The following is a 113,626-nucleotide window of genomic DNA, read 5'->3' on the forward strand; positions in this document are numbered from 1 at the left end:
GGGGGCGGTGGGGCGCTATCCATAAATGCTCAGCATCTCGTTCAGATCGTCGAGGCTGTTCGCCTCGGACACGGGTTTGTCGTGCCGCCACCGTGACATGCGCGGAAAGCGGAGCGCCACCCCCGATTTGTGCCGTGTGGACGCCTGGATGCCTTCGAAGGCGATTTCGAAGACGTGATGCGGTGTGACCTGCCTGACGGGACCGAAGCGTTGCTGGGTGTTCTTTTTAACCCAGGCGGTGATCTTGCGGAATTCTTCGTCGGTGAGGCCCGAATAGGCCTTGGTGAAGGGGACAAGTTCGTTGCCTTTCCAGACGGCAAAGGTGAAGTCGGTGAAGAGGTTTGCGCGCCGCCCGTGGCCGGACTGGGCGTAGATCATCACGGCGTCGATGGTGAGCGGGTCGAGTTTCCATTTCCACCAGTCGCCTTTTTTGCGGCCCGTGAGGTAGGGGCTGCCCTTGCGCTTCAGCATCAGCCCTTCGGCCTGCGCGTCGCGGGCGGTGGTGCGGGTGTCAGCCAGTGCTTCCCATGTGTCGAAGGGGACCGTTGGGGAGAGTTTGACAGGGGCGTCAATTGGTAGGTTTTGACAGAGGTTTTCGAGGGTTGCACGGCGCTCCTGAAGCGGTTTTTGGCGCATGTCGGCGCCCTCCCATTCGAGGAGGTCGTAGGCGTATAGGATCACGGGCGCCTCAGTCAGCAGCTTCTTTGGCACCGTCTTGCGCCCGATCCGCTTTTGCAGGGCGTTGAAGTTTTGGGGGGCATTGTCGCCCCATGCCAGCAACTCGCCGTCGAGCACGGTGCCGTCGGGGATGAAGTCGCGGGCGCGGGCCAGTTCGGGGAAGCGGTCGGTCATCAACTCTTCGCCGCGGGACCAGACGAAATGTTCGCCGCCGCGCAGGATCAACTGCCCTCGGATGCCGTCCCATTTCCAGTCGGCCTGCCAGTCGCCTGGGTCGCCGAGGTCTTCGGGTGCGTCCTCCAAAGCGTAGGCGAGGTAGAACGGATAGGGGCGCGAGGCGTTGGCGGCGGGGTCGTCTTCTTCGATCAGTTGTGCCCATGTGGTTGTGGCCGGGTCCCAGTCGCCCATCAGACGGTGGGCCATCTCGGCCTCGTCCTTGCCTGTGGCGCGGGCCAGCGCGCGGGTCATCAGTTTTTGACTGACGCCGATGCGGAAGCCGCCCGTGAGGAGCTTGTTGAAGAGGAAGCGTTGGGTAGGGTCGAGGGACGCCCATGCGTCGAGGACAAAAGCCTTGCGTTCAGGCTCCTCCACTTGAGCAAGGTCGCGCAAGGCGTTGATCCAATGCGTTAAACCGTGATCGGTCTCGGTTTCTGGCGGTGGCAGGACCAGCGCGATTGTTTCAGCCAGATCGCCGACGATGGGATAGGCTTCTTCGAACAGCCAGAGCGGGATGCCAGCGACCTCCGCCCCCCATTCCCGCAGGCGCGTGGTGTTGACCGCCCGCTTGGGACGACGGCCCGAGAAGATGGCGATGGTCCAGATGCGGTCTTCTTCCGGGGCCTGTTGGAAATAGTCGGTGAGGGCTGCGACCTTGACCGTTGTCTTGGTGGATTGGTCGATGGCGTTGAACAGCGCGGCGAAGCGTTTCATGCGGCTTCGTCCTCGGCATCTTCGCCGCCAAATTCGGTTTGGAGGACTTGTGCATTCCAGCCTTGGTCGTTCAGGTAGCGGGTGAAGATTTCAGTGTAACCGTGTGTTACGTATATGTTTTCGGCTTCCGTCTCCTTGATTGCAGACAGCAGGCCCGACCAGTCCGCGTGGTCGGAGATGACAAAGCCGCGGTCGCCTGCGCGCCGTCGCCGGATGCCGCGCAGGGCCATCCAGCCGGAGGCGAAGGCGTTTTCCTGCGCGCCGAATTTGCGCGCCCATGCGGAACCGAGCGCCGAGGGTGGTGCCAGCACAAGGCTACCGGGATGGGCTTTATGATCGAAATCAGCTCCGGCCTGGGTCGTATCGGGCAGCGCGATGCCCTGCGCGCGCATCACGGCATTGGTGTTCTCGATCGCGGTGTGGGTCAGGATCGGGCCGATCTCGGGGTTCAGCATCGACATGAGCCGTTGCGCTTTGCCGAGCGCGTAGCAGCCGAGAAACGCGGTCTTGCCTGCGGCCTTGCACCCCGCCCACCAGTCGTTGATCTGGCCCGCGATCACATCCTGCGACTGCCAGCGAAACACCGGCAGGCCAAAGGTGCTTTCGGTGATGAAATGGTGGCACTTCACCGGCTCAAACGGCGTGGACAGCCCGTCATCGACCACCTTGTAGTCGCCGGATGCAACCCAGACCTCACCCGCGACATCCACCCGGATCTGGGCGGAGCCGGGCACGTGGCCTGCGGGATGGAAAGAGACCTTGGCCCCGCCGATGGTCAGCGTCTCACCGTAACGCACCGTGTCGATGGACACATCGCCCAACCGGTGGCGCATGACGGGCGCGGCGATATCTGTGGCTAGATATGATTCCATCCCCCAGCGCGCGTGGTCGGCGTGGCCATGGGTGATCAGGGCCCGGTCCACGGGCTTCCACGGGTCGATGTAGAAGTCGCCAGCGGGGCAGTAGATGCCAGCGGGGGTGAAGGTCAGCGCGCTCATGCGAGCGAACCTAGCATGCCCGCAGGGTCAGACCAGCCTCAGGCGGCGTCGGCGAACCTGTGGGCGAGCGTGTCGAAGATACCGGCACGGGTGCGGGTGTCTTCCATCAGCACCTCGTGTTCACCGTTCTGGAGCAGATGCAGGTTGCCGTCATCCCAGCTGTCCATGCGCTGATGGATGCGGCCCACATGGACGATGCGCTCATTCGTGCCGAGGAACGTGTCGCAGGGCAGGTTGGGGGCCGGCAGCCTGGACAGGGCCAGCGTTTCCTGCAGCGCCTCGCGCAGCCAGACAAAGCTGGGGCCGCCAAGGGCGAGTTCGGGATGCGCGGTGAGCTGGTCGCGCATCATATCGAACATCTCGATATCGGTGGTCAGCACATTGTCGTCGAAATCCGACGTCAGCACGTAGCTGTCGATGATGGTGCCGGGGGGCAGGCGGTGGCCTTGCCCGATCACCGGCATCATGTGGCCCAAAGCCCAGGCCACGGGCCGCAGGTGGGGCGAGATGCGGATGCCCCACATCGGGCCGGTAAAGCCCGCCGCGTTCACGGGCAGCCCCCGATAGAGCGCCCGCAAGCCGATACAGCCGCCCATGGAATGGCCCAGCAGGAAATAGGGCTCCGGCATGCCGAGTGTGCGTGCGGCCTCAAGCACGGCAGTCACGTCGCGCTGATAGTCCGAAAACTCGTTCACATGACCCAGCCGCCGTTCTTCGTGCAGCCGGTCGGCCAGGCCCTGACCCCGCCAATCCACCGCGATGGTGGCAAAGCCGCGCTCTGCCAACGCCCCGGCAGAGGGGGCGTATTTTTCAACGTATTCGGTGCGTCCGGGGAACATAAGCACTGTTCCCTTGGCGCCATCGGGCCGCCAGCAGCCTATGCGGATGCGCACACCGTCCTCGGCCCTGAGCCAGTAGGCGGAACCTTGCAGCGGTGCGGGGTGCACATCCGTGAAAAGGGGGGCGGCCTCGAATGTCATCAGGCGAGGACGGACGCCAGTTTCATGGCCATGCCCATGTCGCCATCGACCTTGAGCTTGCCGGTCATGAAGGCGGATGTGGGGTTCGTGTCGCCTTCGAGGATCGAACGGAACGTGTCGGCATCGGCGGACAGGGTCACATCGGCCGCCTCGTCTGCCGCGCGTGCGCCGCTGGCGTCCATCATGATCGCGCCTTCGCCTTCGATGTCGAACTTGGCGGTGCCGTCAAAATCGGCGCCTGCCAGTTTTTCGTTCAGCACGGCCACGGCTTCGGTCACTGTGTCACTCATCTTTGATGCCCTTTTCGGTCTGGGGCCGGTGCAGTCTCTGGATTTCGCGGGCCGGCCTGTTACATTCCCTGTTATGGGCACACGCACACGCAAACTCTACCCTGTCGTCACGGCACTTTTACTTACAGTAGGGAATTCCTTACCTGCCGTTGCGCAATCGTCGGTTGACGAGATGTTGGAGGCGTTGCAGAGCGCCGAAAAGGCAGAGGCGATCCGGCTGACCCGCGATATCGAGCGGGTTTGGTCGCAATCCGGTTCCACCGCGCTTGATATGCTGCTGCGCCGGGGCCGCGATGCGCTGGAAGAGCAGCAACCGGACATCGCCATTGAGCACCTGACCGCGCTGATCGACCATGCGCCGGACTTTGCCGAAGGCTGGCATGCCCGTGCCACCGCCTTTTACATGAAGGACCTTTATGGCCCGGCGCTGAGCGATCTGGAAAAGGCGCTGACGCTGAACCCTGACAACTACAACGCCATGTTCGGGTTGGGCGTCATGTTCCAGGAATTCGGCGACACCGTGCGGGCCGAACAGGCCTTTCGGCAGGTTCTCGACTTGCATCCGCACCATGAAAACGCCACCAAGGCGCTTGAGCGGCTCAAGGCCGAGGGCATCGGCCGCACGCTCTGACGAGTTACCGGGGGACAGCCCATGTCGGGCGACGCGCGGGTGGTGGCCGTTCTCGGCCCCACCAACACAGGCAAAACCACCTATGCCATCGAACGGATGCTGGGCCATCGCACGGGCGTGATGGGCCTGCCGCTGCGTTTGCTGGCGCGGGAGGTTTATGACCGCATTGTCGCGTTGCGCGGCCCATCGGTCGTAGCACTGGTTACGGGCGAAGAACGGATCGTGCCGCCCCGCACGCAGTACTGGGTCTGCACGGTTGAGGCGATGCCCGAGGGCATGGGCTGTGACTTCCTGGCCGTCGATGAGATTCAGTTGTGTGCCGATCCTGAGCGTGGGCATGTGTTTACCGACCGGTTGCTCCGCGCTCGTGGCCTGCATGAAACGCTGTTTCTTGGGTCCGACACCATGCGCGGGCCTATTGCCGCGCTTGTGCCGCAGGCGCAGTTCATGCGGCGCGAGCGGATGTCGCAGCTTGTCTATTCGGGGCAGAAAAAGATCAGCCGCATGCGCCCGCGCTCGGCCATCGTCGGGTTCTCGGTTGATAATGTTTATGCCATCGCGGAGCTGATCCGCCGCCAAAAGGGTGGCGCAGCGGTCGTCATGGGCGCGCTTTCGCCCCGCACGCGCAATGCGCAAGTGGACATGTACCAGAACGGCGAGGTCGACTTCCTCGTCGCCACCGATGCTATCGGCATGGGTCTGAACCTCGACATCGACCACGTCGCCTTCTCCTCCCTCACCAAATTCGACGGACGGCGGATGCGCCCCCTCGCGCCCAACGAACTGGCCCAGATCGCGGGACGCGCGGGCAGGGGACAAAAGGACGGCACCTTTGGAGTGACGGGCGACGCGCGCCCGCTGGATGATGGCGTGGCGCAGGCGATCATGGACCACCGGTTCACGCCCCTGCAAAAGCTGCAATGGCGCAACCACGCCCTGCAATTCGGCACCATCGACGCGCTGATCCGCAGCTTAGAGGCGCCCTCAGATCACGAGGTGCTGGTCAAGGCGCGCGAAGCTGATGACCTGCAAGCGCTCAAGTCCCTCTCGGACTCCGCCGAAATCACCGCCCGTTGCACCGACGCCCAATCGGTCCGCCTGCTCTGGGACGTCTGCCGCGTCCCTGACTTCCGCGGCATCTCGCATCAGGAACACTCCGCGCTCCTCGATGTTATCTTCCGCTACCTGCACGAACGCGGCGCGATCCCGAACGACTGGATGGCGCGCCAGATCAAGCGCATCGACCGCTCTGACGGCGATATCGACGCCATTTCCAAGCGATTGGCGTTTATTCGCACATGGACCTATGTCGCGCAGCGCAAAGGGTGGGTAGATGATGAAAGTCATTGGCGGGACGAAACCCGCCATGTAGAAGACCGCTTGTCAGACGCGCTCCACGCGAAACTGACGCAAAGATTTGTAGACCGGCGCACGAGCGTGCTCTTGCGCCGGCTAGGCCAGAAGGAGGCCATGGTGGCCGAAGTAAACGACGCAGGTGAAGTGACTGTCGAGGGCGAGTTCGTCGGCAAGTTGGACGGGTTCCGGTTTTCCCAGGACAAGGGGGCAGGCGCGGCCGAAGCCAAGACGATCAAGACCGCAGCGCTGCAGGCGCTGGCCCCTCATTTCCACCTGCGGGCCGACCGGTTCTACAACGCGCCGGACACCGAACTGGATTTCACCGAACAGGGCGGGCTCATGTGGGGCAGCTCTGCGGTGGGCAAGCTGGTGGCTGGGCCGGACGCGCTGAAGCCGCAGGTCGAGGTGTTTGTCGACGATGTTGCAGGCCCCGAGGTTGCGCAAAAGGTGCAGCGCCGCCTGCAACACTTCATCGACCGCAAGGTTGCGGCCCTGTTCGAGCCGTTGATCGCCATGCAGAAGGATGAGGCGCTGACCGGCCTCGCCAAAGGCTTCGCCTTCCAGATGGTCGAAGCCATGGGCGTTTTGCCCCGTGCAACTGTCGCCGATGACGTCAAAGCACTGGATCAGGACGCACGCGGGCTGCTCCGCAAGCATGGCATCCGCTTTGGCCAATTCACCATTTTCATGCCGCTGCTGTTGAAACCTGCACCCACGCGCCTGCGTCTGGTGCTGTGGTCGCTGGCGCAGGGGCTCTCGGAATTCCCCGAATCTCCGCCCCCCGGCCTCGTTACTGTGCCTGCCATGACAGGGGGACCCCGCGACACCGACACCATGTCGGGCTACCGCAACGCGGGCGAGCGGGCGATCCGCATCGACATGCTGGAACGGCTCGCCGACATGCTGCGGGCAGAGGATTCGCGCGGCGGGTTCGAGGCCAAGGCCGACATGCTGTCGATCACCGGCATGACGCTGGAACAGTTCGCCACATTGATGGAAGGGCTGGGCTATAAGGCCGATAAGGGCGAGCGGGAAAAGGTCAAGCCTGTTGACGCAGTTGTCTCGGCCGACGCGACCCCGGACGCCACAGATCAGCCCGTGATGGATGCGGCCGACGCGGAAACGGCAGAAGCCGCGACCGAAACACCCGCACCGGCGGATGTGTCCGAAGGCACGGAAAACATCGCAGATGCGGGTCAGGCCCCTGTGATCGAGGAACCTGCGGAGACATCCGAGGTCCCGGCAGATATCCCGGCCAACTCCGAAACCGAAATTGACCCCGGCACTGCGCCAGATGAAGCCGCCGCTGGCCCAGAAATCGAAGTGTTCTACACCTTCACCTGGGGTCGCAATCAGGGTGGCAACCGCCGCCAGAACCAGGGCGGCAACCGGCGTCAGAATCAAGGCGGCAAGGGTGGTCCCAAAGGCAAACCCAAGGGCAAGGGCCCGCGCCGCGACGGCGGCAACAAGCCACAGAACTTCTCGGCTCGGCCGCCGAAGAAGGAAAAGGCGATCGACCCCGATAACCCCTTTGCAGCCGCCCTCATGGGGTTGAAGGACGACAAGTAAGTGCCGGACGAGGCGGGCAAACTGCGGCTCGACAAGTGGCTGTGGTTTGCGCGCTTCTTCAAGACGCGGTCGCTTGCGGCCACCCGCGTCGCTGCCGGTGATGTGCGGGTCAATGGCGAGCGTGTCACCAAACGCGCCACCACGATCAGCCCCGGTGACGTGCTGACCTTTTCACAAGGTCGTGTGGTCCGGGTGATTGAGGTCAAAGCCATCGGAAATCGTCGGGGACCAGCGCCCGAAGCGCAGGCGCTTTACACCGATATGTCCCCGCCACCGCCGCCAAAAGAAACGCCCGTTCCGGAAAATCCGCGCTTTGAAGGAAAAGGACGTCCGACCAAGAAAGACAGACGGCAAGCTGATCTTTCCCGGTCACGCCATCTTGAATGATAGCGCCCACTCCTTTAGCTAAGCTATGCCCGACCAGATGAGACACCCCTTATGACCTATATCGTCAACGACTCCTGCATCGCCTGTAAATACACCGACTGCGTCGAAGTGTGTCCGGTCGACTGCTTCTACGAGGGGGAGAACATGTTGGTGATCCACCCGGACGAGTGCATCGACTGTGGTGTGTGCGAGCCCGAATGCCCCGCCGACGCCATCCGCCCCGATACGGAGCCGGATATGGAGAAGTGGGTGGAGTTCAATCGGAAATACTCCGAGATGTGGCCGGTGATCATCACCAAGAAGGACCCGTTGCCCTCCGCCGAGGAGATGGACGGCAAAGAGGGCAAGATGGAGCTGTTCTCGGAAAAGCCGGGCGAGGGCGGCTGAGCCTTCGAATCGGTTTTACCAAGGGTCGGCGTTGAAATATCGAGACGTATTGGCTTGGAAAATCAGGGGTTTCTGAAAGTTTCCTTTGGGTAAACTTTCGAATCCCTCATTTTTATGCTATGGTTTTGTGACAACAGACAGATGGATGCTGGCCTGACCTGTCGCACTGCTGACCGGTCTGCTTGAAAATTTGACACAAACCGCACCAAGACGTGGCAATTGCTGCCCCGCCTGATGCGGTTTTGACTGTCAAAAAGCTGGCGTTCTGCGTCGTTATGAGGATCAGGAATGACAAAATCTAAGAAACTCGACTTCCGCCCCAATGAATACGTGGTCTACCCCGCCCATGGCGTGGGCCAGATCACCTCGGTGGAAAAGCAGGAAGTGGCCGGCATCGAGCTGGAACTGTTCGTCATCACCTTTGAAAAGGACAAGATGACCCTGCGTGTCCCCACCAACAAGGCGACCGAGATCGGGATGCGGGCGCTGTCGAGCCCCGATGTGATCAGCCAGGCCATGAAGACCCTCAAGGGCAAGGCCAAGGTCAAGCGCGCGATGTGGTCCCGCCGGGCGCAGGAATACGAGCAAAAGATCAACTCGGGCGATCTGATCGCCATCGCAGAAGTTGTCCGCGACCTGCACCGTACCGATGACCAGCGCGAGCAAAGCTATTCCGAGCGTCAGCTTTACGAAGCGGCACTCGAGCGTCTGACGCGCGAAGTGGCTGCCGTGTCCGGTGGTGACGAGATCGCCGCCGCCAAAGAGGTGGACGAGGTGCTCAGCAGCCGGATTGCTGCTTAAAATCTGGTTAACGAAAATCGCAAGTCGTTGAAATCAAACGTGTCCCCGCGGGGACACGTTTCTTTTTTATGCGATGGTAACCAGCGTCAGCAACACAGCCATCTCGCTCAGCACGCAAGTCGCCCCCAGAATATCACCCGTCTGCCCGCCAATCTTGGCCCGCGCGATCAGCCCCACCGCCAGTGCCACAGCACCCGCGATGAGCGCAGCGAAGAGCCCCGGCATCCCGACCAAAAGCATGGCTCCGACCACCCCAATCAAAACTGCCACGATCACCGTCCCGAGCGACGCGGCCCCCACCGCATGTGACAACCCGCTGCTGCGCGCATGGGGCAGGGCCAGCATCAAGGGCGGCATCGCCGCGCGGCTCAACATCAGCGCGGCAACGATCCCCGCCCAGTTCACCTCCGCCAGCCCAATCCAGCGCAGGCCCATCACCACGATCAGCGCCAGCACGCCGTAGGCGCCAATGCGGCTGTCCTTCATAATCTCCAACCGTCGTTGACGGTTGTGCCCACCCCAAAGCCCGTCTGCCGTGTCGGCCAGCCCGTCTTCGTGCATGGCCCCGGTGAGCATGATGAGCGCGCCCAGCAGGATGCCCCCGACGGCCATCGTCGGAAGACCGAGCCCAGCCAGCGCGACGCCCAGCACAGACAGGATCAGGCCTAGCACCAGCCCGACCAGCGGGTAGGCCCAGACCGCGCGCGCGCCGTGGGCAAAGGCGTGATCGGGCAGCGGCGGCATTGGCAGGCGGGTCAGCAGCACAAGTGCTGCGGGAATGTCCCAGAGGTGCCCAAAGCGGCCCATGTCGGAATCATTCTGTTGCATGTCCGGTCCTGACTTGCGGGTGCGCCCCGTTTGGGTAAAGACCGGTGCACCAACAGGCAAGGACGACATTCCATGAGCTTCGACAGTTTGGATGCGCTGCGCGCGCTTTTGGCCGACATGCCCGGTCCTAACGAGGACGCGGCAGCGGGGGCGGCAGATCGCAACGGGCAGCTGACCAAACCGCCCGGCGCGCTCGGGCGGCTCGAGGATCTGGCGCAGTGGTATGCGGGCTGGCGGGGCAATCCCCGGCCGTCGATTGAAGCGCCGCAGGTTATTGTCTTTGCGGGCAACCACGGGGTTGCGGCGCGGGGCGTGTCAGCCTTTCCGCCCGAGGTCACGGTGCAGATGGTGGCGAATTTCGAACATGGTGGCGCGGCCATCAACCAGCTTGCCAAGACCTTTGGCGCGCGGATGGATGTGGTGCCACTGGATCTGGAAACGCCCACTGCGGATTTCACCGAAGGCCCTGCGATGACAGAGGCAGAGGGTGTTGCCGCACTTCGCGCGGGATGGGACGCGGTGGATGAAGGTGCGGACCTTTTGGTCGTGGGCGAGATGGGGATCGGCAACACGACCTCGGCTGCCGCCATTGCGACGCGGCTTTTTGGCGGCGATCCGGGCGACTGGACGGGCCGTGGCACCGGGGTTGAAGGCGATGCGCTGGCGCTGAAGGTGCAGGTCGTGGCTGACGCGCTCGCGACCCATGGGGCGGCGACGGACGGGCTGGGCGTACTGATGCGTATGGGTGGGCGTGAGCTCGCTGGGATGGCGGGTGCCATCGCGCGGGCGCGCAGCTTGCGTATCCCGGTGATTATGGACGGTTTCATCTGCACGGCGGCTGCCGCCTGTCTGGAAAAGACGCAAGCGGGGGCGCTGGATCACGTGGTGGCCGGGCACCAGAGTGCCGAGGGGGCCCATGGCCGGATGCTGGAAGCTCTTGGAAAAGAGCCTTTGCTGTCCCTTGGATTGCGCTTGGGCGAAGGCTCCGGGGCCGCACTCGCCATTGGGGTGCTCAAGGGCGCGATTGCATGCCATTCAGGCATGGCGACCTTTGCCGAGGCGGGTGTGTCCGACGGGTAGCGTCGGTGGGTGCTCTCTTGGCGTTGCCAATTCGCCCACCCGCCGACCCCGTGACGCGAGACTACGCCCGCTTGGGTTCCTCTTGCCGCGCCGACAGGGCCGCTTCGAGCGATTGTTCGAGGCTTTTCGCCCGTTCGACATAGGCGTCGTTCTTGGAAGCCGGGATGTTCGGGTCCCAGACCTCGGCCAATTGCCGGACGGCATCGCGGTCGTGGGCGTAGAAGACCCGTTCAGCTTCCGCCGCTTCGTAATCCGTGAGACCTAATTTTTCGAGCGCGTAGCGTCCGGCGCGAAGTGAACTGTCAAACATCTCGCGCACGATGTCGTCTGCTCCCGCCTGATAGAGCCGGTACACATGCACCCGATCATAGGCGCGGGCGATGATGTGGATGTCGGGCCGGGTCTTGCGGGCGTAGGCGACAAGCCGGGTGGCCGCGTCCTTGTCATCGAGCGCCACGACAAGGATGCGCGCGGTGTGCAGGCCCGCTGCATGCAGGATGTCGGGGCGGCTGGGATCGCCCAGAAACCCCTTGAACCCGAAGCGGCGCATCAGCGCGATGGTTTCCATGTCGTGATCGAGCACGACGGTGTTGAAGCCGGAGCCTTGCAGCAGCCGGTTCACGATCTGGCCGAAGCGTCCGATGCCTGCGATGATAACGGGCCCTTCCTCGTCAATGTCATCTGCTTCAATGTCGCCGCCGGCATCGCTCATGCGGCGTGATTGCAGCTCGTTTATGATAAAGAGCAGTGGTGTGATCAGCATGGTCAATGCGATGACCAGAAGCAGGGTCTCGGCGACGGATTGCGGGATGACACCCTGGGCGACGGAGAAGGCGACGAGGACGAAGCCGAACTCGCCCGCCTGGGCGAGGCCGAGGGTGAAGAGCCAGCGATCGCGGCCCCGGATCTTGAACGCGACGGCGAGGCAATAGAGCAGCGCGCCCTTGATCGCGATCACCAGGATCGCCATCGAGATGAGGGCGGGCCAGTCTTCGAACAGCAGGGTGAAGTTGATGCCTGCGCCAACGGTGATGAAGAAGAGCCCCAGAAGCAGGCCCTTGAAGGGTTCAAGGTCCGACTCAAGCTCGTGCCGGAATTCGGAGCTGGCGAGTACAACCCCTGCGAGGAATGCGCCGAGGGCGGGGGACAGGCCCACCAGCATCATCAGGAAGCTGATCGATACCACGATCAGGAGGGCGAGAGCGGTGTACATCTCGCGCAGGTGGGCGGCGTGGATGAAGCGGAAGATGGGGCGGGTGAGGAAGACACCGGCGAGGATCACGGCGCCCACCGCCGCGATGGTAACGAGGGTCACGCCCCAGCCGGGCAGCCCTTCGACCAGGCTCATCGTGGCACCGTGGCCGTGGTCACCGCCGTGCCCGTCGCCATTGGCGCGGTAGATGGAGCCGTCGGCGTTCATCTGGACAGGAACCGTGGCGGCCAGCAGGGGCAGGAAGGCGAGGAAGGGGATGACGGCGATGTCCTGCGTCAGCAGCACCGAGAAGACGGAACGCCCGCCACTGGTTTGCATCAGCCCCTTTTCCGACAGGGTTTGCAGGACGATGGCGGTGGATGACAGCGATAGGGTCAGCCCGATGGCGAGCGCAATGCCCCACGGCTGGTGGTAGGCCATGGCCACGCCCATGATGGCCAGTGTTGACAGCACGATCTGCAGGCCGCCCAGCCCCAGCAGCTTGTGCCGCATGTCCCAGAGTGCGCGCGGTTCAAGTTCGAGGCCGATGAGGAACAGCATCATCACCACGCCGAATTCGGCGAAGTGTTGCAGGTCTTCGGTCTCTGCCCCGACAAGGCCCAGTACGGGGCCGATGGCGATCCCGGCGGCGAGGTAGCCCAGCACTGAGCCGAGGCCGAGCCGCGCCGCGATGGGCACCGCGATCACTGCGGCGGCAAGGTAGATTGAGGCCTGGTAGAGAAAACTTTCCATGGTGGACCCTGTCCTTGGCGGTCTTGTCCTCCACCATGCCGTGCTGCATTGGAAATACAACCCGACCCCTTGGTATGGGGCCGATTTTGCGGGTGCGGCGCGCCGGGCGCGCGATGCGTTGGCAGTTTTACGTGGGCAGCGGGCCGTCGCGTTTGAGCTGGTCCATCACGATCTGGCTGTGCACGCGGGCGACGGCGGGGTGCGGCAGCAGCACCTCATGGATCAGGACGTTGAGCGCGGCGAGGTCGGCGCAATAGACCCGCAGGAGATAGTCGGCATCGCCTGTCATGGTCCAGGCGCTTGTCACCTCCGGGCGCGTATCGATCAGGCGCGCGAAGCTGCTGGCGTGTTCGGGGCCATGAACGGCGAGGTGCACCTGGACGAAGCCCTGGACGCCGAGCCCCAGCTTTTTGGCGTCGAGCCGGGCGATGTAGCCCTGAATGTAGCCTTCGGCTTCGAGCCTTTGGCGGCGGCGCCCAACCTGGCTGGCCGAGAGGTGCAGCATGTCGCTGAGTTCTTGTGCCGTCAGGTGCGCGTTCTTTTGCAGGGCGGCGAGCAGGCGGGTGTCGATATGGTCGAGCATGTGCGGGGCTTTCGCGGAAATTCGAGGCATTGTGCGGGAAACGTGCGTAAATGAAAAGATGTGCGCTTGAATACGCGCAGATGCCGCGGGCAAGAGCCGCCATATTCAGGGGTAACTCAGATTTGGAGGTCGTCCAATGGGTCCGTTCCCGCACAATGCCCCGAAATCCGTCATCAACGCCGAGAACCCGGCGGGCACGGACGGGTTTGAATTTGTTGAATTTGCCCATCCCGAGCCGGAGGAGCTGCGCGCGCTCTTTGCCCGGATGGGGTACGCTAAGGTGGCGCGGCATCGGTCCAAAGATATCGAGCTGTGGCAGCAGGGGGATATCACCTATGTGCTGAATGCCGAGGCGGACAGTTTTGGGGCGCGGTTTGTGGAGGAACACGGGCCCTGTGCGCCGTCGATGGGCTGGCGCGTGGTTGATGCGCAGCATGCGTTCGAGCGGGCGGTACAGTTGGGGGCCGAGCCCTATGAAGGTGCTGGCAAGGTGCTGGATGTGCCTGCGATCTACGGGATCGGAGGCAGCCTGATCTATTTCGTGGATCGGTATTATGAGACGTCGCCTTACAACGACGAATATGAGTGGCTGGCGCAGTCGAAGCCGCGTGGCGTGGGGTTCTTCTATCTCGATCACCTGACGCACAATGTGCACAAGGGGAACATGGACACGTGGTTCCGGTTTTACGGAGACCTGTTCAACTTCAAGGAAATCCGGTTCTTTGATATCGAGGGCAAGTTTACCGGGCTGTTTTCGCGTGCGTTGACCTCGCCTTGCGGCCGTATCCGTATTCCGATCAATGAGGATCGCGGGGAGACGGGGCAGATCGTGGCTTACCTCAAGAAGTACAACGGTGAGGGGATTCAGCACATCGCGGTGGGGTCGGACGACATTTACGACAGCACGGATGCGATTGCCGAGAACGGTTTGAAGTTCATGCCGGGGCCGCCCGATGCGTATTATGATCTGTCCAAGGAGCGGGTCGCGGGGCACGAAGAGCCCATCGACCGGATGAAGCGCCACGGTATCCTGATCGACGGCGAGGGGGTCGTGGATGGGGGTGAGACCAAGATCCTGCTCCAGATATTTTCCAAGACAGTGATCGGGCCCATTTTCTTTGAGTTCATACAGCGTAAGGGCGATGACGGCTTTGGCGAGGGGAACTTCAAGGCGCTGTTCGAGAGCATCGAACAGGAGCAGATCAACAATGGGGAACTGGCGGCTGAGTGACCGGTTTTCGGCGCGAAAACCGTTTGGAATTTGGCGCAAACTCCGGTGCGGGGCGGTTTTCAGCGTCGGAAAACCACCGGAAACGGCAGCGGTTTCCGACTAGTTCGGCATCTTGAGGATGAGGTTGCGGTTACCTTTCTGGTAGCGCAACTCGCTGTCGCCAATGGCCGACACACGACCGCCATCAAAGCGGTCGCCCACTGCGACTTTCTGATACCGCCCGTTCCGCAACCGGACCAGAGCCCGGCGGTTGGACGGTGTGCCATAGACTCCGATCAGGTTCACGCGGCTGAGGTTGATGGCGTTGCGCACGGTGGCCTCACGCGCGACAGACGCCGAGGAGGGAATGGACGGTGCAACCGTGCGCGGGGCTACAGCGGCCACTTGTTGCGGTGCGGTGGCTGCTGGGCGCGAGGCGCGGGCGACGGTGCGCTCGAAATTGCGGGGGCGCGTTTGTGGTCGGAAAGACTGCGCTGTCGCCAGTGGACTGATGGGGGCAGCGGCTTCTGCGACGGCGGCGGCCACAGCGGCGGCGTCTGTTTCGGGATCAGGGGCGGCTTCCACCTCTTGCGGGGCGGCCGGACGCAAGCGGGGGCGCAGTTGCGCCAGTTCGGATCGTGACAGGCCGCCCAAGGTCGCGCGTTCGTTCTGTTCCACCAGGTTGCCGGGCCGTGCGCGCGGGCGCTGTTCTGCCAGTTGCTGCAGGTCCGGTGCGGGAGTGGCATCCGGCTCTTCTGGCGTGCCTGCCGCCGGATCGCGTGGATCTGCGGGTGGCACGAGGGGCGGGCGGCCCAGGAAAACGGTGAACCCGTCCGGGGTCAGCGCGCCCTCTTCGGTCGGGATCACCTTGCCATTGCTGTCAAATGCAAAGTCTGTTCCGGCGGCCGGGGGGGAGGCGACGTCTGGCAGGGCCACGTCGGTCAGAAACCCCTCGGTCTCCGGCAATGCGATGGCGTCGAGTGCGGGGCTGACCGGATCGATGCCGGTGACATAGAGATCTTCGAGCTGGATCAGGCCGCTGGGCTCTTGCGGTACCTGCGGTGCCTTGGGCCAGATGCCGGTGACCGCATAGCGCGCCTCAAGCGCTGCCTGGTCCAGTTCGGGTTGTGCTGCCGGATCCGGTTGCGGGTTGCGCAGTGCGTCGAGAACGGCGGCATCTTCCGAGGTCAGGCCATCGGACAACCCCTCGTTCAGCGATGCGATGATCAGGTCATCCCCACCTTGGGCAGAGGGTTCCAGGTCCACCGTTGCGCCCACATCCTCGGCCAGTGACTGCGCAGTGTCGGCGGGCAGCGTGGAAGCCAGCGTACGCTCGCGTTTGGGAAAGAGCTTGGCCAAGCCGTCATCGAGGAAGACCGAGGCCCAGGCTGCGACACCTGCAAGGAACACCAGCAGGATGACTGTCAGGATGAGGCCAAGAAAGCGCGGCTTCCCACCCACTTCGACATCGCTGCGGGCCCCGAAGACAGTCATCTGCTGCGCTTCGGCAGTCGACGCGCTGGCTGTTGCTGTTCGTGCCGCGCGGTTGGGTGTGACGGTGTCTGTCGCAGCGGGTGTGTGGCGGGGTTTGCGGCGCGACAGGAAACCGGTCTTGCGCTTTGGTTCCTGTGGTGTTTCCGGCTCGCCCTGCACTTCTGCCGTGCCTTCGATCGGAGGGGCGGCGCGCAAACTCCGGGCCGCAATCTGTTGCGGGCTGAGAGACGGCGGTGGCGGCGTGTCCGAGGCTGGTTCCGTGATGGTCAGCCGGGGCGTTGCGGGCGTTTTTGGTGGGGTGCGTGTGACACCGCCAAGCGCAGTTGCGGGGCTAGCAAGGTCAGTGGGGCGGCGGCGCGTCGCAAAGCCGGTGAGCGATGGGCGTTCGTCGCTCTCGCTGTCATCTTTGGGTGGGGCTGACGGGTTTTCGTCGTCTATGTGGTTATCCGACTGAGAAGGCTTTGAAACCGCCTTTGGTCCGGTTTGGTCGGCAATAACCTTGGGCTCGTCCGCCAGAGGCTTCGGCAGGTCCGGCACCTTTTTGTTTGGCGAGTCCGGCGTCTTTTCCGATGTGTTCTGTGGTGGAACTGTGTCGCTATCACCCTTCAAAGGCAGGTCATGCGATGTCTCAACCCGGTCGTCTTCGCCGTCAGATACGTTCGCGTCGTTTTGTTCTGTCGCGTCGTTTTCTGCTGTTGGTGCTTCTGCGGCAATGCTCGTACTTGGCTCGGCTTGCGTTAGTGTGGCCTGGGGTTCTTCATCGCCATTGAGATGCGGCAGCACAACAACGCGGATGCCGTCCGGTTCTACGCGGGCCTCTTCACCCAGGATCGACCGGGCATGGGCGGTTTCGCCGAAAAACGGCTCACCCAGAAAACCCGCATCTTGCGGTGCTGCAACGAAGCTGACCGGGTGGAACTCGTGCTCAACCGCGAACGCCTCTGCCTCGGCCAGCGTTTCGCGTGCGACAGCTGCAATATGGGATACTTCGCCCTCTGCCGAGATGTCGTAGGCCAGCGCTTCGACCGGGTAGGGCGTTGCGCCTTCGAGCGCGTTTTGTGCCGCCTCACGACGCGCCGCATCGTCCACGTGCCCGGTCTTTATGCTCAGATATTTAATCTGCTCGTCCGGGATGATCAGTTTCGTGCGCAGGCGCTCGGCCTTTACGTTCAGCGCCTTCTCGCGAAGTGCAAGTAGACCATCGGACAGACTGGGGGTGTTGACCGCGACTGACCCAATGTCTCGCCACCCCCCGGCTGCGCGATGCAGCAGGCGGATCCCGTCGAATGACAAGGAAAGCGCGAATTCAGGCTTCATGTCTGGCCCATACCAATTGGTCGCGCGGATTGAAACACCCCGCGCCAGTGGGGCAAAGATAAAGCAGGTCTTTGCGCATGCAAAGAAAAAGCCGCGTGAGCTGCTTGTTCACGCCGGGCCGAGTATACAGCTTTAACCATAGCATTGACGTGGAGGAATTTATGAAACTGCCTTTTGCAACAGTCGCATTGTGGATGATGCTCGCCCCCTTTGCCGCAGCGCAGCAGGGCGAGATGCCGGTGTTGTCGGTGACCGGTGAGGGGCAGGTGGCTGTGGCCCCGGATATGGCCGTGATTTCGCTGGGTGTTGTGCATGTCGATGAGACTGCGGGTGCTGCCATGGCGCAGGTGAGTGAGGACGCGACGGCCCTGATCAACGCATTGTTAGAGCGTGGCGTGGCCGTGCGGGACATCCAGACCGCGCAGCTGAGTGTCGGGCCAGTTTGGAGTGCTTACGATTCAAATGAGCGTACCATCACCGGGTTCGAGGCCCGAAATACCGTACGGGTCCGTGTCCGCGATCTGGATGGGCTGGGCGAGATACTGGATGAGGTGCTGGCCGTGGGCGCCAACACGTTCAACGGGCTTAGCTTCGAGCTGCAGGATTCCAGCACGGTGGAGGCAGAGGCCCGTGCGGCCGCGGTGCGTGATGCGATGCAAAAGGCGGCCGAATTGAGTGGGGCCGCCGACCTGACGCTGGGTCCTGTTCTGAGCCTGAGTGAAGGTGTGGAGGGGCCGCGGCCGGAGATGTTTGCGGCCGCCGCCCGGTCTGCCGATGTGCCGATTGCAGCGGGCGAGTTGCTGGTCACGGCGCGGGTGTCGATGCAGTTCGCGCTGGAGCCGTGATCCCAAGGCCGCGCTGATGCGCGACATCATGTTTTAGGGGCTCTGCCCCCGTCGCCGTTGGCGACGTCCCCGGGATTTTTTGAAACAGGGAATTCGGACGGGTCGATGCTGCGCTTAGGGTGGTGTGCGTGGTTCGCATGGCCGATGTTTGGCGCGTGTCGTGTCGTTTAAGCGCGCCGACGCTGTGTGGGTTTTGAAGCAGGACCGGGTAGGACAAAGGGCGCAGGTGGATGGCCTGCGCCCTTTCTGTGATCAGCTGGCCGCCTTTGACAGCGCCTGGTCGAGATCGGCAATCAGGTCGTCTGCATCCTCGATCCCGATGGAGACGCGGACCACTTCGGGTGCGGCACCTGCGGCGCGCTGCTGTTCTGCCGTGAGCTGGCGGTGCGTGGTGGAGGCCGAGTGGATGATCAGCGACCGTGCGTCGCCCAGGTTGGCCACGTGGCTGAAGATTTCCAGCGCGTTCACCAGTTTCACGCAGGCGTCGTAGCCACCCTTGACCGCGAAGGTGAAGAGGCCGCCGGCACCGCGGGGGCAGATCTTGGCCACGCGGTCGTAATAGGGCGAGGATTTGAGGCCTGCGTAGGTCACGTAGTCGACGCGGTCGTCCTGTTCGAGCCATTCGGCGATCTTGAGCGCGTTTTCCACGTGCCGGTCCATACGCAGCGACAGGGTCTCGGTCCCCATCAGCGTGTAGTGGGCGGCTTGCGGGTTCATGGTCATGCCGAGATCCCGCAGGCCGATGGCGATGCCGTGGAAGGTGAAGGCGAGCGGGCCGAAGGTCTCGTGAAACTTGAGACCGTGATAGGCCGGTTCGGGCGCGCTGAGCGAAGGGAACTTGTCGTTGGCCGACCAGTCGAAGGTACCCGAATCCACAACCACGCCGCCGGTGACTGTGCCGTTGCCCGTCAGGTACTTGGTGGTGGAGTGCACGACCAGCGTGGCGCCATGTTCGATGGGGCGGCACAGGTATGGCGTGGCGCTGGTGTTGTCCACGATCAGCGGGATTTCAGCGGCATCGGCGATGGCCGAGATGGCGTCGAGATCGGTGATGTAGCCGCCGGGGTTCGCGATCGCCTCGCAGAAGACGGCGCGCGTCTTGTCGTTGATGGCGGCCTTGACCGCGTCGAGATCGTCAAAGTCGACAAAAGTCGCTTCCCACCCGAAACGTTTGATGGTCTGGCTGAACTGGGTGACCGTGCCACCGTAAAGGCGGGTGGAGACCACCACGTTGAGGCCCGGTGCCATCAGCGGGAACAGCGCCATGATTTGCGCCGCGTGACCGGATGAGCAGCAGACGGCACCAACGCCGCCTTCGAGCGTGGCGACGCGCTCTTGCAGCACGGCAACGGTCGGGTTCGTCAGGCGGGAGTAGATGTAGCCGACCTCTTGCAGGTTGAAGAGGGCGGCGGCGTGTTCGGCATCGCGAAAGACAAAGGCGGTCGATTGGTAGATCGGCGTCTGCCGCGCGCCTGTTGCCGGGTCTGGCCGGGCACCGGCGTGGATCTGAAGGGTGTCAAAGCCGTATTTGGGGCCGTCGGTCATGTCTCTCTCCCGCTTCTCGCGCATGGCGCCAGGTCAATGTCATTGCCGCTGTTGTTAGGCAATGGGACCAAAGTGGGCAAGGGCTGGCGACGGCCCGAACGGGTCAGGCCGTTTTCATCCGGGTGTCAAACAATGTGTCCAATGCTCTCATGCAGTTTTCGATCACCTGCGAATTCCGCCGTATTTTCAACAAGCCCCGTCAACCCGGCCATCTTCAATTCTTCGAAGCAGGAAGAACTAAAAACCGGATAGAGGAAATTGAGATGGAGGCACCAAAATGGAAGTCTTTGCAGATAGAGGCGCAGAGCGTCTTTATTGACCAGCTCCCCAGCCACCCGTGGCCTCGAGAAAGGCCCGGAAAAGGGTAAGCGGTGAGGCTTCAAAGGCTTTCGGGCGCGATCTTCGCGCGGAATGAGTATATTGCGTTGAATCCAATGAAAATACCGTCCAGGCACAGGTGAACCATCCGATTTCGTCAGACTGACATTAAGGAAAATGCTGCCATCAGGGTCTATATCATCAAGCAGTAAGCGGGCGCGTTCAGACACAATACCAAAGGGCGGCCACGCGAATAAATCCGGTATGTGCTCAACCACGTAATCCGCAACCAACTTCAGATCGCTTGCGTACTGGGCAAGGTTCTCTTCGGTCTCCAAGAAACGCGCATGCATCCACTGCGGGCCAACCTCTGGTGGCATGGCCTGAATGTCAAAAAGCGGTGACTCTTCGGGCGATGCGAGTATTCCACGAGGTGGATAGTAGGGCGGCTTTGCAAGGTGCTCAAAGCTGAGATGCCCATCCAGCGTAACGCCCATTTTGCAGTAGAATGTTGCAGGGCGGCAAACGGTTTTGGATGGCTGTTCGATGATCAGAGGCGGCGATTTAGCCATTTTTTTACCCGTCACTGTAGGCCATTGCGGTTCGGTGTTGCGGATCAGCTTGTGCAGGGTCGCTGCAAGAAATGATGGTGTCAATCAAACCAATTCGTGGAAGTCTTGTCTTCAATCAAGATAGAGGTACCTGCCTGACGTCTGCTGTGAGCGAGGTGCTGCAACGTTCGTTCATAGCCCACCCCAAACCGCTTTATGGTCGTAAGGTCCTGGTGCGGCATCACCTACGTTTGGGCCACACGCAGTTTTCCGGCAAAAAATTCGAAAATTTCTCTATCTCTTGCTTCGATTTCAAGGGCGGATGTGGGGCACATCGGGCGCATGGTTCTCTCCTGCGTCGAACGTGCCGCCCGACAATGGCGTCGGTGACGGGATGCCTTTCAGAAGTCCGCTGCGAAGTCGCCTGATAGGGCGTATATCGTTGTCTCTTGATCAGGACTTTGGCAGTGACTGCACCGTTCTGCGCCGGTGCGTCAGGCCTTGGGACGCACAAAGGGTGCTGATCTTCGCAGCCCCGCCAAAAGCTGGGCGGCACACCTAGCCCTCTTCGTTCGCGCGCTTAAGTGAGTCAAAGAATTCGCGAAACAGGATCACCTTACCGTTCGTCACCTGTACGATCACAACATACTCGTTCGAATAATCCTTGCCCGTTCGAGTGTTTGTCAGATCGCCATGAAACTCGATGATGACCCATTCGGGGTCGGCGCCGGGATGGACCGCCTTGATGGGAAAACCGCGCGGCTTCTTGTAGCCCTTGGTTCGCGAAAAGTAGGTGCGCAGGTTTTCGATCCCGACGACCGGGGCCTGCGCATGGGGTGAAAACGGAAACTCCAGTCTTCCGTCATCATGCCAAAGCGTCATCAACGTCTCCATATCACCGCGGCCAAGGGTTTCCAGAAAGTGAGTTGCGGCCTCGATCGTTGCATCATGTGCTTTGGTCACAAAGTCGGGGCGGGCGGTTGTTTCGGTCATCGGGGAAGACCCTCCAGAAGATCGTCAAGGCGAATGGGAAGGTGCCGGACACGAATGCCGGTTGCATTGTAGACTGCGTTCGCAATTGCGGCAGATGCGCCGACATTGCTGATTTCGCCAAGCCCACGCGCACCAAACGGATTGAAGTCGTAGTCCGGGATATCCAGCATCTCGACGTCAAGCTCATGCACGTCGGCATTCACGGGGACATAGTACTCACCAAGGCTTGGGTTGACGAAACGACCGGTCTTGTCGTCGATGAATGTCTCCTCCATGAGCGCCATGCCGATGCCGAATGTCATGCCGCCCAACATTTGACTGCGGGCGGTTTTGGCGTTGATCACGCGCCCAACGTCAAAGACGCCGGTCATCTTGGGCACGCGAATGATGCCATAGTCCCGGTCGATCCGAACCTCGGCAAAGATCGCACCGAAGGAATAGAAACTCTTGTCGGTTTCAACACCGCCTGCAAATCCGTAGATGTCGTTGGTGCCGCCCTCCGCAGCGATCGCTGGCGACCCTGTGGGTATCAGCTCCGTCATCGGAACCGAAAGTGCGCCCGTGCGCAGCGCACCGCCATCAACCACAAGCGGCTCATTGCCCAGCGTCTTGCCGATCTTCACCAGGCGCGCCCGCAGCGTTTCAGAAAGCACCCGGCACGCATCATCGACCGCCGCAGCGACGCTGGCCGTGGTCATGGAGCCGCCCGCAAGAGGACCGGGGGGCAGGTCACTGTCCCCGATCAGAACGCGAACAGTGTCGGGCGATGTGCGGAACCGGTCCGCGACCATCTGCGCCAGAACCGTGTACAGCCCAGTGCCGATATCTTGCACCGCAACGGCCACGTGCAAGGTCCCATCGCGATCCAGCGTAAGACGGGTCTGTGTCGGCGTGCGGTAGCCCGGGTAGCAGGCCGTCGCCATGCCAAGACCGACAAGGTCCTTGCCCTCACGCCATGTGCCGGGTGCCCTGCGGCGCGCCCAACCGATCCTTTCGGCACCGCGGTCATAGCAGTCCAGCAAGTGCTTTGACGACCATTTGCGGCCATTGCGCTGATCGATGTCCGTGTGATTGCGGCGGCGCAACTCGACCGGATCCATGCCAAGCTTTTCTGCCAACTCGTCCATGGCACTTTCCAAAGCAAACGTACCGGGGGCTTCACCAGGGCTCCGCAAGGGCGTGCCGGAGGGGCGGTTCAAGACGCGGACGTTGTGCGCAACCTCCAGATTGTCACACCTGTACAGCATCGCGGTTGTCAGTCCGCAGGGTTCCACATGATCCCCAACCGGCGAACGGTAGCTGTCCGTCAGATGCCGCGTCGCGGTCAAAACGCCGTCCGTGTCGGCGGCCAGTGTGACCTCCTGTTCCGTATAGGGGCGGTGCCCGCAGGAGGTGTACATATCTTTGCGGCTTAGAACCAACAGCACGGGCGCGTCCAATACACGCGCCGCGGCGGCCGCGATCAAGCTGTGCGGCCAGGTAAAGCCCTTGCAGCCGAAACCGCCGCCTATGAACGGGTTCAGAACCCGCACGTTTTCCGGATCCAAGGACATCCCGAACGCCACATAGTTCTTGTCATTCACGCTGCCTTGGGTCGCGTCATAGACCGTCACGTGATCCCCATCCCACACGGCCAGCGTTGCAGACGGCTCAATCGGATTGTGGTGCTCAATCGGGGTGGTATAGGTGGCTTGTACCGTATGCGTTGCCTTGGCCAAGGCGGCATCGACATCGCCGCGTGATACCTGAAGTTCTTCGCCGGTGTTGTAGAGGATGGGCTGCCGCACCTCTGCATCCGGGCTGTCGAATGCGATCCTTGCGGTCGAAGCCTCGTACTTGACCACAACGGCCTTTGCGGCAGCTTCCGCAGTCTCAAGTGCTCGCGCCACGACCAGGCCAATGTGTTGGCCCACGAAGTCAACCCGATCACTTTCGAACGGCGTGTATTCTTCGCCTGCTGCAAAGCTCCCATCCGCAGGGTTCTTGATGCTCCGGATCAATGCGCCATCAAGATGGCTGAGAAAGCGGACAAACCCATCCATGCCTTGCACGGCAGACAGATCAAATCCCGTGATGCGGCCAGAGGGGATACCGCTCTTGACCAGCACAGCGTGCATTGGTCGATCCTCGCTCGGGCGCTGGTCTGCCGAATATTGCGCGGTGCCCGTCGTTTTCAATCGTCCGTCGACCCGGGAAACCGGCTTTCCAATGACCTTGCTTTCCAGATTCATATCGCCCGCTCCTTCAGTGTCTCCATAACCCGGACAATGGCGCGCTTGGCCAGTTCGATCTTGAAGCCGTTGCCTGCCCTTGGGATTGCCCCTTCAAAGAAGATGTCCGCCGCCTTGGCGAAGGTTTCTGCCGTTGCTGGCGCGCCCCGCATCGCGTCTTCGGCGTCAGCGCTGCGCCATGGCACCGTGCCCACGCTGCCCACCGCGAGCCTAACGTCGTCCACCGTGTCGCCCTCCAGCTTCAGGGCCGCTGCAATGGACACCAGCGCAAAGGCGTAACTCGTTCGGTCGCGCAGCTTGAGGTAGGTGGAATTGGCGGCGAAGGGCAGTCCGGGCACTTCGATACCAAGGATCAGCTCATCATGGGCCAGTTCAAATTCAACATGCGGCGTGTCGCCGGGCCGCTTGTGAAAGTCGGCAAAGTCGATTGCGCGGTGGCCGTTGACCCCCGTCACATGCACCACCGCATCAAGCGCACGCAACGCCACACAAACGTCGGACGGATGCGCCGCAATGCAGTGATCGCTGGTCCCAAGCACCGCACACATGCGGTTCACGCCGTCCATCGCATCGCATCCGCTACCCGGCGCGCGCTTGTTGCAGCGGGCGGCGTGGTTTGCGTAGTAAAAGCAGCGGTTCTTTTGCAGAAGATTGCCGCCCATCGTCGCCATGTTGCGCAGCTGCGTTGTGGCACCGGCAAGAATTGCCTCGGACATCATGGGGAAGCGAACTTGGACGTCGGAGTGCCACGCCACGGCGGAATTGCTGGCTAGCGCACCGATCATCAGGCCGCCATTGCCACGTGCCTGAACATCGTCGAGACCGCCCAGGCCGTTTATGTCGATCAGATGCGTCGGGGTCTCAACGCCTTCTTTCATCAGATCGACGAGGTTGGTACCGCCCGCAATCAACCGGGCATTTGGATGGGCGGTCAGGGCGGCAATGGCCGCATCGGCCGTTTCGGCACGGATCAGCGCAAACTCACGCATTGCGATCAACCTCCAGCCCTTTGCGAACCTCTTGGACGGCGGCAACAATGTTTGGGTAGGCCCCGCACCGGCAGATATTGCCGCTCATCGCCTCTTTGATTGCTGCCGCATCCGGCCCCCACGGTTCTTCCAGCACAGCCAGGGCCGACATGATCTGACCCGAGGTGCAGTAGCCACATTGAAAACCGTCATGGGCGATGAATGCGTCCTGCATCGGGTGCAGATCATCTGGTGTGCCGATGCCTTCGATTGTCCGTACCTGCACCCCGTCGCACAGGGCGGCAAGCGTCAGGCACGACAGGACACGCTGGCCGTTCACATGCACCGTGCAGGCCCCGCACTGGCCGTGATTGCAGCCTTTCTTGGTTCCGGTCAGATCCAGCGTTTCACGCAGCAGATCCAGCAATGTTGTGCGTGGATCAATGTCTAAGCCATGCACTGTATCGTTGATGGCAAGATTGATGCGTAACTGGTTTGCAGATGCAGCCATTCCGTGTCCCTTCGCGATCCAAAAGCTCTTGGCTGCGAGGGCACTGTTCAGTCTCGAACAGGCGCACTTTCAGGGTGCCGCGCAACCTTTACGAAAGGGCAGATAAGAACTGTCCGTAATTCGAACTGTTCAAAAATTGACCGATCAGGTGCGATGTCTCTTGCGGTAGTCGGACGGAGTAACCGCGACAGCTTTGCGGAAGGCAGCGCTGAACTGGCTGTGGGTCGCATATCCAAGCGAGACAAAGATCTGCGAAACAGAGTGCCGGTCGTCACGCAGCATGGATTTCGCGCGATCCATCCTGATGTCGCGGACAAGTTGCCCCGGGGTCCGGCCCGTACTGGAACGCAACGCACGAATGAAGGGTGATGGGGCCAGACCAGCCTCAGCGGCCAGCTCCTCCAACCGAATGCGGCGATCCAAATGCGCGTAGGTGTAGTCCACGACTCGGGCCAACGCCCGAGGTTGAAGGCCCCAAACACTGGCCGATGTTTTGCGATGGCCGCTCATGGTCAGCACATTGTGAACAAACATTTCCGCCAGAAATTCGAAGTGTATGGTTTCAGCCCCGCAGGCAAGGCTACGGGTCATTTCCTTTGCCAATTGAACAAGGCGGGCATGATTGCCGTTGTCCATAGGTGTGATCGACAACCGTCTTTGTGACGTGAACGCGGATTGCGCGCGCGCCGCAAAACTTTCCGCGCATATTTCAAACCGCAAAAACCGAAGATCAGGGGTATGCAGGACCGATCGCCGATCCGAGCCCGATGGCAAAACAGTCAGCATCCCAGGCTCATCCGCCCCTCGGAACGCTTGACGACCGTTTTTGAAAATCACGGTGTCCCGCGTTCCGCCTGCAAGATTGTAGCAAAAACGGTGCCCACGAAGCTGATACGAAAACTCTTCTTGTCCCGTGTTGCGAATAGAAACGACGGCACAAGAAAAGTCATCGGCAATATGCGCCAAAGACCGCGACACAGACGACGTCTGCTGCTCGATCGAAAGCAAACGGCTGGTTGATCTTGGTTTGTATCTGTTGCTTGTCTGGATGCCGATCACGCTTGATCGCTTAGTGGGTTCGTCTGGGCAACGATGTGGAAGATACTCAGGGCGTGCAGTGGATGTAAGTAGCCTAGAGCATTTGAACATCTACCGAAACACGTTTGCGCAACACGTGGCCCAGATCGAAAGTGGGCAGTGTTTCAAAAGGCGGCATGCAGTGCTTTGACGCAAGCCGGACCCTCTCTGCAAACATGTTCAACGCGTGGTCCGATAGCAGGTGTGCCTGGATTGCCTATCGCCCGTTGAATGCATTCGCAGGAGGGCCATCACGTTCGAAGCAATGCATGCAAGGACCCAGACTTGCCGTGCCTGATGCAATGAGATCAACGGTTTATTGCGCGCATAGCCTCCGGGTTGTTTATCGTATTATAGAGGGGCAGCGCGTCGGTCACTTCAGGAAAGCCGAGTGCGGTGTAGTCGATCATTTCGATCCGGGGCATCAGCGCCATCTTGTCCTGGAACGTGGCATAGCGGACCTGGCTGGTGCAGATATGCGTGCCCGCGCCGTCGTAGTGATCCCATTCGACCCACAGGGTCGAATATCCCTTGCGCGGCAGGCCCGATGCAATCACGCGGGGGGTGATCACCTGGATGTCGGCTTGCCGCGCGGCCTCACGGTAGAGCGTCATCGCCTCGATCAGCGTATTGGACGTGCCGAATACCAGAAGCTCGCCCTGGGTGTAGGTCGGCAGGGGGTAGGTGAAATGCCGCGCGAGTTGCTCAAGTTGGTCATTGCAAAAAGTGCGCGAAAGCATCGTCAGAAAACGAGTCGTGGACTGGGTCATTGCAGTCATCCAAAGCTGAGTTGTCGGGTGTATTGAGCGGTCAAATAGGGATCAGCTTGCCCTTGCGGAAGCGTAAAAACGACACTCGACGTCTCAAAATATCGCAAATGCGACGTTACGCTGCGTCACAGCATCAGCGCATCCAGAAGCCGTTGGACTTGATGCGGTTGCGGATGGCCTGTTCGCGCCGCGGCATGTCGTTCTGATCAAACAGCGCGCGCACTTTCGCGCCACGGCCCTGAAACACCATGCGCTTGATCGGCTCGTAGCCCTTGAGCACTTTCTTGATCTTGTTAGGGGCCGTGACCTCTTCCAGCGTGTCGATGACGGCCTGGCTTTCGCGGGCATAGAGCAGGGGGAACATCCGGTAGTGGCAGGTCACGTCGCCGTCCAGATGATCATGAACCGCACTGTCGCGCCCACCACCGAAGCAGTGGATCACAAGCGGCAAGGCCACCTGATCCAGCCAGGGGTCAAGGGACTGGCAAACCAGCGGGGCAGGCGGATCGTCGCGGATTGACAGGGCGTAGTGCAGAAAGCGTTCACCGAAGGCATGCGGGCATGCGCCAAAGAAGAAGCCCGCGTTGAAGTAGAGGTAGCGCTTCCAATATTCATCCGGCTCGGACAGGTCCAGGCTTGTTTCAAAGTCCAGATCGAAGCGGTCATAGAGCGACTTCCAGATTTCGGTGTAGCCAGGCCCGTAGAGTTCGATCTGCGGCCATGTCCCTTCGCGCCGGAGCGAGGCGGATGGGCTGTCGAAATCAAATGGCACTGCTGCCAGATCGCCCGTCACCAGCGTGTCGCTGTCGAAGAACACGAACGGTTCCCCCTTGGGCAGCGCAGTCAGCATCTCGATCTTGTTGCCGTAGGGATAGGCCTCGCCGAAGTGCTGGTTGGTGAAGGCTATGATCTCGGCCCCCATGGCGTCGAGGGCGTCCTCGACGTCTCGCGACATGCGCGGATCACGGGACCAGAGTGCGCTTGGCTGAGGCTCTGCGATCAGGACGCGGCCCTTGAACCCGGGGCTCTTGGCGCGCAGGGAGGCGACGAACAAAACGGCCTCGTACCCCAGCCGCCCGGCTTGGCCGACAAGGGCGATGTTGAACGTCTTGGGGTTTGCTTTCTTTGTGCTCTTGCGTGCCATGGGCCTGTTGGATCTGCGTTTTCGCGGTTTTGGCACCACTATATGCAGCGTGCTGATGCGGAAAAAAGCCCGAGATGCCTATTCCGGGGGCGGGTTCAGCAGATCGTAGAGCTTTTGCAACAGGGTCAGGATCAGGAAGGCGCCGATGGCCCAGATCAGCAATTCGAACGGGGCAAGGTCCGTGCCGCGCAGCCATTGGCCGACAAGGCCCCCTTGCGGCCGCAGCGCCTCGATCCCGAACAGCCCGTCGCGGGGCCAGAGGCGGAAGTCCCAGAAGCGGGAGACATAGAACAGGATCGCCCCGATCAGCGTTGCAAAGATCAGCCAGAGGGTACGTTTCATTCAGTCACCTCGATCGTGTCCACGTCGATTTCCCAGACCAGCAGGTCGCCGCGCTTGGTGATATCGCCCTCGGCCGTGATGAACCGGGCGATGTAGTCATAGGCTTCTGGCGGCAGGCGTGTGCCGTCCGGGCCGGTGACGAGCAGGAATTCCTCACCCAGCACAGGTTGCGTCGAGACAAAGATGGGGGGCACGTCGCCCAGAAGGCACAGGTTGGCGCAGGCCTTGTGCGCGAGGCCGCGACCGGGCCGCATGGCTCCGGCGAGGCATTTGCCGTCGCAAATCTCGCCCGCGAGTTTCCAGCGTCCTTGCGGTTCTGGTGTGATCTCGGGTGCGTCGCCCTCGGCGGCCTGCAGCCCATTCCGTCCGCCGCGGAGTTGCAGCATGTAGAGGTCCCCACGCTCCAGCACGACGCCTGAGACCTGCGCAAGTTGCCCACCGAGCGGTTCGGCGCGGCTATCGACGCCCGACTTGCCGCCCGCCGTCATCAGGAAACTGTCGCCCGGTTTGATGCGGTCATTGCCTTCGGTCACGTGAATGATGGGGTAGGGGGTCAGTTCCACCACGCCCGTCACGGTCTGGCGGCCATAGTCGAAGCGGAAGGCGCCGGGGCCGGGGTCGTCCTGTGCGGCACCCATGAGCAACCCTGCGCCGCCGAGGCCCGCAATCAGCAGGATACAGGCGGTCAGCAGGAAGGTGCGAAGGGGACCGGGGGCGGGCAGGTAACCGACGAAGAAGGGTTTGTCGCTCATGCTTTGGCTCCTTCCTCGGGCGTGTCCGGTTCGGGGGCCGGTTCCGGTTCGGGTAGGGGCACAGGCTCCACATAAGTGCCGGGCGGGTTGGCGTCGGGGTGCACCTCGACCATGTCGTCCATAACGCGCACGCGGTAAGTTGGCACCTTTTCGGTGAAGGGGGCGGGGGACCGGCCTGACCGGACATCATACTGAAACCCATGCCAGGGGCAGGTGACCAGACAGTCGATGATCTTGCCCTCGCCCAAGGGCCCGTTCTGGTGCGCGCAGGCGTTGGAGATGGCGCTCAGCTTGCCCTCCATCAGATAGACGGCCACACGGCCGCCATTGGCGAGCTTCGCGATCTTGGCATAGCCTTCGCGGAAGTCGCCCACGCGCGCCACTTCGGCCCAGGCGCCGTCCTTGGCCGCCGTCTCGCGGCGCTCCGACAGCCACGCCGTGATGTGCAGCACGATCACTGCCCCTGCACCCAACATGAACAGCACCGTAAACACGTGGTTCTTCTGGTCCTGCAGGATGCCGAGCGACACATGCGCCGCGACCGAGAAATAGGCGGCGTAGATCAGGTAATGCAGCCGTTTCCAGATGGGCGGCGTCAGGAACTTCAGCCAGAAGTCATGGGACGTGGCTGCCAGGATCAACAGGCAGATCAGGGCGAAAATGCCAAAGAGCTCAAAGGGAAAGCCCGCGATCTGACCCAGGCTTGCATTGGCATAAAGCAAGCCCACCAGCTTGTCCGTGCTGGAAAAGGCAAAGTACCAGTTCAGGATATACCCCGCATGGGTCAGCGCCACAAAGGCGGTCATGACCCCGAAATGACGGCGGTTGTAGAGAAGTGGCAGAAACCGGCGATCCAGCCGCGCCGCCGGACCAATGCACAGGATCACCGTCAGCATGACAAAGGCGCAGGCCCCAAAGGCCCGGGCATTGTGGATCTGTGGGTTGATGGCGCGCTCGTGGCTCAGCACCTCAGGCGTGATATAGAGAAACACCCAAAGAAACAGAGCGACACCGGCCAGCATGACCGCGTCATAGATCCACTTGTTCGGGTTCCACTGAACGGGGATGTACTTGACGCTCATTGGCTCGCACCCTCACTCAGTTGCACGGGCGCGATGTCCGCAGGCCATGTCTGGCGTACGCTCAGCCCCGCGATGGCAATGGCGATGATGCCCACGCTCATCAGGATCACGGCCATCCCGTAGGACGCCCGTACCGGGCGGTAGCGGTCGGCCCACGCGGCGCGCTCCGTCTCGATCTGCCACCAGCGCCACAGGACGAGGGGCCAGATCAACAGCACACCGGGGATCAGCAACGGGCGAAAAATGTAGGCCCCCCGCGCATCCTCATCGATCCGGTCAATCCCGACGGTCAGGAAAAGGGCGGCGACCAGTGCACCAATCATCCCCCATGTCTGCATCGCCATCACGAGGGCTGCTGCCACATCCATGGGTGTCATCCTTGCGCCGTTCCGTCGTTCCAACCCAAGCGTAACAACAGCGCAGGCGTTCCCCCAAGCCAAAACTGTCAATTTGCTCTGACAGGGTGAAATTGTGATCGCCGGATGCCCCCTGGCACGCTCCAATTGCACAGCGGCGCAGGTTTGGGGTGTATATTCGGGCCCGTTTGGGTCTATCACTTGCCCCGTATTCTGCGAAAATGCCGCCAGAACAGGGAGCAAAACCATGAAAAAACTCGCATTTGCCGCAACTTTGATGCTGGGCACATCCGCCGCCTCCATCGCCGCCGCCGACTGTGGCGAAGTGTCGATCACCGAAATGGACTGGGCCTCGGCCGCTGTCGTGACCAATGTCGCCAAGTTCTTGCTGGAGCAGGGCTATGGCTGTTCCGTCACCGTCGTGCCGACGACCACCGTGCCGGCCATGGCCTCCGTCGCCGAAACGGGCGAGCCTGACATCCTGACCGAACTGTGGACCAGCTACACCGAGGTCTACGAAGAGCTGCGTAGCGAGGGTAAGCTGGTCGAGATGTCCAAGGTCCTCTCTGACGGCGGGGTCGAGGCGTGGTGGATCCCCGATTACCTGGCCGAAGCGCATCCCGAATTGAAAACCCTTGAAGGGATCAAGGCGAACCCGCAACTGGTCGGTGGCCGTTTCCACGACTGCCCGTCGGGTTGGGGCTGTGACATCACCAACCACAACAATTTCAAGGCATCCGGCCTTGCGGATGCGGGCGTCGAACGGTTCCAGCACGGTTCTGGCGAGACGCTGGCAACCGCCATCGCCGCCGCTTACGAGGCCAAAGAGCCCTGGTTCGGCTATTACTGGGCACCCACATCCGTGCTGGGCAAATACCCGATGGTGCAGGTCGAAATGCCCGCCTATGACGCCGATACCCACACCTGTAATGGTCTGGAAGACTGCGCGACACCCGGCCTGTCTGCATACCCCGTGTCCAATGTCGTGACGGCCGCAACCCAAGCCTTTGTCGACCGTGAGCCCGAGGCCGCAGCGCTGATGCAGAACCTGACCTTCACCAACGCCCAGATGGGCGAGGTGCTGGCGTGGCAGGAAGCCAATGAAGCCTCGAATGAAGAGGCCGCCGTGTACTTCCTGACCACCTACAAGGATGTGTGGGGCAGCTGGTTGAATGACGACGCGAAGGGAAAACTGTCGGCCCTGCTGCAGTAAGCTCAAGCGCCGGGGACTGCCCCGGCGCCACTCGCCCCGCTTGATTGCTCAGGGGCGCAAGATCAAGAAACGTGAGGGGACGACATGGCGGCCTATGACGGCGTGTTTGACGGGCTTGGCCTGCGCGACTGGTGTGACGAGGGCAAGGAAGACGCGCCCATGTCCATGGCCCAGCTTCTAGCGCAAAGCGGTGGCGGTGATGCAGCTGCAGAGACGAACGGCCTGCCTTTCCCATCGCTCGATGTCCTGCACGAGGCCTGCGGACGCATCGGCCAGACCCGTGATCTGACCGCCGGGATCGAACAGGGATTCCTGTCGATCCGGTCCGAGTTGAAATTCGTCCTCGACCCGATCACGCAGCCGCTAAGCTGGATGCTCGACGGCACGCTCTGGGTGTTCCAGTCCGCGCCGTGGTGGGTGATGATCCCCGTCCTGCTGCTGATCACATGGTTCGTCAGCCGTTCGAAATCCGTGACCACGTTCGTGGCACTTGTCCTGCTCTTCTTCGGCTTCATCGACCACTACGAAGTGGCGATGCAGACCCTGGCGATCGTCTTTGTCTGCACTGGGTTGTCGGTGCTACTGGGCGTGCCCATCGGCATCGGCATGTCGAAATCGGATACGGCTCAACGCACCATCGTGCCCATCCTCGACCTGCTGCAAACGCTGCCAACATTCGTTTACCTGATCCCGCTGATCTTCCTGTTTTCCGTTACGGAATCAAAGCTCTACGGTATTGCCATCATCCTTTACGCTATCGTGCCTGTGATCCGCCTGACCGACCTTGGCATTCGGCTAGTGGACAAGGATGTGATCGAAGCGGCCAATGCCTTTGGCCTCACTGCATGGCAAAAACTCAGCCGCGTGGAACTGCCGCTGGCGCTGCCAAACATCATGGCTGGCGTGAACCAGACGATCATGATGAGCCTTGCGATGGTGGTAATCGCGTCCCTCGTCTCCGCCCCCGGTCTTGGCGTGCTGGTCCTCCGCGGCATCCGCAATCTGGAACTGGGCGTGGGCATTGTCGCGGGCCTTGGCATCGTCCTGCTCGCCGTGATCCTTGATCGCGTGTCCAAGGCCGCACTCGCCCGTGTCGACACCGCGCGCAAGGAGCACTGAGATGACGGCCAAGGTGTCCCTCCGCGGGCTCTACAAGATTTTCGGCCCCAATGACGCGGCCATGGTGCAGCACGTCAAGGCGGGCATGGACAAGGCGACTTTGCTGGAAAAACACCGCCACGTGCTGGGCCTGCGCGACATCAATGTCGATATGCAACCGGGCGAAATCACGGTGATCATGGGGCTGTCCGGCTCCGGCAAATCCACCCTGATCCGCCACCTGAACCGCCTGATCGACCCCTCGGCGGGCGAAATCCTAGTCGATGGGCAGGACGTGATGAAGCTGGGGCAGGCGGCCTTGCGCGATCTGCGCCAGAAACAAATGTCGATGGTGTTCCAGAAATTCGCGCTTCTGCCGCACAAAACGGTGCTGGAGAACGCGCAACTGCCGCTGAGTGTGCAAGGCGCGGACAAGGCCAAATGCGACGCGGAAGGGCGCAAATGGCTTGCACGCGTCGGGCTGGAGGGCTTCGAGGACCGCTACCCGGCACAACTCTCCGGTGGCATGCAGCAACGCGTCGGCATCGCCCGCGCGCTCACTGCCAACACAGACATCATGCTGATGGACGAGGCCTTCTCGGCCCTCGACCCGCTGATCCGCACCGACATGCAGAACCTGCTGCTCGAATTGCAAAAGGAACTGCACAAGACCATCGTCTTCATCACCCACGATCTGGACGAGGCGCTGAAACTGGCCGACCACCTCGTGATCCTAAAGGACGGCGCGGTTGTGCAGCAGGGCGAGCCGCAGGGCATTCTGCTCGCCCCGTCAGACCCGTACATCGAAGACTTCGTCAGCGACATCAACCGCGCCCGCGTGCTGCGGGTGCGCTCGGTCATGAGGCCAGTGAACGGCGCCGAATGCGACGGAGAGGTCGAGGCATCAAAGAACCTCGAAGACATGATCGCCCTTACGGGCGGAGACACCAACCTTGTCTACAAGGTGACGGACAGGGACGAGGTTGTTGGCCAGCTTGACATGAAAGATCTGGTAAAAGCGCTCGTGCCGCGGGTGTCCGGTCAATAAGCTGAAGGCAACGGCATCACGTTACCTTGTCTCATGTGACGGCAGCTATCCCGACAATGCGGCACGGGCAATTGTGCGCAGCATACCTTGACATGAAGACCGGCAAAATACACTTTTGAGTTGTATTCTGCCTGGAAATTCATTGCATTCATAGGGGATTGCCGTGACCGATTATCAGGTTTTTTACAAGCTATAAAGATGCCTCGGATGCGACAATTCCGGATACAGTAAAGGCCATTTCCGTCATAACCGGTGGCGGCTACCTGATCGACTACGTCCCTGATACCACATCTACTAAAGACCCCGAAGTCATGCTGAGTACAAACGGCAATACAAAGCACTGGTCGCCCAGCAACGAGGTGACACCGCAGCACTGGGGCGCTGCGGCCGACGCAGCCGCCGACGAACCCACCGACGACTTCGTTGCTATTCGGTTGGCGGACAGATGGGCTGCAAAGCAACGCCGCCCGCTGGTCGGACGCGGCCAATACGCCATAGGATCAAGACTGAACCTCAGATCCGAACGTGCTGAACTCCGCCTAAAACTCCTGGACGCGTTGCGTGTTGGAAACGTGGACAGCGGTCTTCCACCACAAGGCAACTACGCAGTAACGGTGGGATCATTCTTTGCCCAAGGCGCAGCACATAGATATCGTTTCATCATCGACGGCAGCAATATTCACGGGAAAATTCGCAAAGGTTGGGATGCGAGTTCGGGCAAGTTTCCAACAGAATACTATACCGGCGAAGCCGACTCCGGTGACGAAACAAAACCACCATTCCAGGTTGATCAGTGGTACACCATCCTTGAACCGCGCGATACGAATTTCACAGACATTGGCGCCGAGGTAAGTGCGCAGGGGGTCTTGTTTAAGGCCACTGTACCTGGTTCTGGCAGTGGCACAGCAATTCTGAGAAAGCGCGAAAAAGTCGAACCAGATGACGTATTCATCGTGACCCTAGCCGGCACGGTCGATGGTCAGGACTTTAATGTGGGGGACAGGTTGCGTGCGTTGATCACCAACCCGTCTGACATTTTTTATGCCGGAAGCTGGGAAAAGGTAAATCCACTGATCGCATGTCGGGTCAGTGGCTTGGCCAACCCTTTGAATGACATCAATGTGCAGGGTGTCAATTGTGATGTCCTCGTGAAAGTGTTCGGCAACAGCGAGCGGCTGAACGTATTTGCAAGCGGCGATGCCTGCGGTTGCGTTCTTTGGGAAACGCAGGACGGCTCAAGCACCCCGGACAGCAACACATACTCAATTCGGGGATCGCAGTGCGTTCAATGGTACAAGGCCGACGGCGCTCTGGTCAGTGCCGTCGATTTCAATACGCAAAACAGCCTCAACACCTCTTTCGATGTGCCCTGCGTCGAGGATCGGGGGCCCCGCGTGAGGCAATACTCGGGTATTATGCGCACCAACCACAGTTCCGTTCTGATGACGGGGGTGGATGTCTTTGTGCCGGATGTGGCGGACCCGGTCCGAAAGATGCCAAACCTCATGTTCGATCTTTGCCTAGAGGGCGCGATGCGCACCAGGTCCCAGATCGGTGGCGGCGATCAACCCGTATTGCACATCGCAGAAGCACAGAACCTGTCTGGAAACCTCTTATCCGCATACCGGTCAATGGCGCCCGCTTCGACGAAGTCACCGGGAGCACGCTGGCACTTAAGCTGACAGGTGTATCCAGGGATCGGCCCGGTCTACAAGAAATGCTCACATTCTGCCGTGAGGGCGACGCCGTGGTGGTTCATTCATTGGACCGATTAGGTCGTGACATCCGGGACCTCCTGAACATCGTTGAGGAACTGAACGCAAAGGGTGTTGCGGTTGAGTTTTTGTCAGAACGGCTGAAGTTCTCCAGGGATGACGACGATCCGTTGGCCCGGCTCCAACTGCACATGTTGGCCGCCTTTGCACAGTGGGAGCGAAATATTGCAAAGGCCAGGCAGGCCGAAGGTATCGCCCGTGCCAAGGCTCAGCATCCAGAGAAGTATCAAGGTCGTCCAGTCAGTATAGATGCTGAGCAGGTCAACCGGCTGAAAGAACAAGGGCTCGGCGCAACTGCAATTGCTAAGAAGATGAGAGTTGGACGGGCATCAGTTTACCGGCATCTCAGACGTGCTGCTGCACAAGCTGCCCAGCCGAAGGGGAGATAGGCTCTGGAACGAAAGTCAGACAGACCAACGTATCGATCAGTACACCGGACCAATCATCAGTAATCAGACCACGTTGGGTTCTTTCCGATCCGTTCTATCAAGAAATCCATAAACACCCGCACCTTTGCCGACAGAACATTGGTCTGCGGATAAATCAGCCAGAGTGCAGTGTCTGCCACGCAGGTGTAATCGGGCAGGACGCGGACGAGTTGGCCTGCGGCCAGTTCTTGATGAACGCTCCAAAGGGAGTTTGGCGCAATGCCAGCACCGGCCATCGTCGCGACTTTGTGGCTATGGCCGTCGTCCATGATCAGGTTACAGCGGCCTATGCGTGGATCAAAGTCAGCATGGGTACCGTCATCTTTGGTCATGCGGTGTGGCATGTAATTTCCGAATGCTACCAAGTGATGGTTTTGCAGGTCGTCAGGTGTTTGGGGGTGTCCATGCTCGGCTAAGTATCCCGGCGAGGCACACAGAACGCGGGTGTCATCAGCCAGTTTACGGCCCCGAAGGCTTGAGTCTTCAAGAACGGCATTCCGGAGCGCCAGATCGAAACTGCCATCAATCAGGTCGAATTGCTTGTCCGACAGCCGCATGTCCAAACGCAGGTCCGGGTGATCTTTCGTGAAGTCCGGCAAGATCGGCGCGATGTAGAGTTGGGCGAAGGTGCTGGGAGCCGTGAAGCGTAACGTGCCGGACACCCGTGCTGCGCCCTGGCCAAGTGCCGCTCTGGCAGCATCCTCACGGGCCACAATGTCTCTGGCATAGGGCAGAAATTCCAGCCCTTCGGTCGAGAGTGCGACCTTTCTGGTGGACCGATGTAGCAGGTCGGCCCCCACACTTTTCTCCAGCTTGCTCATCCAAGCACTAGCAACCGATGGGGCCAGCCCAAGTTCCCGCCCGGCCGCGCTGATGTTTAGCTTGTCGGCAGCCAGCACAAAGAGGCGCAGGGTATCTGTTTCCATTATTATATCCAAAACCGGAATTATATTTTCAGATCTGACCCAGTTTATTCCGGTTTTGCAATGGTCGATATCTATGCAGGACAAACGATCCAACAGGAGATACCCCATGGCCTACTATTCCGTTCTCGCCGTCACGCCATCCAGCGAAGACTGGATTCCCGACTACCTGCCAACCGCGAACAAGCTCGTGGCCAAGCATGGTGGCAAGTATCTCGCCCGCACCGCATCACATGAACAGGTGGAAGGCGGTGAGCAAGCCGCCGCACTCCGCATCATCCTGGAGTGGCCATCCAAAGAGGCGGCGACGAACTTTATGAATGATCCTGATTACAAACCGCATCTCGATGCCCGGACCGCAGGATCAGAAAGCTACCACTTCGTGATCGAAGGCAAGGACGACCTTGCCTGATTGGCTGATCTGGGCCCGGCGCATCGTACCGGGCCCATTGCAACGAGGACATTCATGATGCCACGCACTGCGACGGTGAATTACCATGTTCATGCATCAGAGCGGCAAGCCTACCATATCGACGCCGGTGGTGTTGTCGGGAAGATCATCTCGCCAGAGCACGACGTGACCGAGGTCCAACTGACCGATGTCCGCACCGATGGCGGAGTGAGTTTTGACCAAGACAGTGTTGGTTTCCTGACCGCGCCCTCAACCCTGACTGCCTTCGATCAAGACCGTGCTTGGCAGGAGACCTATGACCAGGAACTCACGAACCTGCTCAAACGTGAAGTTGGAGCAACTGAGGTCATCATCTTTGACCACACCGTCCGTATCGATGACCCCAACGCCACGCGCAAACCGGCCCGCAATGTCCACAGCGATTACAGCCCCGAAGGCGCACATCACCGGCTGATCGACATACTGGGTGAGGCGAAAGCTGCTGAATGGTCAGATGGACACTACGGTTTCATCAATGTGTGGCGTCCGGTGGAAAACCCGATCAACTCGGCTCCTCTGGGCTTTGTGCGGCCCTCCAGCGTGGCCGACGAAGACTGGCTTTTACTCGATCTCATTTACCCTGACCGGCGGGGACACATCATGGGGCTGGTTGGGAACCCGAACCATGAATGGGTGTATCAATCCCGTATGACGCCCGACGAAGTGGCGATGTTTAATATCTACGACAATCGGGGCAAGGCGTCGGTGGCCCATTCGGCGCTAGACATGATTGAGGACCCGACGATCACCACGGTCCGGCAAAGCATCGAGAGCCGCACTTTGGTGTGCTATGGACACTGAGATGGTAGATACCCAGATGATGCCAAGCACAGCGACACCCATGGCTTTCCCGTCCCTGAACCGGGCTTACAACACCGTGTTCCGACCGGGCGACCTGACGGTTGGTCTGGTTGTCCCACTGGATGCCCATCATGGCAGCCCAGTGCCAGACATGACCCGTCACATCGAACGGGCGCAAATGGCCGATGAGTTGGGCTTCGCCGCTTTGTGGCTACGCGACGTGCCGTTTAATGTGCCGACATTCGGCGATGCGGGTCAGACGTTCGATCCGTTTGTCTACCTTGGGCTGCTGTCCGGTGCGACACAGAACATCGCACTCGGTGTCGCCAGCATTATTCTGCCTCTGCGCCATCCGGCCCATGTGGCCAAAGCAGCAGCGTCGGCTGATCAGTTGTCAGGCGGTCGGCTGTTGTTAGGTGTCGCGTCTGGTGACCGCCCTGAAGAATACCCGGCCCTGGGTATGAGTTTCCCTGACCGTGGAGACAGGTTCCGCGAAAGCTTGGATTACATCCGGGCCATGGCCGCCGAATATCCCACCCATACCGGCGAACATGGAAGACTGAAGGGATCAATGGATATGCTGCCCAAACCTGTGAATGGTCGAGTGCCGATCCTCATCACTGGCAGCTCACAGCAGAACCCGGAATGGGTTGCGACTCATGGTGATGGGTGGATGACGTATCCACGGGACATCGTATCACAGGCGCAGGTGGTGAAAGATTATCGTTCGCGCGGTGCAAATGCTGGTGCAGACACAAAGCCGGTCATGCAGTCGCTTTATGCCGATCTTATCGCCGAGGATGATGCAGAACCCACACCGATCCATCTGGGCTTCCGATCCGGCATCACGTTCCTGAAGACTTATCTCGCGTCTTTGCGTGATCACGGGATCAACCACGTCGCCCTGAACCTGCGGTTCAACCAAGCCGACATCGAACACACCATGAAGCGCCTGGCCGATGAGGTACTTCCCGAATTTCCAACAGAAAAGAGCATATGATGACCAAAACCATTCTCATCACTGGATCAACCGACGGCATCGGGCTGCTGACCGCCAGGACCCTCGCTGACATGGGCCACATTATCATCTTACATGGTCGAAGTGCGGCCAAGCTGGACGCCGCAGCGAAGGAACTCGGTGGCGACGTTGCCACCTATCAGGCCGATCTATCGTCATTGGAAGAAACGACTGCACTCGCTGATGCGATCACAGACAACCACGGCCGAATTGATGTGCTCATCAACAATGCCGGTGTGTACAAAACCCCCAACCCGATCCTACCAAACGGTCAGGATGTGCGGTTTGTTGTGAACACGCTAGCCCCGCATGTTCTGACCAAAGCCCTGCTACCGATCATTCCAAGCAATGGCCGCATCATCAACCTGTCATCCGCTGCTCAGGCCCCAGTTGATTTTGCAGCCCTCGCGGGCGACAAACACCTTGATGACATGGGTGCCTACGCCCAAAGCAAACGTGGCATCGCCTTGTGGTCGGCTCAGATGGCCGCAACCCATCCCAACGGCCCCGCCTTCATCGCCGTAAATCCCGGCTCTTTGCTGGCGTCAAAGATGGTCAAAGAGGGCTTCGGGGTCGCTGGACACGATCTACAGATCGGTGCCGACATCCTGTGCCGCCTATCGCTGGATGACGACTTCACTGATGCATCTGGCCAGTATTGGGACAACGATGCGGGTGGCTATGGGCATGTAGACCCTAGTCAGGCCAAAGACGTGATGCAGGCAATCGAAGAACTCACCAACTGAGGGCGACATAGCACGGGAGATCAGTTGGGTAAGGCCAACGCCAAAATACCTCTGAGTGCGGTTGCCGACACCACCGTCGGCTTCGTTAAAGGAGGACCGTATATGTACAAGATCGATGACTGTTGCGAAGTACCGCAGTCAGACTTGCCTGACGCACTGGAGTTCTTGAATAGGGTCCGTCAGCGCCGACATGCTGCAACCACGTCAAAAAAACCACCAAACCAAGTACGAACGAGAAGAAAGCTTGCTTTCCACAATATCGGATGTGGCTGCATGATATCGCGAGAACAGATGCACAGTGTGCTGACGAGCGACCTGCAACGGGACCTCCTCGAACGTATTTTGGCGCACCATTATGGCTACGAACACACGCCAGACTCTTTCACGCTAGGGGCTGCGATGTTCTTCGTCAGGCACGTCAGCCGCAACGCCGCAAGCCGTCTCCCCGCCCTAGGCGGATATCCATGGAATCCACACGAAAATGAGTAACCTCGCCTTATACCCCGGTGCGTCTGAGCGCCTTGAATTGAGTGTCCTACCTGTCACTTGGACGGCACCCAGAAACGCCGGAAATCCAATGCGAGTTCGCATCATCGGCACGCTTGGCTTCCACGTTGCGAGCGGGACCAACGTCACCACCGACTCCATGTTCATCCCCGATTGCGCAGCCGAAATCCTCAGTGTGGGGTCTGGCGGCACCCTTAGCTTTTTGAAGATGGAGAATAGCAGCGATGGCCCGGTGTGGGTGACGGTGGTCTGACATCATGGCCGCGAAGAACCACGAACAGCGAGAACGCTTTTGCCAGTTACTGGCCGACGGCATGAAACAGGTCGAAGCCTATGGCGCGGCGGGTTACCGCCAGTCCGCCAGCGGCGCGTCACGCATGGCAAATGAGCCAGAGATACGCGCCCGCGTTGAAGAGTTGCGGCAAGAGCGGTGGATGGCGCGAGAAGGGATAGACGTCAATGATCCACGTAGTATCCCGTGGTTGGGACAAGCTTATGTGGAACTCTTCCAAGCGGCGCGGAAAGCGCGGAAGTTTGGCGAAGCGGTCAAGGCGCTTGAGAACATTACCAAGCTAATCCATTTCGAAGAGCGTGTGAACCAGACCGCCGCATCAAAGCCTGTCGCGCCCTCCGACAAGATCAACTTAGAAGACATGCTGGGGGTCATTGATCGAGTCTGCGATATTGCCAGCGCAGCAAATGACAACGCCGCGCGTCAAAGCGTGCCAATGGTCCAAATCCCACCGAATAACTGATTTTGGGCCGCGCCCACCGGCCCAAAACCGCGCCCGCCTGCCATTCTCCTTGGAGGCGGGCGCACCCTTAATTCGAAAAACTGAAATCCGGCCCGACCGGAACCACCGCTGGCCCCGAACCAGCAGACATTAACAGCGGGGCGCGTCAGCGCCCACCCCCGACCGCAGAAGGAAAAATGAATGACTTAAACAATGAATCGCTACGAACAGCTTGGGCGTTTGCTTCAAAATACGACCGCGCACCCTATGCCCGAAAACGGTGTCAATGTCTGCGAAGGCTGGCTAGAGGACATGTGCCGCTGCCCATCCACCGCGCGTAAGGCGCTATTATTTGCAGGCTATCGTCCCGCTTGCACAGGCGATGGGGATTGGATCATTGGCGGCTGGGGTGAAGTTAATTTCACCGACAATCTGGATAGCCAATTCCGCGAAGTGGTGCAGGCCATCATGCGAGATCGCGACTAAAACTACCTACTGTAACATTTCGTGATCGCGCTGGGCGGTATCCAATTCAGTGACAATCCTTGCCCCCAATCGGGGACCTGCGAACCCCTAATTTAGCTTCAAGCTGAAACGCCACGTTCGGTTTTCAGCTTGAAGCTAAACTTTGCCCGCATCGTTTGTTTTGAGGGGGAAACAGTGGTGCGAGGCGCTTTTCAGCTTCAAGCATAATTGCATATTTATCAATAGGTTAGTCCGTTATATGGGCTTGATTCAGCGCCATGGACGTCACTATTTTTGCCTCAACGCGAACGATGAAAGGAATGAAAAATGACCTATCCAAATGCCCAAAGTGGGGCCGATACAGAAACCGCGATTGTGTTGGCTGGTGCCTTGATAAATGACGCCGCCCAGCGCCCTTTGACGCGGCAGAACGCCCGTGACTTGCATGATGCGGCGGCGGAATTGGCAGGGCTTTGTGAGCGCGTTAGCGCTGGATATGACGACCTTGAAAGCGAGCTTATACGCGATGCGGGCTTACTCACCCAGCTTGTCGAACAGCCGTTGAACGCCGCGTCAACGGCTTCTGTGACCCGTCTGGCGGACACTATCGCCGAATGTGCGGCGGTGCTGGCATGACTTCAAAGAAGCCCAGAAAGCCTGCCGGATGGTGGACGCGCGAAAATGTGCTGCGCGACGCCGCTAGATTCAAGAGTCGGGCGTTTTGGCACGAAATTTCGCGGGGAGCGCATGGCGCGGCGGTCCGCAACGGTTGGCTGGCAGAGGCGCATAGGATCATAGATCGACGCCGATTGGGCGCGACAATGGATCAGGTGATAGCCGATGCTTTCTGACTATTTGGTGGGCCAAATCGCAGAATGGGTACGTGGGGTGAATTTCGACGCGCCGCCGTTAGGCGGGCTGTCCCTTGCGCTATCTACAACGGACCCAACAGCGGACGGTGCGGGCCTGTCAGAGCCACCAGCCGTTGCAGGCTATGCACGCCAGCCCGTCACCTTTTCCGCGCCTGTGGTGGGCGCTGATCGTGTATCGATGGCCAATGATAAGGTGCTGACCTTTGGCCCTGTCGTGGGCGCATCATGGGGCGAGAATAGCCACGTTGCCGTGTTCAATGACGTTGGCAATATGCTTTGGTCAGGTGAGATTGATAGGGCGCGTGAGCGTCCGCTGGGCGATACACTGACCTTTGCCGTAGGTGCCTTGCAGATCGACATAGGCCCTTTCTTTTCTGCGTATTTCGCGACGGCTGTTCTTGAATGGATGCGCGGTGTTCCGATGCCCAGCGCCCCGCTTGGGGTTCTTGCTGGCCTGTCTATTGCGGACCCTTCGTTTGACGGTAGTGGCCTCAATGAATCCTCTTTGGCAGGCTACCAGCGCCTTGTTGCGCCGTTCGATTATTCGGGGCGGACTCTGGCCAATAGTTCGGCCCTGATCTTTGGTCCTGCCATTTCGGACTGGGGCAGCGTGACCTTTGGAACCGTGTTTTCTGATGGCGGCGACTTGCTGTTTTCTGGCCCGATTGCCGCGCCCGAAGACGTGGATTCAGGCGACACCTTTGCTGTGCCAGCGGGTGCTTATGCAATGCAAATAAGATGAAAAAAGCCCGCCGCGATGACAGGCGCGACGGGCAGTTGGAAACATGAACGGGGCGACCAACCCCTGAAATATTTCTACCCGAACAACGCAAACAGGTCAATAAAGCTGACATAAATGGTCGGGAATTTTAAGGAGCCAAACCGATGAAATGACAGCCAAAACCGAAGGAAACAGAACATGACAAATGCAATGCCAGACCCGGCCCCAAATCTCGTTTGGGCGGATATCGACGGGAAGGTTGAACTATCTAACAGCGAAATCTGCGACTTGATGGTTGCGCGGCAGCTTGAAGAGGGTCACGAACTAGACGCACCATGCGCGGCTGCGCAGGAATTGTTGGATCAATGGGAGTCCGAAGGTGATGACCTTTCCGTAGACTGGGCAGCGGCGCGTCAGCGCCATCGCGCGGCAAGGCGCGTTAGCGCTGATGGCGAAGAACCAGAATACGAGGCAATTGAAAATCAGCCCGAATTGACGGAGGACGACCGCCGCAATCTAGCAAGCATCGCTAACGCGATTGCCATGGGTCTATTTCCGTTCGTTCGCGAAATGATCGAAGGCAACGCGCCGGGGACACTGATCGACAAGCAGTTCGCGGGGACAGGTTCCGGTAAGCTGGAAAGCGCCTTTAGTATCATCGCATCGGGCAGCGCGACCCCAGCCGTTTCGCTGCCAGAAGACCCCGAAGAGATGACGAAGCGTCTATTGCCCGTTTTGCGCAGCGGACGCCCAAACGTCTTTTTCGACAATGTGAACCATGCCGTCGACTCTGGCGAACTTGCGTCAGCTATGACCGCTGATTGGTACGAAGCCCGCATTCTGGGCAAGTCTGAAACGATTGCCGTAGAGGTGCGATGCCAGTGGGTCGTGACCGGGATTCAGGTGCAGCTTTCGAAGGAATTGGCCCGCCGATTTTCACTGATCTTCATGGACCCTAAGACGGACAAGCCAGAAAATCGCGAGGATTTTCGACACGCTGACCTGACCGGATGGGTGCGTAAGAACCGGGGCCGTTTGGTCTGGGCCTGTTTGACGTTGGTGCAGAATTGGGTTGCTGGCGGGCGTCAGCCCGGTTCAGTCAATATGGCGTCCTACACGTCATGGGCGCAGACTATGAGCGGCATATTGGAAGCCGCTGGCATCCTCTGCTTGCGCGAAAACGCCAGCGATATGTCTGCCCGCGCATCGACCGAAAACGACCCCAAGCAGGTGTTGCTTGCCTACCTTGCCAGCTTTCCCGATGACACGTTGTTCGTGGCTGGTTCGGTGCCGAAGCGGCTTGAGGGAAAGGCGCAATCGGTCAAGGTCATTCTTGAAGACTTCTTTGGCGACGAAGCCGCTGGCGAAACTGCCCTGCGAATTGCGGGCTGGGGGTATGACCGGGACGGCGCTTATGGTGATCCGCAGAAGATCGCAGCGGGGATGCGTACGATTGAAGACATGCCGCACTCATATGACGGCGGACAGTTCACACTTGTGAAGGAACGCCACAAGGGCGCTAACGCGCTCACTTGGCGTTTAGACAAGACGGCGGACCCCGAAAAGCAGGCGTAAAAACGAAGTGCGGTGGTTTGCGGTGGGCACCGCACCCGTAACCTATTGATTTTAAACGAGGTGCGGTGGTTGCGGTGCTTTTTCGGGGTTGGTCGCGAAAATGCCCCGCAATCTTGTTTTCGTTTAGCGAGGGGCACTTAAGACGGACGTTGTACGTAAAAAAAGAAAATCTTTGATTTTTATCAAGGGTAGAGGAAAAGCACCGCAACTACCGCATATTCAATGATTTCAATGACTTACGTGTGCGGTGCCCACCGCAAACCACCGCACTTTCCGCGAATGAGAAAGAAACATCGTAAGTGCCCGCGTTAGCGGGTCATGCCGCCTCTGCTTTCAAGATGTGCTCGCCAATCTGTTGAACTGTGCCCAGCGCACGCAGCCGTAGTTCCTCTTGGTCGGCTTGATGCTCAAGCTCTTTGAAAGCCTCTTCTAAGTTGGCTTGCTGCTTGTCCGTAACCTGTGGGTCGTCCTCAGATGGCCGTTGCAAAATCATTTCGTGTTGCCGCGTGAAATTGCTGCCGGGTTCGCGGTCGCGTTCCACCTTCAAATCCCACAACCGCCGCTTAATGAGATTGACTGAACCTGTCAGCGAGCCAGCCTTGAGAGTGCCGAAATTCGCAACCAGTTTGGACCCAGAAAAGTCGATGATGACTTTGTGGCTGGTGCCCTTCATTCGCTTCTGTCGCCCTTCGCGCAGATCAGCGCTGAAAAAACCGGCAAAGCCTTCGCGTCTGTCTTTCACGTAGTCGCAAACCAAAAACGGTAAGCGGTCGCCTGCGCCTTGTCCCGCAGCCGACAAACCCGCAGCCACTTTGCTAACTGCATTCTCGTTCAACGGCTCAATATAAAGCGATGATAGTGCAGTCATCCAACTAGAGCCAATGGCCGCGAGACTAACCCCTTCAACTTCGCTGACGATTCCAAATGCAATCCCACTAACCGCAGGGTCGGGTTTTGAAATTGCTTCTGGCCCACGCTGCGCGAGATCATCGCGCAAATATTCACCTGCGATTTCTATAGCTTGAACTGCACCAACAGCATCCTCGCCATAAAAGCACTTTAGCCGCGCCAATTGGTTAGCCCACTCCAGATGAAAACCATCTGAATTGAAAACAGCGACACCGACGACAAAACGCTCATATGACCCGGATATGGGTTCGAAAAACACAGGTGCCCAATGCGCACGCACAGCATCGCGCAGCTTTGGGAATAGGTCTGTGTCTATTGCAATATCCATTATACCATCGTTGGCACGCCCAGCGCCTTGCTCGCATGTACAGGCACCATAGCAGTCCTGTTCTCAAGAAATCCTTTCAGTGCGTCCACGCTCTGTAGCGGCAGAAGGTCGGTGATGCGACTGTTTTTCGACGTTTCTGTAGCGTCAAATCCGTCTATGTCTGCACCGAACTTGCGGACCTCAGTTGCACGCTGACGCTTTTGTTCCAGCGTCAAAACATGCGTAAGCCATTCACTTAGCTTGTTTCTATACTCTACTGACGGGTCCAGTTGGTTTGCTTGCCACTCAGGGCCGGTAAAGCAATGCCCGTGGTCGATCAGCCAAAATTCGTTCTGTCCACCAAACAGGAGGTTCCCCGGATGGCGGTCTACGTTAGCCACCCAAGCATCGAAAGCATACAAGTGTCCGAGATCGCCCCACTTAACTATCTGATCTTGTAGGGCCTTACGCCCCGCTTCGTCAGAACCAGTCCAGCGATAGGTCACATTGGGAACTTTCACGTCTACACTTACGAAAACCAATCGCGAGCCGTCGGGTGTCGTAGGGGCCTTGGTCGCGGTCAGTACGTCAGACCTAGCAAGGCCAAGATAACAGTCGGGGATTGGCAAGCCTACGTCCCTCGCCAAGCTATGCGCAACAAGTTCATTGCACAATTGAACTAGGTTTAAGTCTTTTATTATTGCCTGACGGGTTTCGTTTTTTGACGTTAGTATTTGGCCTCTAAAAGTGTCGTTTACGTTATTATCTTTGAAGCCCTTGGCTCCAAGGAGTACCGTCGCAAGCTCAACAGTTGGCATCAACTACTCTAATTTTTTCAATGTTCATCAACCCTAGCGGGTTACGTTCTGATTTGGCAACAATTTTGCGACTAGCTGAAATTAAGCCCCACAGCCGCCGCCGAGCGTTCATTTGTGAACATTGTTCATTTTCTGCATCCGGCTCCACTATGTGGAACAAGGACCAATGTTTCCTACTAAATTGGTCAGAAATTGATTTGCGCCGACTCTGCAACTTTGGTTGCAATCGCAACAACTTTTCGACCGACCCGCCCACTTGCGAGCCATTCGCAAAATTCCCCCTCAAATCGCTTCTGCGATTGTCCACGTTTTCAACCGGATTGTCCCCAAATCAGCCGCTAAAATCGCCCGTATGAACACGTATATAAAGCACAACCGACGATGACGTTTTTTAGAAGTGGCGCAGATGACCCAAATGACCAAGAAATACGTGATTTACTATCGCGTCAGCACAAAGCGCCAAGGTGAGTCCGGTCTGGGCCTTGAAGCGCAGGAACGTGACGTTGCGCTTTATCTTGAGAATTACAGCGACCAGCCATTTGAAGTGTTGGGCACGTTTACCGATGTGGAGTCCGGCAAACACGCCGACCGCGTGGAATTAACGAAAGCCTTGGACCTTGCCCGCAGTGAGGGGGCAGAGCTACTTGTCGCCAAGTTGGACCGCCTTTCGCGGAAGGTCAGTCAGATCGCCGCTCTAATGGACGACAAACGTCTATCTATCCGGGTGGCAGCAATGCCAAACGCTGACAAGTTTCAACTACACATCTATGCAGCACTAGCCGAACAAGAGCGCGACTTTATCAGCTTGAGAACCAAGCAAGCCTTAGCATCTGCCAAAGAGCGTGGCGTTAAACTGGGCGGTCTGCGCGACAAAACAATGAAGCGCAATGAAGCCGCCAAAGAGGTTGCCGACATTGCAGCCAAGCGTATCGCGGATATTGCTATGCCATTGCGCGAGGCAGGCAAGAGCTACCAAGCTGTCGCTGACGCGCTCAACGCTGCAAAGGTGGCCACGCCGCGTGGTGGTCGTGAATGGTATCCCGCAAGTGTGCGTAACGCACTGCTTAGGCTTGCGTAGCCAAGCGAAAGAGTGAGGATTAACAATCCGTTATCCCGTCAGGGGCCGGGTGCGATACGCCCAGCACCAGACCTGCCAACGCGGGCCTCTCCTGTCACACATACATATCCGCACACCATACCACCCGCCCACACCCCGGCCAGCCCGTACAGAAGGTCAACCAAACACAAAACCAACAGAAGCCGAAACCTCGCAAACACTCGCCCAACATTGGATCCACCGGCCCACCAGCAAGCTATCCTGCCATGTCGCCAGCCCGCCCGTGGTGCCGCTTCAATCGAAGTTCCGTATTGTAGAACTATTGGGGTGGCTGGGGTGTGGGGGACGCGCGTCAGCGCGGTCAAAGCAAAGATGACTGTTGCTTCTTGCAAGGCAGTCAGCGTGCGTTGGCAAGCATTGCTTCCAGATTCATGTCGGGGGACCCAAGGCGGGAGTACCCCCTATCATTGAATCGCGCGTAGGTGCTGTTTATGAGTTGCAGAGCAACTCCATGGTTGCAGTCCGCGAAAACCTTTTTTCACCAGAAATGAATCCGCCTTTTTGAATCGTTGATAGCCATTTTGCGTTCCAAACATTTAGGATCAAGAGTTTACAGTGCGTAAGTGACAAAGCTTAGATGCTTAAACAAAAAAGCCGATTGATAGCTGTTGGCGACGTTTAAAAACACTCGCCCGCCGCGACACCGGAAATCCAATCTTCGTCAACACCAGTATCTAGTTCAAACGGCTTAAACTGCTTTGCATTGCAAGAATCTAGAGACCCATCAGTAAAAAACTGGGGCGAAATACTTGCTACAAAATGATGTAGCCCTCCGTTAACTTGGCCTTCACTTACGGACTCAGCTCTGTTCATTGTGTAAGACATGTAACGTAAGCGGTTATCGTCAATTAACTCTAGATCACCCGAACCGGGGTCTGCAGAAGGCTTCCAATTCAAGCCACATGTATCTTGGATAATACTAGTCGATCCAGCGGGTGCGGAAAACAAAACTTTGTTGCCAGAAAACGCTGTAATACGAGGCACCCACATGAATTCAGCCACTATTCTACAGCCCGTTTGTAAGATCGTCAGTTCCCTTCGCCGAGTGTGAAAGAAAGCCACACCAATAATCTCGCTGCTAAAAATTTTTAGCTCATCCGTTTCAACAAATCGCCCCCCCGGTGCCGAATATTGCCTCGTCACAGACCATGTGCCGTCAATAAAATTCTTAGTTGCGTGTGTCTGAGGATCGACAAAGTTCCTTGGGTTCCCAGAAGAGGTAGCCCAACAAGTTTGCCCAGCACCCGGCACCTGAACCTGTAAATGTAGGTGTATGCCTGAAATGTCTGTCCCGGGAGGCGCAGTGTCTCCAGTCTTCCCAAGAACAGTCCAAGGGTATACGTCGTCGCCAGCAACAACCGACGTTTCAGAACAGTGCAAGTATTGAATCCAAGTTGCCGAACCGTCTCTTGGGGCAACCGCAACTGTTCCGTAGGCTCCGCCAACAAATACAACTTTTCCAAAAATACCGGCTGTAAACGGCGTTGCTACTCCCGAGCTTCGAATGTCTAGTCCTTTGTGTGGGCATCCGTCTCTCATTTCGCCAAATCTGGCTGAAATCCCCCCCATCCCGGCAAGTCCAACTTCAAATGGCGTCAAACCAATCATTTTTTTCTCCACAAAAAAGTATCTGAAACGCTATCGTGACGTTCCACAACCATTTGGTGCAACGTTCGTGTCAGAGACAATCTAAGTCAAGAAGTGATGCGTTAGGAACGGGTCGTTTAATATGCATGTACCTCCTTTGCGTGCGGCTGGTGAGAGCGTCTTTGGGTAGATCAGCTAGAACTTTAAACGACCAAAGGTTCAGCCGTTCGACCGTCCAAATTCGGTCAAACACACTCACTGTGATACAATGCAGGCACGCGCCTTCCTTCGGCGCGATGGATAGTCATTTGTCCTCTGGGGCGGTTGCAGGACCGCCCCACACCTTCCTGCAAAATCAAAAGAACAAATAATCATGGAAACACATGAGCTACGTCTAAAGATAGACGCCGCCGCCGCGCAAAGCGGTTCCCGTCAGTTTGTCGCCGCCGTAAACGCTGTAAAGGCCGCAGTCCGCGACCTAGAGCGTGACACAAACGGGGCCTTCACACAGCTTCAAAATATCAAGCCGCAAGTTGACGTAAGCGGCCTTCGCAGCGCCACAACAGAAACGAACAACGTAGCCAAGGCCGCAACCGCAACGGAACGTGCGGCGGCAAACATGGCACGCCAGATTCAGCAAACGGCGCTGTCAAGCGCGGCAGCATTGCGCACCAGCGAACAAGCAGCACAGCGCCTTAGCCAGCGGATGCTAGATATTGGCGACACTCAGGGGGTGGTCCGCCTCAACGGCGCTCTGTCGCAGCTTCGTTCTAACCTTACCGCCGCAACCAGCACATTAGATGTGCGCAGCGCTCGTTCCCAGTTCGATGACCTTCGTTCGTCACTGTTGCAGAACACCGTCGCAGCGGAACGGCTGCGCGGGCAGCAGGCATAGCTTGCGCGTGAAATGGAAGAGTCCGCCCGTGCCGCATCCAGTCAATCGGCGCGACTTGACGAACTACGGTCCCGTTACAATCCACTTTTCAGCGCATCTAAGGCTTACGAACGCGCATTGGATGAGATCGCGGAAGCCGAACGCGCCGGGGCTATCAGCGCCCAGCTTGCGAGCGATGCACGAACACGGGCCGCAGCGCAATTGAGCGGGGCCGCGTCGGCGGCAGACCAGTATGCAGTATCGCTGCGCCGTTCGTCCGCTGCCACTCAGCAGGGCGTCATGGCGGGGCAACAGTTCTTTGACGTCCTAATTCAGGCCCAGCAAGGGTTCGTTGGTGTTGGCACAATCGCCCTGCAACAGGGTTCACAGCTTGCCGCTCAAATGAACGGTCTACGCGCCGCCGGGGGCAGTGTTTTCAGCACTCTGTTGGGCGGTCTGACCTCGCTGATTAATCCGTTGTCGTTGCTGACAATCGGGGCCGTCGCCGCAGGTGCCGCAATCATCAAGTGGTTCGGATCAGGCTCGGCAGAAGTAAAGTCTTTTGACCAAGCGCTATCTGACGCCACCAGTCGTTTGAATACGCTGCGCGATGCCAACGACGCAATCAACGGGCGAAACGTTGAGCAACTAAGAGATCGCTATGGCGAGCTAAACGCCGAGTTGGACGCCCACATTGCCCGGATGCAGCAAATCGCAGAACTTGACGCTGCCAAGTCCGCGCGTGAGCTTGCAGACCCGATTCAGGATGTGGTCACAAGCGATTTCAACCCTCTGACAACCAGCGTCGACTCGGTGCGCCGGACCTTTGGGACGACCAACGGCTCCGCCCGCAACTTCCTGCGCTTGCTAGAAAACATCCGAAACGCCCGCACCTTCGATGAGCAACTAGCCGCGATTTCAGCAGCCCGCGCCGAAGTGGAACGCCTGACGGGGGGACTCGGTCAGGCGGAAGGTGCGGCGGCAGATGTGGCCACACAGCTTGTCCGCGCAGAGGATTTGGCAATCCAGTTGGCGAACGCACAGGATGGCACAACGGAAGCCACCAACCGCGCAGCGGGTGCCGCGTCAGTTCTGACCGTTGAGATAGGTAGCGCCGCGAATGCTGCCGCTGCACTACTCGCGAACTTGGGTAATGTCCCAAGCGCAATCGCATCAATTCAGGGGTCAGTGAGTGACCAAATTGCAGAGATCAACGCCGCCAACCGCTCGCTTCAGATTCAGGTTGATAATGGACTGACAGCGGCGGCGGCGGACAGGACCGTTCAACTCGAACAGCTCGTGGACGCTGTAGCAGAAGGCGACCAGACAGTCAGCTTTGACCAGATCGCTGACCTTCAACGCGAAATCAATGATTTGAACACGGCGACGGAACGCACCGCCGAATTGCGCGACCGTCTGAGTCAGCAGAATAACCCGACGCGACCACGTGCGCGGCCTAGTTCTGGCGGCGGGCGTCGTTCATCTGGTGGCGGTGGCGCATCGTCCGCACGCACAGCCGCGATAAGCGAAGAGCAACAGGCGCTAGACCGTCTGAACGAGTCTTTGCGGTCGCGCCTACAGTCGCTTGAGGCTGAGCGGATCGAAATGGGATTGGTCGCGTCCGGGCAGTTCGAAACAGCCGAAGCCGCTCGCCTAATGGCACAGGCAATGGTGCAGAGCGGCGGCGCAGTCGATGGCCAAACCGCCGCAATGATCCGGCAAATTGATGCCGCCAGCCGTCTCAACGAAGAGCTACGGCGCGTGGCAACGGACCCCGTGCGCGAGTGGATGGACTCTGTGCCCAATTGGATCGAAGCCGGACAACAGATTGAGATTGGCGCAATCAACCACCTTAAGGACGCAATCTCTCAGTTTGTTCAGACAGGCGAATTTGACATTGAAGCGCTGGGCCAAGCGATCCTTGGCACCATTGCGGATATCGTTGCAGACAAGGCCGTTGCCGAACTCGCTAACCTATTCGGGCGGGGGGATGCTGACTCTGGCGGTCTAGGGGGCCTTCTGGGCGGTCTATTCGGCTCACAGGGCGATGAATTGACAGGGCCAACAGCGGGCTTCGGACAGGGCCAACAGGTCGCACAGGGCGGCGTACAGGCGGGCAACAGCATATCGCAGGCCATGGTGCAGGCGGGGCAGCAAGTCTCACAGCAGATCAGCAGCGCAATGACCCAAGGGGGCCAGCAGGCAGGACAGGCAACGCAGCTTGCACACGCTCAGGGTGGACAGCAGGCAGCGAATGCGCAGCGCCTTGCAGGTATCCAGCACGGTCAACAGGTACGCATTGCGACCTCGACCAGCGGAAACCAGCACGCAACGCAGGTGCGCACAGCTATTCAGGCGGGCGGACAGCAACACGCGGCACTTGTGCGCGGCGCAGCCGCAGGCGGCGGCGGGTTCGGTGGCGGTGGGGGCCTCTTCGGGACTGTCCTTAGCTTCCTGCCCGGACTCTTCGCGGAAGGCGGCATGTCCAATGCGCCAGTTGCGCGTGCCCATGTATCGCCCACCGTTTTCCGCAACGCACCGCAGTTTGCCGAAGGCACAACGAACACGTCTGGCATCCCGGCAATTTTGCACGACAACGAAGCCGTTGTGCCCCTGACGCGCGGACGTCGCATCCCTGTTGATATGTCTGGTATGGATGGCATGGGCGGTGGCGTGAACAACTTCAACGTGACGCAGAATATCAGCACCCCGGACGCAGACAGCTTCCGGCGTTCGTCCAAGCAAATTTCGAGTGATGGATTTACGGCTGCGCAGCGGGCAGCGGCGGCGAATAACTAACAAGCCCAGCGCTGGGCGGCGAAGTCCGGCTAACGCCGCTACTTACAAGGATCGCTCCGTTCCACCCAATGTTTCAGCAATTCGAACTCCGGCCCGTCATCGTAGTGACGAATGGCCCCGCTTTCCACGTGACCAAGAATTGCTCTTCGTACATCTTTTGGTGCGCCCGCCCGACGCATCGCGTTCTGAAATGTTGAACGAAGCGAGTAGAGCGTTTTGCGTCGGTTTGTGATCGGTTGCCGCATTTTCTTGCGGATCAATTTTGCGAAGTTGTGCCGCAAGACGGTGACCGTGTCGGTTTGTTGTTCGCCTGTCGTAGTGTTGTGAAAGGCATTCATGCCACCCGAATGCAGCCAGCTAGGGAAGTCCTCTATATTCGGATGTAGAGGTATCACGCGCCAAGAACTCTTTGTCTTGCCGCCTTCGACCCGAATAGCTCGTTCGTCTACTTGGTCGGATCGCAACGCCATAAACTCCGCTGGGCGCATAGCAGAATGAGCCAGCACACGAACCGCCATTTGAAGCGCTGTCCGGCGTTCCTCAGTCAAACCTTGAACAGGTTGCCCCCAAATATCACTAAGCGCGGCGAAAATGCGGCCACACTCTTCTGTGTCGAACGGTAACCATTTGGACTCTTCGACTGCCCTGCGCTCTTTGGGCAGCTTAACGCTGACCATGGGACTGATTTCTATCAGTTCTTCGTCCACGGCATAGCCAAACAAACCCATGATTGGACTGAACTCTGCGCGGATCGAAGAGGGCAGTAAGCCACGGCTCTTTAGCTTGTCGCGGTAGTCTCGAAGGGTCTTCGCTGTGACCTGCGAAACAGGAATGTTGCCAGCGTCCGCGATGAACCTTTCTATCGTTCTTCGATATTTGTCTTCTGTTTTTGGACGCAATTCTGCGAAAGCATAGAATTTTTCTGCGACCCGCCTTAGCACATCCGGGTCACGTGCAACCCGTGCGATTTTCCGTTCTAGCCCCATCCTTGCAAAGTCGAACTCGTCTCTTTCATTTGGATTTATTGGAGGCTGTATTTGCTCGCCAAACGCCCCGTTGAAAGCATCGGTCAGGCGGTCATGGTATTCGTCGTCATCCATAGGTGTCGGTAGTGCATCGCTTAAACGAACGTGCGCCTTCAAGTGGTCGGGCAAGTCCGTGACCATTTCCTTAAATTCGGAAAACGGAGGCAGCTTTAAAACCGCGCCTTGGAAGTCCGCTGCGTGGATACGCTCAATCAATGCCTTTTTTTCGGCTAACCCGTTAGCGTCGGGCGGCAAGTGGCGCTTCCGTTCCAGTTCCAGACCTTCGTAGACACTGGGTAAGTCTTTCCACGCATCGTTGGGATTGAAGTCTGGGAAAGCCTCTTGAAATTCTTCGGCGTCAGTTTGGTGCCCATTCGCGACGCACCATTTGGCGTAAGCCGCGTCAGCGGCGGCGTCTTTGACCGCTTTTTCGTCCTCTTTCGCTCTGCGTGTCTTCGTCTTGTGGTCTTGTCGCTCGATAGGGTCGGCTAAGCGCTCGATTAGAGCGTCATGTTCTTTAGCAAGATCGCGCAGTTTTTCGTATGCTTGATCGAAGTCTTGCCCCAACGGCGACCGCCACTTTTTGCGCCCGACTGCGGGCTGTAATTCGAGAGGAATTTTGCGCTGATAGAAGTACCTACCGCGCTCAATCAGCATGTGTTTTGGCTTGGTTTGCAGCATTGTCGGTACCGAAAAATCGCTTCTGGGTACCGAAAATAGGCACCGTATGCGCCAACAATAAGGCAAAAGCGTATAATTTTCAATTGGTTGAGGTAGATGGTGGGCGACCCTGGAATCGAACCAGGCGTGCGTCTCCGCGAGGGAGTTACAGTCCCCTGCCACACCTTGCGGCCTGTCGCCCACTGCGCCATTAGAGCCTGAAGCCCCGGTCAGCGTGAGCGCGTGATTACCGGGACGCATATCGGGGGTCAAGGCAGAAAATCCCCCCGACAAACGCCAAAGGGGGCACAATGAAAAAACCCAAATGGGTGGTCGAGAAAGAACAGGCGAAAAAGGCGGATGCCGCAGCCACTGTATGGCTCTTTGGCCTGCACGCGGTACGCGATGCGCTGATGAACCCCAAACGCGAAAAACTGCGCCTGATGGTGACGCTGAACGCCCAGAACAAGCTGGCCGACGCGATCACGTCCTCCGGTCTGGAGGCAGAGGTCATCGACCCGCGGAAGTTCAAGCCGCCCATCGATCCCGGCTCAGTCCACCAGGGGGCAGCGCTTGAGGTCAAGCCGCTCGACTGGGGCAACCTTGCCGATGTCGCCATCGGGGCCGAAGCGCCGCGCCTGATCCTGCTCGACCGTGTGACCGACCCGCACAACGTGGGCGCCATCCTGCGCTCGGCCGAGGTGCTGGGCGCGTCGGCGGTGATTGGCACGCGCCACCACGCAGCCCCCGAAACCGGCGCGCTGGCCAAGACGGCCTCGGGCGCGCTGGAACGGCAGCCCTATGTGCGGGTGCGCAATCTTGCCGACGCTATCGTGGAATTGCAGGGCATGGGGTACATCGTGCTTGGCCTGGATGGCGAAGCCGACCAGACGATTGAGGCGACGCTCCAGGGCCAAAAGGACCGCCCGGTCGCCCTCGTTCTGGGTGCCGAAGGGCCCGGCCTGCGCCAGAAAACGCGCGAGACCTGCGATGCACTGGTCAAAATCGACGCGGCAGGTGGTTTTGGATCGCTCAACGTCTCAAATGCGGCCGCAATCGCCTTATATGCCTCCAAGGACCACGGATAGGAGGCGACCATCGCCCACCCGACGAAAATCGCCACCTGCTGCTACTGCGGCACCCGCGCTGCCCTTGTGCTGTCAGGCCGCAACCGGCACGAGCTGGCCTGCTCAAACTGCGGCGCGCCTTTGCACGACCTCAAGATGTTGCCCAAGAAGAAATCGGGCGACCGGGAACTTGCGCGTCCTTCCGCGGTGCGACAGCCGCCCCGACCAAAGCCCACCAAGAAAAAGTACAAAAAGCGCAAGTCGCGCTGGAAGGACATGTTCGAAGACGCCTTTGATATCATTGAAGACATCTTTGATTGAAAAGTGCCGCTGCGGCGTGGGTTGCCCAGGCATCTTTTAAGCTTTCGTTCACAGATTTGAGAGAGGGTCTTTCACATCGTTCAGAAGATCATATCTGAAGAAGTGAACCGCAGGTTTGGAACTCCTGCAGGTTAATCACTGTCCCTCGTTCCGCACCTTTGCGCCCCTTTCGCTTTGCGATCGGGGCGTTTTTTTGGAAATGTGGCGGTGCCCACGGTCGGGCAGGGGACAGGCATGGACGAAACCTACACCGACGCGCATCTCAAGGATGTGCTGACACGGACCAAGGTCGTGGCGGTTGTGGGCGTGTCCACGAACCCCGTGCGACCCAGCTACTACGTTGCGCGCTACCTGTCGCTGAAGGGGTATACCGTGATCCCCCTGAACCCGGTCTACGCCGGTGAAACCCTGTTCGGGCGGACGGTGGTGGGCGATTTCGCCGACATCGAGGCACCCGTGGACATGGTCGACATCTTCCGCCGCTCCGATGCCGTCCCGCCCATCGTGGATGCGGCGATGACCCAGTTGCCCCACCTCAAAACCATCTGGATGCAGATCGGCGTGACCCACGCCGACGCAGCGGCCAAAGCCCGCGCAGCCGGGCTCACCGTCATCCAGAACCGCTGCCCTAAGATCGAATACCAGCGCCTTTTCGGCGAGCTGCGCATGGGCGGCTTCAACACCGGCATCATATCGTCCAGGCTCTAACGCCACCCACCGCGCCAAAACACGCCGATAAGGCACGCACAGGTTGAACTCGGCTCCTGACATGCGCAATCTGGCCGCTCTTGCTGCAACATAAGTGCCAATGCCTTTCGCAATTGTTCCGATCCAGATGACGCATGTCCCGGCGTTCCACAGCGCAGTGGACGCGGTGGCGAAGGAAAAGAAGTACCTCCAATCGCTCAAGGCCCCGCCGCTGGGCAGCACCCGCGATTTCGTGCGCAGAAACATCGAAAGGGGCCTCACGCATCTGGTCGCAACCGAAGCGGACGCCGTCGTCGGCTGGTGCGATGTGCTGCCCCATGCGGCCCCCGTTCGGTCTCATGTCGGCATCGTTGGCATGGGGGTGGTGCGAGCCTACCGGGGCCGTGGCTTGGGGCGGGCGTTGCTTGGCCGGGCTCTCAGGGACGCGCGCAGACATGGCTTTGACAAGATCGAGCTTCGGGTCCGCGCATCAAACCGGGCGGCGTGCCACCTTTACCAGACCATGGGGTTCGAGATCGAAGGCACGCTCCAGGACGACATCCGCATCGACGGCGTGCCCGACAGCACCCACTGCATGGCGCTTTTCCCGGAATATGCCGCACCATGACCGGATAGGTCCGGTGGCAAACAAAAAGCCCCGCACCGGGTGGGTGCGGGGCTGCCAATGGGTCGGTTCCAAAAGTCAGTTCACGCGCGACCACGTCTGCTTTTTGCAAAACGGCCCGACACAGCCTGATACGTTCAAAGTATTGCCGCTGAGCGACATCTTGGACTTGAACACCTTGCCGGTAGAGGGTTGCCAGATCTTACCCGATGCATAGCTCCCATTGCCCTGCGGCTCCATATCCCACACCAGCTGTTTGCCGACATTCTCGGACGCGATCGGGCCGTTCGCGTCAAAGGCCTTCGCGATCTTGCCGCAGATTTTTGCGCCGCATTTGCTCATGGCGACATGGGCATATGCGCCATCATCCACCTGCGTTTTCCACGTGCCGACAACAGGATCAGCCAGCGCCATCCCCGCGCTCGCAACGGCCACGCACGCGGCTGCAATCAGATGTTTCATTGAGTGTCTCCTCCCTAGTGCGCCTGACTGTGAGCCAAGCCGGGGCGCCGTGGCAAGAATGACCTTGGGTCGCGTTGCAAATCTCACAAAGAGGTGCGAGGACGCGACCAAACGAACGAAAGGCCGCGACCCATGATCCTATACCCCGCCATCGACCTCAAAGACGGCAACGCCGTGCGGCTCGTGCACGGGGACATGAACCGGGCCACGGTCTTCAACGACGATCCGGCGGCGCAGGCGCGCAGCTTCGTCGAAGCGGGCTGCGAATGGCTCCACCTCGTGGACCTGAACGGCGCGTTCGCAGGGGAACCGGTCAACGCCGCCCCGGTCGAAGCCATCCTGAACCAGTGCAAAGTACCCGCGCAACTGGGCGGCGGCATCCGCGACATGGCAACAATCGAGATGTGGCTGTCCAAAGGGCTTCAGCGGGTGATCCTCGGCACCGTGGCGGTCGAAAATCCTGACCTCGTGCGCGAGGCGGCCAAGACCTTCCCCGGCCATGTGGCTGTCGGTATCGACGCGCGCGGTGGCAAGGTCGCAACCAAGGGCTGGGCGACGGAAACGGATGTGGAGGCCACTGACCTCGCCAAGTCATTCGAAGACGCAGGGGTGGCCGCGATCATCTACACCGATATCAACCGCGACGGGGCCATGGGCGGCCCCAACATCCCGGCCACGCAAGCCCTAGCCGAAGCCGTGGACATCCCCGTAATCGCATCAGGTGGTGTGTCATTACTGGAGGATCTGACGGCGCTCAAGGCCACAGGCGTGATCTCGGGCGCCATCTCGGGCCGCGCGCTCTATGACGGGGCCATCGACCTCGCCACGGCACTCGCGGCCCTCAAGGGCTAAGGCTTACTGCGCAGCCCCGTCGGTGAACTTGCCAAGCGCACCGGTCATGGTCTGGATGTAAGCGGCATCCTCGGCAATCCCGCCCAATTGACCCAGCATGGCGGCAGGGTCTTCATAGGCGATCACGGTCTGACCGGTCTCGTCTTCGAAGACGGCAACCTTCATCGGCAGGAACAACCCGGCACCCCGGTCATCCAGCATGGCCTGCGTGCCCAGTTTCGGGTTGCCAAAGATCAAAAGCTGCGAGGCACCGATATCTTCGCCCACACCTTCCGCCCCCGCACCGTGATCCACACGGGCAAAGATGGTCAGCCCGGCACCTTCAAGGGCGGTCTGCAACGCATCCATGGTCTCGTCAACGCCCTGCGCTGCTTCTTTCCGAATGATTCCACTGTCACCCGCCATCGCTGTCCCTGCCAGAAAAACGCCCATCACCAGGGCCATCAAAATCCGCATATTGCGCCTCCTTCATTGCAATGCCGCATACCTGACATAGCCGCCAGCAGACGCCACGCACCTTTCCGTGATTGGGCCGTGATGCGCGGGCGTCCGCTCCTTCCCTGTTTCAAAAAAATCCCGGGTGAGGCGCACAGCGCCGAGGGGCAGAGCCCCTTTCCCCGACCAGAAATCCACGCTACCAGAGCCAAATGTTGAAAACCCGCATCATCCCCTGTCTCGATGTCGCCGATGGCCGCGTGGTCAAGGGCGTGAACTTTGTCGATCTTATTGACGCCGGCGACCCGGTCGAGGCCGCACGCGCCTATGACGCCGCCGGCGCGGACGAGCTCTGCTTTCTCGACATCCACGCCACCCATGAAAACCGGGGCACGATGTTCGCCCTGGTCCGACGCACGGCAGAACAATGCTTCATCCCCCTGACGGTGGGCGGTGGTCTCCGGACGGTCGCGGATGTGCGCGCACTGCTTCTCGCAGGGGCCGACAAGGTGTCGTTCAACTCCGCCGCCGTGGCCGACCCCGATGTGCTCGCGCGCGCCGCGGACCAGTTCGGCAGCCAGTGCATCGTCTGCGCCATCGACGCCAAGACGGTGGAACCTGGCCGCTGGGAGATCTTCACCCACGGCGGCCGCAAACCCACTGGCATCGACGCAGTCGAATTCGCACGCACAGCGGCAGCGAAAGGGGCAGGGGAGATTCTGCTCACGTCCATGGACCGCGACGGAACGCGCGCGGGCTTCAACCTGCCGCTGACCCGCGCCATTTCCGACGCAGTACCCATCCCGGTGATTGCCAGCGGCGGCGTCGGCACGCTCGACCACCTCGTCGACGGCGTGACCGAAGGCGGCGCATCAGCGGTACTCGCGGCGTCCATCTTCCACTTCGGCGACTACACCATCGCGCAAGCCAAGGCACACATGGCTGCCGCAGGCATCCCGATGAGGCTCACATGACGCTAGACGACCTCTTCGCCACGATCGAAGCGCGCAAGGGCGCAGACCCCGACAGCTCCTGGACGGCCAAGCTGCTCGCCAAGGGCCCCGAAAAATGCGCCGAGAAATTCGGCGAAGAAGCGGTCGAGGCAATCATCGAAGCGGTGAAGAACGACAAGGCCGCATTGACCTCAGAGGCGGCAGATGTGCTCTACCACCTCCTCGTCATGCTGGCCGCGCGCGACGTGGCCTTCACAGACGTCATGAAAGAACTCGCCCGCCGCCAAGGCACCTCCGGCCTCACCGAAAAGGCCGCCCGACCCACTGACAGCTGACGGCCTCCAATATCTTTCTTCTGGGTAGAAATACCTCGGGGTTTGGGGCAGAGCCCCAATCAATCAAAATGAATCGCGTCGCCGCAGGCGTCCTTCAGGTCACCGCACGTTGCGTTAACCACCGCGATACCGCCCGATGGGGGTGTACAGGGGGTGCACGCATGGTGCACGGGAGGTGACACCCTTTTTCTGGCGTCAATCTCTATGAAAACAAGGTAAATGCGGGGCCCGACTCACCCCGCATCGCACACCCGTATGTCAGGGTGCCCAGGTCAGGAAATTGCGGATCATGCGCAGCCCCACGTCCTGGCTCTTCTCCGGATGGAACTGCATGCCCAGCATCGTATCGCGACCCACCACAGCGGTGACATCACCACCATAGTTCACATGCGCCAGCCGCATCGTGGGGTCGGCCACCTGAAAGTGATAGGAGTGCACAAAGTAGGTGTGATCGCCCGTCTGAACGCCATCAAAGACCGGGTGTGCTGCATCCAGAACCAGATCATTCCAGCCCATATGCGGCACCTTCAGTGAAGCATCGGAAGGCGCGATATGCACCACCTCTCCATCGACCCAGCCCAGACCAGGCGTATCGGTATACTCCCGGCCCCGGGACGCCATGAGCTGCATGCCGACACAGATACCAAGAAAGGGTTTCCCTTTCTTTTCAACCGCTTCGATCAGTGCATCCTGCATGCCTGAGGCGGCCAACGCTGCCGCACAGGCAGGAAAGGCCCCGTCGCCCGGCAACACGATCCGATCCGCCTTGGCCACCACATCAGCGTCCGAGGTTACGACGATAGTCCCCGCATCCGCCTCGCGCGCCATGCGCTCAAACGCCTTTTCCGCCGAGTGCAGATTGCCGCTCTCGTAGTCGATCAGAACCGTCAGGCTCATAGGCTGCCCTTGGTCGAGGGGATGGCATCCGCCGTACGCGGATCCACCTCTAGCGCCACACGTAACGCCCGCGCCACCGCCTTGAACGCCGCTTCGGCAATGTGGTGGCTGTTCAGCCCGTGCAGCATGTCCACATGCAGCGTGATGCCGCCATGGGTGCTCAGCGCCTGGAAAAACTCGCGCACCAGCTCGGTGTCAAAGGTACCGATCTTAGGGGTCGGCAGGTCCACGTTCCACACAAGGAAAGGTCGCCCCGAAAGGTCAAGTGCTGCCCGCACCAGCGCGTCATCCATGGGCAACAGGCAGGACCCGTAGCGCTGGATTCCTTTTTTGTTTCCAACGGCTTGGCTCAGCGCCTGACCGATGGCAATGCCCACATCCTCGACCGTGTGGTGATCGTCGATATGCAGATCCCCTTTGCACCGCACTGTCATGTCGATCAGCGCGTGGCGGGCCAACTGGTCCAGCATGTGGTCGAAGAACCCAACGCCGGTCTCGTTGTCATAAGTGCCCGTGCCATCAAGGTTGAGGGAGACCGAAATGTCGGTCTCCGCCGTGGTCCGGGTGAGGGTGCTCGTGCGCATGGCGCGCCTCCTGCAAATGTGGTCGCGGCTCTCTATAGGCGGGCAGGGCAGTGCCGCCAAGAGGGAGGCCGCAGCGCTTGCGGGCACCTGTGCAGACGTGCCACTACATTCCCATGCCACCTGAGCAAAGGCCAAGCCCATGACCACCTGCGTCTTCATCCAGATCCGCTGCCGCCCCGGCTCCACCTACAAGGTCGCCGAAGAGATCGCGCTGCGCGAAATCCACTCGGAGCTATATTCCACATCAGGCGACTATGACCTGCTGATGAAGGTCTACATCCCCGAAGGACAGGATGTGGGCAAATACATCAATGATGAGTTGCTGGATATCCAGGGGATAGAACGGTCACTGACAACTATGACGTTCAAGGTATTTTAGACTTTTTATCAAAGGGCTACGCCGCAGCCGCCCCGCCGTTGGCAACGCCTCGTCTGCGTCGCTCACGCAAGCCGTTGGCCCATGTACCCCCTTGAAACCAACCCGCCAAAAAAAAGGCCACCCGAAGGTGGCCTGTTTTTCACTCCCGGTTGGGAGGATGTTGGAGCGGGCGAGGCGATTCGAACGCCCGACCCTAACCTTGGCAAGGTTATGCTCTACCCCTGAGCTACGCCCGCTTCCTTGGGTGAGCCGTGGAATACTTTCAGCAGACGTGGCCTGCAAGTGGAAAATGGGGCGTTGTCGCAAAAAATTTCCGCTGCCGCGACGGAAAGCATGTGGCGCGTCGTTGAACGGCCATGACCCACCACTCGCGGCATATTCTTGCGATCCTGATCCTGACATGGACCTGTGTTTCAGCGCTCCCCGTCGTTGCGCATGATGGATCGCACACACCCAGCATGGTGGCCCGCGTCGATGCGGCCACCATGCTGGGCAACCGGGTCGATCTGCGTTTGACGCTGACGGGCTTCAGGGCCCCGCTGGTGCTTGACGAGATGGCAGCATACGGCGCGACGGTTCAGTTTCAGGGTCCCCTCACCGTGGGGTTTGCCGAGGATACCGCACTGATCGTCACCGTCACTTTTGACGATGCCTCGCCGGGTCTCTTCACGCTGATGCTTGATTTTGGTGAGGCTGGCCAAGGTACCGTGACCGTCATTCCCACCGTGGCGACACATTGACAACACAGCCAAACAGGAAGGTTCTCACCATGCTATTTACGCTATCCTCCGCAAAGTCATTGGTTCTGGCCTTCGCCATCGTGCTGGGATGCGCGGCCTCCGGTGATGCGCAACCGCGCCTGCGCGTGCACACAGCGACCGAAGCAGAGCCGTTGTCGCTCATGGCCCTGCGCGACACGCCACGCGGGGCCGAGGTTGCGATGCAGGTCACAGGCAGCACCCGCGTCATCACCTCAAACGGGATGCCCAGCCACGAGGTGGGTGCCTTCCCAAACAGGGGCAACCCGCACCGCGTTTCCGCCCAGTCCTACCGATTTGAAATGCCACTCGAACCGCAGGTGGGGCAGGCAAAGCCATTGCCAAGGTTTGCGTCCTTCGGCGTTGCGGTGAACGGCGTGCCGTTTGATCCCAATGCGGCCGAGTTCTGGCAGGGCGATCCGCAGTCCGGTTGGACTTACAACGCACTAGGTGGGGCCGTGGCGTTGGGGCTTGATGCAAACTATGCCCATGTGCAACCAAGCGGGGCCTATCATTACCATGGTCTACCGGTCGGACTGATGCAGCAACTTGGCTGGTCCGCGTCCGCGCCATCGCCGCTTATCGGTTTCGCAGCGGATGGCTTTCCAATCTACGCACTGACGGCCAGCGTGGACGGGCAGATTGTGCGCATGACCTCGTCCTACCAGTTGAAGTCGGGCCAGCGCCCCGGAGGGTCCGCGCCGGGTGGTGTCTATGACGGCGCATTCACGCAGGACTATGCCTATGTTGCAGGTTCGGGCACTTTAGACGAATGCAACGGCGCGCAGGTGACGACGGCCGAGTTTCCAAAGGGCACCTACGCCTATTTCCTGACGGATGTCTATCCGACCGTGCCGCGTTGCCTAAAGGGCGAAATGGGCAGCGGTTTGACCAAGCGGCGCTAGGTCTTCTGGATCAGGTCCCAGCGGTTCCCGAACAGGTCGCGAAACACGGCGACGGTGCCATAGGGTTCGTGACGCGGCTCTTCCTCGAATGTGATGCCCGGTTGCGCACTCAGCTGTGCGTGGTCGCGGGCGAAATCATCGCTGTGCAGGAACAGCCACACACGACCTGCGCCCTGATTGCCGATGGCGGCTTGCTGTTCGGGCGTGTCGGCCCGCGCAAGCACGAAGGTGGGGCCGCCCGCAGGCGGCTGTACCTCGACCCAGCGTTTGTGGCCCTGATCAATGTCTGCGACCAGCCTGAACCCCATTTGCTCGCAATAAAAGGCAATGGCGCTGTCGTAGTCGGGCACAATCAGCGAGAGAGAACCGAGATGGGTGGTCACTTGGACCCGGTCTTGGTCGACAGGAAATAGGTAAGCGCCGCAATGACCAGTGCGCAGGCAACGCCATAGCCCAATAGGTCCGTCTCGCCGTTCCAGCCCACGACTTGCCCTAGAAACAACACGCCAAGTACCACGATGACCACCGCGATCAGCTTGTTCTTCAGATCATCCAGCGTCTTGATCGACAGCCAGCCGGGCACGTTGATGTCGGAACTGATGAACAGCTCATAAAGCCCGAGCGCGATGATGTAGAACACGGTGCCGAGCAGGAACAGGTCCACGATCTCGATGAATTCGAGGGCCAGCGCCTTGGCCCCTTTTCGCGACACTTCCCCGGATTCGATGGTAACCCAAACCAACTGCGCGGCTTCAAGCAAGCCGTAGATCAGCAGGGTTGTGGCTGCGATCAGGGAGCCGAGAACGGCAAGAACAATCAAAAAGCGGCTGGCGCCGAGCGTTTTACTAAGCATGGCAGTGTTGTTGCGCGGAAAGGCACGCTTCAACAAGGGGGGCGTACGGTTTTTCCGGCGCGTCTGTGGTGTGCAAGGAACGGTTTGACCAAGGCGCGGGCATGGTCGGGCTCGATCTGCCACGAACAGGCAATTTCCCATGCAGCGGCCGCGTGTCGTTCCGCTGGCGTGCCAAGACCAAGTGCCACGCGGTCAAAGCCGGGATGGTCCATGCGGGCTTCATCCCAGTCGATGATCGTGATCCTGTCGCCCGTCTGGATCAGGTTGGAGGCGTTCAGATCCCCATGCACCACGCAAGGGCCCTCATGGTCCAGCGCGCGCCAAGCCGCCCGGAGGGCGCGGGCCAGTGGCGGCGGAAGATGGCTCAGATTGATGTCGCCGCCATGCGGCAGATATAGGAGCGCCTTCGATGAGGCGAAGCCTTGCCGCTGCTTGATGGTTCGTGTCCCAAGCGCAAGCTGGGGCCAGACATCCTGCAGGCAGGATGGATCGCAGGGTGTGCCCCTGCAAAAGGGTTCGCAGGTCCAGCCATCCACGATCAACGTGCCACCCGCGCTGCGCATCGGGCGGGTAGCAGACAGACCCGACCGTTCAAGCGCGTCTATAACTGGCAGTAGCCACGCTATGCCCGCCTCGGATCGGCGCGTGGTTTTCAGGACGTGATCGCCCACCCGCAGGACCGTGTTGCGGTGCCCGCCGGGTAGGGGGGCGGGCGTGCCCATCAGCCCCCATGCGCCCAGCGGCGGGGTCACTCCAACTCGACCAGCAGGTCCTTGGCGTCGATTTGGCCGCCTGCGGCCACGTGCACGGCCTTGACCACCGCGTCGCGTTCGGCGTGGATGCCGGTTTCCATCTTCATCGCCTCGATGGTCAGGAGCAGGTCGCCTTCGCAGACTTCCTGACCTGCCGTGACACCCACGCTGGCCACAACACCGGGCATCGGCGCGCCAACATGACTGGCATTGCCGTCCTCTGCTTTCGGGCGCGAGACGGTTTGCGATTTGACCAGACGGTTGGGCACACGGATCGTCCGAGGTTGGCCGTTGAGTTCAAAGAACACACGCACTTCGCCGTCTTCGTTGGTCTCGCCCACCGCTTGTAGGCGGATTTCCAGCGTCTTGCCGGGGTCGATTTCTGCCGTGATCTCATCACCCGGTTTCATGCCGTAGAAGAACGTCTTGGTCGGCAGCGCGCGGACCGGGCCATAGGTGCGGTGCCGGCCCATGTAGTCGAGGAAAACCTTGGGATACATCAGGTAGCCCGACAGGTCCTCATCATCGACGGACTTGCCATCGAGTTGGCCGGACAGGTCAGAGCGGGTTTCTTCCAGGTCCACCGGCGGCACATCCGCACCTGGGCGGGCGGTGTTAGGTTCTTCGCCTTTCAGGATCTTCTGCTGAATCCCGTGCGGGAAGCCGCCGGGAGGCTGACCAAGGTTGCCGCGCATCATGTCGACGACAGAGTCAGGGAAGGCGACCTCTTTGCTGGGGTCCTCGACCTCGTCGCGGCTGAGCCCTTGGGACACCATCATCAGGGCCATGTCGCCCACCACTTTGGAGGACGGCGTCACCTTCACGATGTCGCCGAACATCTGGTTCACATCCGCATAGGTGCGGGCCACTTCCGGCCAACGCTCTTCGAGACCCATCGACCGCGCTTGCGCCTTGAGGTTGGTGAACTGACCGCCGGGCATTTCGTGCAGATAAACCTCGGACGACGGGGCCTGCATGCCGCTTTCAAACGCGGTGTAGTGAGCGCGAACCGCATCCCAGTAGTCCGAGATGTCGCGCACCGCGTCGATGTCGATGCCGGTGTCGCGGTCGGTGTGTTGCAGCGCTTCGACGACCGTGCCGAGCGTGGCTTGGGACGTGTTGCCTGACAGCGCGTCCATGGCGCAATCGACGGCGTCCACACCTGCCTCTGCTGCGGCGAGGATCGTGGCCACAGCCACACCTGCGGTGTCGTGGGTATGGAAGTGGATGGGCAGGCCCACCTCTTGCTTCAACGCGCGGATGAGTTGCTTGGCCGCGGCGGGCTTCAGCAAGCCCGCCATGTCCTTGAGGCCCAGCACATGCGCACCTGCGTCTTTCAGCTGGTTGCCCATATCGACATAGTATTTCAGGTCATACTTGGCCCGGTCCGGGTCCATGATGTCGCCGGTGTAGCAGATCGTGCCTTCGCAGATTTTGTTCTGCTCCTGCACCGCATCCATGGCGACGCGCATGTTTTCGACCCAGTTGAGGCTGTCGAACACACGGAAGACGTCGATGCCTGTGGTGGCGGCCACGCGCACGAATTCCTGCACCACGTTGTCGGGGTAGTTGGTGTAGCCAACCCCGTTGGCCCCGCGCAGCAGCATTTGCGTCATCAGGTTCGGCATCCGCTCGCGCAGGTCGCGCAGGCGTTGCCATGGGCATTCCTGCAGGAAGCGATAGGCTACGTCGAAGGTCGCACCGCCCCAGCATTCCATCGAGAAAAGCTGCGGCAGGTTGGCGGCATAGGCGGGGGCCACCTTGATCATGTCATAGCTGCGCATGCGGGTGGCCAGCAGCGACTGGTGCCCGTCGCGCATGGTGGTGTCGGTGATCAGCAGTTGCTGCTGGGACTTCATCCAGTCTGCAACGGCCTGCGGGCCCTTCTGTTCCAGCAGGTTGCGGGTGCCCATCTGGTGGGACGGGTCAGCTTGCAGCGATGGCGGCTTGGGGTCCTTGATGTCGGCGCGGGGGCGGGGGCGGTCTTTGACCTCCGGGTGCCCGTTCACGGTGATGTCTGCGATATAGGTCAGCACCTTGGTGCCGCGGTCGCGGCGTTTGGGGAACTGGAAGAGTTCAGGCGTCTCGTCGATGAACTTGGTGGTGTATTCATTCGACAGGAAGGTCGGGTGCTTGAGCAGGTTTTCGACAAAGGCGATGTTTGTCGACACGCCGCGGATGCGGAATTCGCGCAGGGCGCGGTCCATGCGGGCGATGGCGATCTCGGGCGTCGGGCCCTTGGATGTCACCTTGGTCAGCAGAGAGTCGTAGTAGCGGGTGATGACCCCGCCCGCATAGGCCGTCCCGCCATCGAGACGGATGCCAAGCCCAGTGGCCGAGCGGTAGGCGGTGATGCGGCCATAGTCGGGGATGAAGTTGTTCTGCGGGTCTTCGGTCGTCACGCGGGTTTGCAGCGCGTGGCCCATCAGTTTGATGTCTTTCTGCGCGGCCATGCCGGTGGCCTCATCAATCGGCTTGCCTTCGGCAATCAGGATTTGGGCGCGGACGATGTCGATCCCGGTGACTTCTTCGGTCACGGTGTGTTCGACCTGGACGCGGGGGTTCACTTCGATGAAGTAGAACTTGCCGGTTTCCATATCCATCAGGAACTCGACCGTGCCCGCACATTCGTAGTTCACGTGCTTGCAGATCTTGTAGCCGAGGTCGCAGATCTCTTCGCGCTGCTCATCGCTCAGATACGGCGCAGGGGCGCGCTCCACGACCTTCTGATTGCGGCGCTGGACGGAACAGTCGCGTTCGAACAGGTGGTACATCCCGCCATGTTTGTCGCCGAGGATTTGAACCTCCACGTGGCGGGCGCGGGTGATCATCTTTTCCAGATACCCTTCGCCGTTGCCGAAGGCCGCTTCGGCCTCACGGCGGCCCTCCAGCACCTTTTCCTCGACCTCTTCTTCACCAAAGATCGGGCGCATGCCACGACCGCCACCGCCCCAGGAGGCTTTGAGCATCAGGGGATACCCGATCTCTTTGGCTTCCTTCCGGATGGCGTCCATGTCATCGCCCAGCACTTCGGTGGCGGGGATGACAGGCACGCCAGCAGCGATGGCCACCTTGCGGGCGCTGGCCTTGTCGCCAAGGGCGCGCATGGTCTCGGATTTCGGGCCGATGAAGGTGATGCCGTTCTTTTCGCAGGCATCCACGAATTCCGGGTTCTCGGACAGCAGGCCGTACCCTGGGTGGATGGCATCTGCCCCGCTTTCGCGGGCGACGCGGATCATCTCGTCAATGCTCAGATAGGCCGCAACAGGACCCAAGCCCTCGCCGATGCGGTAGGCTTCATCCGCCTTAAACCGGTGCAGGCCCAGCTTGTCTTCCTCGGCAAAGACGGCGACCGTCTTTTTCCCCATTTCGTTGGCCGCACGCATGATGCGGATGGCGATCTCACCGCGGTTGGCGATGAGAATCTTCTGGAAATCGGGCATGGTGGTTCCCCCCGGGGCCGTATTTTGCAGTCGCGGCATTCTCTATGACGTTTACGTGACGCAAACAATACGTGGTTATGGGTAGGCGAGGTAGGGCGCATCGGGATGCGCCCTACGAGGTTGCATGGGGGGTTAGCCTGCTTCCAGAGTGCCGCAGACGATGCGCGGCCCTGCGCCGCCAATAGGCTGGCTGATCTGATCGTCCGCATTGGCATGGATCACAATGGCAGTGCCATCCGCATCCAGCAGCGGCAGATCACCGCCGTCGAGCGAGGCGCCGTCCTTGAAGAACTGCATCTCGCCCACGCCATCTGTGCCAACAAAGATGTTGCCCAGATCGCCTTTGCCGGGTCCTGCCGGGTTTAGAAGGCCGTGTTCGCCTTCGCCCTCACCATGGTGACCGTGCGAGGATTTGAATTCGGTCCCCGCATCGCAATGCGCCGTGGCATGAAAATGGACACCCTTCTTGCCCGGTGGCAGGTCGCTGACCCGGATGTGGACCAGCACGCCATGGGGGCTTTGTTGCAGGTTTGCCGTACCGATGACCGTGCCTTCGAGGTTCTTTAACTCAGCCGTCGCGGTTGTGCCGTGCCCAGCCGCAAGTGCGGCCTGCCCGCCGACGGCCACGCTGCCAGCCAGGATAGTCGAGACAAGTACGTTACGCATTGTCTTGGTCATTGATCGCTCCTTCAGGTTTGTGTGCAAGTGCAGAACCAACCCGTGATGTCCGGAGCTTATTCGATGCCAGTTTGTCGCACGGCGCAGGGGTCGGCGATGTGCCGCTCAGTCGCGTGCAAAGGGCTTCGGCAGGTCGCGCAAGGTGCGCGCACCCAGCTGGCCCATATTGGCCTTCAAATCTTCGCGCAGGATATGAACGAGATGATCAATCCCGTCCGGTCCGAGGGCCGCAAGAGCGTAGTGCCAGGCCCGGCCAAGCATCACGAAATCTGCGCCCGAGGCCATGGCACGCAGGATATCGAGGCCGCCCTCCACCCCGCTGTCGAAGATCAGCGGCAGCTTAGTGGCGCGGCGGATCGCGGGCAGCACTTCGATCGTACCGGGGGCTGCGTCGAACTGTCGGCCCGCATGGTTCGATACCCAAATCGCATCCACGCCCAGCCCTTCAAGCCGCTCCGCATCGGTGCCGCGCATGACGCCTTTGACCACGAAGGGGCCATCCCAGGCATCCCGCAGCCACGAGACATAGTCCCAATCGGGTGAGGTGCGCAGGAGGTAGCCGACATGGGCCGTCACCGGCAGGTTCTCTGTCGCGGCGGTGGTGTAGGCGTCCAGCATCCGCATGTGTGGCATGCCCTTGCGCGCCATCGCCAGCGCCCAGGCCGGGCGCATCGCGACCTGCGCCAGCAGGCGCGGCGTCAGCCTTGGTGGGTTGGTAAGCCCCGAGCGCGTCTGTCGTTCGCGCCGCGAGGCGACCGGCACATCGACCGTCAGCACCAGCGTCTTGAACCCGGCAGAGCGGGCGCGGTGCAGCATGTCGCGCCGGATGCCTTCATCGCGCGGCGGGTACATCTGAAACCAGGCATCATCGCCCAATACCGGTGCGACATCCTCCGGTGACGCGGCGGCAACTGTAGACAATGTGTAAGGCAGGTTCAGCCGCGCCGCCCCGCGCGCAAGGTGCCGTTCCGTATCCGGCCACATCAGTCCTGACATACCGACAGGTGCGATGCCGAAAGGCAGCGGGCGGTCGCGCCCGAGAAGCGTGGTGGACAGATCCGGTTCGAACTCGCCATGCAGGATTGACGGCATAAGGCCGACCCGGTCCAGCGCCACCCGGTTGCGCCGCCGCGTGGCCTCGTCGCCCGTGCCGCTGTCAAGGTACTCCCAGACGAATTTCGGGATGCGAGTGCGCGCGCGTGCGCGCAGGTCGCTGAGGGCGGGAAATCGGGTGTTCAGGTCCATGCGCGCGTTTATGACGAGCGCCACGTGGGGATGTCCAGCAAACCGAGCGGATCAGTGGCTGAGTTAAATCATTTTTTAAGGACATTTTCGCAAAAGTGGATTCGTCGCTCAATACACACCCCTGGGAAGGAACTGACCATGCAAGCACTGATCATCGACCGGCAAGCGGACCGCCTTGACCAAAGCCAAATCGCCCTCATGAATGCCGGTATTCAGGTCACGGGCACGGGCAGCCTTCTTGTGGCCGAGACGTGTATCCAACGCTTGGGTGTGGATCTGCTGGTGATCGAAAAGTCCACTATTGGCGACGCCTTGGGCGATACGCTGGGCATGGCCGAAGAAGGCAACAGTCATCTTGTGTCCATCCTGCGGACACCTGATGTGGCCGAGGATCAGGATGCGCTGTCGCCCCATTTCCCGTCATTGCACTGCATCGTTGGTCAAGAGGTCTCGAACGAGGTGGCAATTAAACTCGGGCTGGCGTCGCTGCGCGCGCAGGCGACGCGGTCGGCGATGCCTGCACGGGCGCTGCGGATGAAAAAGCCGAACCTCGAAGCGGCGCGCGCCGCATATGCCGCCCGTGTGCCGCAGGTTGATAATATCTTCGCCGAGGCGGTCTGACCTTTTAAGTCAGACGGCCTGGGAACAGATCAAGAACAGCTTTCGCTTTGCCATGGGCCGCGCTATGTTTGGCCCATGAGCAGTTTTGACGAATTCGACGCCTTCGAGGGGGCCTCTTTGTCGGCGCGCGCGATGCAGGCGCGCCCGCAGCCTTACCTCGACGGCCTGAACCCCGCGCAGCGTGAAGCGGTCGAGACATTGGACGGCCCGGTCCTGATGCTGGCCGGGGCGGGGACGGGCAAGACACGCGCGCTGACGGCGCGCATCGTGCATCTGCTGAATACGGGGCGTGCCCGTCCGAACGAGATTCTCGCCGTGACATTCACCAACAAGGCCGCGCGCGAGATGAAAAACCGCGTGGGCCAGATGCTCGGTCAGCAGATTGAGGGGATGCCCTGGCTGGGCACTTTCCATGCGATCTGTGTGAAATTGTTGCGGCGTCATGCGGAGTTGGTGGGGCTCAAGACGAACTTCACCATTCTGGACACCGACGATCAAATCCGGTTGCTCAAGCAACTGATTTCCGCCGCAAATATCGATGACAAGCGCTGGCCTGCGCGGCAGTTGGCGTCGATCATCGATGGGTGGAAGAACCGGGCGCTGACCCCGGATAAGGTACCCGCTGCAGATGCGGGGGCGTACAATCACAAGGGTGTTGATCTCTATGCGCAGTATCAGGCGCGGTTGAAGGAACTGAACGCTTGCGACTTCGGCGACCTGCTTTTGCACATGGTCACCATTTTTCAGACGCATTCGGATGTGTTGGCGCAGTATCAGCGCTGGTTCGCTTTCATCCTGGTGGACGAGTATCAGGACACGAATGTCGCGCAATATCTGTGGCTTAGGCTGCTGGCGCAGGGACACAAGAACATCTGCTGTGTGGGCGATGACGATCAGTCGATCTATGGCTGGCGCGGGGCCGAGGTCGGCAACATCCTACGGTTTGAAAAGGATTTTCCGGGCGCGCATGTGGTGCGGTTGGAGCAGAACTACCGCTCGACGCCCCACATTCTGGCCGCCGCATCCGGTGTGATTGACGGGAACGAGAACCGGCTGGGCAAGACGCTTTGGACCGACAAGAACGATGGCGAGAAGGTCCGCCTGATCGGCCATTGGGACGGTGAGGAAGAAGCGCGCTGGATCGGGGAAGAGATTGAGGCGTCCCAGAAAGGCACACGAGGTGTGCGGCCTATGTCCTTGGAAGATATCGCTATTCTGGTGCGCGCTTCGCATCAAATGCGGGCGTTCGAGGATCGGTTCCTGACCATTGGGTTGCCCTACCGCGTGATCGGTGGGCCGCGATTCTACGAGCGGATGGAGATCCGGGATGCGATGGCTTACTTGCGGGTGGTTGTGTCGCCCGACGATGATCTGGCGTTTGAGCGGATTGTGAACACGCCGAAGCGCGGGCTGGGCGACAAGGCGCAGCAGACCATTCAGATTACCGCCCGTGCCAATGGGGTGCCCTTGGTCGAAGGGGCGCGGCTGGCGGTTGAGCAGGGGTTGATAAAAGGCAAGGGCGGCAATGAGTTACGCGCCCTTGTTGACGGGATCGCGCGGTGGCATTCGAAACTGCGCGGGCCGCGGATCGAGGTCGCTGAGGACGACAGCGTTCTCGATGATGGTGCAGGGCCGCTGCGGGTTGAGTATGGGCCGCCGCCGGTGAGCCATATCGAGTTGGCGGAGATCATTCTGGACGAGTCCGGCTATACCGCCCATTGGCAGAACGACAAGACTCCGGAAGCGCCGGGGCGGCTGGAGAACTTGAAGGAACTCGTGAAAGCCCTTGAATCCTTTGAGAATTTGCAAGGCTTCCTCGAGCATGTTTCGCTGGTGATGGACAACGCATCAGAGGATGATGAGGCGAAGGTTTCGATCATGACGCTGCATGCGGCGAAGGGACTTGAGTTTCCTCAGGTGTTCTTGCCTGGCTGGGAAGACGGGCTGTTTCCGTCGCAGCGGTCGATGGATGAGAGCGGGGTCAAGGGGCTCGAGGAGGAGCGGCGGCTGGCCTATGTTGGCATCACGCGGGCGGAGGAGGTGTGCACCATCTCGTTCGCGTCGAACCGGCGGATGTTCGGGCAATGGCAGTCGTCCATGCCGTCGCGCTTTGTCGATGAACTGCCCGAGGATCATGTGGATGTGCTGACGCCACCGGGCCTATATGGGGGTGGCTTTGGGGCGGCTGCACCAAATATGGGGGCGGAATCGCGGCTGCATCAGGCGGCAGCGGACGCGAATGTGTATAATTCACCGGGCTGGAAGCGGCTGCAGGCGCGGGCCGGGGAGCGGCCGTTGAGCCAGCCGCAGGAGAGCCGAAATACCGTGATCGACCTCAATGCCGTGTCGGCCTTTACCGTGGGCGAGCGGGTGTTTCACCAGAAGTTCGGCTATGGCGCGATTGTCGGGATCGAGGGCGACAAGCTGGAGGTCGACTTTGAAAAGGCGGGGCTGAAGAAGGTTGTCTCGCGCTTTGTGTCGGGGACGGATGACATTCCGTTTTGAGGTCCGCGGGCTGAATGGTTAACGGGGCGTGCGGTGCCCCGTTTTGGCGAAACTGCACATTTTCATCTGGAAACTGCGTGTTTTGACCCCCGCGAGTCGGGGTGTTTTTCGGGTGATTTGGTGAAACTGCACATTTTGGGGCTGAAACTGCGTGTTTTGCAGGCTCGTGCGCGGCGCTTTGACGTTAACGGATCGGTTACGAATGGCCGCCCGTTAACGTTTGCGTTTCGAGCTTAACTGTTTTGAAGGGTTTGGCCGTCGGGCGGCTCTGTTTGCTGGCGCAAAGGCGCCCGCCCGCCGACCCGGTGTGCGAGCGCGGGCCAGAGCTTGTCCGGGTTGCGGAGGGTGTACATCCAGCAGATTTGACCGTGGGCGTTGAGGGCCGCTGTGAAGAGCGTGTGCGCCACGCCGTTGTCCGTCATCAACAGGGCGGGATGGCTATTGGCGGTGACTGGGACGGGCGTCAGGCCGCTTGCGTGTTTCAGGGTGACTGCGTGCGAGACCAGCACGATGTCGTCCGGGCCGATGAGCGGGCGGCGGGCGGCGCGGGCCTTGGCCCCGCCGTCGGAGATCGAGATGGCGTCGTCCGAGAGGTACGCCTTGGCCGCGTCTATGTCGCCCGTGGCGATGGCGGCGAGAAAGCCGCTGATCTGGGCGGCGCGTTTGCCTGCCGGTTGCGTGAGGTCCGGGGCGGATTGCGCGACCCGGCGGTGGGCGCGGCTGACCAATTGGCGGCAGGCGGCTTCGGATTTTCCCAGCGTTTCTGCGATGTCGGCATAGGAGGCATCGAAGGCTTCGCGCAGGACAAAGGCGGCGCGTTCGCTGCTGGGGAGCGTGTCCATCATCCACAGGAGTGCCAGTTCGCAGTCCTGCGCCAAGGCAAAGCTGTCTTCGGCGGTGTGGGTGTCCATGAGCAGCGGTTCGGGCAGCCATGGGCCGACATAGCTCTCGCGCCGCGCCTTGGCCCGGCGCAGGCTGTCGATGGCGACGCGGGTGGCGGCGGTGCGCAGCCATGCGGCGGGGGTGTGGATGGCGGCGTGATCCGCGGTGGACCATTTGAGCCACGTGTCCTGCACCGCATCCTCGGCCAGCGCGCGTTCGCCGAGCATGCGGTAGCACAGGGCCGTGAGCATGGGCCGCTGTGCTTCGAAGTGTTGGGTCCAGTTCATGCGGGGGCCGGGTCCGTGAGGGTGACGGATGTGCCGCCGACATCGAGCCGTTGGCAGAGCTTGCCGTGGCCCATGCCGCGTTTCAGCACCGGGTAGGTGCGGGTGAAGGCGGCCGCGAAGGAGGCGGCGATGATGGCGCGTGGGCCATGGGCTGCTTCGATCTGTGCGCGCAGGGCGTCGAGATTGTCGTCACCGCGGATGGCGGCCCATGCGAACTGGTAGCCGAGGCCGAAATCGCCTGCGGCGTCGGCCTGGCCGTTGAGGCTGGCCTGAATGTCTGCCGCTCGTGCGCCGAAGGCCAGTGCCATGTCCGCGGTGAGTTGGGCGCAGGGGCCACAGTCCCCTTCGACCGCCGCGCCGACCATGGCACCTAGGCGGATGTGATTCGCGCTGGCGGGGCCGGCGTAGTTGCTGACCATCTGGAACATCGCGAGGCGGAGACCGGCCCGTGGGTCTGTGTCGATCATGTCATGCTGGTATTGTGCGTTGTAGTTGAACGCGCGGGCAAAGCGGCGGGTGCTGGCGTGGAGAAGTGCGCGGATCATTGGGTCTGCTCCTTGGGGTCTATTGAGGGGACGAGGGTACGGCTTGTCCAGACCGGAGGCGGGGTGTGTCGGGGGGAGATGTGCGGCATGTGGTCAGCCCTGGTTCCTGTTGCTGTTGGAACCTGTGACGCAGCGCGGCCCGTGGATGTGACATCACGGGCGACATTTTTGGGGGGCTGAAAAAGAAAAAGCGGCGATCCCAGGGAGGAGGAGGGGATCGCCGCCGTCTTGATGCCCGCCGGTCAGGGAGGAGGAGGACCGGATCGGACACATCTGGTGCACCACTTGGTGCGGTATTCGCGCGGCGACATTCGGGAGGAGGTGAATGCCGCCGCTCTTGCAACATCGCGCCGGTCAGGGAGGAGGAGGACCGGGGTGCGATGTATCGCTGTGTTTTGTTTGTGCGGCGGCGCCAGGGAGGAGGAGGGCGCCGCCGCCAATTTCAGATGCCCTCAGGGAGGAGGAGAGGACGATCTGATCCTTGTGTTCGTGTTATGCGGCCAGCTCGTGTGCTGATTCCCATGCCACGCGCTTCAGTTCCGACCGGTGCAGGCCCAGATCGGCCAGTTCGCGGTTGGACAGGGCGCTGAGTTCGTTCAGCGTTGTGCGGTAGACGCGCCGTTGTGCGCGCCGGTCTGCGGCGGCTTCGAACATACGTGCTGCGGTGCCCAGGATGCGTTCAACTAGGTCGCTGCGCTGTGCTACGTCGTTGTAATAGGCCATGTTTTTTGCCTCATGCTCATTTCGTTGATGGTTATATAGGCCCATGCTGCACCTGCACAATACATACCGAAACAATGCTGCCATGCAGCAATTGCATAGACCCTGAGTTGAAATCGGCGGCAGTGTGCACAGGAATGTGGCGTGTGGGCCTTGACCATCGGCGGGCCCTTGCCACTGGCGAAATAACTGCCATCTCTTGCATCACAAAGCGGAGAGAATGAGCATGTCGATACCCAAGGATCACGTCATGGAAGCGCTGGCCCGGATTGGCATGCCGGATGGCGGGGACCTGATCAGTCGCGACTTGATTCGTGCGGTGCAGATCCAGGGCGATGCGGTTCAGTTTGTGATCGAGGCGCCGACGCCGGAGTTGGCGGCAAAGATGGAGCCGGTGCGCGCCGCTGCCGAGGCTGCCGTGCGCGGCTTAGCGGGTGTGGGCGAGGTGCGTGTGGCGTTGACCGCCCATGGGCCGGCCAAGAAGCCACCGGCCCCCAGCCTGAAGATCGGCGGCCATCCCAAGCCGCAGGACGGCCCGACCAAGCCTGTGGGTGTGAAGCGTATTCTGGCTATTGGCTCGGGCAAGGGTGGTGTGGGGAAGTCGACCGTGTCGTCGAACCTTGCCGTGGCACTGGCCAAGCAGGGCCGGAAGGTCGGGTTGCTGGATGCAGATATATACGGTCCATCCCAGCCCCGCATGATGGGGGTGAACAAGCGCCCCGCCTCGCCCGATGGCAAGACCATCATTCCCCTGCACGCCCATGGCGTGACCCTGATGTCCATCGGCTTCATGCTGGAGGAGGGGAAGGCCGTTGTCTGGCGTGGGCCGATGCTGATGGGCGCCTTGCAGCAGATGCTGGGGCAGGTGGAGTGGGGCGAGCTGGATGTGCTGCTGGTTGATCTGCCGCCGGGGACAGGCGATGTGCAGTTGACCTTATGTACCAAGTCAGAGCTGTCGGGGGCGATTGTCGTGTCCACGCCGCAGGATGTGGCGTTGATCGATGCGCGCAAGGCGCTGGACATGTTTGCGACGTTGAAGACGCCCGTGTTGGGGTTGATCGAGAATATGTCGATGTTTGTGTGCCCCGACTGTGGGTCGGAGCATCAGATCTTTGGTCAGGGTGGTGTGGCGGCTGAGGCTGACAAGCTGGGTGTGCCGCTGCTTGGGGCCTTGCCGATTGATCTTGAGACCCGGTTGGCGGGCGATGGCGGCACGCCTGTTGCTGTCGGGGATGGCGCGATGGCGCAGGCCTATGCCCGCATTGCCGAGGGGTTGATCAAGGGCGGGATGGCCTAGACCTCGCGCCCCTCGACCGCGATGCCATAGAGTGTTGTCAGGATGCTGGCGCTGATGAGCGCGTAGAGCAGGGACACGATGACGGCGATGAGTGCGCTGACGATGTTGTCCGTCAGGATGGCGTCGAAGGCGAGGTTCAGAAGAAAGTCGATCACGGCCAATATGATCATGATCCCGAAGATCGTGGCGGCCAGTGGTTTGGTGGCTTGCCAGCTGTCGCTGAAGCTCATCTTGTGCCCGATGGTGCAGGCGGGGAGGATCAGGCTCCACCTGAGGAAAATCCAGCCCAGCACGGCAAAGGCGGGTATGGCCACGAGGCTGGCGACCACGTCGCCTGCACCTGCTGCAACAAGGCCGACCGGGATGAAGACCGGGATGGCGACCAGCATGATGACAATGCCTAGCAGAAGGCTGCGGCCCAGATAGCCCAGCACGATGCCTGCGTTTGGCGTGAACCCCTCGTGCCGCCGGTCGGTTGGCAGCAGGACGAAGCGGTGCCAGGCGGCGATCATAATGATATAGCCGACGATCAGCATCAGGGCGGCGGGGAAGATGAGCCCGAAGTTTACATCCCTGACCTCGATGCTGGAGTCCGTAAACGGGTCTTCGAGGGTGGTCATGCCGGTGGCGAGGCCGGGTTCGACCACGAAGAGGATCGCCGATCCGATGGCGAGCACGGCCAGGCCAGCCCAGGTGGCCCGCACGGTCGCCGAGAAGTCGCGGAACACCATGGCGATGGCGTGATTGAAGATGCGGACGGCGTTGGACATGTCGGCTCCTGTCTGGTCGTGCCGTGCTGTTGCCGCGTCCGCGCGGGGCGCGCAAGGGATTTCATGGGACGGATGGCCCGATATGGGACGCGCCATGGGAAACCATGGGTAAACATCCATAAAACCCCCGTGATTCGAATCAACTTCTTGCATTTTGACATGATATGTGTGGAACATAGACAGAACATTTCTGCCCGTGTGCAGATGTTTGCGCAATTCTTGGGAATTTGTGGGATAGGATGCGCCGTGAAGTGGCGGCACAATATATTGTGCATATGCCCGCGTATGTAACATCATAATCCGCTTGAGTAGCTGATTTTACCACAATATGTTGTTTTTCAGGATCTGCGAAAACAAGCTGTAGTGTGTTGTGCCCTCAAAAAACCATTGCGTCCCATGTTTTCCCACGTCATACCTACTGACATCAGATGAGAACGAGCACGGGGCACCAAACGACCCCAAGCAAACAACAAAACTCTAGCAGGTTTCATACAGGCACCTCGCTTTCATCAGACCAGAGATCCGGCGCGCGAGCGAGCAGACATCCCCCCAGGTGGCGCGCGCAGCTGGACATCCCGCGAGGCGGGACGAGGGCGGCGGGTTGATCAGTGGCAGCAGATCAACCCGCCGTTTCATTTCAAGGGCTCCGAAAAGAGAGCGCAGGTGACTGGGGAACGAATTTAAGCGCTGCGGCGCGAAGGTGAAATAGGGACGGGCCAAAACGGTGGCACGCAGGTTCAGAGGCGAAAGCGACCACAAGGTGGACGCAAAGGGGCGGGTGTCTATCCCGGCCTCGTTTCGTCGTGTGATCGAAGCCTGTGATCCCGACTGGACTGAGGGCCTGCCGCCCCGCATCATCATCGTCTATGGGGGCGCGACCCGCGACTACCTTGAAGGCTTCACCGTCGAAGCCATGGACGAGGTGGACGAGAAGATTTCCAAATTCCCGCGCGGCTCGGGCAAGCGGAAGGCGATGGAGCGTCTGTATAGCGCGCAGTCCATCGAAGCGGTTGTGGACGATACGGGCCGTATCGTGTTGCCCGCGAAGCTGCGCGAGAAGATCGGCCTTGATGGCATGGCGCGGTTCGTGTCCTCGGGCGACACGTTCGAGATTTGGCAGCCTGACGCCTATGACGAGAGTATCGCGGCGCTGGATGATGATGGGTTCGATCCTGATCTGGACCCGTCAGCCTACCTAGACGGGGACATGGAGTAGGGAATGGCTGGGGGGCCTCATATTCCGGTTCTGATCGACGCGATCCTGCGGGAATGCGCACCTGTTCACGGTACATGGTTGGATGGCACCTTTGGTGCGGGCGGGTATACCCGCGCTTTGCTTGATGCTGGAGCCGACACCGTGATTGCCGTGGATCGTGATCCTTTGGCCTTTGAATTGGCTGGGGAATGGGCTGCGGCCTATGGCGACCGGATCGTGATGCAGCCGGGTGTGTTTTCGAAGTTGGATGAGTATGGCGCGGGCCTTGATGGCGTTGTGCTGGATCTGGGTGTGTCGTCGATGCAGTTGGACCGGGCGGAGCGCGGGTTCTCTTTCATGCAGGATGGGCCTCTGGATATGCGCATGTCGCAGGATGGGCCCTCTGCCGCTGACATTGTGAATGAAGCCGATGAGGGCGTGCTGGCGGACATTCTGTTTCAGTATGGCGAAGAGCGGGCGTCCCGCCGCATTGCACGCGCGATCATCACGGCGCGGCCGATCACCACGACGCTGGAATTGGTGGGCGTCATTGAGAAGTGCCTGCCCCGTCCGAAGCCCGGTCAGTCGCATCCCGCGACCCGCAGTTTTCAGGCGCTGCGGATTGCTGTGAACAATGAATATGATGAGCTGTATCAGGGGCTTATGGCGGCTGAACGCGCGTTGAAGCCCGGTGGGCAATTGGCCGTTGTGACCTTTCATTCGGTCGAGGACCGGATGGTGAAGCGCTTTATGACCGCCCGTGGCGGGCGGCAGGCGAATGCCAACCGCTATGCGCCTGAGGTCGAGGCAGCCCCCGCGCAGTTCGAGTTGCGGACCCGCAAGGCGATTGGCCCGGACAGGGATGAGTTGGAGATGAACCCGCGCAGCCGGTCGGCCAAGCTGCGGGTGGCGGTGCGCACGAACGCACCTGCCGGTGAGATTGACGCAAAGAGTATTGGGATGCCGCAGGTCAGGGGAGCCATCTGATGCGCACGGTTTTGTACATTTTGACGACTATGGCTGTGATCGGCCTCGCCTTCTGGGCGTATCGCGAGAATTACGCGACGCAAGATGCGCTGGCCAAGACGGACCGGCTGCACCGCGATATTCGCGAGGCGCATGCACGGCTGGCGGTGTTGAAGGCGGAGTGGGCGTATCTGAACCGGCCTGACCGGTTGCGCGATCTGGCCGACATCAATTTCGACAGTCTGGGCCTGTTGCCGTTCCGCCCCGATCAGTTTGGTCATGTGGATGAGGTGGCCTATCCCGCGCAGCGGACCCTTGTGATCGACAATGCCGTTGAAGTGTCCGGTGAGTTGGAGCAGCAGCCTTGACCCGTACACCCCTGCGCCCGCTGGCCCGTATCCTGCCCGCCCGTGCCGCCGGTGAAAGCACCGAAGCCATTGAGCGCGAGAACCTGCGCAACCGCCATGAAGAGATGCGCGACCGGGCCCGGCAGCGCGCCGAGGGGCGGTTGCTGGTGTTGGGCCTCTTCTTTTTCTGTGCTTTTGCGACCGTGGGCGTGCGCATGGGGATGCTGGCCACGTCCGAGCCGGTGGAACCGCGTGCCAGTGCGCAAGGCGCTGTGATTTCCGCCGCGCGCGCGGATATTGTGGACCGGCATGGGCGCTTGCTCGCCACGAACTTTGAGACGCATGCGCTTTATGCGCAGCCGCCGCATATGATTGATCCCGAGGCGTCGGCCCGGAAGCTGGCGGAGATTTTCCCGGATCTGGATGAGAACAAGCTGCTCAAGGACTTTACCGGCAAGCGGAAATTCCTGTGGGTCCGGCGCAAGATCAGCCCCGAGCAGATGCAGGCGGTGCATGAGATTGGCGATCCCGGTCTGCTTTTTGGACCGCGTGACATGCGGCTGTATCCCAATGGCACCCTTGCCGCCCACGTGTTGGGTGGGGCGAGTTTTGGCAAGGAAGGTGTGAGTGCGGCCGAGGTGATCGGTGTTGCGGGTGTTGAGAAGCAGTTTGACGACTATCTGCGTGATCCGGCCAACGGGCAGAAGCCGCTGGAGCTGGCGCTGGACCTGACTGTGCAGGCCGCCGCCGAGCGTGTGCTGCATGGCGGGATGCGGTTGATGAACGCCAAGGGGGCGTCATCGGTGCTGATGGATGTGAAGACAGGCGAGGTGATCTCGGTCGTGAGCCTGCCGCATTTTGACCCGAACAACCGCCCGCGTCCTGCGACGACGGGAGATCAGAGTGACAGTCCGCTGTTCAACCGGTCGGTGCAGGGGGTGTATGAGCTTGGCTCGGCCTTCAAGATCTTTACTGCGGCGCAGGCTGTGGAACTGGGTATTGTGACGCCCTCGACCATCATCAACACGGCGGGGCCGATGCGGGTGGGCGGTTTCCGGATTGGCGAGTTCCAGAACAAGAATTACGGCAAGATCAGCGTGGCCGACATTGTCGTGAAATCCTCGAACCGGGGGACGGGGCGGCTGGTGTTGCAGATCGGCAAGGAGCGGCAGCAGGAGTTCCTGAAGAAGATGGGCTTCTTTGAGCCCACCGACTTCGAGATTGTGGAAGCGCGTCAGGGCAAGCCGCTGTTGCCGCGCCGCTGGACGGATTTGTCTGCGGTGACGGTGAGTTATGGGCACGGGCTGTCATCGTCGCCCATGCACCTGGCGGCGGGTTATGCGGCGATTGCCAATGGCGGGCGGATGGTGAAGCCCACGATCCTCAAGCAGGATGGCCCGCGTCTGGGCGAGCGGGTGATGAGCGAGGGCACCGCACGTGCAGCCCGAGCAATGCTGCGCAAGGTTGTCACCGATGGCACGGCAAGCATGGCGGAAGTGCCGGGCTATGCCGTGGGTGGCAAGACGGGCACGGCGGACAAGCCCAAGGCGCGCGGTGGCGGGTATTATGACGACAAGGTCATTGCGACCTTTGCCACGATGTTCCCGGCTCATGATCCAAAATACGTTCTGGTCGTGACGCTGGACGAGCCTGTCGAGACCTCTGGCGACAAACCGCGCAGGAGTGCGGGCTGGACGGCTGTGCCGGTGGCTGCCGAGATGATCGGGCGTGTTGCCCCCTTGCTGGGCCTGCGGCCAAGCGTTGAACCTGTCTCTCTCGCTGATATAACGCTGACCAGCAGCAACTGAGGTGCGCATCGCACCCGAACCATAGGGCCGAGACATGGGCGCGCAGGCACGATCACTCTCATCGCTGGGCCTGACGGCCCGGGGTGGGGCCAATCCGCAGATCACCGGCATCGCCGTGGACAGCCGCGAGGTGAAGGACGGTTTTCTGTTCGCCGCCATGCCGGGCAGTCGGGTGCATGGGGCGGAGTTCATTCAATATGCGGTGCGCATGGGCGCCTCGGCCATCCTGACGGATGTTCTCGGCGCCGAGATTGCGGCGGAGTGGTTGGGTGACGTGGCCGTGGTTGTCACGGACGCGCCGCGTGAGGCGTTGAGCCGGGCCGCTGCACTGTGGTTTGGCGGGCAGCCCGAGGTGCTGGTGGCGGTCACCGGGACGAATGGCAAGACGTCTGTGTCCACTTTTGTCCGGCAGATCTGGATCGAGATGGAATTGCCTGCCGTCAATCTGGGCACAACGGGGGTGGAGGGTGCGTGGACAGCACCCTTGGCCCATACCACGCCTGAACCCATCACGCTGCATCGCACATTGGCCGAAGCGAAGGCCAACGGGATCACCCATGCCGCGATGGAGGCGTCCTCGCACGGGTTGGACCAGCGTCGGTTGGATGGCGTGACACTGATGGCGGCCGGGTTCACTAATTTCAGCCAGGATCATCTGGATTACCACAAGACGTTTGAGGCCTATTTCGACGCCAAGGCGGCGCTCTTTGCCCGTGTGCTGCCCGAGGAGGGGATTGCCGTCATCAATCTGGATGATGCGCGCGGAGTGGATATGGCCGCGATTGCGCGCGCGCGGGGGCAGACGGTGCTGGCCGTGGGGCGTGATGGGGGCGATCTGCGCCTGACCGCGCAACGCTTCGACGCGACGGGGCAGGATGTGCGGTTTGAGTATGAGGGCAAGGCCTATACCGCGCGGCTGCCGCTGATTGGCGGCTTTCAGGCGGACAATGTGATGCTGGCCTGTGGGCTGGTCATTGCCTGCGGGGCGGAGCCTGCGCGGGTGTTCGAGACCTTGCCGCATCTGGGCACTGTGCGGGGCCGCATGCAGCTGGCCGCGACCCGTGAGAACGGGGCCGCGGTGTTTGTTGACTATTCCCATACGCCGGATGCGGTGGCCACGGCGCTGAAGGCGATGCGCCCGCATGTGATGGGGCGGTTGATTGTTGTCGTGGGCGCGGGTGGCGACCGGGATATGGGCAAGCGTCCCCTGATGGGGCAGGCGGCGGCGGAGAATGCCGATATTGTCTTTATCACCGATGACAATCCGCGCAGTGAGGATCCGGCCCTGATCCGGGCCGCCGTGATGGAGGGCGCGCTGGGCGTTGGCGGGTCCGCCAGCGTGACCGAGGTGGGCGACCGGGCCGAGGCGATCCTGCGCGGTGTCGATGCGCTTGGTCCCGGTGATGCGCTGCTGATCGCGGGCAAGGGCCATGAGACGGGGCAGATCGTGGGCGACGACGTGCTGCCCTTTGATGATGCCGAGCAGGCGAGCGTGGCCGTGGCGGCGCTGGAAGGACGGTTGACATGACGCTTTGGACATCGGCCGAGGCTGCGGCGGCCACGGGTGGCCGCGCGACCTGTGATTGGGCCGCGACGGGTGTGTCGATTGACACGCGGACGCTTGAGGCCGGGGACTTGTTTGTCGCTTTGAAGGCGGCGCGCGATGGGCATGAGTTTGTCGCGCAGGCGTTGGAGAAGGGCGCGGCAGCGGCGCTGGTGTCCCATGTGCCCGAGGGTGTGGCAGAGGATGCGCCGCTGTTGATTGTGCCAGATGTTCTGGAGGGGTTGGAGGCGCTTGGGACCGCGGCCCGTGCCCGGACCGAGGCGCGTGTGGTGGCGATCACCGGGTCGGTTGGCAAGACCTCGACCAAGGAGATGTTGCGCGCGGTGCTGTCCGATCAGGGTCGGACCCATGCCAGCGTTGCCAGCTACAACAACCATTGGGGTGTGCCCCTGACACTGGCGCGGATGCCTGCGGACACGGAATATGCCGTGATCGAGATCGGGATGAGCAATCCGGGGGAGATTGCGCCACTGGCCAAGATGGCGCGCCCGCATGTCGCGATGATCACGACCGTGGCGGCGGCGCATCTGGAGGCGTTTGAGAGCATCGAGGGGATTGCGGTTGAAAAGGCGTCAATCCTGGAAGGGTTGGAACATGGCGGGACGGCCGTTCTGAACAACGACTGTTCGACGGCGGCCATCCTGCAGGCCAAGGCCCATGACATGAAGCGCCGCGACATTGGCTTTGGCGAACACGGCTTTAATTTCAAATTGAAATCGGTGGATTTGCAGCGCGATGCGACGGTGGTGCAGGCGGAGGCGCATGAGGCGCCTTTGCTGTTCAAGATCGGGGCCGTGGGCCAGCACTATGCCATGAATGGCTTGGGTGCCTTGGCGTCGGCCGAGGCCTTGGGCGCCGATCTGGCGCTGGCCGCGCAATCGCTGGGCCGCTGGTCGCCCTATGAGGGGCGTGGGGCGCGCGAGGTCATCACGCTTGATCCGATTGAGACGGATATGACGCTGGAGCTGATCGACGACAGCTACAATGCGAACCCGACCTCGATGGCGGCGGCTTTGGCGGTTCTAGCGGCGGCAGAGGTCACCCACGACATCGGGCGCGTCAGCAAGGGGCGGCGGATCGCCTTTCTGGGGGATATGAAGGAGCTTGGTCCGGATGGGCCTGCGATGCACGCGGAGCTGGCGCAGTTGGAGACGATGGAGCGGATCGATAAGGTGCACTGTATCGGTCCGCTGATGAAGCATCTGTACGACGCGCTGCCTGCCGAGAAGCAGGGGCTGTGGGCTGAGACTTCCGACGAGATGGCCGCGCAGGTGGCCCGCCGCCTCGACAGCGGTGACGTTGTTCTGGCAAAGGGCTCTCTGACGATGAACCTTGCCCGCGTCGTTGACGCGATCCGCAAAATGGGCCATCCGGTAGATAAGGGCGAAGACCCACACGATAAGAACTAGGGACAGGCAGGCATGCTATTTTGGTTGACGGCACTTTCGGATGGCGGGGACGTGTTCAACCTGTTCCGCTATATCACCTTCCGGGCCGGTGGGGCGTTCATGACGGCCCTTTTGTTTGGTTTTCTGTTTGGCCGACCGCTGATTGCGGTGCTGCGCAAGAAGCAGGGCAAGGGGCAGCCCATTCGCGATGACGGGCCCGAGGGGCACTTTGCCAAGGCGGGCACGCCGACCATGGGCGGGTTGTTGATTGTCGGTGCGCTTGTCACGTCGACCTTGCTGTGGGCGCGGTGGGACAATCCGTTTATGTGGATTGTGCTGGGGGTGACGTTGGCCTTTGCGCTGATCGGGTTTGCCGACGACTATGCCAAGGTGTCCAAGCAGAACACGGCGGGGGTGCCGGGCAAGGTGCGGCTGCTTCTGGGATTTATCATCGCGGGCGTGGCTGCGTTTTTCGCCACGATGAACCATCCCGACATGCTGCAGAACCAGTTGGCGGTGCCGGTGTTCAAGGACCTGCTTGTCAACCTTGGTGTCCTGTTCATCCCGTTCTCGATCATCGTGATTGTGGGATCTGCCAATGCTGTGAACCTGACCGACGGACTGGATGGGCTGGCGATCATGCCGGTGATGATTGCGGGCGGTACGCTTGGCATTATCGCATATGCCGTGGGGCGTGTGGACTTCACCGATTACCTGGATGTGCATTATGTGCCCGGTACGGGTGAGCTTTTGATCTTTACTGCCGCGCTCTTTGGCGGGGGCCTGGGCTTTCTGTGGTACAATGCACCGCCTGCGGCGGTGTTCATGGGGGACACCGGCTCGCTGGCTCTGGGCGGTGCATTGGGAGCGATTGCGGTGGCGACAAAGCACGAGCTGGTGCTGGCCATTGTGGGTGGCCTCTTCGTGGTCGAGGCGCTGTCTGTGATCGTGCAGGTGCTGTACTTCAAGCGGACGGGCAAGCGGGTGTTCCTGATGGCCCCCATTCACCACCACTATGAAAAGAAGGGCTGGGCCGAGCCGCAGATCGTGATCCGGTTCTGGATCATCTCGCTGATCCTGGCGATGATCGGGCTGGCCACGCTGAAGGTGCGCTAGTGCCGCGCGCGCTGGTCACGGGCGGCAATCGCGGCATCGGGTATGCGATGGCCGAGGGGCTGTGCGCGCGAGGCGTGGACGTGGTCATCGGGGCGCGCGATGCACAGGCGGGTGCTGCGGCAGCCGCCGCCATTGGGTGCGATTGGGTGCAATTGGACCTTGAGGCCCCCGAGAGTTTTGCCCCGGCCATCGCGGACGCAGGCGAGATTGACATCCTGATCAACAACGCGGGCATCCTGATCGAAGACAGCATGATTGCGCATCCCGACGGCCTGCGCCGGTCGATGCAGGTCATGTTCCACGCGCCCTTTGAGCTGATCCTGCTGTGCCTGCCGCATATGGCGAAAGCCGGGCATGGGCGGATCATCAACCTCAGCTCCGGCTGGGGCGCCTTTGATGAAGGGCTGGAAGGCCCCGGCGGCTATGGTGTTGCCAAGGCCGCGCTGAACGCGCTGTCTCATGCCCTGCCGCGCGATCTGCCGACAGGTGTCAGCATCAACGCGATGTGCCCGGGCTGGGTGCATACGCGCATGGGCGGTCAGGCCGCGCCGCGTACCCCGGAGGAAGGGGCCGACACTGCCATCTGGCTAGCACTCGATGCACCCCCATATCTGACAGGCAAGTTCTTTCGAGACCGAGAGGAAAAGGCGTGGTGATGATCTTTCTTCTGGCTGAAAATACCTCGGGGGTCTGGGGGCAGAGCCCCCAGGGCGTCACGCTATGATCCCGGTGCAGGGTCTGACCGGCGCGCGGGTCGCGGTGCTTGGCCTGGGCCGGTCTGGCCTGTCCGCTGCACGTGCGCTGGCGGCAGGTGGTGCGACGCCGGTGTGCTGGGACGACAACCCGGAGGCGCAAGCGCGCGCCGAGGCGGAGGGGTTCACCTGTCTCAACCTCAAGAAACAGGGTGCCTTTGAGGACATCGCGCGGCTGATTGTCAGCCCGGGCATTCCGCATCTTTACCCGTCGCCGAACCCTGTCATTGCGGCAGCCTTGGCGGCCGGTGTGCCGGTCGACAATGATATCGGGCTGTTCTTTCAGTCCTTTGCGACATCCGACTGGCACCGCTTTGACACCGCGCCGCGGGTCATTGCAGTCACCGGGTCCAACGGTAAGTCCACGACCTGCGCGCTGCTTCACCACATCATGGAGGTGGCGGGGCGGCCTAGCCAGTTGGCGGGCAATATAGGTCGCGGTGTGCTGGACATCGACCCGCCCCATGACGGCGAAGTGGTGGTCTTGGAGCTGTCGAGTTACCAGACCGATCTGGCGCGCAGCCTGACGCCGGACGTGGCCGTGTTTACGAACCTGTCCCCCGACCATCTGGACCGCCACGCGGGCATGGGTGGCTATTTCGCGGCCAAGCGTCGGCTCTTTGCCGAGGGCGGGCCGGATCGGGCCGTAATCGGTGTGGATGAGGATGAGGGGCGGTTTTTGGCCGGGCAGCTTGCCGAAGTGCCGACGGATGATCGGGTGATCCGGGTGTCCGTCGCTGAGAAGTTGACCGGGCCCGGCTGGCAGGTCTTTGCGAAGAAAGGGTTTCTGTCGGAGTATCGCAAGGGGCGTCAGGTGGCGTCCGTTGACTTGCGCGGCGTGGCGGGATTACCGGGCGCGCACAACCATCAGAACGCCTGTGCCGCCTATGCTGCTGCCCGTGCGGTTGGGGTGGCGCCGAAGGTGATCGAGCAGGCGTTTCACAGCTTTGCTGGCCTGCCCCATCGCAGCCAGACCATCGCTGAGGCGGGTGGCGTGCGCTATGTCAACGACAGCAAGGCCACAAATGTTGACAGCGCGGCCAAGGCGCTTGCCGCCTTCGACAACATCCGCTGGATTTGCGGCGGTTTGCAAAAGGAGGGTGGGCTGGAGGGCCTCGCATCGTCCTTGGGCAAGGTGAAGAAAGCCTATGTCATCGGGCGCGAGGCGGCGCAGTTTGCCATGCAGATTGACGTGGATGCGCAGGTGTGTGGAACGATGGAGACTGCCGTTGAGGCTGCGATGGTTGAGGCGGAAGACGGTGATGTGGTGCTGCTTGCGCCCGCGGCGGCGAGTTTCGATCAATATGACAGTTTCGAGCGTCGCGGTGAGGATTTCGTGGCGGAAGTGACCAGGCGGTTGTGATCCAGCGGAGCGCGCGTACGCGCGCACGACATTTTTTGGTTTTGGCTTCGGACCCACCAAAACAAAGCCTTTGTCTCTGATCCGCCATGCGCATGATCTTTGGCGTGACAGCTCCGACCGTCTTTCCCAAGCAAAATAGCCGTATCCCCGCTGGGCGGGGCCCCTCGGCGATTTTGCTTGTCAAAGCCCGTCGGCCCCGTCTCTTGAAGATCAAGCGAGGACGGCTCCGAAACAAAGAGATTGCGACTGCAAAGGCAGGCGCAATCAGTGGCAAGGGTAGCTTTGCCTGCAAAGCTGCCAGCCACGCCATGGAGGAACTGGGTGCTTGCAATGCGTGACCGACGTCACGCCTGTTCCGAAATATGCCGCGCCGTGGCCATGGCCGAGGACCAGGCCCATTGGAAATTGTAGCCGCCCAGCCAACCCGTCACGTCGAGCGCTTCGCCGATAAAGTATAGGCCCGGCGTGGTTTGGGATTCCATGGTTTTTGAGCTGATCTGATCGGTGGCGACGCCGCCGCGTGTCACCTCCGCCGTGCGGTAGCCTTCGGTGCCGCCGGGGGTGAGCTGCCATTGGGTCAGGTCGTGGGTGAGTGCGTAGATGCGCGCGTCCGACAGGTCGCCGAGGCGGCCTGAGAGGTCCATCTGGGTGCTGAGGTGATCGACGAGGCGCGCGGGCAGGTGGCGGGAGAGTTCCGTTGTCAGGGCTTTCTTGCCGTCGCTGGTGCGTTTGTCGCGTAGGGTCGCGGCGAGGTTTGTTTCGGGGGCGAGGTGGACCGTGATCGCGTCGCCTGCATCCCAATAGCTGGAGGCTTGCAGGATGGCGGGACCCGAGAGGCCGCGGTGGGTGAAGAGCATCCCTTCGTCGAAGCTGGTGCCGTTTGCTGTGACGCGCGCGGGGCATGAGACGCCGGAAATGTCGGCGAAGCGGCGGTCGGGGAAGGTGAAGGGGACAAGGGCGGGTTCTGTGGCAGTGATCCGGTGGCCGAATTGTTTGGCGATGTCGTAGGCGAAGCCGGTGGCGCCCATCTTGGGGATGGATTTGCCGCCTGTGGCGATGACGGCGTTGCGGGCCGTGAGTGTGCGGGTGCCGTTGAGGGTGAAGGTGAACCCTTCGTTACCCTTTGCAAATTCTGTGACCTCGGTTTGCAAATGTAACTCAACCCCGGCGGACTGCATGAGGCCGCGTAGCATGGCGATGATGTCCTTGGCCGAATTGTCGCAGAAAAGCTGGCCGAGGGTTTTCTCGTGCCAGGCGATGCCATGCCGGTCGACGAGGTCGATGAAATCCCATTGGGTGTAGCGGGCGAGGGCGGATTTGGCGAAGTGGGGGTTCTCGCTGATGAAGGCGTGGGCGTCGCAATAGAGGTTTGTGAAATTGCAGCGCCCGCCGCCGGAGATGCGGATTTTTTCGCCCGGAGCCTTGGCGTGATCGACCAGCAGCACGCGCCTGCCTGCATGGGCCGCGCACATCATGCCCGCCGCCCCGGCGCCGATGATCAGGGTATCAAAATCCATGACGTCCCCGTGCAGCATTGCACAGAAAGGGTCAAGCAGGCGGGGTTGTGCGCAAATGTCGCTCGCTTACCTGACTGGGAGTGAAACATTTTACGGGAGACCGCATATGACTGCTTTGGCCGCTGGCTCTGACTTTCCGAAACTTGATGTCGCGCAGTTGGGCGGCGGGACGCTGACGCTGGGCGCGCCCCGTGGGGGGCACGACTGGCAACTCGTTGTCGTTTATCGCGGCCTGCATTGTCCGCTGTGCAAGAAGTACCTGGCGCAGTTGCAGGAGTTGGAAAGCGCATTCAATGCCGAAGGTGTCGATGTTGTTGCCGTCTCTGGCGATCCCGAAGACAAGGCGCAAGCGATGGTGGACGAAAAGGAGCTGTCTTTGGCGATGGGCTTTGGTCTGAGCGTTGCGCAGATGGTGGAGCTGGGTGTGTACGTGTCCGATCCGCGTAGCCCGCAGGAGACGGATCGTCCGTTTCCTGAGCCCGGTCTGTTTGTTGTGAACGGGGACGGGGCGATCCAGATGGTGGATGTGTCGAACGCGCCCTTCCTGCGTCCCGATCTGCAGGCGGTGCTGAACGGCATCAAGTTCATCCGCGCCAATGATTACCCGATCCGGGGCACGCACAAGGCTGCTTGACGGGGCGGCGTAACCTTGCCTGCGGGCCAGTAAACTAAGGCTGGCCCGCGCGTTCTTTTGCCGCTATGCTTGGCGCTAACGCACGCGGGACCAACCCGCGGCGTGAGGCAGAGACAGGCAGCAAGGCGGCAGATCATGACTGAAATGGTCTATGGCGCGGTCCCGGTGCGGGACGGCGAACCCATTCTTCCTAAGTGGTGGCGCACGGTCGACAAATGGTCGTTGAGTTGTGTGCTGTTCCTCTTTGCCATTGGCCTGCTTCTGGGGCTCGCGGCGTCGGTGCCGCTGGCGGAGAAGAACGGATTTCCCCCCTTTCACTATGTGACCCGGCAGGCGCTGTTTGGCGTGCTGGCGCTGATGGTGATGATTGTCACGTCGATGATGTCGCCGGTTGTGGTGCGGCGTTTGGCTGTGCTGGGGTTCCTTGTGTCCTTTGTCGCGCTTGCGATGCTGCCTTTCTTTGGCACCGACTTCGGTAAGGGTGCTGTGCGGTGGTATTCGCTTGGCTTTGCCGCGATCCAGCCGTCTGAGTTTTTGAAACCCGGTTTTGTTGTCGCTGCCGCGTGGATGCTGGCGGCGAGCCAGGATTTGAACGGGCCGCCGGGGCGGACGTGGTCCTTTGCCTTGTGCATCTCCATCGTGCTGATGCTGGCGCTGCAGCCTGACTTTGGCCAAGCCTGCCTGGTCCTGTTTGGCTGGGGTGTGATGTATTTCGTGGCCGGTGCGCCGATGATCCTGCTTGTCGGCATGGCGGGGCTGGTCGTGTTTGGCGGCACGATTGCCTATTCCAATTCCGAGCACTTTGCCCGCAGGATTGACGGATTCCTGAGCCCAGATGTCGATCCGCGTACGCAGTTGGGCTATGCCACCAACGCCATCCAAGAGGGTGGTCTGTTCGGCGTCGGCGTGGGCGAGGGGCAGGTGAAATGGTCGCTGCCCGATGCGCATACGGACTTCATCATTGCCGTGGCGGCAGAGGAATATGGCCTAATCCTCGTTCTGTGCATCATCGCGCTCTATACCGGGATCGTTGTGCGGTCGTTGATGCGCCTGATGCGGGAGCGTGATCCGTTCATTCGGCTGGCGGGCACGGGGCTTGCCTGCATGTTTGGCGTGCAGGCCATGATCAACATGGGTGTGGCTGTACGCTTGCTGCCTGCCAAGGGCATGACCTTGCCCTTTGTCAGCTATGGCGGGTCGTCGGTGATTGCCTCCGGCATTGCCGTGGGCATGCTCCTGGCCTTTACCCGGAGCCGTCCGCAGGGCGAGATTTCTGATCTTTTGGGGCGTCGCCGATGACGAAACAGCCGCTTCTCCTTATGGCCGCAGGTGGGTCTGGTGGACACATGTTCCCGGCCCAGGCGCTGGCCGAGGCGATGCTGGCGCGCGGTTGGCGGGTGAAGCTGAGTACGGATGCGCGCGGTGCGCGGTATACCGAGGGTTTTCCCCATACGACCGAGATTGAGCAAGTGTCGTCCGCCACTTTCGCGCGCGGTGGGCCGCTGGCCAAAGCGGCGGTGCCGTTCCGCATTGCGGCGGGGATTGCCGGGGCGAAGATCAAGATGTTGCGGGATCGACCTGCGGCCGTTGTGGGCTTCGGTGGCTATCCCACCATTCCGGCGCTGGCGGCGGCGACCATCCTGCGTGTGCCGCGCATGATCCATGAGCAGAATGGTGTGCTGGGGCGCGTGAACCAGCTGTTTGCCAAGCGCGTTGATGTGGTGGCCTGTGGCACGTGGCCCACGGAACTGCCCGAAGGTGTCGAGGGCACCTATGTCGGCAATCCTGTGCGCGGGTCCGTGTTGGAACGGGCAGGGGCGGGCTATATCGCGCCCGGTGACTACCCGATGGAGATTTTGGTGATCGGCGGCAGCCAGGGTGCGCGCATCCTGTCCGATGTGATCCCGCCCGCCATTGCCAGCCTGTCGATGGAGCGCCTGCGCAACCTGCGCGTGAGCCATCAGGCGCGCGGCGAGGATGAGGAGCGTGTGCGCACCTTCTATGCCGAGAACGGGATCAACGCCGATGTGCAGCCGTTCTTTCACGATGTGCCGCGGCGGATGACCGAGTCGCAGTTGATCATCTCGCGCTCTGGGGCGTCGTCGGTTGCGGACATCTCGATCATCGGGCGTCCGTCGATCCTTGTGCCGCTTGCGTCGGCCATTCGCGATGAGCAGACGGCCAATGCGCGGGGGCTTGTCGATGCGGGGGCGGCGATCCTGATCCCCGAAAGCCAGTTGAGCGTCGAGAACGTGGCCGAACAGATCAATGCGGTGCTGGACAATCCCGACGGCGCGTTGCAAATGGCCAACTCCGCGCTGACCGTTGCCAAGCCGGATGCCACCGAACAACTTGTCTACTTGGTCGAGACCCTCAGCCAGAAAGGGAATGCCCAATGAATGCCGCCACCAAACTGCCCGGAGACGTGGGTCCCATTCATTTCGTCGGCATCGGCGGGATTGGCATGTCGGGCATTGCCGAGGTGCTGTTGAACCATGGGTATGTGGTGCAGGGGTCTGACCTGAAGCGCACGGCGATAACCGAGCGGTTGGAAGAGTTGGGTGCGCGGGTTTTCGTGGGCCAGAATGCGAAGAACATTGAAGAGGCGGAGGTTGTCGTGATCTCTTCCGCGATCAAGCCGGGCAATGCGGAGCTGGACGCCGCGCGGGCGCGCGGCCTGCCCATCGTGCGGCGGGCCGAGATGCTGGCGGAACTTATGCGGTTGCGGTCGAACATTGCCGTGGCGGGCACGCATGGGAAGACGACGACCACCACCATGGTTGCGGCCCTGCTGGATGAGGGCAAGTTTGATCCGACTGTGGTGAATGGCGGGATCATCCACGCCTATGGCTCGAATGCGCGCAAGGGTGATGGCGAGTGGATGGTGGTGGAGGCCGACGAGAGCGACGGCACTTTCAACCGCTTGCCCGCGACCATTGCCATCGTGACCAATATCGACCCCGAGCATATGGAGCATTGGGGGACGGAAGAGGCGCTGCACAAGGGCTTTTACGAGTTTGTGTCAAACATTCCGTTCTACGGGTTGGCGGTGTGCTGCACCGATGATCCGGATGTGCAGAGCCTTGTCGGCAAGATCACGGACCGTCGTGTCGTGACCTATGGCTTCAATGCGCAGGCCGATGTGCGGGCGATGAACCTGACCTATGAGAATGGCGTGGCCCATTTTGATATCGCTTTGCAGGCCGAGGATCAGGTGATTGAGGGCTGCAGCCTGCCGATGCCTGGGGATCACAACGTGTCGAACGCGCTGAGCGCGGTGGCTGTGGCCCGGCATCTGGGCATGAAGGGCGATGAGATCCGCAGTGCTTTGGCGAAGTTCGGGGGCGTTAACCGTCGGTTTACCCGGGTGGGCGAGGTTGAGGGCATCACGATCATCGACGATTACGGCCACCACCCAACCGAGATTGCCGCCGTGCTGAAAGCTGCACGCCAAGCCACGACGGGCCGCGTCATCGCGGTTCATCAGCCGCATCGCTATACGCGGCTGCATCACCATTTCGAGGAGTTCTGCTCCTGCTTCAATGATGCGGATGTCGTGGGGATTGGTGATGTGTTTGCTGCCGGTGAGGACCCCATTGAGGGCGCGAGCCGCGACGATCTGGTGGCTGGGTTGATCCGTCATGGGCACCGTCACGCGCGTGCCGTGGTGGATGAGAACGATCTGGAGCGGCTGGTGCGCGAGCAGGCGCGGTCGGGTGATATGGTTGTGTGTCTGGGCGCCGGGTCGATCAGTGCCTGGGCCAACGGGTTGCCCGCGCGGTTGCACAAGGGTGCTGCGTGACCACCGTCGCCATCATATTCGTGCTGTTGATGCTGCCGATTGGCATCCTGCTGCGTATGCGTAACTTGGTGAAAGTGTTGGGCGTGCTTGTCATTCTGTGCGTTGTTCTCAGCCTCTATCACCTGTTTGCCGGTGGGCCGGGCTCGCCTTTGTTCTTTGCTGGACCTGCGGCGCTTGCCCTGATGCTTGGCTGGACCGTTGGCGGGCGGATCGGGGGGCGCGGGTGATGCTCTTGTGGGTGTGTATCGGCTGGGTTCTGGCCGCGACATGTGTCGCGATGCTGCCGATGCGGCGGCAATATGTGCCGGGTGTTGCTTTGCTCATTGCGGCACCCGTCCTGATCGTGTGGATCAGTGTGGCTGTGGCCTGGTGGGCGGGTTTGCTGGCCCTTGCCGCGTTCGTGTCGATGTTCCGCAATCCGCTCCGCTATTTCTGGGCCAAGGCCCGTGGTCAAAATCCTCAACTTCCGCCGGAGTTGCGTTCATGAGTATGTCGTTGATCCTTGCCTGCCTGTGGGCCGTTGTTGCGAATGTGCTGGCGATGATGCCGAGCCGGGACAATCATTGGACCAATGCCTATGGCCTGATCACGGTGGGCATTCCGATCATCGGATATGTCACCTGGCAGCACGGGCCGTGGGTTGGAATTGCGGTGATGGTCGCGGGCATGAGCATTCTGCGCTGGCCTGTCATCTATCTGAGCCGCTGGATCAAGGGGAGGCTGATCCGATGACGATGTATGTCATTTCATTTGCAGCGCTGGGGCTGGGCATTGCCACGGGTTGGAGCATGGCGTCACGCTTTATGCTGCGGCGCATGGTTGGCGTGTTCCTATTGCTGGTGGCCGCTGTTGTGTGGGTGGGCATGTCGCCGGACAGCTTGCCCGGCGATGGGTTTGCTGTGGTGGTTGCGACATATCTCGTGGGCTTGCCCATGGCGGCTGGCATGGTTGGTGGTGCGATCATGTCGTGGTTGTTCCGCAGGAGCCGCGCCGCATCTTGACCTTGGTGGCCCGCAGCGGCATTGCGAGCGCCATGACCTATGACCTTCCGCCTGTGCGCGGCACTCTGACACCGAACAAGGACTTGTCCGGCCTGACGTGGCTGCGTGTGGGCGGGCCCGCGGATTGGCTGTTCCAGCCCGCCGATGTCGAGGATCTGAGCGATTTTCTGGCGGCACTTGATCCGTCGGTGCAGGTCTTTCCCATGGGTGTGGGCAGCAACCTGATCGTGCGTGACGGTGGGCTGCGCGCAGTTGTGATCCGGCTGGGGCGCGGCTTTAACGGGATTGAGGTGGGCGAGGACACGGTGACGGTTGGTGCAGCGGCGCTGGATGCCCATGTGGCGCGCAAGGCGGCGGATGCGGGGATCGACCTGACCTTTCTGCGCACGATCCCCGGTGCCATCGGCGGTGCTGTGCGGATGAATGCTGGGTGCTATGGCAGCTATACGGCGGACGTGTTCGTCGAGGCGCAGGCGGTGCTGCGGGATGGCACCGTGACGACGCTGCACGCCGACGACCTGAACTTTCAATACCGACAGAGTGATTTGCCCGAAGGCGCTGTGCTGACCCATGTGACGCTGCGCGGCCCGATGGGAGAGCCGGACGCGCTCCATGCGCGCATGGAAGATCAACTGGCAAAGCGCGACGCGACACAGCCGACCAAGGACCGCAGCGCCGGGTCGACCTTTCGCAATCCGGCGGGCTTTTCCTCGACCGGGCGGGACGATGATGTCCATGATCTGAAGGCCTGGAAGGTCATCGAGGACGCGGGCATGCGCGGCGCGCGACGGGGCGGGGCACAGATGAGCGAGAAGCACTCGAACTTCCTGATCAACACCGGGCAGGCAACCGCCGCCGATCTCGAAGGATTGGGCGAGGACGTGCGAAAAAAGGTTTACGATTCCAGCGGCGTCACGCTAGAATGGGAAATTATGCGCATCGGTGATCCGGCATAGGATCGCAGGCGCACGGCAGGCCGAAAATCGGCGAAAAATCGAGGGTCCGCAAAAGGACCCCGGGACTTAGAGGCACATGGCGGGGCAGTCGAGCAGACGTTCCAAAGTGGCGGTGTTATTGGGTGGCCCCTCGGCTGAGCGCGAGGTGTCGTTGTCAACAGGACAGGCCTGTGCAGCCGCGCTGAGGGACATGGGTTATGAAGTGGTCGAGGTCGATGCAGGCCCCGACCTTGCTTCGGTTTTGCAGGACATTGCGCCCGATGCTGTTCTGAACTGCCTGCATGGCCGTTGGGGCGAGGATGGCTGTGTGCAGGGCATCCTTGAATGGCTGGGCATTCCCTATTCGCACTCGGGTGTTCTGGCCTCCGCCCTTGCCATGGACAAGCAGCGCAGCAAGGACGTGTATCGCACGGTTGGTCTGCCGGTGGTGGACAGCGTGATTTGTCCCAAGGCCGATGTGATGGCCGACCATGTGATGGCGCCGCCCTATGTCGTCAAACCCAATAACGAAGGGTCGAGCGTGGGTGTCTACCTCGTCCAAGATGGCGCGAACGGTCCACCGAAGCTGGACGACCAGATGCCCGATCATGTGATGGTCGAGGCGTTCGCCCATGGGCGGGAATTGACCACGACCGTGATGGGGGATCGTGCCCTTGGCGTGACCGACATCATCACGGACGGCTGGTATGATTACGATGCCAAGTACAAGCCCGGCGGGTCGCGGCACGAAATCCCGGCCAATGTGCCAAAGGAGATTTCCGACCTCTGCCTTGAATATGCGCTACGCGCCCATGAGGCGCTTGGGTGCCGTGGCGTGAGCCGGACGGATTTTCGTTGGGATGAGAGCAAGGGCGCTGCGGGCCTGATCCTGCTGGAGACCAACACCCAACCCGGCATGACGCCCACTTCGCTGACGCCGGAGCAGGCGCAGGCGGCTGGCATGAGTTTTGGTGAGCTCTGCGCATGGATGGTGGAGGATGCCTCGTGCAACAGGTGAAGCGCCCCGATCCCGCCCCGTCGCGCTGGTCCTGGCGCATGCAGCGCCTGATGCTGACGCCGGGTGTGCGGCTGCTTTTGCGGGCGGGCATTCCCTTTGCCGTGTGCTTTGGCGGCGCAAGCTGGTGGCTGTCGAACCCCGACACGCAGGCCGCCATTCAGGCCACCGTGGCCGAGGCGCGTGCCAGCATCGAAGAACGGCCGGAGTTCCGGGTGAACCTGATGGCCATCGACGGGGCCGACACCGAACTGGCAGAGGCGATCCGCGTTGCCGTTCCGCTGGATTTCCCGTTGTCCTCCTTTGACATCGATCCTGCTGCCATCCGCGACACTGTTCTGCAAATGCCGCCGGTCCGAGAAGCGTCCGTGCGCATCCGTCCGGGTGGCATTCTGCAGGTCGACATCACGCCCCGTGTGCCCGTTGCCATCTGGCGCAGGCCCGAGGGGCTGACCCTGATTGACGCCAGTGGCGCGCATGTCCGCCCGATCCCGCGCCGCAACGCGCGCCCCGATCTGCCCGTGATCGCAGGGGAGGGGGCCGCAGCGCATGTGGGCGAGGCGATGCAACTGATCGCCGCCGGTGCGCCGCTGGGCAACCGTTTGCGCGGCCTGGTCCGTTTGGGCGATCGCCGCTGGGACCTGGTGCTGGACCGCAACCAGCGCATCATGCTGCCCACCGAAGGGGCCGTTCAGGCGCTGGAGCGTGTGATCGCCCTTGATGAAGTGGACGAGGTTCTGAAGCGCGATGTTGAGCGCATCGACCTGCGTCTGACCGACCGCCCCACCGTGCGCATGACAGATTACTCCACCGAAGAATGGTGGCGCATCCGACAATTGAATTCCGGGACCGAAAGACAGTGATGACCGACCTTTACGCCAGCCAACGCAGCATGCGGAACATGCGCAAGATCGCGATGCAGCGGGGTGTGGTTGCTATTCTGGACGTGGGCAGTTCCAAGATCGCCTGCCTGGTTCTGCGCTTTGACGGAAGCACCAAGCTGGGCGATGAGGGCGAGATAGGCTCGCTCGCCGGGCAGTCCGGGTTTCGGGTCATTGGGGCGGCCACAACACGGTCGCGCGGGGTCCGCTTTGGCGAGATCAGCGCCATGCAGGAGACCGAGCGCGCCATTCGCACTGCCTTGCAAGCCGCGCAGAAGATGGCGGGTATTCGGGTGGACCACGTGATTGCCTGCTTTGCCGGGGCCGAGCCGCGCAGCTACGGGCTGGACGCGCGCCTTGATCTGGATGGCGAGGTCGTGACCGAGCAGGACGTGGCCCGTGTGCTGTCGCGCTGTGACGTGCCGGACTACGGTGCCGGTCGCGAGGTGCTGCATGCGCAGCCGGTGAACTTTGCCCTCGACCACCGTTCGGGCCTGTCGGACCCGCGCGGGCAGATGGGCAATGAGCTGGCCGTGGACCTGCACATGCTCACCGTGGACGCGCAGGCGGTTCAGCATCTGGCGCACTGTATCAAGCGCTGTGATCTGGAGCTGGCGGGCATTGCTTCGTCCGCCTATGCGTCGGGTATCTCGGCTTTGGTTGAGGATGAGCAGGAGTTGGGGGCCGCTTGTATTGACCTCGGCGGCGGGTCTACGGGCGTGTCGATCTTTATCAAGAAGCACATGATCTATGGCGATGCGGTGCGTATGGGTGGCGATCACGTCACCAGCGACATCTCAATGGGTCTGCAGGTGCCGATGAGCAACGCCGAGCGGATCAAGACGTTCTATGGCGGTGTCCATGCCACCGGGATGGATGATCGCGAGATGATCGAGATTGGTGGTGACACCGGCGACTATGAACACGATCGGCGCACGGCATCGCGCGCGGAATTGATCGGCATCATGCGCCCCCGTGTGGAAGAGATCCTTGAGGAAGTACGCGCCCGTCTGGATGCGGCGGGTTTTGATCACCTGCCGAGCCAGCAGATCGTGCTGACGGGCGGGGGCAGCCAGATCCCAGGCCTTGATGGGCTGGCGTCCAAGATCCTTGGCCAGCAGGTGCGTCTGGGCCGTCCCCTGCGCGTGCATGGCTTGCCGCAGGCGGCGACGGGGCCGGGTTTTGCCTCTGCCGTTGGCCTCGCGCTGTTTGCTGCGCATCCGCAGGATGAGTGGTGGGATTTCGACATCCCGGCCGACCGCTACCCGGCACGCAGCCTGCGCCGCGCGGTCAAATGGTTCCGCGACAACTGGTAGTAGCGACATCTGGTGTCGATGCGGACATCCGGTAAAAAATAGCGAGAATTCGCCCATATTTTGCGGTGTTTTTGCGATTTAAGGGTGACGTTTGAACCTTGAATCGCTACGGTTGTGAAAATTTAGGCACAAAAACACCCGCGAATGCGGCAACCACACAGGCGGACCTGACCTATGACCCTGAACCTTTCCATGCCCGGACATGACGAGTTGAAACCGCGTATCACCGTCTTTGGTGTCGGTGGTGCGGGGGGCAACGCCGTCAATAACATGATTGAAAAACAACTGGATGGCGTCGATTTCGTCGTTGCCAACACGGATGCGCAAGCGCTGCAACAGTCCGCCGCGACGAACCGGGTCCAGTTGGGTATCAAAGTGACCGAAGGTCTTGGCGCCGGGGCACGTGCCAGTGTGGGTGCCGCTGCCGCCGAAGAATCAATCGAACAGATCGTGGACCACCTTGCCGGAGCGCACATGTGCTTCATCACCGCCGGTATGGGCGGCGGCACAGGTACAGGCGCTGCGCCGATTATCGCGCAAGCCGCGCGGGAGTTGGGCGTTCTGACTGTCGGTGTTGTCACCAAGCCCTTCCAGTTCGAAGGCGCCAAGCGGATGCGTCAGGCCGAAGACGGTGTCGACAGTCTGCAGAAGATGGTCGATACGCTGATCATCATCCCGAACCAGAACCTGTTCCGCCTTGCCAATGAAAAGACGACCTTTACCGAGGCGTTCTCGATGGCTGACGACGTGCTGTATCAGGGCGTCAAAGGCGTGACCGACCTGATGGTCCGTCCGGGTCTCATCAACCTTGATTTTGCGGACGTGCGTGCCGTGATGGATGAGATGGGCAAAGCCATGATGGGCACGGGTGAGGCTGATGGTGAAGACCGCGCCATTCAGGCCGCCGAAAAGGCCATTGCCAACCCGCTGCTGGATGAGATTTCGCTGCGCGGCGCGAAGGGTGTGCTGATCAACATCACCGGCGCGCACGACCTGACCCTGTTCGAACTGGACGAGGCCGCCAACCGCATCCGCGAGGAAGTGGATCCGGATGCCAACATCATCGTGGGCTCCACCCTCGATACCGCTATGGAAGGTATGATGCGTGTGAGCGTTGTGGCCACCGGCATCGATGCAACGGACGTGCAGACCGAAATTCCGGTGCCGCGCCGGTCCATGGCGGCCCCGCTGCCGCAGACCACCGCAACCGAAGCGCCGGCCCCTGCGCCGGAGCCTATGCCCGAACCTGCCGCAGCGCCCATTGCGGCTGCGGCTGAAGAACCGTCGCTGTTCCAGGACTTCGAAGCCCCGGCAGCGCAGGACGCGCCGCAATACAACTACGTCGAAGAGGCGGCACCCGCCGCAGATGACGACCTGCCGCCCCCGGCATACCAGCCGCAAGTGGCCGCGTTTGAGCCCAAGCCCGATCCGGAAATTACCCCTGCGGAAGAGTTTGTTGCCCCCCGTGCACCTGCGCCCGGCACACCATCGCCCGAGGCGCTGGCCCGTCTGCGCGCGGCCACGCAAAAGGCTGCACCTGCGGCGGCGCAGCAGCAACAACCGGCACCAGGTGCTTCGGCAGCGGCAGCGGACAAGCCACGGTTTGGGATCAACTCACTGATCAACCGTATGACAGGCACGAATGAGGGCGCCGCAGGTGCTGAACGTTCTGCACGCCAGCAGCCGCCGGTTCAGGCCCGTGGGGCCGCGCCAGCCCCCGCACCGGCCCCACGTCCGGCAGAGGCGGCCGACCCTGATCAGGAACGGATTGAAATCCCGGCCTTCCTGCGGCGTCAGGCGAACTGATTTTCGCTCACAAACAGGTCAAGAGGTCGCTGCAAAGCGGCCTCTTTTCTTTTTTAGAAACAGGCACTTACAGGCCGTCGGGCACGTTGCTGCGCATCTGTTACCTCCATGTTTCAGACCGTTGCAAAGAGTGAGTTGTGTGTTGCCCCCCGCACCCTTAGCTGTGAATGCGTCGAGTATTGATATGGGTGGGGCCCGTGCAGACAACAGTTAAAGGACCTGTAGTGTTCACCGGATGCGGACTGCATTCCGGTAAAGCTGCGCGTCTTACGATCCGTCCCGCCATGGCAGAGCATGGTATCTGGTTTCGCCGCACAGACATCAACGACCGCGATGCGTTGGTCCCAGCGCGCTACGATGCGGTGCACCAATCCCCGCTGTGCACCACGTTGGTCAATGACGCAGGCGTATCCGTAGGGACGGTCGAACACATCATGGCGGCCATTGCAGGCTGCGGTGTGCACAACGCCCTGATCGAGATTGACGGACCCGAAGTGCCGATTGTTGACGGCTCTGCGTTGCCATTCGTGCGCGGCATCATGCAGCGCGGTCTGCGCCGCTTGCCCGCCCGTGTGCGCGCGCTGGAAGTGCTGAAGACCGTCGCAGTTACCCAAGGTGATGCGAGTGCCAGCATCGCACCAGCCAAAGAGATGCGCATCGATTTCCACATCGACTTTTCCGACACGGCCATTGGCCGCCAGTCGAAGTCGCTGAATATGGCGAATGGCAGCTTTGCCCGCGAGTTGAGCGACAGCCGCACCTTCTGCCGTCAGGACGACGTCAAGAACATGCAGGCCAATGGCCTTGCCTTGGGTGGTGCGCCCGGCGTGAACGCGGTTGTCTTTGACGGTGATCGCGTATCGAGCCCCGGTGGCCTGCGCCATTCTGACGAACCTGTGCGCCACAAGATGCTGGACGCTTTGGGCGATCTGGCGCTGGCGGGTGCACCACTGATCGGTCACTACACCGGTGTCCGCGCGGGTCACACGCTGACCAACCAATTGCTGCGTGAACTCTTTGCCACACCGGATGCCGTCCGCATGGTCACATGCGATCCAGAGATGACCGCGCGGCTGCCCGGCGCCGGTCTTGTCTGGGACGAAATTCCAGAAGTCGCCTGAACGGCGCCTGACCGGTAAATCGTCATTTCACCCTGTGAAAACTTTGTGCTAGAGACGGGCAAACAGCCTGAAACGGGCGGTGTTGAGCATCTTGGGGGTGGCAAGGGATGATCCGCGGAAATTCCATCGCGCGTCTTGCAGCAGTGATGACCGTAACGGCTGTTTTGGCAGCCTGCGGCGGCGGCGACGGGCGCCCGACCACCGGTGGCTTTTTCAACCGGCAGGAAGTGCCGCTTGAGAATTTCTCGGCCGAACAGATCTTTGAGCGCGGTGAATTCGAACTGGAGCAGGGCGACCTGACCGATGCCGCCTTCTACTTTGGCGAGATTGAGCGGCTTTATCCCTATTCCGATTGGGCGCGCCGCGCGCTGATCATGCAGGCCTTTGCCTACCATCGGGACAAGGATTATCCCAACAGCCGTTCGTCCGCACAGCGGTTCATTGACTTCTATCCCGATGATGACGATGCGGCCTATGCCCAGTATCTGCTGGCCCTTAGCTACTATGATCAGATTGACGAGGTGGGGCGCGATCAGGGCCTGACCTTCCAGGCGCTGCAATCGCTGCGCGAGGTGATCGAGCGTTATCCCGACAGCGAATATGCCAGGTCTTCGATCCTGAAATTCGACCTCGCCTTTGACCATCTGGCGGGCAAAGAGATGGAGATCGGGCGTTTCTATCTGCGTCGCGACAACTTTGCTGCTGCCATCAACCGGTTCCGTGTGGTGGTTGAGGATTTCCAGACCACAACGCACACGCCTGAGGCGCTGCACCGTTTGGTCGAATCCTACCTGTCGCTTGGTCTGACGGATGAGGCGCAGACGGCTGGCGCCATTCTGGGGTATAACTACCAGTCGACGGAGTGGTATCAGGACAGCTTCAACCTGCTGACCGGGCAGGGGCTTGAGCCCAACCCGCGTGGCAACAACTGGCTGTCCGAGATCTATCGTCAGATGATCAAGGGTCGGTGGCTCTGATCAACGGGCGCGGTGCGCCGCGCGTGACCGGGGTCTGCTGATGTTGCGCGGGTTGGACATATCCGACATGCTGATCATCGACCGGCTGGAACTGCAGTTCCAGCCTGGCCTCAACGTGCTGACCGGTGAGACGGGCGCGGGCAAGTCGATCCTTCTGGACAGTCTGGGCTTTGTGCTGGGGTGGCGCGGCCGTGCTGATCTGGTGCGGCAGGGGGCTGCGCAGGGCGAGGTGACGGCGTGGTTTGATCTGGCCGACGGACACCCGGCGCGCGCGGTGCTTGAAGAGGCGGGTCTGCCCGTGGACGACGAGTTGATCCTGCGCCGTGTGAACACCGCAGACGGGCGCAAGACGGCTTGGGTCAACGACCGCCGCTGTTCGGGTGAAGTGTTGCGGGCGCTGTCCGACACCCTGATCGAACTGCATGGCCAGCATGATGACCGGGGCCTGTTGAACCCGCGTGGGCATCGCGCGATCCTTGATGACTTTGCCGGACTGGACGCTGCGCGGGACAAGACGCGCAAGGCGTGGCGGGCTGTTGGGCATGCGAAAAAGGCGCTGGAGGCGGCGGAGGCGGCCATGGCCGCCATTCGCGAGGAAGAGGATTTTCTGCGTCATGCCGTGGCCGAGTTGGACGCCCTTGATCCGCAGCCGGGCGAGGAAGCGGAACTGGATACCAAACGCCGTCTGATGCAAGGCGCTGAGCGCATTCGCGAGGACGTGCAGCGCGCCCATCAGGTTCTTGGCCACGATGGGGCCGAGGGCGCGGTGAGCGATGCGATCCGTTGGCTGGACGGCGTCGCTGACAGTGCAGAGGGCCAGCTTGACGCGCCGCTGGCGGCGCTTTCGCGGGCCATGGTCGAGTTGGACGAGGCGACCGACGGCATCGTTGCGGCGCTCGAAACCCTGACATTCAACCCGTCTGAGCTGGAAGACACCGAGGAGCGGCTGTTCGCCATGCGCGGGCTGGCCCGTAAGCATGATGTGATTCCGGACGAATTGGCGCGCTTTGCGGGCGACCTGCGGACCAAGCTGTCGGCGTTGGACGCGGGCGATGCCGACCTTGGCCGCTTGCGATCCGAGTTGGACGCCGCGCAATCCGCTTATGATGCAGCAGCGGACAAGCTGGGTGCGGCCCGCCGCAAGTCGGCCAAGGCGCTCGACAAGGCCGTGATGGCAGAGCTTGCCCCGCTCAAGATGGAACGGGCCGTGTTCGAGACCCAGATCACCGATGAAGAGCCGGGGCCGGAGGGGCGTGATGCTGTCGCCTTTACCGTTGCGACGAACCCCGGCGCACCTGCCGGACCGCTGAACAAGATCGCGTCTGGTGGCGAACTCAGCCGGTTTCTGCTGGCGCTGAAAGTGTGCCTCACGCGGGAGCAATCGGGCCTGACCATGATCTTTGACGAGATCGACCGGGGCGTGGGCGGTGCCACAGCCGATGCGGTGGGGCGGCGCCTGAGCCAGATCGCCGAAACGGGGCAGGTTCTGGTTGTGACCCACTCGCCGCAGGTGGCGGCGCTGGGTGCGCATCATTGGCGCGTGGAAAAGAAGGTGGCCAAGGGTATGACCACCTCGCAAGTCGTACCGCTTGCCGCGCCCGAGCGGGTGGACGAGATCGCGCGTATGCTCGCCGGTGACACCATCACAGACGAGGCGCGGGGGGCCGCCCGCGCGCTTCTGAGCGGTTAGGGCCACAATCGCGATGCTGTGACACCGCGGGGGCTTTCGCAGCTGCGGCATTCGGCGTAACGCTTGGACAGCCACAGTTCTTGCAGCCCGGTCCCATGTCCGCCCCCGACCGATCCATTCTGTCCCAGCAACTCGACCTTGCCGTCACTGCTTGCAAGGGCGGCTGGCACGTGCTGCGGCATCGGGGGCCGAACCAGTTGCAATTCTGGTTCATCGCTCTTGCTATTGGTATTGCCGCAGGTTTCGCAGCGCTGTTCTTCCGCAAGGGGATTGAGGCTTTGCAGGCCTATCTCTACGGCACTGAAGACGTGCAATACCTGCACACCTTCGCGTCATCCCTGCCATGGTACTGGATCCTGGTGATCCCTATCGCGGGGGGGCTGGTGACTGGTCTGATCCTGCACAATTTCACCAAGGATGGTGTGGCCCGCAGTGTGGCAGACGTGATCGAAGGCGCGGCCCTGCGCGACGGGCGCGTCAGCACGCGGGCCGGGGTCGCCTCGGCCTTCGCCAGTTTTATCACCCTGTCGACGGGCGGCTCCACGGGGCGGGAGGGTCCAGTGGTGCACATGGCGGCCGTCATTTCGACCAAGGTGTGCCGTTGGATCAAGGCGGATGGGGTCACGGGCCGCGACCTGTTGGGCTGTGCTGTGGCCGCTGCCGTCTCGGCCAGCTTCAACGCGCCCATTGCCGGGGCGCTCTTTGCCCTTGAAGTCGTGCTGCGCCACTTCGCTGTCCATGCCTTTGCCCCCATTGTTATCGCCAGCGTGGCTGGCACGGTGATCAACCGCCTTGAATTTGGCGATGTGACCGAGTTCATGGCGCCCGACACCAACGAGTTGGTGTTCTATCAGGAACTGCCTGCCTTCCTGCTGCTTGGCTTGCTCTGTGGTTTGGTTGCCGTTGTGCTGATGCGCGCAATTTTCTGGACGGATGATATGGGCACCGCGTTTCAATCTCGCACAGGTTTGCCCCGCTGGCTGCGCCCGGCTGTCGCTGGTGCGCTGCTGGGTGGCATGGCGATCTTCTATCCGCACATCATTGGCGTCGGTTATGAAACCACCTCACTCGCCTTGACGGGGCAATTGGCGCTGAACGAGGTGGTGGTGTTCATCATTATGAAGACCGCCGCCGTGGCGATCACAATGGCGGGGCGCATGGGCGGCGGGGTGTTTTCGCCGTCGCTGATGATCGGGGCGCTGACCGGTCTGGGGTTTGGCCTCGTGGCAACAGGCATCTTCCCCGATGTGTCCGGGTCAGTGACGCTTTATGCGCTGGCCGGGATGGGGGCGGTGGCTGCTGCTGTGCTGGGCGCGCCGATTTCGACCACTCTCATTGTCTTTGAATTGACCGGCGACTGGCAGACGGGGCTGGCCGTGATGGTGGCTGTGTCGATGTCCACAGCGCTGTCCTCACGTCTTGTCGATCGCTCCTTCTTTCTCACTCAGCTGGAGCGGCGTGGCGTCCACCTTGCCGCCGGGCCGCAAGCCTATCTGCTGGCGATGTTCCGCGTGGGGTCGGTCATGCGCAAACAGGACGACGCCCGTGCTGCGGACGAGGCGCGCTGTTGGGAGATGATCGGTGAGGGGATCTATGTAGACCAAAACGCCACGCTTGAGGCCGCCATGCCGATTTTTGACCGGACCATGGTGCGGTTCATTCCGGTGGTGACGCTGACGGGTGAGAATGCCGCGCCCGAGCTACAGGGCGCGCTGTTCCATGTGGATGCGTTGAAAGCCTATAACCGTGCGCTGGCCGCCACTGCGGCCGAGGAGCATAGCTAGATTTCTTCGACCGTGACGCCGTTGTTTGTGTAGAAGGCCAGGTGGTCCTTGATCCGTGCGACACCGTCCAGCGGTGCCTCATAGGTCCAGACGGCGTTGGCCAGTGTCTGAGACTTTGTCACCACGGAATAGTAGTTTGCATCGCCCTTGTGCGGGCAATGGGTGGTCTTGTCGGTGCGGTCGAGAAAGGCCATCGCGATGTCGTCGCGCGGGAAGTAGATGACCGAAGGGTAGTCGCCTTCGCTCAGCTCAAGTGCTGCGCTGCTTTCGCCCAGTACGGCCCCACCTGCGCGCACTGTCCATGTGCCGGGTGCCTTGCGGATCGTGATGTGATCAGCCATGCCTGAGCCTCCTTCTCATTGCATTTCCGTCGTGATGAAGCGCCGGTGTAACAGAGAAATGACACCCGGGCCAGTGTTAGAGCGGGGCGCAGGCTTGCAGTAGCCACGTGCGCGCCTCATCCGACACGCGCGGGCCGATTTTCTCAAGCGTTTCAGCGTGGTAGGCGTTGAGCCACGCACGCGATGGCGCATCCAGAATGTCCACGACAATCAGGCGTTGGTCGATGGGGGCAAAGGTGAGTGTGCGCCACGACAGCATCTCGCGATGGGCGTCACCGCCGGGCGGGCATTCAGCCTGTTCCACGACAATCAGGTTCTCGATCCGGATGCCGAAGCCGCCCTCGCGGTAGTAGCCTGGCTCATTCGACAGGATCATGCCCGGCTGGAACGGCACAGTGCTCACGCGGCTCAGCCTTTGCGGTCCCTCGTGCACCGACAGATAGGCGCCCACACCGTGGCCCAGTCCGTGGTCAAAGTCTTGGTGCGCATACCAGAGCGGTGCGCGGCCAATGGCTTCGATGTCGCGCCCGCCGAGCCCTTTGGGCCAGATCAGGCGTGACATGCTGATCATACCCATCAGCACGCGGGTAAAGGCGGCACGCGCCTCGTCCGGCGGCGTGCCGATGGCGATCGTGCGAGTGATGTCGGTGGTACCGTCCAGATACTGACCACCGCTGTCCAGAACGATCAGTTGCCCGTCGTCTAGCGTGCTGTCGGTTTCCTCGGTCACGCGGTAGTGCATGATAGCGCCGTTGGGGCCGGTGCCCGCAATGGTCTCGAAGCTAATGTCCTGCAGTGCGTTGTCACGGCGGCGGTATTGCTCGAGTTGCGTGACCACTTGCGTTTCGCGCAGGCTCCCGGGGGCTTGCGCATCGAGCCATGCCAGCAGTTCCACCAACGCTGCGCCATCGCGCAGATGCGCCTCGGCGCTGCCTGCAATCTCAGCTTCGTTCTTGCAGGCCTTGGGCAGCGCGCACGGGTCGTCGCCCCATTGCATGCGATCCCCGATGGCATCGGCGACAATCACCGGGACTGAAGACTTTTCGAGACGCACGGGCCCTTCAAGTTCAGCAAGCGTGCCAAGAAAGGCGTCGGGCGCATGGCACGTCACATCGCCGCCCAGATGATCGCGCACCTCGACCAGCTTGGCCGTGTCCATGAACAGGTCAACCGCGCCCGAGGCATGCAGGATGGCAAAGCCTTGCGCAATCGGATTGCGCGGAATGTCGGAACCGCGGATGTTCAACAGCCAACACAGGCTGTCGGGCAGAGTGATCACGGCCGAAGCCGCCCCGGCCTCGGTCAAGCCCTTCGCCAAACGTGCGCGCTTGTCTTCGTGGCTTTCGCCGGCGAATTCCAATGGATGGACCTTGGCCATCTCGGCGGCTGGCCCCGGTTGATCGTCCCAGATGCGGTCCACGAGGTTCTCGCATTGCACCAGCGCGATCCCGATGCCCTTCAATCCGTCCTCGGCCTGTGCAATCTGGCCGGGCGTGTGCAGCCAGGGATCAAAGCCGACCTTGCCGCCGTCGGGCAACTGCTCTTTCAGCCAGTCAGACAGCGATGTCTCGGGCCATGGCACGGGCGTGTAGTCTTTGGCCACCTGCGCCTTCACCTGTGTCCGATACCGACCATCAATGAACACCCCGGCCACGTCCCGCAAAGCCGCGCAGAACCCGGCAGATCCGGTAAACCCGGTCAACCACGCCAACCGCTCATCGCGGGCCGAGACATACTCACCCTGATGCGCATCCGCACGCGGGACGAGGAACCCATCCAGCCCGTCGGCTTCCAACTCAGCGCGCAACGCCTTCAATCGCGGTGGACCTTGTTCCGGACGTGCTGTGACCTCAAAGCTCTGGAACATGATCCACCTTCATCTTGCCAAATAAACTCTCCCCGAAGGGCCGATCTCAACTCGCGCGCTTCATCCCCATAACGCGCGCCCGCGCCCGTGGATCACTGTCAAAGAGCGCCGCCAATTGCTCTGTCATGGCTCCCGCCAATTGCTCCACGTCTGTGATAGTCACGGCGCGGTCATAGTAGCGGGTAACGTCATGCCCGATGCCGATGGCAAGCAACTCAACAGCCCGTTTGCGCTCAACCATCGCAATCACGTCGCGCAGGTGTTTTTCCAGATAGTTCGCAGGATTCACCGACAATGTGCTGTCATCGACGGGTGCGCCGTCAGAAATTACCATCAGGATCTTGCGCGCTTCGGGGCGTGCGATCATGCGGCGATGCGCCCATTCCAACGCTTCGCCGTCGATGTTTTCCTTCAGCAAGCCTTCCTTCATCATCAGCCCCAGATTGGGCCGCGTCCGACGCCAGGGTGCGTCGGCTGATTTGTAGATGATGTGGCGCAGGTCGTTCAGACGACCGGGCTGGCTTGGTCGGCCATCGTTCAACCACGCCTCACGGGCAAGACCGCCCTTCCATGCCCGGGTGGTGAAGCCTAGGATTTCGACCTTCACATTGCAGCGCTCCAGCGTGCGGGCCAGAACGTCGGCGCAGATGGCGGCGATGGAAATCGGACGTCCACGCATCGATCCGGAGTTGTCGAGGAGCAGCGTCACGACAGTATCACGGAACTCCGTGTCCTTCTCGACCTTGAAGGACAGGGGCGTCGTCGGGTTCGCCACCACACGGGCCAAACGGCCCGCATCCAGCATTCCTTCCTCCCGGTCGAACTCCCACGACCGGTTCTGCTGCGCCTGCAAGCGGCGCTGCAGCTTGTTGGCGAGACGTGACACGGCACCTTTCAGCGGCTCCAACTGCTGGTCCAGATAGGCGCGCAAACGCTCCAACTCGACCGGCTCGGCCAGATCTTCGGCCCCGATTTCCTCGTCATGCGCATCCAGATAGACCTGATAGTCCGGATCAGCCTCGGACACCGGCTGCGGGGCAGGGGGTTCAAGCGGGGCCTCACCCTCCGGCATCTCTGCCTCTTCGCCCAGTTCCTGATCGGCCATGTCGTCCATGGAGACCTGGGCTTCGGACGAATCCTGCGTCTCGTCCTGCGAGCTTTCAGGCGTGCCTTCGGCGTTCTCCTCGTCCTGATCGTCTTGGCCTGTGCTGTCGGGCTCCTGATCCTCTTCCTGGCCTTCCTCGGCCTCGTCTTCCATGTCGTCGTCAAGCTGGTCGGGGTCATCGCCCAACTGATCGCCATAGCCGAGGTCTGTGATCACCTGCCGCGCAAATTTCGCAAAGGCGGCTTGATCATCCAGAATATCGCCAAGGTTTTCGAGCGTGCCGCCCGCCTGATCCTCAATGAACCCGCGCCACAGCTCCATGGCGTTCTCGGCCCCGGAGGGCAGATCGCGGCCCGTCGCCAAATGCCGCACCAGATAGCCCGCCGCTGCCGCTAAAGGCACGTCAGAGGCCTGCTTGCATTGGTCATAGCCCTTGCGCACCGCCTCATTGGCGATCTTGGCGTCGATATTGCCTGCGGTGCCCGGCATGTCGCGCGCGCCCATCGCTTCGCAACGGGCTGTTTCCATGGCCTCGTAGAGATCCCGCGCCATCTCGCCCTGCGGAGAATAGCGCGCATGGGTCTGCCCGTTGTGATAGCGGCGGTGCAACGCCAGCGCATCAGCGGTGCCACGCGCCAGCAGCACTTCCTCGCGCGTCATGCGGCGGGACACTTGCGGCAAGCGCATGGAATCGCCCGACACACCCGCCGGATCGACGGAGTAGGAGACGCTCAACTCCGGGTCATTCGCCATGACCTTGGTGGCCTCGGCGAGCGCCTTTTTGAACGGATCGGCGGGGTTGTCGTTTTGGGTGCTCATGCAGAACCGCCTACAGAATGATCAGAGAGGGTGGCGCGCCCGGTCGCGAGGGCAACCAGCACGTCCACATGGATATCAAGCGCGTCGATGACTTCATAGCCCACGTCGCGCCCATCAAAGGCGAGGTTCAAATCGGTCCCCGCCAAAACAACGGCCTGCGCGCCGGCGTCGATCAGCTTGCGCCCTTCTTCGATGAAAAAGGCGCGTTGTGCGTCAGTGCATGTGCCTGCGAGCGCCATGTCGGTATAGGCTGTGCCGACACCGTCAATGTCTTGCGGCGCAACGGCGCCTGTATGTTCAAGCTGGCCATAAAGCTGCGTCCGCATGACGACACCCGTTCCAAGCAAACCCACGGTCTCTAACCCTTGGGCTACGAAAAACGCGTCAAGCGGGCTCACTGCGCTGACCAAAGGCAGGGGTGACAGCGGCGCAGTTTCCTCAAAGCAAAAGTGCCCACCCAACGATGTGATGGCGGCGCACTCTGCGCCTGCCGCCTTCAACTGGCCGATGAGGTCCGCGTAAATCCGCGCCTGTGCCGATTTATTCCCGGCCTTGTTGTTGGCAAGCAGGGTAGACGCCTCTGTGTTGACTATGGTCAACTCCAATGGCGCGCCCAAAGACCGCATCTCATCGGTCAGGCGCTTGTAGTACGAAATCGTTGCTGCAGGACCAATGCCGCCAATCAGGCCGATATGCATCGTGCCTCCTTCGGCTTATCCCAGGCTCACACTCGCCGCACTTTCCGGCAGCTCTTCGTCAAACAGGCGCTGATAGAACTCGGCAACCGTCTGCCGTTCCAACTCATCGCATTTGTTCAGGAACGAAAGCCGGAACGCATAGCCCACATTGCGGAAAATCTCGGCATTCTGAGCCCAGGCAATCACGGTCCGCGGCGACATCACCGTCGACAGGTCCCCGTTCATGAATGCCGTCCGCGTCAGGTCGGCCACGGTAACCATCTGTTTGATGGTCTTGCGGCCCTCTGCCGTGTTGTAGTGTGGGTTCTTGGCCAGCACGATCGCCGTTTCGGCATCAATCGACAAGTAGTTCAATGTCGCCACCAGCGACCAACGGTCCATCTGACCTTGGTTGATCTGTTGGGTGCCGTGATACAGGCCCGTCGTGTCGCCCAAACCGACGGTGTTTGCCGTCGCGAAGATGCGGAAATAGGGGTGCGGGTTGATGACCTGGTTCTGGTCCAGCAGCGTCAGCTTGCCGTCCACTTCCAGCACGCGCTG

General features: G+C 60.9%; 111 protein-coding genes and 2 tRNA genes (1 of these 113 cut by a window edge). 65 read left to right on the forward strand and 48 right to left on the reverse strand.

Annotated features, from left to right (window positions below):
* Positions 1-15: 15 nt before the first annotated feature.
* Genes RA29_RS11235 through RA29_RS11250 form a run of 4 tightly spaced genes read right to left on the reverse strand, consistent with a single transcriptional unit; the run spans position 16 to position 3,876 of the window.
* Positions 16-1,608, reverse strand: coding sequence for an ATP-dependent DNA ligase (locus RA29_RS11235; protein ID WP_039686071.1), 1,593 nt, complete (start codon positions 1,606-1,608; stop codon positions 16-18).
* Positions 1,605-2,606 (reverse strand): ligase-associated DNA damage response exonuclease, encoded by a 1,002-nt coding sequence (locus RA29_RS11240; RefSeq protein ID WP_039686074.1) that lies wholly within the window; start codon positions 2,604-2,606, stop codon positions 1,605-1,607. Before RA29_RS11240 ends, RA29_RS11235 begins: the two co-directional genes overlap by 4 nt.
* Positions 2,607-2,644: 38 nt before the next feature.
* Positions 2,645-3,586, reverse strand: coding sequence for an alpha/beta hydrolase (locus RA29_RS11245; RefSeq protein ID WP_039686075.1), 942 nt, complete (start codon positions 3,584-3,586; stop codon positions 2,645-2,647).
* On the reverse strand, positions 3,586-3,876 hold the full coding sequence (locus RA29_RS11250) for an SCP2 sterol-binding domain-containing protein (RefSeq protein ID WP_039686077.1): 291 nt from the start codon (positions 3,874-3,876) through the stop codon (positions 3,586-3,588). The genes RA29_RS11245 and RA29_RS11250 overlap by 1 nt, the downstream gene beginning before the upstream one ends.
* Here RA29_RS11250 and RA29_RS11255 point away from each other — a divergent pair.
* From RA29_RS11255 to RA29_RS11275, 5 genes are all read left to right on the forward strand, one after another.
* Positions 3,866-4,507 (forward strand): tetratricopeptide repeat protein, encoded by a 642-nt coding sequence (locus RA29_RS11255; RefSeq protein WP_241462591.1) that lies wholly within the window; start codon positions 3,866-3,868, stop codon positions 4,505-4,507. The two genes, RA29_RS11250 and RA29_RS11255, sit on opposite strands and share 11 nt — an antisense overlap.
* 21 nt (positions 4,508-4,528) lie before the next feature.
* A complete protein-coding gene (locus tag RA29_RS11260) occupies positions 4,529-7,432 on the forward strand; it encodes a helicase-related protein (protein WP_039686081.1) in 2,904 nt (967 codons plus the stop codon).
* Positions 7,433-7,819, forward strand: coding sequence for an RNA-binding S4 domain-containing protein (locus RA29_RS11265; RefSeq protein WP_039686083.1), 387 nt, complete (start codon positions 7,433-7,435; stop codon positions 7,817-7,819).
* Positions 7,820-7,870: 51 nt separating this feature from the next.
* Complete coding sequence (gene fdxA / locus RA29_RS11270) at positions 7,871-8,206, forward strand: ferredoxin FdxA (protein WP_039686084.1); 336 nt, start codon at positions 7,871-7,873, stop codon at positions 8,204-8,206.
* 288 nt (positions 8,207-8,494) lie between these two features.
* On the forward strand, positions 8,495-9,007 hold the full coding sequence (locus RA29_RS11275) for a CarD family transcriptional regulator (RefSeq protein WP_039686086.1): 513 nt from the start codon (positions 8,495-8,497) through the stop codon (positions 9,005-9,007).
* A gap of 66 nt (positions 9,008-9,073) precedes the next feature.
* Here RA29_RS11275 and cobS (RA29_RS11280) read toward each other — a convergent pair whose 3' ends face one another.
* Positions 9,074-9,835 (reverse strand): adenosylcobinamide-GDP ribazoletransferase, encoded by a 762-nt coding sequence (cobS, locus tag RA29_RS11280; protein ID WP_039687667.1) that lies wholly within the window; start codon positions 9,833-9,835, stop codon positions 9,074-9,076.
* Between the two features lie 72 nt (positions 9,836-9,907).
* On the opposite strand from cobS (RA29_RS11280), the gene cobT (RA29_RS11285) reads away from it, so the two are divergent.
* A complete protein-coding gene (cobT, locus tag RA29_RS11285; protein WP_039686088.1) occupies positions 9,908-10,915 on the forward strand; it encodes a nicotinate-nucleotide--dimethylbenzimidazole phosphoribosyltransferase in 1,008 nt (335 codons plus the stop codon).
* A 61-nt stretch (positions 10,916-10,976) separates the two neighbouring features.
* Here cobT (RA29_RS11285) and RA29_RS11290 read toward each other — a convergent pair whose 3' ends face one another.
* The gene (locus RA29_RS11290; protein WP_039686089.1) at positions 10,977-12,860 is read right to left on the reverse strand and encodes a cation:proton antiporter; all 1,884 of its coding nucleotides are present in this window, start codon (positions 12,858-12,860) and stop codon (positions 10,977-10,979) included.
* Between the two features lie 127 nt (positions 12,861-12,987).
* Positions 12,988-13,443 carry an Lrp/AsnC family transcriptional regulator gene (locus RA29_RS11295; RefSeq protein ID WP_039686091.1) on the reverse strand — a complete coding sequence of 152 codons (456 nt, stop codon included), beginning with the start codon at positions 13,441-13,443 and terminating at the stop codon, positions 12,988-12,990.
* A gap of 136 nt (positions 13,444-13,579) precedes the next feature.
* Here RA29_RS11295 and hppD point away from each other — a divergent pair, with 136 nt between their 5' ends.
* A complete protein-coding gene (gene hppD / locus RA29_RS11300; RefSeq protein ID WP_039686093.1) occupies positions 13,580-14,674 on the forward strand; it encodes a 4-hydroxyphenylpyruvate dioxygenase in 1,095 nt (364 codons plus the stop codon).
* Positions 14,675-14,773: 99 nt separating this feature from the next.
* Here the strand turns inward: hppD and RA29_RS11305 are convergent, their stop codons facing one another.
* A complete protein-coding gene (locus tag RA29_RS11305; RefSeq protein WP_039686095.1) occupies positions 14,774-17,464 on the reverse strand; it encodes a hypothetical protein in 2,691 nt (896 codons plus the stop codon).
* 161 nt (positions 17,465-17,625) lie between these two features.
* Here RA29_RS11305 and RA29_RS11310 point away from each other — a divergent pair, with 161 nt between their 5' ends.
* The gene (locus tag RA29_RS11310) at positions 17,626-18,309 is read left to right on the forward strand and encodes an SIMPL domain-containing protein (RefSeq protein WP_039686097.1); all 684 of its coding nucleotides are present in this window, start codon (positions 17,626-17,628) and stop codon (positions 18,307-18,309) included.
* A 252-nt stretch (positions 18,310-18,561) separates the two neighbouring features.
* Here the strand turns inward: RA29_RS11310 and RA29_RS11315 are convergent, their stop codons facing one another.
* The 13 genes from RA29_RS11315 to RA29_RS11375 form a co-directional block, all read right to left on the reverse strand.
* Complete coding sequence (locus RA29_RS11315; protein WP_039687669.1) at positions 18,562-19,854, reverse strand: O-acetylhomoserine aminocarboxypropyltransferase/cysteine synthase family protein; 1,293 nt, start codon at positions 19,852-19,854, stop codon at positions 18,562-18,564.
* Between the two features lie 125 nt (positions 19,855-19,979).
* Entirely contained in the window at positions 19,980-20,828 is an 849-nt protein-coding gene (locus RA29_RS11320; protein ID WP_039686099.1) for a DUF1629 domain-containing protein, read from the reverse strand.
* A gap of 453 nt (positions 20,829-21,281) precedes the next feature.
* Complete coding sequence (locus RA29_RS11325) at positions 21,282-21,716, reverse strand: nuclear transport factor 2 family protein (RefSeq protein WP_039686101.1); 435 nt, start codon at positions 21,714-21,716, stop codon at positions 21,282-21,284.
* Positions 21,713-23,947, reverse strand: a complete 2,235-nt coding sequence (locus RA29_RS11330; RefSeq protein ID WP_039686102.1) for a xanthine dehydrogenase family protein molybdopterin-binding subunit — start codon at positions 23,945-23,947, stop codon at positions 21,713-21,715. Before RA29_RS11330 ends, RA29_RS11325 begins: the two co-directional genes overlap by 4 nt.
* Positions 23,944-24,936, reverse strand: a complete 993-nt coding sequence (locus RA29_RS11335) for a xanthine dehydrogenase family protein subunit M (RefSeq protein ID WP_039686104.1) — start codon at positions 24,934-24,936, stop codon at positions 23,944-23,946. Before RA29_RS11335 ends, RA29_RS11330 begins: the two co-directional genes overlap by 4 nt.
* Complete coding sequence (locus RA29_RS11340; protein WP_052249620.1) at positions 24,929-25,426, reverse strand: (2Fe-2S)-binding protein; 498 nt, start codon at positions 25,424-25,426, stop codon at positions 24,929-24,931. The genes RA29_RS11335 and RA29_RS11340 overlap by 8 nt, the downstream gene beginning before the upstream one ends.
* A 144-nt stretch (positions 25,427-25,570) precedes the next feature.
* On the reverse strand, positions 25,571-26,485 hold the full coding sequence (locus RA29_RS21910) for an AraC family transcriptional regulator (protein ID WP_193743521.1): 915 nt from the start codon (positions 26,483-26,485) through the stop codon (positions 25,571-25,573).
* A 326-nt stretch (positions 26,486-26,811) separates the two neighbouring features.
* Positions 26,812-27,273: a hypothetical protein gene (locus tag RA29_RS11350; RefSeq protein WP_193743522.1), complete on the reverse strand. Its 462-nt coding sequence runs from the start codon at positions 27,271-27,273 to the stop codon at positions 26,812-26,814.
* Positions 27,274-27,406: 133 nt separating this feature from the next.
* Positions 27,407-28,417: a hypothetical protein gene (locus RA29_RS11355; RefSeq protein ID WP_039686108.1), complete on the reverse strand. Its 1,011-nt coding sequence runs from the start codon at positions 28,415-28,417 to the stop codon at positions 27,407-27,409.
* A gap of 78 nt (positions 28,418-28,495) precedes the next feature.
* Positions 28,496-28,759, reverse strand: coding sequence for a hypothetical protein (locus tag RA29_RS11360; RefSeq protein WP_039686110.1), 264 nt, complete (start codon positions 28,757-28,759; stop codon positions 28,496-28,498).
* Positions 28,756-29,511, reverse strand: coding sequence for a hypothetical protein (locus tag RA29_RS11365; protein WP_039686111.1), 756 nt, complete (start codon positions 29,509-29,511; stop codon positions 28,756-28,758). The genes RA29_RS11360 and RA29_RS11365 overlap by 4 nt, the downstream gene beginning before the upstream one ends.
* Positions 29,508-30,593, reverse strand: coding sequence for a Rieske 2Fe-2S domain-containing protein (locus RA29_RS11370; RefSeq protein WP_052249622.1), 1,086 nt, complete (start codon positions 30,591-30,593; stop codon positions 29,508-29,510). The genes RA29_RS11365 and RA29_RS11370 overlap by 4 nt, the downstream gene beginning before the upstream one ends.
* Positions 30,590-30,961 carry a hypothetical protein gene (locus RA29_RS11375; protein ID WP_039687678.1) on the reverse strand — a complete coding sequence of 124 codons (372 nt, stop codon included), beginning with the start codon at positions 30,959-30,961 and terminating at the stop codon, positions 30,590-30,592. The genes RA29_RS11370 and RA29_RS11375 overlap by 4 nt, the downstream gene beginning before the upstream one ends.
* Before the next feature lie 235 nt (positions 30,962-31,196).
* Between RA29_RS11375 and RA29_RS11380 the strand changes: the two genes are divergently transcribed.
* The 5 genes from RA29_RS11380 to RA29_RS23220 all read left to right on the forward strand — a co-directional run bounded on the left by RA29_RS11380 (position 31,197) and on the right by RA29_RS23220 (position 36,472).
* Positions 31,197-32,162, forward strand: a complete 966-nt coding sequence (locus RA29_RS11380) for a glycine betaine ABC transporter substrate-binding protein (RefSeq protein WP_039686113.1) — start codon at positions 31,197-31,199, stop codon at positions 32,160-32,162.
* Positions 32,163-32,246: 84 nt separating this feature from the next.
* Positions 32,247-33,281: an ABC transporter permease subunit gene (locus RA29_RS11385; protein ID WP_039686115.1), complete on the forward strand. Its 1,035-nt coding sequence runs from the start codon at positions 32,247-32,249 to the stop codon at positions 33,279-33,281.
* Position 33,282: 1 nt separating this feature from the next.
* Positions 33,283-34,308, forward strand: coding sequence for a betaine/proline/choline family ABC transporter ATP-binding protein (locus RA29_RS11390; RefSeq protein WP_039686117.1), 1,026 nt, complete (start codon positions 33,283-33,285; stop codon positions 34,306-34,308).
* A 311-nt stretch (positions 34,309-34,619) separates the two neighbouring features.
* Positions 34,620-35,990 (forward strand): hypothetical protein, encoded by a 1,371-nt coding sequence (locus RA29_RS23215; RefSeq protein WP_052249623.1) that lies wholly within the window; start codon positions 34,620-34,622, stop codon positions 35,988-35,990.
* Positions 35,991-36,025: 35 nt separating this feature from the next.
* Positions 36,026-36,472 carry a recombinase family protein gene (locus RA29_RS23220; RefSeq protein ID WP_052249624.1) on the forward strand — a complete coding sequence of 149 codons (447 nt, stop codon included), beginning with the start codon at positions 36,026-36,028 and terminating at the stop codon, positions 36,470-36,472.
* 56 nt (positions 36,473-36,528) lie between these two features.
* On the opposite strand, the gene RA29_RS11400 is transcribed toward RA29_RS23220, so the two are convergent.
* Positions 36,529-37,545 carry a LysR family transcriptional regulator gene (locus RA29_RS11400; RefSeq protein ID WP_342666409.1) on the reverse strand — a complete coding sequence of 339 codons (1,017 nt, stop codon included), beginning with the start codon at positions 37,543-37,545 and terminating at the stop codon, positions 36,529-36,531.
* Between RA29_RS11400 and RA29_RS11405 the strand changes: the two genes are divergently transcribed.
* The 10 genes from RA29_RS11405 to RA29_RS11455 all read left to right on the forward strand — a co-directional run bounded on the left by RA29_RS11405 (position 37,544) and on the right by RA29_RS11455 (position 45,324).
* The gene (locus tag RA29_RS11405) at positions 37,544-37,846 is read left to right on the forward strand and encodes a DUF1330 domain-containing protein (RefSeq protein WP_039686121.1); all 303 of its coding nucleotides are present in this window, start codon (positions 37,544-37,546) and stop codon (positions 37,844-37,846) included. The genes RA29_RS11400 and RA29_RS11405 overlap by 2 nt on opposite strands.
* Positions 37,847-37,900: 54 nt before the next feature.
* Entirely contained in the window at positions 37,901-38,686 is a 786-nt protein-coding gene (locus RA29_RS11410) for a CmcJ/NvfI family oxidoreductase (protein WP_241462592.1), read from the forward strand.
* Between the two features lie 40 nt (positions 38,687-38,726).
* Positions 38,727-39,686: an LLM class oxidoreductase gene (locus RA29_RS11415; RefSeq protein ID WP_241462593.1), complete on the forward strand. Its 960-nt coding sequence runs from the start codon at positions 38,727-38,729 to the stop codon at positions 39,684-39,686.
* Positions 39,686-40,450, forward strand: coding sequence for an SDR family NAD(P)-dependent oxidoreductase (locus tag RA29_RS11420; protein WP_039687685.1), 765 nt, complete (start codon positions 39,686-39,688; stop codon positions 40,448-40,450). The genes RA29_RS11415 and RA29_RS11420 overlap by 1 nt, the downstream gene beginning before the upstream one ends.
* Positions 40,451-41,027: 577 nt before the next feature.
* A complete protein-coding gene (locus tag RA29_RS11430) occupies positions 41,028-41,210 on the forward strand; it encodes a hypothetical protein (RefSeq protein ID WP_039686124.1) in 183 nt (60 codons plus the stop codon).
* A gap of 4 nt (positions 41,211-41,214) precedes the next feature.
* Complete coding sequence (locus RA29_RS11435) at positions 41,215-41,712, forward strand: hypothetical protein (protein ID WP_039686127.1); 498 nt, start codon at positions 41,215-41,217, stop codon at positions 41,710-41,712.
* A 192-nt stretch (positions 41,713-41,904) separates the two neighbouring features.
* Positions 41,905-42,177 (forward strand): hypothetical protein, encoded by a 273-nt coding sequence (locus RA29_RS11440; protein WP_039686129.1) that lies wholly within the window; start codon positions 41,905-41,907, stop codon positions 42,175-42,177.
* A gap of 306 nt (positions 42,178-42,483) precedes the next feature.
* The gene (locus RA29_RS11445; RefSeq protein WP_039686131.1) at positions 42,484-42,792 is read left to right on the forward strand and encodes a hypothetical protein; all 309 of its coding nucleotides are present in this window, start codon (positions 42,484-42,486) and stop codon (positions 42,790-42,792) included.
* 204 nt (positions 42,793-42,996) lie between these two features.
* Complete coding sequence (locus RA29_RS11450; protein WP_039686133.1) at positions 42,997-43,770, forward strand: hypothetical protein; 774 nt, start codon at positions 42,997-42,999, stop codon at positions 43,768-43,770.
* A gap of 177 nt (positions 43,771-43,947) precedes the next feature.
* Positions 43,948-45,324 carry a hypothetical protein gene (locus RA29_RS11455; RefSeq protein WP_039686135.1) on the forward strand — a complete coding sequence of 459 codons (1,377 nt, stop codon included), beginning with the start codon at positions 43,948-43,950 and terminating at the stop codon, positions 45,322-45,324.
* A gap of 316 nt (positions 45,325-45,640) precedes the next feature.
* On the opposite strand, the gene RA29_RS11460 is transcribed toward RA29_RS11455, so the two are convergent.
* Together RA29_RS11460 and RA29_RS11465 are read right to left on the reverse strand one after the other, a co-directional pair.
* Positions 45,641-46,561, reverse strand: coding sequence for a hypothetical protein (locus RA29_RS11460; protein ID WP_039686137.1), 921 nt, complete (start codon positions 46,559-46,561; stop codon positions 45,641-45,643).
* Entirely contained in the window at positions 46,561-47,358 is a 798-nt protein-coding gene (locus RA29_RS11465) for a HipA family kinase (RefSeq protein WP_039686139.1), read from the reverse strand. The genes RA29_RS11460 and RA29_RS11465 overlap by 1 nt, the downstream gene beginning before the upstream one ends.
* Positions 47,359-47,764: 406 nt before the next feature.
* On the opposite strand from RA29_RS11465, the gene RA29_RS11470 reads away from it, so the two are divergent.
* Positions 47,765-48,436, forward strand: a complete 672-nt coding sequence (locus RA29_RS11470; protein WP_241462594.1) for a recombinase family protein — start codon at positions 47,765-47,767, stop codon at positions 48,434-48,436.
* A 657-nt stretch (positions 48,437-49,093) separates the two neighbouring features.
* Here RA29_RS11470 and RA29_RS22425 read toward each other — a convergent pair.
* Complete coding sequence (locus RA29_RS22425) at positions 49,094-50,083, reverse strand: M23 family metallopeptidase (RefSeq protein ID WP_082029520.1); 990 nt, start codon at positions 50,081-50,083, stop codon at positions 49,094-49,096.
* Between the two features lie 352 nt (positions 50,084-50,435).
* Between RA29_RS22425 and RA29_RS11475 the strand changes: the two genes are divergently transcribed.
* Positions 50,436-50,957: a hypothetical protein gene (locus RA29_RS11475; RefSeq protein WP_039686141.1), complete on the forward strand. Its 522-nt coding sequence runs from the start codon at positions 50,436-50,438 to the stop codon at positions 50,955-50,957.
* A gap of 117 nt (positions 50,958-51,074) precedes the next feature.
* Positions 51,075-53,735 carry a phage tail tape measure C-terminal domain-containing protein gene (locus tag RA29_RS11480; protein ID WP_039686142.1) on the forward strand — a complete coding sequence of 887 codons (2,661 nt, stop codon included), beginning with the start codon at positions 51,075-51,077 and terminating at the stop codon, positions 53,733-53,735.
* A 38-nt stretch (positions 53,736-53,773) separates the two neighbouring features.
* On the opposite strand, the gene RA29_RS11485 is transcribed toward RA29_RS11480, so the two are convergent.
* Both RA29_RS11485 and RA29_RS22860 read right to left on the reverse strand, forming a co-directional pair.
* A complete protein-coding gene (locus RA29_RS11485; RefSeq protein ID WP_039686144.1) occupies positions 53,774-55,441 on the reverse strand; it encodes a tyrosine-type recombinase/integrase in 1,668 nt (555 codons plus the stop codon).
* Between the two features lie 97 nt (positions 55,442-55,538).
* Positions 55,539-55,622: transfer RNA gene (locus RA29_RS22860), tRNA-Tyr, on the reverse strand.
* Positions 55,623-55,731: 109 nt separating this feature from the next.
* On the opposite strand from RA29_RS22860, the gene rlmB reads away from it, so the two are divergent.
* From rlmB to RA29_RS11505, 4 genes are all read left to right on the forward strand, one after another.
* Positions 55,732-56,508, forward strand: coding sequence for a 23S rRNA (guanosine(2251)-2'-O)-methyltransferase RlmB (rlmB, locus tag RA29_RS11490; RefSeq protein WP_039686146.1), 777 nt, complete (start codon positions 55,732-55,734; stop codon positions 56,506-56,508).
* A 9-nt stretch (positions 56,509-56,517) separates the two neighbouring features.
* Complete coding sequence (locus tag RA29_RS23575) at positions 56,518-56,808, forward strand: hypothetical protein (protein ID WP_039686148.1); 291 nt, start codon at positions 56,518-56,520, stop codon at positions 56,806-56,808.
* 234 nt (positions 56,809-57,042) lie between these two features.
* Complete coding sequence (locus tag RA29_RS11500) at positions 57,043-57,516, forward strand: CoA-binding protein (protein ID WP_039686150.1); 474 nt, start codon at positions 57,043-57,045, stop codon at positions 57,514-57,516.
* A 100-nt stretch (positions 57,517-57,616) separates the two neighbouring features.
* Entirely contained in the window at positions 57,617-58,123 is a 507-nt protein-coding gene (locus tag RA29_RS11505) for a GNAT family N-acetyltransferase (RefSeq protein ID WP_039686152.1), read from the forward strand.
* A 75-nt stretch (positions 58,124-58,198) separates the two neighbouring features.
* Here RA29_RS11505 and RA29_RS11510 read toward each other — a convergent pair whose 3' ends face one another.
* Positions 58,199-58,582, reverse strand: coding sequence for a DUF2147 domain-containing protein (locus tag RA29_RS11510; protein ID WP_039686155.1), 384 nt, complete (start codon positions 58,580-58,582; stop codon positions 58,199-58,201).
* A gap of 132 nt (positions 58,583-58,714) precedes the next feature.
* Between RA29_RS11510 and hisA the strand changes: the two genes are divergently transcribed.
* Complete coding sequence (gene hisA / locus RA29_RS11515) at positions 58,715-59,434, forward strand: 1-(5-phosphoribosyl)-5-[(5-phosphoribosylamino)methylideneamino]imidazole-4-carboxamide isomerase (RefSeq protein WP_039686157.1); 720 nt, start codon at positions 58,715-58,717, stop codon at positions 59,432-59,434.
* A 3-nt stretch (positions 59,435-59,437) separates the two neighbouring features.
* Here the strand turns inward: hisA and RA29_RS11520 are convergent, their stop codons facing one another.
* Positions 59,438-59,890: a DUF302 domain-containing protein gene (locus tag RA29_RS11520; protein WP_241462595.1), complete on the reverse strand. Its 453-nt coding sequence runs from the start codon at positions 59,888-59,890 to the stop codon at positions 59,438-59,440.
* Between the two features lie 191 nt (positions 59,891-60,081).
* Here RA29_RS11520 and hisF point away from each other — a divergent pair, with 191 nt between their 5' ends.
* Both hisF and RA29_RS11530 read left to right on the forward strand, forming a co-directional pair.
* The gene (gene hisF / locus RA29_RS11525; RefSeq protein WP_039686159.1) at positions 60,082-60,843 is read left to right on the forward strand and encodes an imidazole glycerol phosphate synthase subunit HisF; all 762 of its coding nucleotides are present in this window, start codon (positions 60,082-60,084) and stop codon (positions 60,841-60,843) included.
* Complete coding sequence (locus tag RA29_RS11530) at positions 60,840-61,157, forward strand: phosphoribosyl-ATP diphosphatase (protein ID WP_039686160.1); 318 nt, start codon at positions 60,840-60,842, stop codon at positions 61,155-61,157. The genes hisF and RA29_RS11530 overlap by 4 nt, the downstream gene beginning before the upstream one ends.
* Before the next feature lie 258 nt (positions 61,158-61,415).
* On the opposite strand, the gene hisH is transcribed toward RA29_RS11530, so the two are convergent.
* The gene (gene hisH / locus RA29_RS11535) at positions 61,416-62,054 is read right to left on the reverse strand and encodes an imidazole glycerol phosphate synthase subunit HisH (RefSeq protein WP_039686162.1); all 639 of its coding nucleotides are present in this window, start codon (positions 62,052-62,054) and stop codon (positions 61,416-61,418) included.
* A complete protein-coding gene (gene hisB, locus RA29_RS11540) occupies positions 62,051-62,638 on the reverse strand; it encodes an imidazoleglycerol-phosphate dehydratase HisB (protein ID WP_039686164.1) in 588 nt (195 codons plus the stop codon). The genes hisH and hisB overlap by 4 nt, the downstream gene beginning before the upstream one ends.
* 139 nt (positions 62,639-62,777) lie before the next feature.
* On the opposite strand from hisB, the gene RA29_RS11545 reads away from it, so the two are divergent.
* Positions 62,778-63,017: an Lrp/AsnC ligand binding domain-containing protein gene (locus RA29_RS11545; protein WP_039686166.1), complete on the forward strand. Its 240-nt coding sequence runs from the start codon at positions 62,778-62,780 to the stop codon at positions 63,015-63,017.
* A 161-nt stretch (positions 63,018-63,178) separates the two neighbouring features.
* Here the strand turns inward: RA29_RS11545 and RA29_RS11550 are convergent.
* Positions 63,179-63,253 (reverse strand) — tRNA-Gly (locus RA29_RS11550).
* Positions 63,254-63,373: 120 nt separating this feature from the next.
* On the opposite strand from RA29_RS11550, the gene RA29_RS11555 reads away from it, so the two are divergent.
* Positions 63,374-63,757, forward strand: a complete 384-nt coding sequence (locus tag RA29_RS11555; RefSeq protein ID WP_039686168.1) for a hypothetical protein — start codon at positions 63,374-63,376, stop codon at positions 63,755-63,757.
* 29 nt (positions 63,758-63,786) lie between these two features.
* Entirely contained in the window at positions 63,787-64,680 is an 894-nt protein-coding gene (locus tag RA29_RS11560) for a YHYH protein (RefSeq protein WP_082029523.1), read from the forward strand.
* On the opposite strand, the gene RA29_RS11565 is transcribed toward RA29_RS11560, so the two are convergent.
* From RA29_RS11565 to RA29_RS11590, 6 genes are all read right to left on the reverse strand, one after another.
* A complete protein-coding gene (locus RA29_RS11565; RefSeq protein WP_039686170.1) occupies positions 64,677-65,063 on the reverse strand; it encodes a VOC family protein in 387 nt (128 codons plus the stop codon). The two genes, RA29_RS11560 and RA29_RS11565, sit on opposite strands and share 4 nt — an antisense overlap.
* The gene (locus RA29_RS11570; RefSeq protein ID WP_039686171.1) at positions 65,060-65,533 is read right to left on the reverse strand and encodes a YqhA family protein; all 474 of its coding nucleotides are present in this window, start codon (positions 65,531-65,533) and stop codon (positions 65,060-65,062) included. The genes RA29_RS11565 and RA29_RS11570 overlap by 4 nt, the downstream gene beginning before the upstream one ends.
* A 29-nt stretch (positions 65,534-65,562) precedes the next feature.
* A complete protein-coding gene (locus RA29_RS21920; RefSeq protein WP_052249626.1) occupies positions 65,563-66,285 on the reverse strand; it encodes a phosphotransferase in 723 nt (240 codons plus the stop codon).
* The gene (locus tag RA29_RS11580; RefSeq protein ID WP_039686173.1) at positions 66,282-69,728 is read right to left on the reverse strand and encodes a pyruvate carboxylase; all 3,447 of its coding nucleotides are present in this window, start codon (positions 69,726-69,728) and stop codon (positions 66,282-66,284) included. The genes RA29_RS21920 and RA29_RS11580 overlap by 4 nt, the downstream gene beginning before the upstream one ends.
* Positions 69,729-69,860: 132 nt before the next feature.
* The gene (locus tag RA29_RS11585; RefSeq protein WP_039686175.1) at positions 69,861-70,406 is read right to left on the reverse strand and encodes a superoxide dismutase family protein; all 546 of its coding nucleotides are present in this window, start codon (positions 70,404-70,406) and stop codon (positions 69,861-69,863) included.
* A gap of 105 nt (positions 70,407-70,511) precedes the next feature.
* Positions 70,512-71,651: an alpha-hydroxy acid oxidase gene (locus RA29_RS11590; protein WP_039687695.1), complete on the reverse strand. Its 1,140-nt coding sequence runs from the start codon at positions 71,649-71,651 to the stop codon at positions 70,512-70,514.
* Positions 71,652-71,789: 138 nt separating this feature from the next.
* Between RA29_RS11590 and RA29_RS11595 the strand changes: the two genes are divergently transcribed.
* Positions 71,790-72,272 (forward strand): hypothetical protein, encoded by a 483-nt coding sequence (locus tag RA29_RS11595; RefSeq protein WP_039686177.1) that lies wholly within the window; start codon positions 71,790-71,792, stop codon positions 72,270-72,272.
* A 75-nt stretch (positions 72,273-72,347) separates the two neighbouring features.
* Positions 72,348-74,777, forward strand: coding sequence for a UvrD-helicase domain-containing protein (locus RA29_RS11600; RefSeq protein ID WP_039686179.1), 2,430 nt, complete (start codon positions 72,348-72,350; stop codon positions 74,775-74,777).
* A 233-nt stretch (positions 74,778-75,010) separates the two neighbouring features.
* Here RA29_RS11600 and RA29_RS11605 read toward each other — a convergent pair whose 3' ends face one another.
* From RA29_RS11605 to RA29_RS11615, 3 genes are all read right to left on the reverse strand, one after another.
* Positions 75,011-75,946 (reverse strand): sigma-70 family RNA polymerase sigma factor, encoded by a 936-nt coding sequence (locus RA29_RS11605; protein ID WP_082029524.1) that lies wholly within the window; start codon positions 75,944-75,946, stop codon positions 75,011-75,013.
* Positions 75,943-76,491 (reverse strand): hypothetical protein, encoded by a 549-nt coding sequence (locus RA29_RS11610; RefSeq protein ID WP_039686181.1) that lies wholly within the window; start codon positions 76,489-76,491, stop codon positions 75,943-75,945. The genes RA29_RS11605 and RA29_RS11610 overlap by 4 nt, the downstream gene beginning before the upstream one ends.
* Positions 76,492-76,983: 492 nt before the next feature.
* Positions 76,984-77,214, reverse strand: coding sequence for a DUF1127 domain-containing protein (locus RA29_RS11615; RefSeq protein WP_039687699.1), 231 nt, complete (start codon positions 77,212-77,214; stop codon positions 76,984-76,986).
* Between the two features lie 223 nt (positions 77,215-77,437).
* Between RA29_RS11615 and RA29_RS11620 the strand changes: the two genes are divergently transcribed.
* Positions 77,438-78,508, forward strand: coding sequence for an Mrp/NBP35 family ATP-binding protein (locus RA29_RS11620; protein ID WP_039687701.1), 1,071 nt, complete (start codon positions 77,438-77,440; stop codon positions 78,506-78,508).
* On the opposite strand, the gene RA29_RS11625 is transcribed toward RA29_RS11620, so the two are convergent.
* Positions 78,505-79,278 (reverse strand): hypothetical protein, encoded by a 774-nt coding sequence (locus tag RA29_RS11625; protein WP_152612998.1) that lies wholly within the window; start codon positions 79,276-79,278, stop codon positions 78,505-78,507. The genes RA29_RS11620 and RA29_RS11625 overlap by 4 nt on opposite strands.
* Positions 79,279-80,002: 724 nt before the next feature.
* On the opposite strand from RA29_RS11625, the gene mraZ reads away from it, so the two are divergent.
* The 9 genes from mraZ to murD all read left to right on the forward strand — a co-directional run bounded on the left by mraZ (position 80,003) and on the right by murD (position 89,777).
* Positions 80,003-80,494, forward strand: a complete 492-nt coding sequence (gene mraZ / locus RA29_RS11630) for a division/cell wall cluster transcriptional repressor MraZ (protein ID WP_039686184.1) — start codon at positions 80,003-80,005, stop codon at positions 80,492-80,494.
* Positions 80,495-80,497: 3 nt separating this feature from the next.
* Complete coding sequence (gene rsmH / locus RA29_RS11635) at positions 80,498-81,460, forward strand: 16S rRNA (cytosine(1402)-N(4))-methyltransferase RsmH (protein ID WP_039686186.1); 963 nt, start codon at positions 80,498-80,500, stop codon at positions 81,458-81,460.
* Positions 81,460-81,807, forward strand: a complete 348-nt coding sequence (locus tag RA29_RS11640) for a cell division protein FtsL (RefSeq protein ID WP_039686188.1) — start codon at positions 81,460-81,462, stop codon at positions 81,805-81,807. Before rsmH ends, RA29_RS11640 begins: the two co-directional genes overlap by 1 nt.
* Positions 81,804-83,594 (forward strand): penicillin-binding protein 2, encoded by a 1,791-nt coding sequence (locus tag RA29_RS11645; RefSeq protein WP_039686190.1) that lies wholly within the window; start codon positions 81,804-81,806, stop codon positions 83,592-83,594. The genes RA29_RS11640 and RA29_RS11645 overlap by 4 nt, the downstream gene beginning before the upstream one ends.
* A 34-nt stretch (positions 83,595-83,628) precedes the next feature.
* Positions 83,629-85,122, forward strand: a complete 1,494-nt coding sequence (locus RA29_RS11650) for a UDP-N-acetylmuramoyl-L-alanyl-D-glutamate--2,6-diaminopimelate ligase (RefSeq protein ID WP_039686193.1) — start codon at positions 83,629-83,631, stop codon at positions 85,120-85,122.
* On the forward strand, positions 85,119-86,567 hold the full coding sequence (gene murF / locus RA29_RS11655; RefSeq protein ID WP_039686195.1) for a UDP-N-acetylmuramoyl-tripeptide--D-alanyl-D-alanine ligase: 1,449 nt from the start codon (positions 85,119-85,121) through the stop codon (positions 86,565-86,567). Before RA29_RS11650 ends, murF begins: the two co-directional genes overlap by 4 nt.
* A 12-nt stretch (positions 86,568-86,579) precedes the next feature.
* Positions 86,580-87,662 carry a phospho-N-acetylmuramoyl-pentapeptide-transferase gene (gene mraY / locus RA29_RS11660; RefSeq protein ID WP_039686197.1) on the forward strand — a complete coding sequence of 361 codons (1,083 nt, stop codon included), beginning with the start codon at positions 86,580-86,582 and terminating at the stop codon, positions 87,660-87,662.
* Positions 87,662-88,318, forward strand: a complete 657-nt coding sequence (locus RA29_RS11665; RefSeq protein WP_039686199.1) for an SDR family NAD(P)-dependent oxidoreductase — start codon at positions 87,662-87,664, stop codon at positions 88,316-88,318. Before mraY ends, RA29_RS11665 begins: the two co-directional genes overlap by 1 nt.
* Positions 88,319-88,382: 64 nt before the next feature.
* Entirely contained in the window at positions 88,383-89,777 is a 1,395-nt protein-coding gene (murD, locus tag RA29_RS11670) for a UDP-N-acetylmuramoyl-L-alanine--D-glutamate ligase (RefSeq protein ID WP_039686200.1), read from the forward strand.
* 344 nt (positions 89,778-90,121) lie between these two features.
* Here murD and RA29_RS11680 read toward each other — a convergent pair whose 3' ends face one another.
* Positions 90,122-91,294 carry an NAD(P)/FAD-dependent oxidoreductase gene (locus RA29_RS11680; protein WP_039687703.1) on the reverse strand — a complete coding sequence of 391 codons (1,173 nt, stop codon included), beginning with the start codon at positions 91,292-91,294 and terminating at the stop codon, positions 90,122-90,124.
* 106 nt (positions 91,295-91,400) lie between these two features.
* On the opposite strand from RA29_RS11680, the gene RA29_RS11685 reads away from it, so the two are divergent.
* From RA29_RS11685 to RA29_RS11765, 17 genes are all read left to right on the forward strand, one after another.
* Positions 91,401-91,928, forward strand: a complete 528-nt coding sequence (locus tag RA29_RS11685) for a redoxin domain-containing protein (RefSeq protein WP_039686204.1) — start codon at positions 91,401-91,403, stop codon at positions 91,926-91,928.
* 135 nt (positions 91,929-92,063) lie between these two features.
* A complete protein-coding gene (gene ftsW, locus RA29_RS11690; RefSeq protein WP_039686206.1) occupies positions 92,064-93,227 on the forward strand; it encodes a putative lipid II flippase FtsW in 1,164 nt (387 codons plus the stop codon).
* Positions 93,224-94,327, forward strand: coding sequence for a UDP-N-acetylglucosamine--N-acetylmuramyl-(pentapeptide) pyrophosphoryl-undecaprenol N-acetylglucosamine transferase (locus tag RA29_RS11695; RefSeq protein ID WP_039686208.1), 1,104 nt, complete (start codon positions 93,224-93,226; stop codon positions 94,325-94,327). The genes ftsW and RA29_RS11695 overlap by 4 nt, the downstream gene beginning before the upstream one ends.
* On the forward strand, positions 94,324-95,730 hold the full coding sequence (gene murC, locus RA29_RS11700) for a UDP-N-acetylmuramate--L-alanine ligase (RefSeq protein WP_039686209.1): 1,407 nt from the start codon (positions 94,324-94,326) through the stop codon (positions 95,728-95,730). The genes RA29_RS11695 and murC overlap by 4 nt, the downstream gene beginning before the upstream one ends.
* Positions 95,727-95,957 (forward strand): hypothetical protein, encoded by a 231-nt coding sequence (locus tag RA29_RS11705; RefSeq protein WP_039686211.1) that lies wholly within the window; start codon positions 95,727-95,729, stop codon positions 95,955-95,957. The genes murC and RA29_RS11705 overlap by 4 nt, the downstream gene beginning before the upstream one ends.
* Positions 95,957-96,217 carry a DUF2484 family protein gene (locus RA29_RS11710; RefSeq protein ID WP_193743523.1) on the forward strand — a complete coding sequence of 87 codons (261 nt, stop codon included), beginning with the start codon at positions 95,957-95,959 and terminating at the stop codon, positions 96,215-96,217. The genes RA29_RS11705 and RA29_RS11710 overlap by 1 nt, the downstream gene beginning before the upstream one ends.
* Entirely contained in the window at positions 96,214-96,462 is a 249-nt protein-coding gene (locus tag RA29_RS11715) for a DUF2484 family protein (protein WP_039686215.1), read from the forward strand. The genes RA29_RS11710 and RA29_RS11715 overlap by 4 nt, the downstream gene beginning before the upstream one ends.
* Positions 96,459-96,731 carry a hypothetical protein gene (locus tag RA29_RS11720; protein WP_152612999.1) on the forward strand — a complete coding sequence of 91 codons (273 nt, stop codon included), beginning with the start codon at positions 96,459-96,461 and terminating at the stop codon, positions 96,729-96,731. Before RA29_RS11715 ends, RA29_RS11720 begins: the two co-directional genes overlap by 4 nt.
* A gap of 32 nt (positions 96,732-96,763) precedes the next feature.
* Positions 96,764-97,687 (forward strand): UDP-N-acetylmuramate dehydrogenase, encoded by a 924-nt coding sequence (gene murB, locus RA29_RS11725; protein ID WP_039687705.1) that lies wholly within the window; start codon positions 96,764-96,766, stop codon positions 97,685-97,687.
* A gap of 76 nt (positions 97,688-97,763) precedes the next feature.
* Positions 97,764-98,684: a D-alanine--D-alanine ligase gene (locus RA29_RS11730; protein WP_039686218.1), complete on the forward strand. Its 921-nt coding sequence runs from the start codon at positions 97,764-97,766 to the stop codon at positions 98,682-98,684.
* A gap of 38 nt (positions 98,685-98,722) precedes the next feature.
* Positions 98,723-99,544 carry a cell division protein FtsQ/DivIB gene (locus tag RA29_RS11735; protein WP_082029558.1) on the forward strand — a complete coding sequence of 274 codons (822 nt, stop codon included), beginning with the start codon at positions 98,723-98,725 and terminating at the stop codon, positions 99,542-99,544.
* On the forward strand, positions 99,544-100,878 hold the full coding sequence (gene ftsA, locus RA29_RS11740; protein WP_193743524.1) for a cell division protein FtsA: 1,335 nt from the start codon (positions 99,544-99,546) through the stop codon (positions 100,876-100,878). Before RA29_RS11735 ends, ftsA begins: the two co-directional genes overlap by 1 nt.
* Before the next feature lie 174 nt (positions 100,879-101,052).
* On the forward strand, positions 101,053-102,684 hold the full coding sequence (ftsZ, locus tag RA29_RS11745) for a cell division protein FtsZ (protein WP_039686222.1): 1,632 nt from the start codon (positions 101,053-101,055) through the stop codon (positions 102,682-102,684).
* Positions 102,685-102,881: 197 nt separating this feature from the next.
* On the forward strand, positions 102,882-103,805 hold the full coding sequence (lpxC, locus tag RA29_RS11750; protein ID WP_039686224.1) for a UDP-3-O-acyl-N-acetylglucosamine deacetylase: 924 nt from the start codon (positions 102,882-102,884) through the stop codon (positions 103,803-103,805).
* A 107-nt stretch (positions 103,806-103,912) separates the two neighbouring features.
* Positions 103,913-104,782, forward strand: coding sequence for an outer membrane protein assembly factor BamD (locus RA29_RS11755; protein ID WP_039686226.1), 870 nt, complete (start codon positions 103,913-103,915; stop codon positions 104,780-104,782).
* A gap of 40 nt (positions 104,783-104,822) precedes the next feature.
* The gene (gene recN / locus RA29_RS11760) at positions 104,823-106,472 is read left to right on the forward strand and encodes a DNA repair protein RecN (RefSeq protein ID WP_039686228.1); all 1,650 of its coding nucleotides are present in this window, start codon (positions 104,823-104,825) and stop codon (positions 106,470-106,472) included.
* A gap of 95 nt (positions 106,473-106,567) precedes the next feature.
* On the forward strand, positions 106,568-108,256 hold the full coding sequence (locus tag RA29_RS11765; protein ID WP_039686230.1) for a chloride channel protein: 1,689 nt from the start codon (positions 106,568-106,570) through the stop codon (positions 108,254-108,256).
* Here RA29_RS11765 and RA29_RS11770 read toward each other — a convergent pair.
* From RA29_RS11770 to cobS (RA29_RS11790), 5 genes are all read right to left on the reverse strand, one after another.
* The gene (locus RA29_RS11770; protein WP_039686231.1) at positions 108,253-108,597 is read right to left on the reverse strand and encodes a DUF427 domain-containing protein; all 345 of its coding nucleotides are present in this window, start codon (positions 108,595-108,597) and stop codon (positions 108,253-108,255) included. The two genes, RA29_RS11765 and RA29_RS11770, sit on opposite strands and share 4 nt — an antisense overlap.
* 76 nt (positions 108,598-108,673) lie before the next feature.
* Positions 108,674-110,464 (reverse strand): aminopeptidase P family protein, encoded by a 1,791-nt coding sequence (locus RA29_RS11775; RefSeq protein WP_039686233.1) that lies wholly within the window; start codon positions 110,462-110,464, stop codon positions 108,674-108,676.
* A gap of 46 nt (positions 110,465-110,510) precedes the next feature.
* Positions 110,511-112,388, reverse strand: a complete 1,878-nt coding sequence (gene cobT, locus RA29_RS11780; protein WP_039686234.1) for a cobaltochelatase subunit CobT — start codon at positions 112,386-112,388, stop codon at positions 110,511-110,513.
* Positions 112,385-113,086, reverse strand: a complete 702-nt coding sequence (locus tag RA29_RS11785) for an aspartate/glutamate racemase family protein (RefSeq protein ID WP_039686236.1) — start codon at positions 113,084-113,086, stop codon at positions 112,385-112,387. Before RA29_RS11785 ends, cobT (RA29_RS11780) begins: the two co-directional genes overlap by 4 nt.
* 15 nt (positions 113,087-113,101) lie before the next feature.
* Positions 113,102-113,626: the 3' portion of a cobaltochelatase subunit CobS gene (cobS, locus tag RA29_RS11790; RefSeq protein ID WP_039686238.1), read on the reverse strand. Its footprint extends 462 nt past the window's final position; only the last 525 of its 987 coding nucleotides appear in the window; its start codon lies off the right edge, out of view; its stop codon occupies positions 113,102-113,104.

It is taken from the genome of Tateyamaria sp. ANG-S1 (genome assembly GCF_000814025.1).
Lineage (GTDB): Bacteria > Pseudomonadota > Alphaproteobacteria > Rhodobacterales > Rhodobacteraceae > Tateyamaria.

Bases quoted from the DNA above. Each gene is read 5' to 3' on its own strand.
- RA29_RS11240 (WP_039686074.1), bottom strand. From the start codon at position 2,606: ATGAGCGCGCTGACCTTCACCCCCGCTGGCATCTACTGCCCCGCTGGC.
- hppD (WP_039686093.1), top strand. From the start codon at position 13,580: ATGGGTCCGTTCCCGCACAATGCCCCGAAATCCGTCATCAACGCCGAG.
- RA29_RS11615 (WP_039687699.1), bottom strand. From the start codon at position 77,214: ATGGCCTATTACAACGACGTAGCACAGCGCAGCGACCTAGTTGAACGC.
- RA29_RS11715 (WP_039686215.1), top strand. From the start codon at position 96,214: ATGAGTATGTCGTTGATCCTTGCCTGCCTGTGGGCCGTTGTTGCGAAT.
- RA29_RS11775 (WP_039686233.1), bottom strand. From the start codon at position 110,464: ATGTTCCAGAGCTTTGAGGTCACAGCACGTCCGGAACAAGGTCCACCG.
- RA29_RS11245 (WP_039686075.1), bottom strand. From the start codon at position 3,586: ATGACATTCGAGGCCGCCCCCCTTTTCACGGATGTGCACCCCGCACCG.
- RA29_RS11555 (WP_039686168.1), top strand. From the start codon at position 63,374: ATGACCCACCACTCGCGGCATATTCTTGCGATCCTGATCCTGACATGG.
- RA29_RS11765 (WP_039686230.1), top strand. From the start codon at position 106,568: ATGTCCGCCCCCGACCGATCCATTCTGTCCCAGCAACTCGACCTTGCC.
- RA29_RS22425 (WP_082029520.1), bottom strand. From the start codon at position 50,083: ATGATTGGTTTGACGCCATTTGAAGTTGGACTTGCCGGGATGGGGGGG.
- ftsA (WP_193743524.1), top strand. From the start codon at position 99,544: ATGACCGACCTTTACGCCAGCCAACGCAGCATGCGGAACATGCGCAAG.
- RA29_RS11545 (WP_039686166.1), top strand. From the start codon at position 62,778: ATGACCACCTGCGTCTTCATCCAGATCCGCTGCCGCCCCGGCTCCACC.
- RA29_RS11605 (WP_082029524.1), bottom strand. From the start codon at position 75,946: ATGAACTGGACCCAACACTTCGAAGCACAGCGGCCCATGCTCACGGCC.
- RA29_RS11685 (WP_039686204.1), top strand. From the start codon at position 91,401: ATGACTGCTTTGGCCGCTGGCTCTGACTTTCCGAAACTTGATGTCGCG.
- RA29_RS11380 (WP_039686113.1), top strand. From the start codon at position 31,197: ATGAAAAAACTCGCATTTGCCGCAACTTTGATGCTGGGCACATCCGCC.
- murB (WP_039687705.1), top strand. From the start codon at position 96,764: ATGACCTATGACCTTCCGCCTGTGCGCGGCACTCTGACACCGAACAAG.
- RA29_RS11250 (WP_039686077.1), bottom strand. From the start codon at position 3,876: ATGAGTGACACAGTGACCGAAGCCGTGGCCGTGCTGAACGAAAAACTG.
- mraY (WP_039686197.1), top strand. From the start codon at position 86,580: ATGCTATTTTGGTTGACGGCACTTTCGGATGGCGGGGACGTGTTCAAC.
- rsmH (WP_039686186.1), top strand. From the start codon at position 80,498: ATGGCTGGGGGGCCTCATATTCCGGTTCTGATCGACGCGATCCTGCGG.
- rlmB (WP_039686146.1), top strand. From the start codon at position 55,732: ATGAAAAAACCCAAATGGGTGGTCGAGAAAGAACAGGCGAAAAAGGCG.
- hisF (WP_039686159.1), top strand. From the start codon at position 60,082: ATGTTGAAAACCCGCATCATCCCCTGTCTCGATGTCGCCGATGGCCGC.
- RA29_RS11640 (WP_039686188.1), top strand. From the start codon at position 81,460: ATGCGCACGGTTTTGTACATTTTGACGACTATGGCTGTGATCGGCCTC.
- RA29_RS11430 (WP_039686124.1), top strand. From the start codon at position 41,028: ATGCGAGTTCGCATCATCGGCACGCTTGGCTTCCACGTTGCGAGCGGG.
- RA29_RS11625 (WP_152612998.1), bottom strand. From the start codon at position 79,278: ATGTCCAACGCCGTCCGCATCTTCAATCACGCCATCGCCATGGTGTTC.
- RA29_RS11585 (WP_039686175.1), bottom strand. From the start codon at position 70,406: ATGACCAAGACAATGCGTAACGTACTTGTCTCGACTATCCTGGCTGGC.
- RA29_RS11530 (WP_039686160.1), top strand. From the start codon at position 60,840: ATGACGCTAGACGACCTCTTCGCCACGATCGAAGCGCGCAAGGGCGCA.
- RA29_RS11435 (WP_039686127.1), top strand. From the start codon at position 41,215: ATGGCCGCGAAGAACCACGAACAGCGAGAACGCTTTTGCCAGTTACTG.
- RA29_RS11455 (WP_039686135.1), top strand. From the start codon at position 43,948: ATGACAAATGCAATGCCAGACCCGGCCCCAAATCTCGTTTGGGCGGAT.
- RA29_RS23220 (WP_052249624.1), top strand. From the start codon at position 36,026: ATGCTCACATTCTGCCGTGAGGGCGACGCCGTGGTGGTTCATTCATTG.
- RA29_RS11475 (WP_039686141.1), top strand. From the start codon at position 50,436: ATGGAAACACATGAGCTACGTCTAAAGATAGACGCCGCCGCCGCGCAA.
- RA29_RS11350 (WP_193743522.1), bottom strand. From the start codon at position 27,273: ATGACCCAGTCCACGACTCGTTTTCTGACGATGCTTTCGCGCACTTTT.
- RA29_RS11460 (WP_039686137.1), bottom strand. From the start codon at position 46,561: ATGGATATTGCAATAGACACAGACCTATTCCCAAAGCTGCGCGATGCT.
- RA29_RS11580 (WP_039686173.1), bottom strand. From the start codon at position 69,728: ATGCCCGATTTCCAGAAGATTCTCATCGCCAACCGCGGTGAGATCGCC.
- RA29_RS11570 (WP_039686171.1), bottom strand. From the start codon at position 65,533: ATGCTTAGTAAAACGCTCGGCGCCAGCCGCTTTTTGATTGTTCTTGCC.
- RA29_RS11260 (WP_039686081.1), top strand. From the start codon at position 4,529: ATGTCGGGCGACGCGCGGGTGGTGGCCGTTCTCGGCCCCACCAACACA.
- RA29_RS11415 (WP_241462593.1), top strand. From the start codon at position 38,727: ATGGCTTTCCCGTCCCTGAACCGGGCTTACAACACCGTGTTCCGACCG.
- hisH (WP_039686162.1), bottom strand. From the start codon at position 62,054: ATGAGCCTGACGGTTCTGATCGACTACGAGAGCGGCAATCTGCACTCG.
- RA29_RS11445 (WP_039686131.1), top strand. From the start codon at position 42,484: ATGACCTATCCAAATGCCCAAAGTGGGGCCGATACAGAAACCGCGATT.
- RA29_RS11610 (WP_039686181.1), bottom strand. From the start codon at position 76,491: ATGATCCGCGCACTTCTCCACGCCAGCACCCGCCGCTTTGCCCGCGCG.
- RA29_RS11465 (WP_039686139.1), bottom strand. From the start codon at position 47,358: ATGCCAACTGTTGAGCTTGCGACGGTACTCCTTGGAGCCAAGGGCTTC.
- RA29_RS11770 (WP_039686231.1), bottom strand. From the start codon at position 108,597: ATGGCTGATCACATCACGATCCGCAAGGCACCCGGCACATGGACAGTG.
- RA29_RS11325 (WP_039686101.1), bottom strand. From the start codon at position 21,716: ATGACCGAAACAACCGCCCGCCCCGACTTTGTGACCAAAGCACATGAT.
- RA29_RS11730 (WP_039686218.1), top strand. From the start codon at position 97,764: ATGGCGGGGCAGTCGAGCAGACGTTCCAAAGTGGCGGTGTTATTGGGT.
- RA29_RS11420 (WP_039687685.1), top strand. From the start codon at position 39,686: ATGACCAAAACCATTCTCATCACTGGATCAACCGACGGCATCGGGCTG.
- RA29_RS11710 (WP_193743523.1), top strand. From the start codon at position 95,957: ATGCTCTTGTGGGTGTGTATCGGCTGGGTTCTGGCCGCGACATGTGTC.
- RA29_RS11680 (WP_039687703.1), bottom strand. From the start codon at position 91,294: ATGGATTTTGATACCCTGATCATCGGCGCCGGGGCGGCGGGCATGATG.
- RA29_RS11720 (WP_152612999.1), top strand. From the start codon at position 96,459: ATGACGATGTATGTCATTTCATTTGCAGCGCTGGGGCTGGGCATTGCC.
- RA29_RS11520 (WP_241462595.1), bottom strand. From the start codon at position 59,890: ATGCGGATTTTGATGGCCCTGGTGATGGGCGTTTTTCTGGCAGGGACA.
- RA29_RS11470 (WP_241462594.1), top strand. From the start codon at position 47,765: ATGACCCAAATGACCAAGAAATACGTGATTTACTATCGCGTCAGCACA.
- RA29_RS11755 (WP_039686226.1), top strand. From the start codon at position 103,913: ATGATCCGCGGAAATTCCATCGCGCGTCTTGCAGCAGTGATGACCGTA.
- RA29_RS11410 (WP_241462592.1), top strand. From the start codon at position 37,901: ATGATGCCACGCACTGCGACGGTGAATTACCATGTTCATGCATCAGAG.
- RA29_RS11375 (WP_039687678.1), bottom strand. From the start codon at position 30,961: ATGGATGTGGCAGCAGCCCTCGTGATGGCGATGCAGACATGGGGGATG.
- RA29_RS11735 (WP_082029558.1), top strand. From the start codon at position 98,723: ATGCAGCGCCTGATGCTGACGCCGGGTGTGCGGCTGCTTTTGCGGGCG.
- RA29_RS11620 (WP_039687701.1), top strand. From the start codon at position 77,438: ATGTCGATACCCAAGGATCACGTCATGGAAGCGCTGGCCCGGATTGGC.
- RA29_RS11450 (WP_039686133.1), top strand. From the start codon at position 42,997: ATGCTTTCTGACTATTTGGTGGGCCAAATCGCAGAATGGGTACGTGGG.
- RA29_RS11390 (WP_039686117.1), top strand. From the start codon at position 33,283: ATGACGGCCAAGGTGTCCCTCCGCGGGCTCTACAAGATTTTCGGCCCC.
- RA29_RS11340 (WP_052249620.1), bottom strand. From the start codon at position 25,426: ATGGCTGCATCTGCAAACCAGTTACGCATCAATCTTGCCATCAACGAT.
- RA29_RS11590 (WP_039687695.1), bottom strand. From the start codon at position 71,651: ATGGACCTGAACACCCGATTTCCCGCCCTCAGCGACCTGCGCGCACGC.
- murC (WP_039686209.1), top strand. From the start codon at position 94,324: ATGAATGCCGCCACCAAACTGCCCGGAGACGTGGGTCCCATTCATTTC.
- RA29_RS11295 (WP_039686091.1), bottom strand. From the start codon at position 13,443: ATGCTCGACCATATCGACACCCGCCTGCTCGCCGCCCTGCAAAAGAAC.
- RA29_RS23215 (WP_052249623.1), top strand. From the start codon at position 34,620: ATGCTGAGTACAAACGGCAATACAAAGCACTGGTCGCCCAGCAACGAG.
- RA29_RS11500 (WP_039686150.1), top strand. From the start codon at position 57,043: ATGGACGAAACCTACACCGACGCGCATCTCAAGGATGTGCTGACACGG.
- RA29_RS11335 (WP_039686104.1), bottom strand. From the start codon at position 24,936: ATGCGTGAGTTTGCGCTGATCCGTGCCGAAACGGCCGATGCGGCCATT.
- cobT (WP_039686088.1), top strand. From the start codon at position 9,908: ATGAGCTTCGACAGTTTGGATGCGCTGCGCGCGCTTTTGGCCGACATG.
- RA29_RS11560 (WP_082029523.1), top strand. From the start codon at position 63,787: ATGCTATTTACGCTATCCTCCGCAAAGTCATTGGTTCTGGCCTTCGCC.
- RA29_RS11370 (WP_052249622.1), bottom strand. From the start codon at position 30,593: ATGAGCGTCAAGTACATCCCCGTTCAGTGGAACCCGAACAAGTGGATC.
- RA29_RS11595 (WP_039686177.1), top strand. From the start codon at position 71,790: ATGCAAGCACTGATCATCGACCGGCAAGCGGACCGCCTTGACCAAAGC.
- RA29_RS11650 (WP_039686193.1), top strand. From the start codon at position 83,629: ATGGGCGCGCAGGCACGATCACTCTCATCGCTGGGCCTGACGGCCCGG.
- RA29_RS11290 (WP_039686089.1), bottom strand. From the start codon at position 12,860: ATGGAAAGTTTTCTCTACCAGGCCTCAATCTACCTTGCCGCCGCAGTG.
- RA29_RS11695 (WP_039686208.1), top strand. From the start codon at position 93,224: ATGACGAAACAGCCGCTTCTCCTTATGGCCGCAGGTGGGTCTGGTGGA.
- RA29_RS11600 (WP_039686179.1), top strand. From the start codon at position 72,348: ATGAGCAGTTTTGACGAATTCGACGCCTTCGAGGGGGCCTCTTTGTCG.
- RA29_RS11360 (WP_039686110.1), bottom strand. From the start codon at position 28,759: ATGAAACGTACCCTCTGGCTGATCTTTGCAACGCTGATCGGGGCGATC.
- RA29_RS11510 (WP_039686155.1), bottom strand. From the start codon at position 58,582: ATGAAACATCTGATTGCAGCCGCGTGCGTGGCCGTTGCGAGCGCGGGG.
- hisB (WP_039686164.1), bottom strand. From the start codon at position 62,638: ATGCGCACGAGCACCCTCACCCGGACCACGGCGGAGACCGACATTTCG.
- cobS (WP_039687667.1), bottom strand. From the start codon at position 9,835: ATGCAACAGAATGATTCCGACATGGGCCGCTTTGGGCACCTCTGGGAC.
- recN (WP_039686228.1), top strand. From the start codon at position 104,823: ATGTTGCGCGGGTTGGACATATCCGACATGCTGATCATCGACCGGCTG.
- RA29_RS11355 (WP_039686108.1), bottom strand. From the start codon at position 28,417: ATGGCACGCAAGAGCACAAAGAAAGCAAACCCCAAGACGTTCAACATC.
- RA29_RS11485 (WP_039686144.1), bottom strand. From the start codon at position 55,441: ATGCTGCAAACCAAGCCAAAACACATGCTGATTGAGCGCGGTAGGTAC.
- RA29_RS11275 (WP_039686086.1), top strand. From the start codon at position 8,495: ATGACAAAATCTAAGAAACTCGACTTCCGCCCCAATGAATACGTGGTC.
- RA29_RS11505 (WP_039686152.1), top strand. From the start codon at position 57,617: ATGCCTTTCGCAATTGTTCCGATCCAGATGACGCATGTCCCGGCGTTC.
- ftsW (WP_039686206.1), top strand. From the start codon at position 92,064: ATGACTGAAATGGTCTATGGCGCGGTCCCGGTGCGGGACGGCGAACCC.
- murD (WP_039686200.1), top strand. From the start codon at position 88,383: ATGATCCCGGTGCAGGGTCTGACCGGCGCGCGGGTCGCGGTGCTTGGC.
- RA29_RS11315 (WP_039687669.1), bottom strand. From the start codon at position 19,854: ATGACCGACGGCCCCAAATACGGCTTTGACACCCTTCAGATCCACGCC.
- hisA (WP_039686157.1), top strand. From the start codon at position 58,715: ATGATCCTATACCCCGCCATCGACCTCAAAGACGGCAACGCCGTGCGG.
- fdxA (WP_039686084.1), top strand. From the start codon at position 7,871: ATGACCTATATCGTCAACGACTCCTGCATCGCCTGTAAATACACCGAC.
- RA29_RS11785 (WP_039686236.1), bottom strand. From the start codon at position 113,086: ATGCATATCGGCCTGATTGGCGGCATTGGTCCTGCAGCAACGATTTCG.
- RA29_RS11305 (WP_039686095.1), bottom strand. From the start codon at position 17,464: ATGAAGCCTGAATTCGCGCTTTCCTTGTCATTCGACGGGATCCGCCTG.
- RA29_RS11365 (WP_039686111.1), bottom strand. From the start codon at position 29,511: ATGAGCGACAAACCCTTCTTCGTCGGTTACCTGCCCGCCCCCGGTCCC.
- RA29_RS11405 (WP_039686121.1), top strand. From the start codon at position 37,544: ATGGCCTACTATTCCGTTCTCGCCGTCACGCCATCCAGCGAAGACTGG.
- RA29_RS11235 (WP_039686071.1), bottom strand. From the start codon at position 1,608: ATGAAACGCTTCGCCGCGCTGTTCAACGCCATCGACCAATCCACCAAG.
- ftsZ (WP_039686222.1), top strand. From the start codon at position 101,053: ATGACCCTGAACCTTTCCATGCCCGGACATGACGAGTTGAAACCGCGT.
- RA29_RS11330 (WP_039686102.1), bottom strand. From the start codon at position 23,947: ATGAATCTGGAAAGCAAGGTCATTGGAAAGCCGGTTTCCCGGGTCGAC.
- RA29_RS11310 (WP_039686097.1), top strand. From the start codon at position 17,626: ATGAAACTGCCTTTTGCAACAGTCGCATTGTGGATGATGCTCGCCCCC.
- RA29_RS11440 (WP_039686129.1), top strand. From the start codon at position 41,905: ATGAATCGCTACGAACAGCTTGGGCGTTTGCTTCAAAATACGACCGCG.
- RA29_RS11385 (WP_039686115.1), top strand. From the start codon at position 32,247: ATGGCGGCCTATGACGGCGTGTTTGACGGGCTTGGCCTGCGCGACTGG.
- murF (WP_039686195.1), top strand. From the start codon at position 85,119: ATGACGCTTTGGACATCGGCCGAGGCTGCGGCGGCCACGGGTGGCCGC.
- cobT (WP_039686234.1), bottom strand. From the start codon at position 112,388: ATGAGCACCCAAAACGACAACCCCGCCGATCCGTTCAAAAAGGCGCTC.
- RA29_RS11400 (WP_342666409.1), bottom strand. From the start codon at position 37,545: ATGGGGTATCTCCTGTTGGATCGTTTGTCCTGCATAGATATCGACCAT.